This is a genomic window from Mycobacterium sp. 1081908.1 (assembly GCF_001673535.1).
Classification (GTDB): Bacteria; Actinomycetota; Actinomycetes; order Mycobacteriales; family Mycobacteriaceae; genus Mycobacterium.
This window is the reverse complement of sequence record NZ_LZLY01000089.1, coordinates 1-102,257: the sequence shown is the minus strand read 5'-3', so window position 1 is coordinate 102,257 and position 102,257 is coordinate 1. Positions and strand designations below refer to the sequence as shown.

Here is a 102,257-nt window from a genome sequence, read left to right as displayed (position 1 = left end):
GTGCTGCTGTGGATGGAGCGGTCGAAGGCCAAATAGGCCGCGGCAATTCGATGTCCCGGCCAGCGGTCCTCGGAAGGCATTCATGTGACCCACGTTGTTAATCTTGCGAAATGGACGATGGCGGCAAGCAGGTGAAGCCGGCACTGGCCGCCACCAGTTGGGCGCTGCTGGGCATGATGTCCTACGAAGAGGAAGTCTCCGGCTACGACCTCAAGAAATGGATCGACTGGAGCGTCGACCTGTACTACTGGAGCCCGTCGTACAGCCAGATCTACACCGAGCTGAAGAAGCTCGAGGGCCTGGGGCTGGTTACGTCGCGCGTCGAGCACGACGAGGGCACCCGTACCCGCCGGCTGTACAAAATCACCCTGGCGGGAATGAACGCCGTCACCGAGTGGACGAATCGCGCACCGGTGGATCCGCCGGTGCTCAAGCACAGCGTGCTGCTGCGAGTCACCTTCGGCCACCTCAGCAACCCGGCCCGACTCAAGGAACTGCTGCAGGAGCACATCGCGTACGCGGAAGCCCGGCACCAGAAAGCGGTCGAGGACGCCGAGGGCGCCGAGGCGGAACCGGCGTGGGCGTATTCGGTGATCGCGCTGCGCTGGGCGGCCAAGTACTACGCCGCGGAACGTGAGTTCGCGCTGGAACTCATGAAAGACATCGACGAGGCCGACACCATCATCCAAAAGGCGGCCAAGAGCGGTTTCGGTAAACCACGGCCCACGCCCGGCTACTGGCGTGAAATCGAGAAGCAGGTCGAGGCCAAGCGCGCAGCTGACTAGCCGGTGCCCGCCGCGTCGAGGGCCGCGATGTAGCCGTAGACGAGTCCCTGCGCGATTGTCGCGCCCGCCCCCGGGTACGTTGTGCCAAACGCGTTGGCGGCGGTATTGCCGATCGCGTACAACCCGGCGATTACGCTCCCGTCCTCGCGCAGCACCCGCGCCCGTTCGTCTGCCTTCAGGCCTCCGCAGGTGCCCAGATCGCTGAGTACCAGTTTCACGGCGTAGAACGGGCCCTTGACCAGCGGACGCAGGTTGGGGTTCGGGGTGATCGTGGGGTCGCCGTAGTAGCGGTCGTAGGCGCTGCGCCCCCGACCGAAATCGGGATCCTGTCCGGCGCAGGCGCTTTCGTTGAAGCGGGCCATCGTCTGGACGAACTCCGGCACGGGAACACCGATGCGTCCGGCCAGTCCGGCGAGGCTGTCGGCCCGAGCGGCGATGCCCGCGTCGTACCACGCCTGCGGAAGCGGCATCCGCGGAAACAGTTCCGCGCCAAACACATAACTGTTGCGGTACTGCTGATCGAAGATGATCCACATCGCTTCGATCGGGCTGCCCGACCGCTCCAGTTCGAGCAACTGCTGGCCGAACGACATGTAGTCGGTCGACTCGTTGCAGAACCGGTGGCCGTGTTGATCCACGATCAGGCAACCGGGAAGTGACCGCTCGGCGAGCATCACTACGGGCGCATGGCCTGGTAGCGGCGCGACGGCCGGGAACCACCACGCCTGATCCATCAAATCGATGTCCGCGCCGAGTTCTTGCGCCGCGCGGATGCCGTCACCGGTGTTGGATTCGGCGCCCAGACTAAAGTTGTCCCCCAGCGATTCCGATTGGAATTTCCACCGCATGTCCATGCTGTGGTCGAAACCCCCGGTGGCCAACACAACCCCGCGCCGCGCCGTGATTGTCACCTCGCGGCCGTGGTGGTTCACGACCGCGCCGCTCACGCGGCCACCGTCGCTATCAAGGCGCAGCAGAGTGGTGTCGGTCCACACCGGGATGCCGGCGCGCAGCACGCCTGCGAACAGCCCGGCCGTCAGGCCCTGCCCGCCCGCCGCATAGCGCCGGCCCAGCAGACGGCCGCCCACGCCCTGTGCCACCCGCTTGGCGAACGTGGGAATGCCCTTATGGGGCACCCGAACCACGAGGTTCATCCAGCGGTAGTCGGCACCGGTCGTCGGGATCGAGACGCCCGCCTCCAGCACGCCCGGCCTGAGTCGGGTGCGGTACTCACCGAGAATCGACGTGTCCAGTGGCCGGCACTCGCAGGTGCGTCCGGCCGCGCTGCCGCCGGGCTCCTCGGGGTGGTAGTCGGAATAGTCGCGGGCCCAGAACAGCCGCAGCGGCGTCGTGCGGCGCAACATTTCGACTGTCGCCGACAGATGCGTGACAAAGCCGACGGAACGCTGGTGGGGTGCCGAGCCGGCGACTACCGCCTCCAGGTAGGTCGTGGCGCGCTCGGCGGTGTCGTTGGCGCCTGCATCGGCCAGCACCGGTCCGGCCGGCAGCCACAAGGCGCCCCCGGACCGGGCGGTCGAGCCGCCCACGTAGGACGACTTCTCGACGATGAGCACGGACAATCCCAACTCATGCGCCGCCAGCGCAGCCGCCATGCCGGTGCCCGAGCCGACTACCAGCAGGTCCACCGTGGTATCGGCCACCGGAAGTCCGACGGGAATGGTCGTGCTGTGCTGAGTCACGCTGAGAACGGTATGCCGCGTCGACGCTGCGGCGGAAGAGCCCTCCTGATGAGTGGAACAAGCCGCCCCCGCGGCTCCGCTCGCGGGTTGAAATATCGCATATGACATCGCAGCGCGACGCCGGCCAAGTTCGGCTCATCGAAGCGCAGGCCACACCGACGCGGTTTGCCCGCGGCTGGCACTGCCTGGGCCTGTTACGTGAGTTCGGTGACGGCAAACCGCACGCGGTCAACGCCTTCGGCCAGAAACTTGTCGTGTTCCGCGGCGCGGACGGCAACATCAACGTCCTTGACGGCTACTGCCGGCACATGGGCGGTGACCTCTCCCAGGGCCAGGTCAAGGGCAGCGAGATCGCGTGTCCGTTCCATGACTGGCGCTGGGGCGGCGACGGGCGATGCAAGCAAGTCCCGTACAGCAGGCGCACCCCGCGGCTGGCCCGCACGCAGGCCTGGAACACGCTGGAGCAAGACGGCATGTTGTTCGTGTGGAACGACCCGGAAGACAACCCGCCCCCACCCGAGGTCAGCATCCCGCGTATCGACGGTGCCTCCAGCGACGATTGGACCGACTGGCACTGGTATACGACCGTCGTGAACACCAACTGCCGCGAAATCATCGACAACGTCGTGGATATGGCGCACTTCTTCTACATCCACGGGTCGTTGCCCACGCATTTCAAGAACATCTTCGAAGGACACGTGGCGACGCAGTACATGAACAGCGCGGGCCGTCCCGACCTCGGCGGCACCGAAGGTGCGCAGATGCTCGGCACTACCTCGGTGGCGTCCTACTGGGGCCCGTCCTTCATGGTCGACGACCTGACCTACCACTACCCGGACGCCGACCACCACACGGTGCTCATCAATTGCCACTACCCGATCGATGCGAATTCCTTTGTGCTGCAATACGGCATCATCGTCAAGAAATCCGAAGCGCTGCCCGACGATCTCGCGATGCAGACCGCGATCAGTCTCGGCGACTTCGTGAAGCTGGGCTTCGAGCAGGATGTGCAGATCTGGCGCCACAAGGCGCGTATCGATAACCCGCTCCTGGTCGAGGAGGACGGTCCGGTGTATCAGCTGCGTCGTTGGTACCAACAGTTTTATGTCGATGTCGCCGACGTGCAGCCAGACATGGTGGAACGCTTCGAGTTCGAGCTGGACACCACGCGGCCCTACGAGGCGTGGATGCAACAGGTCGAGGCGAACATGGCCGCCCAGCCATGATGGCGCGTGATTCACCGATCAGGGAAGACAACCGCCTGGACGATGTGCCGATGATTCCGGTGCCGTGCCGGACCTGCGGTGCGCAAGTGCTGGCGAGAAAGAGCAGCTGGAACCAGACCAGCGTGCAGTGGACCGCCGACGCGACCTCCCGGTGTGCCGAACGCCATGACGCGGAGCAGATCTCGGTACCGGGTAGCCGGGGGATCTTCCTCGCCTGCTCGGCGCTGAGCGAGTCGATAGCCGACGCGGTGCGGTGCGGGTCGTTGCCGATCGTCGACGAAACGGTGTGCGCCACGCCGTAATTGGGGGAACTATCCCTTTTCAAGCGTGAACTGGCACAGATCGGTATAGCAGTCGCGGAACAACTCGGCGCAGCCCGTCAGGTACCGCATGTACCGCTCGTAGACCTCCTCGGATTGGATCGCGATCGCCTCGCTCTTGTGCGCCTCCAGCGCCGCCGCCCACAGGTCGAGCGTCCGCTTGTAATGCGGCCGCAGCCGATGGATCCGGCTGACGCTGAACCCAACCGCCGTCGAATTCTCCTCGACCATTTCCACCGTCGGCAGCCGGCCGCCGGGGAAGATCTCTTCCAGAAGGAATTTCACGAAACGGATATGCCACATCGTCAACGGCAGGTTCCGCTCCCGGATCTGCTCGCGGCTTAATACCACGATCGTGTGGAGGAGCATCGTTCCGTCGGCCGGCAACAGGTTATGGGCCCACTTGAAGAAGGGGGCGTGGCGGTCGTAGCCGAAATGCTCGAGCGGGCCGATCGCGACGATCCGGTCCACCGGCTCGTGAAACTCCTCCCAGCCTTTGAGCAGCACCCGCTTGGAACGGGGGCTGTGCGACGCCGCAAACAGCTTTTCGACGTAGGCCACCTGGTTTCTGCTCAGCGTCAGGCCGACGACGTTGACGTCGTACTTCTCCAGCGCACGGACCATCGCCGAACCCCAACCGCAGCCCACATCGAGGAGCGTCATGCCCGGCTGCAGGCCGAGTTTGCCCAGCGCCAGGTCGATCTTGGCCATCTGGGCCTCTTCCAGCGTCATGTCGTCGCGCTCGAAGTAGGCGCAGGTGTACGTCCGTGTCGGGTCTAAGAACAGCGCGAAGAAGTCATCGGACAGGTCGTAATGGGCCTGCACGTCCTCGAAGTGGGGCCGCAGGCTCTGAGCGCTTTCTGGCATGCGTCCTCTCGCAACGGCTCGGGCAGGAACTCCCTGCAGGCTTCACGCCTGGCGCGGGTTCCCCCCGCGACTAATCCGCACCATCCGGTGGGGACGCTACACGCATTCGGCGCCGCAACGAGGTAGCGAAACTACGCGATTTGTCAGGCGTGTGCGCCGCCGTCGATCCGTATTTCGGTGCCGGTGATGAACGCGCCGTCGTCAGAGGCGACCATGGCGATCACCGAAGCCACGGCGCTCGGGTCACCCAGGACGGCATTGTCTTTCCCGTGCAGCAGCGGTGTCTGTTTGGCCCAGAGACCGAGGTCGTAGCCGTCGGGCATCTTGTCCAGGGTGCTGAGCGCGAGGGACGTGGAGACCCCGCCGGGCTGGATGTTGACCGCGCGCAGCCCCTGCTTGGAGTATTCGAGCGCCAGCGAGTGCGTAAACGACAACACTCCGCCCTTACTGGCGGCATACGCCGCCATGTAGGGATGCGCGAACGACGCTGCGGTGGAGGTGAAGTTGACCACCACGCCCCGCCCGGAGGACAGCAGCGCCGGAAGCGCCTGCCGGGTCATCAGGAAGGTGCCCGTCAGGTTGACCGCGAGGGTGGCGTTCCAGTCGGCCAGCGTGTGCTCGTGGGTGTTGGCGCAGCGCTGGATTGCCGCCGCATTCACCAGCACTTCCAGCCCGCCGAGCTCGGACAGCGCCGCATCCACGGCGGCCGTTACGGTGCCCTCGTCGGAAATGTCAAGGACGGCGGTGGTCAGTCGCTTACCGCTGCCGGCGTCGTCGGCGGCGGCCGCGGTGCGTGCCAGCCCGTCGGCCGAGACGTCGTAGGCCACGACCGTGGCGCCCTCATCGAGCAACCTCGCCACGGTGGCCTGGCCGATGCCGGATCCGGCACCGGTGACGATGACGCGTCGGTCCGCGAAACGCTCCATTACGCAAGCCCTTTCGGTTATGCCAGCTGGAACGCGCTGATCGGTGCTTCTTCGGGATATACGGATGGGCCGCCCAGATCGTAGGCGGCGTTGAGCGCGCTGATGAACGCCGGATCGTGCAGCGGTTCGCCGGGGACGTCGAGCTTGATGCCCTTGGTTTTGAGATCGTCGACCATCATGTCGATGGCCCGCTCGACCGAAAGATCGTCGGAGCCTTCCATATTCTTCTTCAGCTCGTCGTAATCGGCGAACACTTCGGCCGACCAGTGCACCAGGAAGCGCAGTTCGTCGGTGTGGTGGCGGGCGATCACATCGTCACCGTTCTTCAGCAACCAGTAGTCGCGGTGGCTCGGGTCGCCGGTGAACACGGTGTCGAAGGCCAGGCCGGGCGGAATCTGTTGATCCAGTCGCCCGTTCGCCTCGCCGCGGTGCACCATCATCTCGTTCTGCACCACGACGCCGCGGTTGTTGATTGGCGGCAGCACACGCTGGGGCAGCCGCAGCGGCCCGTCGGGCCAGTAGGTGAAGCCGCTGCCGGCATCCAGCGAGAACCAGGTGATGACTTGCGCCATCTTGATCAGGTAATCGCGGAACAGACCTGACTTGCCCATGACACTGCACAGCCACGTGGGTGCGTTCTCGTACCGCACACCGCGGAAGCTCGGTGAATCCAGGTGCCCCGGATCGCGATTGGCGCACGGCCCGTTGATGTTGAACAGCATCATCTGGGGTTTTGCGTACTCGGCACTCCAGTAGGACTTGGCCAACTCAAGGAACCGCGCGTTGTAGAAGCAGTCGTGCAGTTGCGGGTAGAGCACGGCGCCGTAGTTGGCCAGGTAACCGCGAAAGGTTGGCGTCAGGAACAAATCCAGCGACGGGGTGAATCCTTCCGGAAACATACCGCTCATCGTCGCCATCAGCTCGTCGGCCGACGCGAAGTGTTGGGCGATGATCAGCTTCCACGGACCCTCGGTGCGCACGACGTCAAGTAGGCGTTCGTGTTGGTCGTCCGTGTAGACGTTGTCGATCTCGCGGGGTGGTGCCGCGGGTCGCAGTACGTCGGAAAGCTCCATCCGCCGCTCATCGGTGAGCATGAGCCGCCTCCTTTGCAGTTCTGAATCGATCGATTGTGGGCAGCGCCGGCGCGATTCGGGCGATCACTGTCCGGTCATCGGGACGGCAAAAGGAACGGGATGGCTGAACTTGGCCCGCAGCAGCGCACCGATCTCGGCGATGGCCAGCCGGCCGCGCGCGGTCGCCTCGGAGCGCATCAAGAAGCCGTGGTACATCCCCGGATAGCGTGCGCTGACGATTTGCACGCCGGCATCCCGTAACCGGTCCGCGTACCGCTCACCCCAATCCCGGATGGGATCGCAGCCGCCGGTCACCACGATCGCCGGCGGAAGTCCGGACAGATCCGCGGCGTAGGCCGGCACCAGATAGCGGTCGGTGGGCGGACCCGCATCACCGTCGACGAGCGCGTGCATGTAGTCGATGTCGTCGCGAGTGAGCATCGGCGCATCCGCCTGCGCGGCAAGGGAAGGGACGGACATGTCGCGATCAAGCCCGGGATACAGCAGCACCTGTGCGTAGAGCGCGGGTCCGCCGCGGTCCCGGGCGGCCAGCGCGACCGCGGCCGCGAGCGAGCCGCCGGCGCTGTCGCCGACCACCGCAATCCGCTGGGCATCGACTCCCAGGTCCGCTGCCCTTCGCGAGACCCATTCGGTCGCGGCGTAGGCGTCGTCGAACTGGGCGGGCGGCGGTGATTCCGGTGCGAGCCGGTAATCCACCGAGACGACGGTGGCGGCCGCCGCCGATGCCAATTCACGTGCCAACGGCTCGAACGAGTGGTTGGAGCCCATCACCAACCCGCCGCCGTGGAAGTAGACGAGCGCCGGTTGCGCGGGATCATCGGTGGGCCGGTATATGCGTGCCGGGATCGCTCCGGCCGGTCCGGGGATGGAGGCCTCGGTGACGCGGGCCATTTCGGGCATCGCCTCGGGCGGGGGAGTGGATTCCAGCCCGGCGCGCACCGCCGCCAAGCCGCGTCGCCGCATGGGCGGGATCTCACCGAGGGATGCGACGCGCGCGGCAGCATCGGGATCCAGTGCGGGCGTCACCATCTCATCGCTTTGTCGTGTCGAAGCGGCTTTGGGTGCGCAGCGCCGGGGAGCGTTGTGAGGCAAGCACGTCGGCCCGCTCCGCCATCGCGGCGCCCACCGCGTCGGGGTGGGTGTGCAGGTAGAAGCGTCCGTCGATTGCCTGCTGGAACAACGCCCCGGCGGCGTCCGTGGGGTCCATGGCCGTGGCCTTGAGGTCCAGCATCGCGGAGCGTTGCGCCTCGGCGGCGACCACATCACCGTTGGCGTCGATGCCGCCGGCCGACTCGAAGATGCTGGACGACACCGGGCCGGGAAGAACAACTTGTACGTGAATGTGATTGGCGTGCCCGGTCGATTCGACCTCCAGGTACAGGCACTCGGTTAACGCCAGCACCGCATGCTTGCTGACGATGTAAGGGGCTTGCAGCGGAATCGCCACCACGGCACCGACCGACGCGACGTTCCACACCCACGCCCGCTCGTCGGTGGCCATCATCTTCGGCAGGAAGGCGCGCACGCCGTAAAAGACGCCGCTGACGTTGATGTCGATGGTCCGCTGCCAATTGGCCACCGGCGTGTCCCACAGATAGCCGAACTGTTCGACGCCGGCGTTGTTGACCAGCAAGCGCACCGCGCCGACGTCCCGGTACACCCGCTCGGCGAGGTCCTGCACGGCGTCGGGGTCGCGCACGTCGCAGACGACGTCGACCGCCGACCCACCCGCGGCACGCAGTTCCTCGGCGACCCGAGCGGCCGCCGCTCCGTCGATGTCCGCGAGCACCACGGTCATCCCCAACCCGCTGGCATGGCGCGCCAAGCCGGCGCCGAGCCCGGAGCCGGCTCCGGTGACGACGGCGACCCCGCCGGCAAATGCTTCCCCGGCGCTCACGAACCCGCGGTGCTATCCGCGGCCAACTCGGAGAGCAGCACCGAGTTGGTGGCGTCGAGGACGACGTCCATCTCGGTGAACTCAAGGCCGCTGGCCCCGCGCCGGACGCCGACGTTGACGACCCCGCTGGACACCGCGAACGGCACGAAGTTGGCGATCTGGTTGACGAAGATGTAGAACCGCGCCCGGGTGACGTCACCGTCGACGCCGGTGCGATGCACGTTGGTGGCGTGGTGGCGCAACGGGTACGGGCTCTGTTCGCGGTGCTCCGCCAGCCACTCCATCACCGCTTCACGGCCGCTGAGCTCCGGTGACATCAATTCCTCGAAAGGGCTTGCGCCGGAATCGCTTCGGGTCAGATAGTGCACATCCTCGGCATAACTGGCCGCCATCTCGTCGTAGTGGGCCTCGTCGTAGTGGTACCAGAAGCCGGCGATGAACTCCTGCAATTCGGGCAGCGTGATGTCATTGGCCATGGGGCTAGTCAACGCCGGGCGTGGCCCGGGCGACAGGCCCGATGCCCGGTCAGTGGAACGTGATGCGCCGTTATCGCGGACCGACTGGAAGCGGCGACAGGGATGCAAGTGCCATCTCGACGCCCATTCGCAACCCGGATTTCAAGCGGCGAAAGTTGCCATCCTCAACCCAGCGAACGTATGCGTGTCTGCAGCATTGGATCACGAGTTGCGCCGGCAGTTCGCGGTGAAAGGGATCCGCACCGAGATCGAACCGTGCGGCAAGAAAGTCCGAGATGGGCTCGGCCAGGTTTTGCCCCCAATCAAGCCAGCGCAGTCGGTATTGCGGATCGTTGATCATCAGCGCAAGGAACCGGCGGTCTGTCTCAACCTGCCCGCGTTTGGGGACTTCGGTGCTGAACGCCTCCACCAACGTGTCGACGGCGTTGCTCGTGGCTGGCGCGTCTCGGAGGACTTGAACGCTCAGCCTGCCGAACTCGCGAAACAACGGCATGACGACGTCTTCTTTGACCGGAAAGTGGCGGTGGAAGGTGCGAGGCGCGATGCCGGCCGCCTCGCAGATGCGCTCAACAGTCGCCGACGTCGACCCTTCGGTCAGGAAGATGTCGCGCGCAGCCATCGCGATATCCAAGCGGAGCTGATCCGCGCGCCGTTCGCTCAGAGTTGATCTGGCGGGCGCGCTCACCTCGGACTCCTTTTCCGCGCAGGGGCTGAATCGCGATCCAGACGGCATCCGGTGTCCCATTCAGTGGCCATCTTGAGTGATCCGGTGGCGTCGGGTGTGCCTAACATGCTGCTGTCAGATTCTGCCACACCAGACAGAATCTGACAGGCGCCCGACATCGTTACAGAGGAGGAAGTCCGGTGACCACGGCAGAACACGATTTGAACTATGACGACTACACGCATGACTTCATGGGCAAAGTCGGCAACATTCAGGATTTCTCGAGAGATTTCCTGGTGGGGCTGGCCCGTGTCTTCGAGGACACCCTGAACTTCGTTCCCTACGCTCACGTCACCATCTACGGCCCAAAGGTAGGCATCAACGCTGCCATGGATGTCGCCGCCGAGGTGTCCCGCGCCGGGATGCGACAGGTAATGCCCATGGGCCGGTTCATCGCACCCCCAGGCTGGGACTGGAAAAACGCCCAGTACCAAGCCATCCCATTCGATGTCCAGACCGAGGACCTCACCAAAGATGCTCTCATCCGGCTGATAAAGACGTACTGGGACCAGTATCTCAAGGGGCACAACTACTTCATCGATCAGTGGACGAAGATCATCCCGGAAGACGAAGTGTGGCTGGGCCTGCCAGACATGTATCAACTGATCATCGATTACGAATACCCCAAGCTGGCCAAGGTGCTCGGGATCGAGCCGGTGCACGTCGTCGACTTCCTCAAATTGGCCTGCCTCAGCATCGACGGGACGCTCGGCTACGGCGGTGAATACATCGTTCACAATCCCGACCACGTGGTCCTCAACATGCGTCGATGTGAAGTGCTGCAAAAATACACCGACGAAGGCCTCTACCCACCGGCACGTGCTTGGATGAACTGCACGTTCGAGCAGCGGATTTCCGCGCCGTTCTTTCCGGGATGCAAACTCGACATCAACTTGCCACCAAAGGATTTCAAGTTCGCCCAGGGCGAGCCGTTCTGCGTCTGGACCTACACCCGCGGCGAGGAAAACCACCGAGCCGCCGCGGCCGCGCCCGACCCCCGGGCCAGCGCGATGAAAAAGATCCCCATCATCGGAGTCTCCTGACCGATTCCACAGCCTCGGCCCGGTTAGCGGTCGCAGAACCGAAACGTTCTCGCAGTACGCGTTTCAGCAGCTTGCCGCTGGGATTTTTCGGCAGCGAATCTACGAAGAAGACACGCTTGGGCGTTTTGAATCCGGCCAGGTGCTCGCGACAGTGGCCGACGACGTCCTCCTCGGTCAGCGTGACACCGTCGCGGGGAACGATCGCGGCGACCACGGCCTCCACCCACACCGGGTGCGCGAGGCCGAAGACCGCGACCTCTTGAATTCCGTTGTGGCGGTATAGGACCTCCTCGACCTCGCGACTGGCGACGTTTTCACCGCCGGTCTTGATCATGTCTTTTTTGCGATCAACGACATGCAACAGCCCGTGCTCGTCGTAGAAACCCAGGTCGCCCGAGTGAAACCAGCCGCCCCTGAAGGCATCGGCGTTGCGTTCAGGGTCGTCCAGATAGCCGAGCATCAAATGCGGACTGCGGTGCGCGATTTCACCCACCACCCCGGTGGCGACCGGGATGTCGTCGGCGTCGAGGATCATCGTCTCAACGTTGGCGACGGGGCGCCCGGCCGAACCGGCGTGCGCGTCTTGTTCATCGGGGCCCAGTGCGGAGGCCAGCGGTGCCATTTCCGTCTGGCCGTAGAAATTCCACAGCCGCAAATTGGGCAACCGTTGCCGCATCTCGGCCAGGATCTCGACCGGCATCGCCGAGGCGCCGTAGTAGCCCTTGCGCAAGCTCGATAGGTCCACCTCGTCGAACACCGGCGATCGCAGCAGCGAGATCCACACCGTTGGGGGCGCGAAGTAGTTGGTGACCCGGTACCGCTCGATCGCGCGAAGCACCGTTTCGGGGTCGGGTCGCGGCAGGATGATGCTGGTGGCGCCGAGGTAGATGTCGGTCGCAAGGAAGTTGTCCAGCTGCGCGCAGTGATAGAGCGGCAACGAGTGGATCTCGACGTCGTCATGGGACATCTCGCCGGCCAGAATGGTGCTCACGTACTGCCACATCAGGCTGCGGCTGGTGTGCATGGCCGCCTTCGGATGGGATTCGGTGCCGCTCGTATACATCAACCGCACCAGCTGGTCGTCGTCGACGCGCGGGTCGGGCGCCACGGTGTCGGTGGTCAGCCACCGCGCGAAATCGTCCCAGCCGGAGGGGCTGTGCTGCCCGGCGGGCACCAGAGCGACGCGGGCTTTGACCACGCCACCGCGGCGCATCGCCTCTTCGGCCGTCGCCGACAGATCCGCTTCGACAATGAATCCGCCGGCCCGACTGTGGCCGAGGATGTAGGAGATCTCCTCGGCGGTCAGCATGAAGTTGACCGGGACCAGGACCACCCCGGCCCGGGCCGTCGCGAACGCCAGCACGGCATACTGCCAGCAGTTGCGCGACAGCAGAGCGACACGATCCCCGGGCCCAAAGCCGTTGTCGTGCAACGCCGCCGCCGCGCGGTCGACCAGCCTGTCGAACTCGGCGAAACTCAGCACGACGTCGCCGTCGATGACCGCCGTCTTGCCCGGGTGTCGGCGGGCCGACCGGCGGGGGATATCCCCGAGCCCGTGGCTGCGCGCCCGCGCGATGATCGCGTCCAGGTCGTCGGACTGCATGCCCGCCACGTTAGGCGCCGACGTCGAGTCGGGGGCCGTCAGCGTCCCGCTGAGTAGACAGGGACCCTCACATCCGTGCGGACGGCCTCGATACTCGTTGGCATGAGCGCTGGTGTCCCCGTCACGGCTGAAAGCACCGGACGGGTGGATTGGGATCCTGACGAGCTGCGGGCCAACCTGTGCCAGGCGGACCCTGGTGTGCTGGTCGCCGTGCTGGCGCAACTGACCGGTGACCCGGCGGTGGTTGACCGGTTCGCCGCGAAGATCTCTCACGTGCCCGACCCGCCGGAGCAGGCGGGTGTCACCGACCCCGAGACGGCCGCAGCGCTCGTCGATGCGGTGGTCGCGGCACTGCGTTCACCCCGCCCGGCCACCGCCGTGCCTGCCGATGACGCCGACCTGTTCGCGCGAATTGCGCCGGTGGCGCTCGGAGGCACGGTCGACTCCGATTACATCCCGCTGCTGTTGGAGCAGGGCGGGTTCCAGCCGTCACAGCCGGTGCTGCCGCGCACCGCCAAGCTCCCTGATGGCTTTCGGGTCGCGATCGTCGGCGCGGGTATCGCCGGGCTGACCGCCGCGCTGGAGTTGGCCGATGCCGGCATCGACTACCAGATCTTCGACCGAAACGACGAAGTCGGGGGCACCTGGTACACCACCACCTATCCGGGCATCGGCGTGGACACACCATCGGCGTTTTACTCGCTATCGCGGGATATCAAAGGGGATTGGTCCAGCTACTACCCCATGGGCGCGGAGTACCAGTCCTACCTGGTTTCGGTGGCCGACAAGAACGATCTGCGGAAGCGCACCCGGTTCGGTACCGAGGTCGAAGCACTCTGGTGGGACGAAACGCGCGGGCAATGGCAGATCCACTCGGTCGGCCCCGACGGCGCCCGGGATGTGAGTTATGCCAACGTGGTGATCCCGGCCGCCGGTTACCTCAACCGGCCCCGCTGGCCGAATTTGCCTGGCCGCGAGACGTTCTCGGGAGCTTCCATCCATTCCGCGCAGTGGGATCCCGATCTGGACCTGACGGGCAAGAGGGTTGCCGTCATCGGCGCCGGTTGCACCGCGGTGCAGATCGTCGACGCGTGCGTGGACCAAGTCGCGCACCTGACCGTGTTCCAGCGTCAGCCCCATTGGGTGGCGCCGCGAAGGCGGGCGACCGACGACGTTCCCGGCTACCAGCGCTGGTTGGGCACCCGGCTGCCGTACTACGCGAATTGGGTGCGGCTCAAATCCTATTGGGGCACATCGGACAACAACTACCCGGTGATCTTGCACGACCCGGAATGGGCGGCCGAGCACCTGTCGATCTCACCGGCCAACGACGCGCTGCTGAAGATGTGCCTGGCTTACATCGACCGGGTATTCGGCGCCGGCAGTGACCTGGCCCGCAAGGTGACACCGGACTTCGCTCCGTACGGTAAGCGGATCATCCGCGATCCGGGCGGGTATTACGCCGCGCTGGCACGCGAGCATGTGGACGTCGAGGCCGGCGAGCCGGCCCGGGTCAACGAGGCTGGGATCGTGACGGCCGACGGCAGGCAGATCGACCTCGACGTCATCGTCTACGCGACCGGCTACTACCTGGATTTCCTTTCCACCGTGGACATCCGGGGCCGCGGCGGCAGGACGCTGAACGAGGAATGGGGCGACATCCCGCGCGCCTACCGCGGCGGGATGGTGCCCGGCTTCCCGAACATGTTCATTTCCTCGGCGCCCAATTACAGCCCGGGACACGGGGCCGGCCATAACTTTGGCGTCGAGGTGATGGTGCACTACGTCATGGAGTGCCTGCAATTGATGGCGCTGCGCAAAGCAGCCACCATCGAAGTCACACAGAGCGCATACGAGCGGTATGTCGCCGATATCGATGCGACCATGGCCGGCACCGTCTGGTGCCATACCCCGTCCGCCCATACCTACTACCGCTCCGGAGGAGGGCGGATCGTGACCGCCTTCCCGTATCGCCTGATCGACTTCTGGCGCGACCATAGGGCTCCGCTCGAAGAGGATCTCACGCTGCGATGAGCCGGTTACTCTGCGGCAAAACGGCTTTGGTAACGGGCAGCAGCCGGGGAATCGGCCGCGCAATCGCCCAGCGGCTGGCCGCCGAAGGCGCCACCGTGGCGGTCACGGCCCGGTCGCACACGCCGTCCTTGTCGGTGCGCGCCGGAACGACTTCCGCCCTGCCCGGCACCATCGCCGAGACCATCGAGCTGATCGAGGCCGCCGGTGGCCAGGCGTTCGGCGTCGCGGCCGACCTGGAGGACGCCGAACAGCGCGACGGGTTGATCGACGCGGTGCTCGACCGCACCGGCCGGATCGACATCCTGGTCAACAACGCCGGTTTCGCCGACTACTCGCCAGTCGAGGACATGAGCCTGGAAACCTTCGACCGCACGGTGGAGCACTACCTGCGGGTGCCGTTCGTCCTGGCGAAATCCGCTGTGCCGCACATGCGCAAGCAGGGTGCGGGCTGGATCGTCAACATCGGCTCGGTGACCGGTGTGGCCCCGGTGCGGCCGTACCGGGACTACAACAGGACGGCCGGCGACGTCGTCTACGCGTCCATGAAGGCTGCGCTGCACCGTTTCACCCAGGGCGTGGCCGCCGAACTGCTCGACGCCAACATCGCGGTCAACTGCGTCGGACCGTCGACGGCCGTCCGTACCCCCGGCGCGGACGCGTTGATCCCGGAGTCTTTCCCGACCGAACCCGTGGAATACCTGGCCGAAACCGTATTGGCGATGTGTCACCTGCCCGCGGCCGAGCGCACCGGACTGGTCGCGTTCAGCCTGCACTATCCGTGGTCGCAACAGTTGCCGGTGCACAGCCTCGACGGCGACGAGTTGTTCCCACCCCTGCAACCTCCGCCGACGGCCAATCCGAATATTTTGCCCGCCGGTCTGTAGATCACCGCGCTTCCGCCGGCGACCCGATCGCCCGATCGCTTCGGCAAAAACTGTGGCAGACGCGATCACGCACGATGACGTCGGGACATTCGGGATCGAACCAACGATCCACGTGGGCCCAGTGAATCGGGTGCATCAGATACGGGCCCATCAGGCCCTCAACGTCTGTGAAGAGCTGTTCGAATACGTGGGTCCACGACGAGGCGCCGGACGCTTCAACCACACGGCTGAGCTGCCAATCGGTGATGGTCCGTACGTATTTCGGCATCAGCCGCAGATCGGCCTCAAAACGGGCGGTGGTCGCCGCACCGGTGCCGGGCACCACGCTCAGCAGCAAGGTGCGATAGACGGTTCCGGGTTCCGCCGACCAACCCGTGCTGGCGGGGCAACCGAAGTAGGTGGCCCCGTTGACGCGACGGACCGCGGGGTCGCCGAGAACATCGTCGAAACGCGCCGCAGCAGAGTCCCATTCGGCCGCATCGGTGAACCGTAGGTGCATCAGGATGTCACCGCCGTTTCGGGTACCGGGGAGCGTCGGCTCCACGAGACTGTGTTCGCTGCCTATCTGCGCGGCCGCGCCGCGAAGCGCCGCCAGCACGCGATCGCGGTCGCCCTGGGCCTCGTCGACCAGCCTGGTGACGTTAAACATCGCAGAGCCCGTCGACATCGTCCGCGGCCGCCGCGAACGATCGTGATCGATCCTGCACCAATTCGGCGATGCGCGACCACCATTCGCCCGGCGCCGGGTCCGGCCTGCCCCGCCAGGTCATCTCCCACCACGCCGGCACGCTCGGCAGCGTCCACGTGACGGTCACCGTGTTCACCTGATCGTCGAACCAAATGGGCGGGCTGACCAAGACGTCCCGCAGCGTCATGCCGCGATCGCGGGCACCGGGCGCGTACTCGGCGAGGTAGCGGTCCACGAACCGCCGTGCGCAGCCCGGCTTGGTGGTCACCCGGTCGATCACAAAGATTTGGCCGTCTGCCATGGCCTATCTCCGCAAGACGCCAGCGAGCGCGGCAGCGGCCTCCGCCCGGGCCCGATGTGCGAGATCGAGCATCGGCATCGTCATGAACCCGTGAATGCCGCCGTCATAACGCAATTGGACGGTCGGAACACCGGCATTCTGTAGGGCCGCGCCGAAGGCCAGTCCCTCGTCACGCAGCGGGTCGTGTCCGGCGATGACCATGACGGCGGGTGCCAGCCCCCGCAGGTCCGCGTTAATGGGTGTGGCATACGGGTGCGCGCGGTCGGCCACCGACGGCACGTACTGCTCCCAATACCACTGCAGAGCCGGCTTCGGGTTGTAGAAGCCGCGGCCGAACAACCGATAGGACTCGTTCTGGAAGTTCGCCGCCAGCACCGGGTAGATCAGGAACTGGGCGGCCAGCGGCGGGTCGCCTCGGTCGCGTGCCATCAGCGCGGTCACGGCGGCCAGGTTGCCGCCCGCGCTATCGCCGCCCACCGCCAGGCGGTTCGGGTCGCCGCCGAGGTCGGCCGCGTTGCGCGCCGCCCATCGGACGACCGCGTACACGTCGTCGGCCGCTGCTGGCCAGCGATGCTCCGGCGCCAGCCGGTAGTCCACCGAGACCACCACGGCGGGAATGCGATTCGTGATGTCGCGGCAAAGCGCGTCGTGGCTGTCCAAGTCGCAGAACACGAAACCGCCGCCGTGGGCGTATACCAGAATCGGCAGGCTCGTGTCCCGGCTGTCGGGCCGGTAGACCCGGACCGGAATGTCGGCGCCCGGTCCGTCGATCGTGTCGTCGCGGACCTCGGCGACCGGCTGCGGCTTGGGGGGTGGCACGAACCTGGAGCGGATCAGCGCGCGGGCCTCCGCGCCGTTCATGGTGTGCACCGGCGGGAAGCCGGCGTCGAGCATGTCGATCAGGGGCGCGAGCTGCGGATCGAGCGTCACGCGTACTGCAGTGCCGGACGGGCCGGGCGCAGCGGCCGCAGCGGCTGCAGGGTCGGCGCGACGCGCTGGGGGCCGTCCTCGACGTTCCGCCAGACGCCCATCGCGGTCATGCGCACGGGCGCGGCCAGTCGCTGGTCGAACATCATGCGGTTCATCGGACCGCAGACCGACAACGCGGCGACCGCCTCACCGGGTCCGCCGATCGGCGCTGCCACGCAACCGAATCCGAGCAGCGACTCCTCGCGTTCGAACGCGACTCCGTGGGCGCGCACCTTGGCCAGCTCGACGGCGAGCTGCGGGCCGTTGGAGATCGAGTATTTCGTCTTGCGAACCCGCAGATCGAGCTGGGCATCGTCGTTACGGTAGGCGAGGATCGCCTTCCCGACGGCGGTACAGTGCGCGGGCTGGCGACCGCCCACGCGAGTGGGTATCCGCTGGTCGCCGATCTTGTCCAGGTAGACGACGTCGGCGCCGTCCAAGACCGCCAGGTGTACGACAAGCCCTGTGGCGCGGTGCAACTCGCCGAGCAAGGGGCCGGCCGCGCGCACCAGGCGATCCTGGTGCACGGCCAGCGAGCCCAGCTCCACCAGGCGCATGCCCAGTTCGTAGTCGCGGCCGCTGCGGCGCAGCCACCGCAGCTGCACCAGGCGCTCGAGCATGCGGTGCGCCGACGACCGCGGCAGGCCGGTGCGGCGCACGATCTGCGCCAGCGTTAGCCGGCCCGGTCCGTCGAACGCGTCGAGGACCAGCGAGATGCGGTCGATGACGGCCGTCGGGGTCTCGACAGTCTTGACGGCTGATGTCATCGAACCTCCATGTATCTGGCTGGCATATTCCTATTAGGAAGATAGGTCTATCACACCGGTGTGGCCTCTGTCACGCACCGCGGCAAGGAGCCAGGCTTTCTGCGCGGTGCCGTCAGCCGCGAAAGACGTCGAGGGAGCCGACATGGGCTCGATTACTCTTGATCCGTTGCTTCAATTCCCACGATCCATCGGATCGCCGTTGCCACGTGTCCCTGTAGTCGCCGAGGGTGTAGAACCGCGTCGAGGGATCGGCGTCCGTGTTCAGATGGACGTCGTGGACGTAGGAGCGGCTGGTGGCGGCGTCCCCGTCGACATCGATGACGATGTTGGTCAGCAGGTGCTGGGTCGGGCCGCAATTGTCGAGGAACCCGCGGATCAGCTCAATGATCGCGGCGCTTCCGCGCAGCCGTCCAGTCCCGAGGTCGCCCTCCGCGTCGTCGGCCAGGATTTCGGCCATCGCCGTCCAATCGCGATCGTCCATCGCGCGGGCGAATCGCGTCAGCGTTCGTTCGATGTCACGCTCGTCGAACAGGATCTGAAGTCGCTGAGTGTTCACGGGCCGTTCCTTTCGCGGGACGCCGAAATCGACGCTAACGTGCGCCGCGCTCGCACTTGTTCGCGTTGGCGTAGATCTCGATGAAGTGTCGTCGCGGCAAACCGGCAGCACTCAGCCCTTGGCCGCGGACCGGCCCGCGCGGCGGCCGTAGAAGCTGCCGTCGCCGAGCGAGATGCCGCTGGCGTATCCCCACGCCGCCAGTCCCGCGGTCGAGCGGCCCGCGGCGAAGAGCCCCGGGATGGGTTCGCCGCTGACGTGCAGGACCTCAGCCTCCAAGGTGGTGGCCAGCCCGCCCAGAGTGAAGCCGCCGGTGTTCTCCCGCAGGTCGACGGCCCCGACCGGGGAACCGATCGGTTTCAGCCACTCGGGCTTCTTGTGCAGCAGCGGATCCTCGCCGCGCGCGGCGCCCTCGTTGTAGGCGGCCACCGTCGCCTGCAACGAACCGGGCGCCAGGCCCATGTCGCGTTCCAGGTCGGCGACCGTGTCGGCCACCCAGGTCGCCGGTCGCAGCATGAACTTGGGCGACCATGAGGCCATCGCCTCCTGCTGCGCGTCGTCGTCGATGATCAGGAACGCGGTGTTGTCCTGCTGATACAGCGTGAGCTGGCCGACCCTGCCGGGGTAGGTGTCCTCAGCGACGTAGCGCTGGCCGCGGCCGTTGACCAGGATGCCGCGCACCAGTTGCTGGGGATCGATGAAGATCGCGACCTCGGTGGCGTCCATGTGGGCAAGGTCGGCGCCCAGCGCCTGCGCCATCCGGATCGCCTGCCCGTCGTGCTGCTCGATCGAGGCGGCCGGGCGCCCGGCGATCCGCGGGGCGTACCGCGCCACCATCGCGTCGTTGTAGGCGAAGCTGCCCGTCGCGAGCACCACCCCGCGGCGGGCGCGGACCGTCATCTCCGCGCCGTACTGGCGGGCGCGGATGCCGACGACCCTGCCGTCGGATTCGACGATCAGGCTTTGCACACGGACGTCGTACAGCGCCCGCGCGCCGGCCGCCGTCGCCGTCTCGACGAGCGGCTTCATCAGCATGTAGCCGGCGCTCGCCTCGCCCTGCTTCTTGTTCTGCATCTGCGGGACGTGCCCGCGCGGGGCGGGGGAGGCGATGGTGTTGAACGGGTAGGCGTTTTCGCCGCCGCTGTACATCAGGCCCTGGTCGCCCATCGGCTCCCAGCCGGGCTCGGAGAAGAACTCCGCCTTGAACGGCACGCCACAGCCGACGAGCCAGTCGAAGTGCGCGACGCTGCCGGCGCAGTAATCGGCGATCCGGTTCTCGTCGGCGCCGGGGCCCATCGCCACGTTGAGGAAAGCCGCCATGTTGTCGACGGAATCGCTGAAGCCACAGGCGGTTTGCAGCGCGGTGCCGCCGCCGAGGTAGATGAATCCGCCTGCCATCGCCGCGGCACCGCCCCACGACCCGGTGCGCTCCAGGACGAGCACGTCGGCGCCGGAGCGGGTCGCTTCGACCGCCGCCGCGGCGCCGGCGACCCCGTAGCCGGCGATGACGACGTCGGCCTCCTGATCCCAGGACGCGATGGACGACGCCGGGACGGGCGTGACGTCCGTGTCGGGCGTCATAACCGCATCGCCGCGGGCATCTCGCCGACCCACTGGTGACCCCAGTAGCTGTCCGCGGTGATTTCCTCTGCGGTGTAATAAGTTTCGTCGACGCGCATGCCTTCGGTGCCGAACTCGATGTCCCAGTCGCCGGGCGCCCGGACGTAGAAGGAGATCATCTTGTCGTTGGTGTGGCGGCCGAGCGTGGAGGACAACTGGAAGCCCTCGGCGTTGACCCGGTCCAGCGCCTGGCCCACCGCGTCGAGGGTGTCGACCTCCACCATGATGTGGACCACGCGCGGGTCGCGCAGATGCGCGGCCGGCACGATCGCCAGGCTGTGGTGGCGCTCGTTGATCCCGAGGAAGCGAACCCGCACCGGGCCGAACTCCTTCGGCAACGGCACCCGGAACGCGCCGCGGGAACGGAAACCCAGTACCTCGGTGTAGAAGTCGAACAGCCCGTTGGGGTCCATCGCGGGCAGCACGACATGGCCGAGGCCCTGATCGCCGGTGACGAACTTCGCGCCGAACGGTGTGATCACCGGGCTGTGGTCGAGCACGGGGCCGTGAAACACCTCGAGCGCGTGGCCCGCCGGATCCTCGAACGCGATCACCTCTTCGACGCGGCGCTGCTCGGCCTCGTCGAGCGACAGCTGCTTGAACGCGACGCCGGCGCCGTCAAGACTGGCCTTGACCCGTTGCAGCGCCGCACGATCGCGCACCTCCCAACCGATGGTGAGCACCCGCTCCGTCTCGCCGGGAACGACGACGATCCGGGCCGCGCGCTCGTCCATGCGCAGGTACAGCGCCGACGGTTCGGATCCCTTGCCCTCCGCGAAACCCAGGACGTCGAAGGCGAAATGCCGCCACCGGTCGACGTCGTTGGTCGAAATGGTGATGTAGCCAAGGCTTTTCAGGTCGCTCACTGCCACTCCTAGATCAGGGCCCGCAGCGGGCCTTCCGGCGGGTCGATGCCCAGCGAACTCAGCGCCGACGCGTGATACGTGGTGCCGGGGACGTGGATGGCATGCAGGTGGCCCACGTGCACATCACGCCAATACCGTTGCAGCGGCTTGTCCATCCGAGCCGCGTTTCCGCCGGAGCGGGCGAAGATCTCGTCGACCGCCGCGACGGCGCGCCACACCGCGCGCACCTGGGTCCGGCGACCGGCCGCCCGGTCCGCGAACGACACCTCCTTGCCGGCGGCGACCATGTCGTAGATGCGCTCCGCGTTGGCCAACAGCTCCTGGCGGGCGGCGTTGATGTCGGCCGCCGCCTCGCCGATGGCGTGCATGACGTACGGGTCGTCCTTGATCGCGGTCCCGGTGGCGCCCACGCGCTCCCGCTGATAGTCCAGGTGCGCGGCCAGCGCGCCCTCGGCGATCCCGATGGTGGCCGCGGAAATTCCCAGCGGGAACATCGTCGACCACGGCATCAGGTACAGCGGCTCGGTCATGCCGGCCTCGCGCTGGGCGGTGCCGTCCATCACCTTGGTCGCGTCCATCGTCCGGTAGGCCGGGACGAACGCGTCCTTGACGATGACGTCCTTGGAGCCGGTTCCGCGTAGCCCCACCACGTTCCACGAATCCTCGACGATCTCGTAGTCCTTGCGGGGCAGGATCATGTGCAGCATCTGCGGCGGCATCAGCGGTATCCCCTGCTCGTTGCCGAGCATCGCGCCCAAGATGATCCAGTCGCAATGGTCGGTGCCCGAGCTGAACTGCCACCGGCCGTTGAAGATGTAGCCGCCGTCGACGGGCTTCGCCACGCCCTGCGGCGCGTAGGGGGAGGCCATCCAGGTGTCGACGTCGTCGGCCCACACCTCGGCGGCCACTTTCGGATCGGCGTAGGCGAGCTGGTAGGGATGCACGCCCACCACGCCGACGATCCAGCCGGCGGCCGGATCGAGTGCCGCGGTGGCCATGACCGTTTCGGCGAATTCGCGGGGATGGACCTCAAACCCCTGGTAGCTCTTGGGTTGCAGCAGCCGGATCAGCCCGGCCCCTTTCATGAGCTTGACGGTGTCGTCGGTGAGCCGGCCGATCCGCTCGGCTTCGGCGGCCTGGTCGCGCAACTGGTCGGCCATGGCCACAACCTGATCAAGTACCCGCTCGCTCATTTCTTCGTCCTTACGTGTGTGGGCATATTGAATGGTTTACCGCAGTCCAGGCGCCGACTCGCCGCTGATCCCGATCAGCGGACGAAATTGGGTCATAACTCGGCGCGGGGGGTGTTGTCAACGAAATCGCCACATGCGACCTTCGCGCCCAACCAGCGCTCCTACACTTTGGCCAGTAGTCCGGCGTCGATCACGATCTGGGTCCCGGTGATGTAGCGCGCTTCGTCGGAGGCCAGGAACGCGACGGCGTTGCTGACATCGACGGGCTCGATCCACGGCACCGGTAGCAAGTGGCGAGCTTTCAGCACCTCAGCGGCGTCCTCCGCCGACGGATTGTCCAAGTCGGGCCGCAGCCGCCGAAACGTCGCCTCGTTGAGCACCATCGCGGTCGCGACCGCACCGGGGTGGACGGTGTTGACGCGGATACGTCGGGGTCCCAGCTCGTTGGCGAGCGTGCGCGCCAGTCCCACCACGGCATGCTTACTGGCCGTGTAGGCGGCGGTGTCCGCGGTGCCCCGAATACCGTTGGTGGAACTGACAATTACGACGGAGCCGCCCTGCTCGCCGATGTGGGGCACACTGGCCTTGACGGTGTGCCAGACACCGGTGAGGTTGACGTCCAGCACCTGCTGCCAGGTTTCGGGGCTGATTTCCCAAGCCGGGGCGCCCGCCGGATGCATCCCCGCGTTGGCGACAACGACGTCGATGCGACCGAGTTCGGCGACGGCGGCATCCACCGCGGCCGCCATCGCGCCGAAGTCGCCGACGTCAGCCAGACCGGTCACGGCGCGCACCCCACGCGCGGCGACGGCGGCCGCGGCCTGTTCGAGATCGGCGGCCGCCTCGGGCACATCCAGCGCGATGATGTCGGCGCCCAAGTCGGCAAATCGCTCACAGTGGCAACGTCCGCTGCCGCGGGCGGCCCCGGTCACCAAGGCAACGCGACCGCGCAGGCCTGACATCAAGATTCCTTAACCAGCGAGAACCCCTTGTAGCCGGCTTCCGCGACCTCGGTGCAGATGTCGAGATAGACCCCGAACCCGCCAATGAAGAGCATGAACACGCGCGGCTTCCCAGGGACGTTGGCACCGAGATACCAGGAGTTGGCCTTGGTGAACAGGGTGGCCTCGGCCCGGCGGGCACACTCGGCGACCCAGTCATCGACCGCGTCCGGGGTCGCCTCGATCGCGGCGTAGCCGTGGGCGTCGAGGTAAGCGATGCAGTCGGCGATCCAGTTCACGTGCGCCTCGGCGTGCAGCACCATGTTGGCCAGCACCGCGGGAGCGCCCGGGCCACACACCACGAACAGGTTGGGGAACCCGTCGACGCCCAAGCCGAGGTAGGTGCGTGGTCCGTCGCGCCAGTGATCTCGGAGCCGCCGGCCGCCCCGGCCGACGATGTCGATCTTGGCCAGCGCACCGGTCATCGCGTCGAAGCCGGTCGCGAGCACGATCGTGTCGACGTTGTAGTGGGCATCAGTGGTGTTGATGCCCGTCGGGTCGATGGAATCGATCGGAGTGGTGCGGACGCTGACCAGCTTGACGTTGGGGCGGTTGAACGTCTGAAAGTAGTTGGTGTCGGTGCAGATTCGCTTGGTGCCGATCGGGTGATCGTTGGGGATCAGCAGTTCGGCCACGGACGGGTCGTCGATGACGGCACGGACCTTCTCCTCGTAGAACTTGCGTGCCTCGTCGTTGGCGGCCGGGTCGATCATCTGGTCCGTGAACGTCTTGGAGAACAGCACGCCGCCCAGATCCCAGCGCTTCTCGAATGCCGCGCGGCGTTCCTCTGGAGTGGCCTCCATCGTCAGCTTGGGATGCGCGACGTGGGGCGAACCGCCGGAACTGCGCCATGACGCCCGTCGCCGTTGTGCGTAATTGGCCTTGACCTCGGCGCGGTCAGCATCGGTGAGAGGCCGGTTGCCGGCCGGCACACTGTAATTCGGCGTGCGCTGGAAGACATACAGCTGGGACGCGGCCTCGGCGATGATCGGGATCGACTGGATGCCAGACGATCCGGTGCCGATAACCGCGACCCGCTTGCCGGTGAAGTCCACCGGCTCGTGTGGCCACGACGCGGTGTGGTAGACCTCTCCGGCGAAGCCTTCCAGTCCAGGGAACGAAGGGGTCATCGCGGCCGACAGGGGACCGGTCGCCATCAGGCAGAACCGTGCTTCGACCTGTTCGCCAGTGTCGGTGGTTGCCGTCCAGCGCACGCTCTGCTCGTCGAATACCGCCGACGTCACACGCGCGTTCAACGTTATGTGGCGGCGCAGGTCCAGTCGGTCGGCGACCCAGTTGATGTAGGCCAGGATTTCGGCCTGGGTGGCGTACTTCTCCGACCAGTCCCATTCCTGCTGCAGTTCGTCGGAAAACGAGTAGCAATAGTCCACGCTCTCAACGTCGCATCGGGCACCGGGATATCGGTTGAAGTACCAGGTGCCGCCGACGTCGGGTCCGCTCTCGAACACCCGGACGCTCAGCCCGTCCGACCGCAGCTTGTGCAGCGCGTAGAGGCCCGCGAAGCCCGCACCAACCACAACCGCATCTACTTCCGGGGCTACCCACCCACTGCTGCCAGTCCTCACGGGTGGCAACAGTAGGTCGCCGCGGGCGCAGACAGGGGCGGCGTCCCGGTGACCGGACGCCGGGATAACGGCCTCCCAGCCATCGGAATCAAGCCGCCGCCGCGGCCGGCCGCCTCGTAAGGATTGCGGCATGGCAGAAGTCGGAAGGCGTGACATTGTCGTGCACGCCGGCGCTCGGGCCGCCACCGTGGCGACGCTGGTGTCCGGGGAGGTGGAGATGGTCGGTGGCGACGTTCTCGGACCCCAAGACCGCGCCGAAGGCTTGATCCTCTGCTGCCAGGCGCGCCCGCTCGGTGACCATGTCCACGTCGGGTTCTAGCGCCGCATGAACAAGCGTCTGGCGGGCAAGGTCGCGCTGATCACCGGTGCGGCGCGGGGGATCGGCCGCGCCCAGGCGGTGCGGTTCGCGCAGGAGGGCGCCGACATCGTGGCCCTCGATGTGTGCGGGCCGATCGACACCGTGGTGGTCCGGCACAGCACGGTCGCCGACCTCGACGAGACGGCTGCGATGGTCTCGGAGATCGGTCAGCGGGTGCACACCGAGACGGTCGACGTGCGGGACCTCGCGGGTGTGCAGGCCGCCACCGACCGCGGCGTGCGGCGGTTCGGCGGATTGGATGTGGTGTGCGCGACCGCCGGAATCACGTCGCGCGGCATGGCGCTCGATTTGGACGAAAAAGCCTGGCGCACAATGCTGGACGTTAACCTCACCGGTGTGTGGCACACGTGCAGGGCCGGTGCGCCCTACCTGATTGCGCGCGGCGCCGGCGCGATGATCTTCACCAATTCCATTGCCGGGTTGCGCGGTCTCGTCGGGGTGGCGCACTACACGGCGGCCAAGCACGGCGTGGTCGGCCTGATGCAGAGTATGGCCAAAGAGCTTGCGCCGCATAATGTTCGGGTGAACTGCGTCCACCCCACCAACGTCGACACACCGCTGATCCAGAACGACGCGGTGCGCGGCGCCTTTCGCCCCGACTTGGACCGGCCGCCGACGCGCGCCGAGTTCGCCGAGGCGGCGCGGAACATGAACATGCTTCCGGTTCCGTGGATCGACGCGATCGACGTGGCGAACGCGGCGCTGTTCTTGGCATCCGACGAGGCGCGCTACATCACCTCGGTAACCTTGCCGGTAGACGCCGGCGCGACTCAACGATAGCGCTGCGTGACGTCGAATGCCCGGCGATGACATGCTCTGTCCGGTTATCAGCCCCCCTGGGCCAGGCGAAGGATAAGGGAAGGAAGCGGGTCATGACCGAGATCGACGATCTTGCGGCAAGGCTTCGCCAGCTCGAGGACGAACGCGACATCTCCAGGTTGATCGCGTCGTACGGGCCGGCCGTAGATGCCGGGGACGCCGACGCCGCCGCAGGACTCTGGGCGACCAACGGCACCTACGACGTCGAGGGCTGGCACATGGACAGCCAAAACGACGTTCATGCGATGGTGAGTTCTGCGTCCCATCAGAATCTCGTGACGAATGGCTGCTGTCACTTTATCGGGCCGAGCGTCGTGACGGTGACAAAGGATTCGGCGGTGGCGGTCGCCGAATCGCTGGTGCTGATCCGAGAAGGTGAAAGCTATCGCGTATGGCGCTCGACGGCAAACCATTTCGAACTGCAGCGCGTCGAGGGGCGCTGGCGGATCATCAAACGCACCAGTCGTGTCCTCGATGGCGACCCCGCAGCGCGCGCGTTGCTTACTGCTGGGCTGGCGGGTGCGGCGGCACCGGCACTGGGTGCGGGGCTGACGTGAGGGTCAGTGGGATCCGGCCAATTCGAGGGGTGGCCAGTGGTGGCCGATGACAACGACGCCGGTAGGCGAGCGGGGTATGAGTCGCTGGCCGGCTCCGTACGCCGGCTCATCGATGTCACCATCCGCACCGAGGTGGATGCTGCCGCCATAGCGGCGGCTAAAACCCAGATCGATTGCGCGGTAGGGCAGTTGAGCGCAGACCTGATGCCCGGTTCATTCGGGCTGCGCCGAGTCGCCGACGGGCAATCGATGGCATCAGGAAACGTGGCGATCGGGGTGCGCAATCCCGTCGCACCGCCCCTGGTGATACACCACGACGCCGAAGGCGTTGTGTGGACTGAGGTCACGCTCGGTGCCGCTTACGAGGGTCCGCCCGGTCATGTTCACGGCGGCGTGTGTGCGTTAATCCTGGACCACGTCCTCGGCGCAACCGCACACCGCCCGGGGCGCCCGGCCTACACGGGCACGCTCAGCCTGCGTTATGTGCGTGGAACGCCCCTGGGTCTCATACGCGCGAGCGCGCGCGTTGATCGGATCGATGGCGTGAAGACCTTCGCGGTGGGCCACATCGCCGACGGCGAGGGGCCGACCGTCACCGCCGAAGGCGTGTTCATCAACCCACGATGACAGCGCGGCGCCATTGTGGGACAAGGGATGGGAGCCATACCGCTTGGTGGAGGCCAAAGCCGGCTCCCACTGAACGAGACGTCCGCCGTTCGATAGCTATCGGCCGGGGGGACTATTACGATTAGTCACATTCCTGTCGAGGAGATGATTCATGGCCGCGCCTGAGACTCTTTCCCGCTACACCGTCATTTCCGCGGATACTCACGCCGGGGCTGACCTCTACGATTACAAGCCTTATCTACCCCAGGTGTTCTATGACGACTTCGATGCATGGGCCAAGACCTACGCGAGCCCTTTCGACGACCTGATCATCGCCACCGCGAAGCGCAATTGGGACAACGAGTTGCGCATTTCGGAGATGAATGACGACGGCGTGGCGGCGGAGCTGCTGCTTCCGAACACCGTCCCTCCCTTCTTCCCGACGTCTCCCAACATCACCATCTCGCTGCCACAAACTCGAGAAGACTTCGAACGTCGGTGGGCGGGTGTGCAGGCGCACAACCGTTGGCAAGTTGACTTTTGTTCTCTCGCGCCGGCGCGGCGGCGAGGGCTGATTCAGATCTTCCCCAACGACGTGGAAACCGCGTTGGACGAAATACGGTGGGGGCACCAGAAAGATTGCTTTGGTGGAGTGCTGTTGCCCGCGGTATCGCCCGGCGACCCCAACGTCGCTCCGCTGTTCCACACCCGCTACGAGCCCATCTGGGAATTGTGCAGCGAACTCGATCTGACGATCGTGCAGCACGGGGGCCCCGGAAGTCCCGCGATGCCGATGGATCAGCCGGCGTCGAATGCGGTGCTCATCACGGAGATGGCGCTGTGGGCCCAGCGCACCCTTGGGCACCTGATATTGGCCGGAGTATTCGAACGTCATCCCACGCTGCGGTTCGTGCCCACCGAGCAGGGGACCCTCTGGGTGCAACAGCAGCTGATGACCCTGGATGCGATGGTGCCGACGCTGAAGACGGAAGCCGGTAACCGCACCTACGGCATGTTCGGCGGGTCCTCGGTCGATCAGCTGACCCTCACACCAACTGAGTACGTTCAGCGGAACTGCTACCTCGCCAGCGAATTGACGCCCTTCGAATCAGGCATGATCGACTTCATGGGCGCTGACCACATCCTTTGGGGAAGCGACTATCCCCACGAGGAGGGCTTCGCCCCGCATTCGAAGCTGGCCATCCGGTGGGCCCTGCACGACAGGTCCGAGGACGAATGCCGAAAAATTCTCGCCGAGAATGCCGGTCGGCTGTACCGGTTCGACCTCGACGCGCTGGCACCGATCGCAGCCGAGATCGGCCCGGCGGTGGCGGAAGTGCACACGCCCCTTGAGAAGACCGGCTATCACGCGCCGGCCGCCTTCGGCTACCGGCCGTTTGAAGGCGGGCTCGCGTTGAAGCGGCTCGCCCCGCAACGCGGGTAGACGGTCGGCCCCGTCAGTTCGGCCCAACAGGTCGAACCATCTAGCGAGACAAAAACGCCAGCACAGTGCTTTCGAAGGCCTGCTTGGCCTCGATCATGGCCCAGTGCCCGGAGTTCGGGAAGATGTGCAGTTCGGCGTTCGGGATGGTGCGCATCGGGAGGAGCGCCATGTCGGGCGGGCTCACCCGGTCGTCGCGACCCCACGTCAGCAGCGTCGGCGCGGCCAGCTTGTGCATGACGGCCCACGGCATCGGCCGGTCGGAGGCGGCCATCCCCGCGTTCATCGCGGCGAACGCCGCCTTGCCGTACATCCGTCGGGCGGCGTCCAGGGCGACGGGGTCGGTCGCGAGCGCCCAGCGTTCCTCGATCAGTTCGTCGGTGACCAGCGACTGGTCGTACACCATCGACTTGAGCCAGTCGACCAGCCGCTGGCGCGTCGGGTCCTCGACGAACTCCTGCAACAGCCGAATGCCCTCACTGGGGCTGGGACTGAAGATGTTGGTGCCGATGCCGCCGATGGTCACCAGCCGGTCGACGCGGCCGGGGTTCTGGATGGCGAAATTGATGCCGACCCCGCCACCCATCGAGTTGCCGACGATGTGCGTCTTCTCGACACCGAGCGCGTCCAGAAACGGCGCGACGGTGCCGAACGCCATGACCATGGGGTGGCCGCCGAAGTCGTCGCTGACGCCGAAACCGGGGAATTCCAGGACCAGGCAGCGGTATTGCTCGGCGAACGTCGGCAATATCCCGCGAAAGTTACGCCAGCCGGTGACTCCGGGGCCCGAGCCGTGCAGGAACAGCAGCGCCGGCGCGGAATCGGTCCCGCAGTCGTAGTAGCGCAATGCGCCCTTCGGAGTGCCGATTTCGCGCAGGTCTTGTTCGACGAGTTGAGAAGTGTTGGCCACGGGTGTCACCCTGCCATGCCGCCGCGGCGAGCGGGAGCGATGTCCCGCGGATCGGTCATCTAGAGTCGGTGGCCATGTCGGGGCGCTTGCTGATCACCGGTGTCGACGCGTCCGGGCGGTCGTGCGCGGCGCGGGACGAGCCCATCACTTTGCAAGGGGCCGCCGGTCGCGGCGGCCTCGGCTATTCGGTGCTGTACGCGGCGCCGTCCCTGCCGTCCATCGCGGCGGGCGGGCGGGTCGCGGACCTACTGGACCTGGTCGTGCCGCCCGGCGCGCTGCGCTGGGCGATGATCGAGTACGCGCCGGGTGCCGAGTTCGCCATGCATCACACGGACACCGTCGATTTCGACGTCGTGCTCGCCGGCGCGGTGGACCTGATCCTGGACGACGGCGCGCACCCACTGGCCGTCGGTGACAGCGCGGTGGTCACCGGCGTCGACCACGCCTGGCGCGCGGGACCGGACGGGTGCCGGCTCGCCGTCATGACGATCGGCGCCGAGCCGCCGGCCTGAAGCTATCCGGGCGCGCCGCAATCCAGCAGTTCCTTGAGCGCCGCGGGAAACGCGTCGGCGAGCTCCCACAGGTCCGGCACGAGGTCGGGGCAGGAAATGATGCCGACACCCAGCCGGCCGTTGAGCGACATCACGGTCACATTGAGCCCGCCGCCCGCGATGATCGGACCCAGCGGATACATGGCGTCGACCCGGCAACCCAGAAAGTAGAGCTGCTCCTGCGGCCCGGCCACGTTGGACAGCACCAGGTTGTGCGGCGGCTTGTCGGGCAACGGTATTCGCGGCAGCACCTTCATCGCGGCGCCGAACATGGTCTGCCCGGCCACCTGCGTCCAGTCCTGCAGCAGGGTCGGGCCCATCGCAGCGGCGTGGTCCTTGGCGCAGGCGTTGCCTTCGGCGATGCGGACCAGTCGCTGTCCTGGGTCGTCGATGTGCGTTTCGAGCCGGCACAGCATCCAGGTTGTCTGGTTCCGGCCCGGTCGATCGGACCTGCCCCGCACCGATACCGGCACGCTGGCCACCATCGGACTGGCCGGCAGCTCGCCGCGATCCGACAAGAACTGCCGCAGCGCCCCCGCGCACAGCGCCGTCACCACGTCGTTGATCGTCACGCCGAACCGGTTCTTGACCGTCTTTACGTCGTCGAGGTCCACGGTGGTCAGGGCGACGTTGCGGCGCCGGCTGAACGGGCCGTTGAACGGCGTCGGCGGCGCGGCGAACGGGGCGGCCATGGTGGGCCCACCGCCGCGGGCGCGCAGGATGGTTTGGCCGAGCGTCAGCGCGGTTGCCGGCACCACCTTGGCCAGGCGCCACGGCCGCAACGCCGCCCCGATCAGCCCCGACGCGGCGATCTGCAGGGGGTTCGCACCGCCGGTGCGCTCCGCCGGTTGCGGCGGCGGCGCGTCGGCCTCGCTGCTGCACAGCTGGGCCAGCAGGTTCGCGCCGCCCACCCCGTCGACGACCGCGTGGTGGGCCTTGAGGACGACGGACAGCGCGCCGGTGCCGTGCAGGCCCTCGATGACCCACATTTCCCACAGCGGGCGATCGCGATCCAGCGAGAGGCCCGCGAGATGCCCGCAGATCTCCGCTAACTCCTTCGGTCCGCCGGGTGACGGCAGGGCCACGCGGTGCAGGTGACGAGAGAGGTCGAAGCGCTCGTCGTCGACCCAGACCGGGTGGTCGAAGTTCAGTTGGCTGTCGGCCAGCTTGAGGCGGAATTCGGGCACGGCGTCCACGCGCGCCGCCAGCGCCTCCCGGAACCCCTCGAACGCGTAGCCGCCCGGTTTCGTTTCCGGATCCAACTCCAGCACGCAGCAAACATTCAACGGCTGCGTCGATGACTCCAGGTACAAAAAGAACGCGTCCAGCCCACTGAGTCGCTGCATTCCCCGCCTATCTCGTTCGCGCGACCGTGACCCCTGGTCACATGACCGGCGGTCAACCCCGGGCCCCAAATGCGCACAGCATCAGAGCGGACCGCAATCGCTTGATGTGATCCCTAGTCTGTAGCCGTCAAGGGGGCGTTGGCAAACATCCCGACCGTACATTCAACGAACTCGCGAGCAATATTCACCTGACCGCTCGGATCAGCGGGCCATCGTCGAATCGGGGGCCGCCCAGTCGGTCGACACCTTGCGATGCTTGATCAGCCAGGTGCCACCGTCCGGCACCAGGATGTCGCGATAGCGGCCGAAATGGTCGAGCCCGATGTGGGTCACCACGGTGAAGTACGACGAGACCCGGGCCTGGTCGGGGGTGAGCCCGATGAAGAGCACGTTGGCCACGTTGTGCCGGACGACGGGCTTGACGCCGGCGTCGCGGGCGACGTTCCCCGCGACGCCGCCGAGGAACGACACGATCTCGGCTCGCCCGCGCAACGGCTGCAGGCCCCGAATCTCGAGGACGCCGTCGGTGCAGAACGTCTCGGCCAGGCCCTCGAGACGCCCGGCGTCGCCCGACCAGTTGTACCGGGCCAGCGTGTCCCGAATCTGCTCACGGGCGACCAATTCCCACATCTCCACCGCCGTGAGCCTAATGCGCGAAAACGCTTCTGTGAGGGCGCTACCTGACGAGATAGGGCCGGAAGCCACGCTGGGCCGCCGGAGTGACGCCGTTCAAATCGAAGACGGCGATGAGGGCGCGCAACAGCGCGGGGGACCAGTCGTCGAAATGCTGCGCGTCCATGCGATCGAGCAATTCGCAACGCAGGTGCTCGATTCCGGTGGGGTCCTGTTGATCGGTCATGTCGCAAACGACGCTACGAGCGACGTCCGCCGCCTGTACAGCCAACTGGTCGGATTCAAATCTCATTCTTGGGCGAATATGAGACGGGAATGAATCGCCGCGCGCGTCGGTATAAGCACGCATGAAACTCAACGACGCCGCGCGAGACCTCATCGGCCAGGGTGCCGACGCCACCCTGGTCACCCTCAATCGCGACGGCAGCCCCCAGGTGAGCGTGGTCTGGGTCGCGCTGCAGTCGACGCCCGGCGGTGACGAACTGGTCACCGCGCACCTCGCCGAGCACAAGAAGGTGCGCAACGTCCGCAACGACACCCGCGTCGCCGTCACGATCCTGGCGCTGGACAAGGCGGGGCAGGGGATGCGGCCCTACCTGTCGATCACCGGCACCGCACGCATCGTCGAGGGCGGCGCGCCCGAACTCCTGGCCGAACTCAACCCGGTCCTGGGCGACCCGAACATGAAGTTCCCACCGGACGGCGCGCCGCCGGGATTCCTCACCCGCATCCGCATCGACAAGGTGGGCGGCATCGGCCCCTGGGCCTCGTGACGGCCCGGCCCAAGACCTAGCTCGCGTACCGCCGCAGCAGGCTCCGCGTGCGGGCGCGGCCCTCGTCGGATGTGTCGAATGCGTAGGCGACGAATTCGTCGACGCCGGCCGCGCGGAGTTCGTCGAGACGTTCGGTGACGACTCTCTCGTCGCCGATGATGGCCGCGTCCTGCGGGTCGCGGTAGCCCTCGCGATCGAGCATCGCCCGGTACGACGGCAGCTGCCCGTACAGCGCGAACTGCTCGGCGGCTTGTGCGCGCAGCCCGTCGACGTCATCGGTGACCGCGATCGGAAGCGAGGCCGCCACTTTCACCGCGCCCTCCGGGCGACCGGCCTCGGCGGCTGCCCCGCGAAGCGTGGGCCCGACGTGTTCGGCGAGCGTCTTGGGCCCGGTCATCCAGGTCTCCGTCCCCGCACAGCGCCGGCCCGTCAGACGCAGCAGTTGCGGGCCGAGGGCCGCGATATACACCGGTGGTGGCGCCGGGGCACCGGGAACGCGCACCGCTCCGCGGGTGGTCACCGTCTCGCCCGTGGCGTTGGCGTCCTTTCCCTCCAGCAGGGGCAGCAGCCCGTCGAGGTATTCGCCGAGCCTGCGCACCGGCTTGTCCCATGGGATCCCCCACATGCCCTCGGTGACCATGCGATGGGTCATGCCCAGACCGAGGATGAATCGGCCACCGGAGATCAGGCTGAGGGTGACCGCGCGCTGCGCCATCAGCATCGGCTGCTGGTTCTGGATCGGCAGCACACCCGTCGCGACCTCGATCGTGTCGACCTCGCGGAACGCGACCGCAAGCACCGTCAAAACGTCGGCTTGCCAGGGCATTTGAGCCACCCAGGCCCGGCGGAATCCCTCGTCGCGCAGCTTCGCGAGTTCCGATACGTAGTCGTCGACCAGCGACCGCGAGGGGTCGTCACTGAGGAAGCAATTCACGCTGATTTGCACCGGTATTCCTCTCTTTCGCCTTCTGCAAGATGCTACTTCCGCTACGGCCAGTAGCGGAATACAGTGGGTGGGTGACGACCGGCGATGACGGCAGGCACCTGCGCACCTGCCCACTGTGTGAAGCCATGTGCGGCTTGGAAATTCAGGTCGAGGGCGGCAAAGTCACCAGCATCCGCGGCAACCGCGACGACGTCTGGAGCCGGGGCCACCTGTGCCCGAAGGGCGTATCGCTGGCCGCGGTGCACGACGACCCGGACCGCATCCGCCGCCCGATGATCAAGGTCGACGGGCAGTGGCACGAGGTCAGCTGGGACGCGGCGTTTCGTCGCTGCACCGAACTGCTGACGCCGGTGATCGAAAATTACGGCATCGGCGCGGTCACCGCCTATACCGGTAACCCGCTGGCGCACTCGTTTTCGCTCGCCCGCTACGCGGGAGTGCTGATGGGCATGTCCGGCATGCCGGTCACGTATTCGCCCGGCACGGTCGACCAGTGGCCGAAGAACCTGTCGTCGCATTTGATGTACGGCCTCTGGTGGAACTTCCCCGTGCCCGACATCGAGCGCACCGACCTGATGGTGATCATGGGCGCCAACCCCGCCGCGTCGCAGGGTTCGCTGCTGGCCGCGCCCGACGTGATGGGCCTGATCAACGGAATTCGCAAGCGCGGCAAGGTGATCGTCATCGACCCGGTGCGCACCCAGACCGCGGCCCAGGCCGACGAGTGGCTTCCGATCGTTCCGGGCACCGACGCGGCGCTGTTGCTGGCCGTCGCGCACACCCTCTTCGACGAAGGCCTGGTCGATGCCGGCCCGCACGTCGACGGCCTCGACACGATGCGCCGGGTCGCCGCGGAGTGGCCGCCGGAGCGGGTGAGTGGCGTCACCGGGATCGACGAAGACCGCATTCGGCGGCTGGCCCGCGAACTCGCCGGCACGGAGAGAGCGGTCGTCTATGGGCGAATCGGCCTGTGCAATCAGGAATTTGGCAGCCTGGCCAGCTGGCTGGTCGACGTGGTAAACATTCTGACCGGCCATTTCGACACCCCGGGCGGAGCGATGTTCCCCAAGCCGGCGGCCTGGTCGATCACCACGCAGCCGCTGCCGGGTCTGGAGGGCGGCCTGGCGGAGTTCGGCCGCTGGCGCACCCGGGTGCGCGGCGCGAAGGAGGTGCTCGGGCAGGCCCCGGTGTCGTGCATGGCCGAAGAAATCGCCACACCCGGCGACGGCCAGCTCAAGGCGCTGATCACGGTTGCCGGCAACCCGGTGTTATCTACACCCGGCGGCGACAAGCTCGTCGAGGTGCTGCCGATGCTGGAAGCGATGATCTCCGTTGACCTTTGGCTCAACGAGACGACGCGGCACGCGGACGTGATCCTGCCCGGGCTGTCCCCGCTCGAGCAGCCGCATCACGACGACCTGATCCTGCTCTTCGCGATCCACAGCATCGCCAATTACTCGGCGCCGGTGTTCGATCCCGGCGATCGCCCGCACGAATGGGAGATCCTGATCCGGCTGACCGGCCTGTGCACCGGGACACCCGCCGAGGACGTCGACGTCGCCGCGATCGACGACGGGTTCTTCGATTACCTCGCCTTCACCCAGGGAGTCGACGGTGCGGAGATCCGCAAGCTCTACGATCACGGCGGCCCGGAACGGATGCTCGACCTCACGCTGCGCACCGGGCCCTTCGGGGACCAGTACGGCAAGAACCCGGGCGGCCTGACGCTGGACATGCTCAAGGCGAACCCGAACGGAATCGACTTCGGGCCGATGGTGCCGCAGCTGCCCGACATCCTGGGCACCCTCGACAAGAAGATCCACCTCGCCCCGCAATACCTGCTCGACGACCTGCCGCGGCTCGCGGCGCGCATGGAGCGGCCGCCCGAGCCGCTGGTCCTGGTCAGCCGCCGCCACCTGCGATCGAACAACACCTGGATGCACAACGTGCCCGCGCTGATGAAGGGCAGGGACCGGTGCACCCTGCTGATCCACCCCGACGACGCGGCCCGCTGCGGAGTCGACGACGGCGACGTCGTCACCGTGAAGTCCGACACCGGCGAGATCAAAGTGCCCGTCGAGGTCACCGATGCGATCAAGCCCGGCGTCGTGTCGATGCCGCACGGCTGGGGGCATGGCAAGCCGGGCACCCGCATGTCGGTGGCCAACGGTTCACCCGGCGCCAACACGAACGTGCTGTCCCCGCCGACGTTCCTCGACGAACCCTCGGGCAACGGCGCCCTCAACGGCATACCGGTGACGATCATCGACGATCAAGCCCGGTTTCGGCCCGCGCAAACGGTTTGAGTATCGCGCGATCTCACAGCTGATCGATAACAGCGATCCAGCGCGCTGCGAACACCATCCCGCAGCATGGCGGGATGGCAAGCAGGCAGATGGTGCTGGCTCAAACGTTTTTCACCGGGGCCGCGACGTTCGCGACGCTGGCGTTGTTCCACACGGCGCAAGCTGAAGTCACGAAAACAGTTGGCGTGCCGATGCATTTGGCGGACCGAACCTTCGCCACGGATAGCGACGACGACGAAGCCCAACTGCAGCAGCAGCTGCAAATCCAGCAGGAGATTCAACAGTCGGAGCAACAGGCCGAAGAGCAAGAGCAATCCGACCTCCAGGAAGCCCAGCAAGCCGAGCAGCAGGGGCAACAGGTTGAGCAGCAGGCCGCCCTGTCGGTCCCCGGAAACTGAACATTTCCGCAGCGGTTCGAATTGTGTTTCGGCTCACCTCAGCCCGCATCGGGTGAACCGTTGACGTACCGGCCGTCGTCGGGTGGGTATGACTGCAACAACGTATTCCACATCGGCGAACCTTGCCGCCGCTCACGGGCGAGGGGCCCCGCGCATCGCGGGAACCGCGGTGGCCTTCACGCCGAACCGCTACGACCAAGAAGAGGTGGCGCGCGAGCTCACCGAGTTCTCGGAGCCGGGTTTCATGCGTTTCGCGCAGACCACGGGGGTCGACCAGCGCAGCCTCGCGCTGCCGCTGTCGCGTTACCCGAAGCTGAGCGGATTCACCGAGGCGAACGACGCCTACCTCGAGGTCGCCGTCGACCTGGGGGAGCGGGCAATACGGAAGGCGCTGGCCGCGGCGGAGATTCAGCCCCACGAGGTGGACGCCATCGTGATGGTCTCCAGCACGGGGATAGCGGTGCCGACCATCGACGCGCGGTTGATGTCTCGAATCGGGTTGCGGCCCAGCATCAAACGCATGCCCCTGTTCGGGCTGGGCTGCGTGGCGGGCGCGGCCGGCATGGCTCGCATGCACGACTACCTGCGCGGCTACCCGGGGGATGTGGCCGTGCTGCTGTCGGTGGAGCTGTGCTCGCTCACGCTGCAACGGGACGACACCTCGATCCCGGCCCTGATCGGCGTGTCGCTGTTCGGCGACGGGGCGGCCGCGGTGGTAGCCGTCGGTGCCGACCGAATCAGGCCGGTTCGCAACGAAAATCGGGGTCCGCGTGTCCTGGCGACGCGCAGCCGCGTCATTCCCGAGACCGTCGACGTCATGGGCTGGAATGTCAGCTCCAGCGGCTTCCAGCTGGTGATGTCCCGCGACGTCCCGAAGATGGCCGACGACTATCTGCGCGCGGAGGTCGACGGCTTCCTGAGCGAGCACGATTTGTCCATCGCAGACGTTTCGACGTGGGTGTGCCATCCCGGTGGTCCGAAGGTGCTCGATTCGATCGAAAACGCGTTGGGTCTCGCGCCGGAATCGCTGGCCCACAGCCGCGATTCCATGCGGGAGAACGGAAACATCTCGTCGGCGTCGGTGCTTGACGTCCTGCGCCGGACGGTGGCCGAGCCGCCGGCGGCGGGATCCCTCGGGGTGATGCTCGCGATGGGGCCCGGCTTCAGCTTCGAGTTGCTGCTCCTGCAGTGGTGAGGGGCTAAACCATGTACTACTACCTGTTCATCCTTGCGATCGGAGCCGAGCGGTTCGTCGAGCTCGCGGTCGCCCGGCGAAACGCCGAGTGGTCATTCGCGCACGGAGGCAAGGAGTTCGGACGCGACCACTATCCCGCGATGGTCAGCATGCATGCGCTGCTTCTGGTTTCGTGCGTCGTGGAGGTGTGGGCCATGGGCCGCCCGTTCGTCCCGTGGCTGGGATGGCCGATGCTCGGCGTCGTGGTGCTGAGCACCGTGATCCGCTGGCGGTGTGTCGCGGTGCTCGGCAAGCGCTGGAATCCGCGGCTCATCGTGCTCCCGGGTGCGCCGCTGGTCTCCGACGGGCTGTACCGATTGGTCCGTCACCCCAACTACACCGCCGTCGCGGCGGAGGTCGCCGCGCTGCCGCTGGTTCATTCGGCGTGGCTGACCGCGATCGTGTTCAGCGCGGCGAATGCCCTGGTGCTCACGGTGCGGATCCGCGCCGAGAACGCCGCGTTGGGTTACGCCTAGCAATCAGGGCGCGACGGGACGATTCGTCCACTCCCGGCCGGCCCGGCGCGACGACCGGTACCAGCCGCCCGCCGCGCCGGTGCCGCCGTCGGTCGGGATGGTGTGGCCGGTGACGAACGCCGACAGCTCCGAGGCGAGGAAAAGGATCACCCGTGCCTGGTCCTCGGCCAGCCCCATCCGTCCGACCGGCACCCATTGCGGCCACTGCGTCTGCTCGTCCGCCGAGAGCCACTGCGAGTAGGGCACCTGCAGCGATTCGGTGACATCGGGGCCGATCGCGTTGACCCGCACCCCGTCGCGGCCCACCTGCACCGCCAGGCTGCGAGTGAAGTGGATGACCGCGGCCTTGAAGGCGGCATAGACCGGATCCTCCGGGTAGCCGCGCAACCCCTCGACCGAGGACACGTTGACGACGGCGCCCGCCCGCTGCTCGATCATCGCGGGCAGGAAGGCATGCGTGACGAGGAAGACGTGGTGCAGGTTGATGCGGTACAGGTCGTCCCACAGCTGCGGGTCGGTGTCGACGAAATTGCCCGGGTGCCGCAACCAGTGGCCGACGTTGTTCACCAGGACATCCACCCGGCCGTACCGATCGAGCACCGTCCGCGCCAAGGCGCCGACCTGGCCCGCGTCCCGGACATCGGTCACGGCCGCCAGCCCCGAGCCACCCGACGCCGTGATCTCGTCGACGACGCGCTCGGCGAGGCCGGCGTCGATGTCGGCGATGACCACCCGGGCGCCGTGCTGGGCGAACAGTCGCGCGGTCGCCGCGCCGATGCCACCGCCGCCGCCGGTCACCACCGCGACCCGGTTGGCCAGCAGCGCGGCGGGCTGCAATGCCTCTCCCATGCCCATATCTTGCGGCACTCGGGGGCGGGCCGGCGGTATTACCCACCACGCCCACGCACCAAACAGTGAGGAAGCCAACATTTGCCGGGATTCGCCGGGCGTTTTTCCCGATTTGCGGCGGGTATCCGGTTTACCTCTACGGAGGTTGAATACAAATGCTGACGAAGCCAGAGCGACGCCGCATCTTGCCAAGCCATGCAATGAGTCGACGGGTGCACCATCGGCACAGTCCGCAGTCATTTGCGGTGTCATTGGCGAGTCGGCTTATCGTCAAGAACGTCGTGCGCGCGTGGGCCATTCAGCCGAATTTGCATTGGCCCCTGGGATACGTCGACGAGTTGGCGGGTTTGCTGCAGCATGTCCCTCCCTCGGCGAGCATCGAACCGGTACGGCTTGACGGCTGTGCCGCCGAATGGGTTCGCGCGCCGGGCGTCTCGTCCGAGCGCGCGATTCTTTACCTGCACGGCGGCGCGTTCCTGACCTGTGGCCTCAACACGCACCGATCCCTGGTGACCCGTCTGTCGAAAGCGGCGGACGCCGCGGTGCTGGCCGTCGGATACCGGAAGCTGCCATCGCACCAGATCGCCGACGCGATCGAAGACGGAATGTGCGGGCTCCGCTGGCTTCAGGACCACGGCTACGACGGGGACCGGGTGGTGGTGGCCGGCGACTCGGCCGGGGGATACCTCGCGTTCATGACCACCCTCGCCGCCATCCGGGCCGGCCTGCCCAGGCCCGCCGGCATCGCGGCGATCTCGCCGTTCACCGACGCGGATCCGACCCGAAAGCTGCGGCACCGCAACGCCCGCCGGTGCTCGATGTTCACCCGCGGGGCGTTGTCGATGTTCGCCCGGTACCTCGGCGAGGTGCGCGTTCCGCGGGGTGACGGGACGTCCGCGCGTCGCGTCGAGTCGCCGGTTGACGCTGACCTTTCCTCGTTGCCGCCCGTCGCCATCCACGTCAGCTCCGACGAATTGTTGCTTCCCGACGCCGAACTCATGGCGGAACGATTGCAATTCAGCGGGGTTCGCTGCGACCTTCACTTGTGGGACGGCCAAATCCACGACTTCCCGCTGGCGGCCGACGTATTGCCGGAAGGCAGGCGGGCCATTCGATATCTCGGGGATTTCATCAAAGAAGTCACCGGGGGAGCCGGCCGGGTGCCTTACGTCGCGGCGGCGGCGGGATAGCCGGCATTCAGGAATGGAAATCATTTGGCGGCCCGTATCGGGCCGTCATTCGCGTTGCTCGGGTCCCAACGCAGGGTCCTCCCGCGAATTCCGCCAACCGGGCGTGGTCGTGTCCAGCCCCACGCCGATGTCTCTCGGCCGGCACATCGTCGTCGTGAAAGCCGTCGACTTCTTGGCCTGCAATCGGGCCCGCTGCCGATACAGTTGGTCATCGTGAGCCCACCAGCCCCGCCAGTGCTGACCGTGCGGTACGAGGGATCGGAGCGCACCTTCGCAGCAGGCACCGACGTCGTGATCGGGCGTGATCTTCGCGCGGACGTCCGCGTCGCACACCCGCTGATCTCCCGGACGCACCTCATCGTGCGTTTCGACCAGGGGCGATGGATCGCCGTCGACAACGGCAGCCTCAACGGGCTCTACGTCCACAACCGTCGCGTCCCCGTCGTCGACATCCAGGACGGCCTGCGGGTCAACATCGGCAACCCGGACGGCCCGGCGCTGACCTTCGAAGTCGGCCGCCACCAGGGTTCGGCCGGGCGCCCGCCCCTGACCACGTCGATCCCGATTTACACCGCGAGCGCCCCGAGCGCCCCGGCGTCCCAGAGCCAGCCGCAGCAGGTCGGCACGCCCTGGCCGGGCCAGCCGCAGCAGCCGCCGTCGGCCCCGCTCCGCACGCCGACGCATCCGCCGAGCGCGCCCAGGCCGATCCATCCACCCAGCGGGCCGCAGCCGCTTCACCCGCCCAGCGGCCCGCAGCCGATCCATCCGGCCACCGGCCCGCAGCCGTGGCAGCCGACCGGCGGTCATCCGACGGGACCGCCCAGCGAACCGCAGCAGGCGCCGAAGATCTACCGGGCGCAGCCCATGCAAGTGCCGCCGGCGGAGTCCGAGACCGGCCGCGTCGCGGAGCCCGCCGGCCTGGAGACGGGCCGCGTCCCCGATGCCGCGAACATCGCGACGTCGATGATGAAGATCCTGCGGCCCGGCCGAACCGGGTTGGTGTCGGCGCCCGGCGCGGTCAAGATCGGCCGGGCCAACGACAACGACATCGTCATTCCCGAGGTGCTGGCATCACGCCACCACGCGACCCTGATCCCGACGCCGCAGGGCACCGAGATCCACGACAACCGCAGCATCAACGGCACTTTCGTCAACGGCGCCCGCGTCGAGTCGGCCGTGCTGCACGAGGGCGACGTCGTCACGATCGGCAACATCGACCTGGTTTTCGCCGGCGGCACGCTGGCCCGCCGCGACGAAACCGCGACCGCGACGCGCACCGGCGGCCTCGACGTGCGCGGGGTGACGTGGACGATTGAGAACAACAAGGTCCTGCTCGACGACATCTCGCTGGGCGCACAGCCCGGAACCCTGACCGCCGTCATCGGCCCGTCGGGAGCGGGGAAGTCCACCTTCGCCCGGTTGGTGGCCGGCTACACCCACCCGACCAAGGGCACGGTGGCCTTCGAGGGCCACAACGTGCACGCCGAATACGCCTCGCTGCGCAGCAGGATCGGAATGGTCCCGCAGGACGACGTGGTGCACGGGCAGCTGACGGTGCAGCAGGCGTTGATGTATGCGGCCGAGCTGCGGCTGCCACCGGACACCACCAAGGACGACCGCGCCCAGGTGGTGGCCCGGGTCCTCGAGGAGCTCGAGATGACCCAGCACCTGCACACCCGGGTCGACAAGCTGTCGGGCGGTCAGCGCAAGCGCGCGTCGGTGGCGCTGGAGCTGCTGACCGGGCCGTCGCTGCTGATCCTGGACGAGCCGACGTCCGGCCTGGACCCGGCCCTGGATCGCCAGGTGATGACCATGCTGCGGCAGTTGGCCGACGCCGGTCGCGTGGTGCTCGTGGTCACCCACTCGCTGACCTACCTGGACGTCTGCGATCAGGTGCTGCTGCTGGCGCCCGGCGGCAAGACCGCGTTCTGCGGGCCACCGAGCCAGATCGGTCCGGCGATGGGCACCACGAACTGGGCCGACATCTTCAGCACGGTCGCCAACGATCCCGACGGCGCCAAGGCACGCTACCTGGCGCGGACGGGCCCGCCCCCGCCGCCACCGCCGGCGGAGAAACCGGCCGAAATCGGCGACCCGTCGCACACCAGCCTGTTCCGGCAGTTCTCCACGATCGCGCGGCGGCAGGTGCGGTTGATCGTGTCCGACCGCGGCTATTTCGTCTTCCTGGCGCTGCTGCCGTTCATCATGGGCTCGCTGTCGATGTCGGTGCCCGGCGATGTGGGCTTCGGCAGACCCGACCCGATGGGCGCCGCGCCCACCGAGCCCGGGCAGATCCTGGTGCTGCTGAACGTCGGCGCGGTCTTCATGGGAACGGCGCTGACGATCCGCGATCTGATCGGCGAGCGCGCTATCTTCCTGCGCGAGCAGGCGGTCGGCCTGTCCACCACCGCGTACCTGCTGGCGAAGGTGTTCGTCTACACGGTGTTCGCCGTCATGCAGTCCGCGATCGTCACCGTCATCGCGATCGTCGGGAAGGGCGGCCCGACGCAGGGCGCCGTGGCGTTGGGCATTCCCAACCTGGAGCTGTTCGTCGACGTCGCCATGACGACCGTCGCCTCGGCGATGCTCGGGCTGGTGCTGTCGTCCATCGCCAAGTCCAACGAACAGATCATGCCCCTACTCGTCGTGGCGGTCATGTCGCAGCTGGTGTTCTCCGGCGGCATGATTCCCGTCACCGATCGCATCGGCCTGGACCAAATGGCTTGGGCCACACCGGCGAGATGGGGCTTCGCCTCGTCGGCGTCCACCGTTGACCTGCTCAGCCTGCAGGACAAAGTCCCGTCGGTGCCGCACGACTCGCACTGGCGTCACACGGCCGGCGCGTGGTGGTTCGACATGGGCATGTTGGTATTGCTCAGCGGCTTGTACCTGGGCTTCGTGCGCTGGAAGATTCGTCTGAAGAGCGGCTGATCGTCCGCTTTCGGTGTGTGCTGGCGGCTTTCAGTGTGTCGCCAGGGCGGTGAAATCGCGATATTCCCGCCCCGGGTTCACACGCGAAACCCTGGGCTCACACCGAAAGCCGTGGGGTAACGCCCTAGGCCCCCTTGCGGACCACCTGTTCGGCGGCGGCACGCATCCGGTCCGACAGCTGAAGCAGGGCATGCTCGCCGACCCCGTGCGGCACCGTGTAGGCGAGTTGCCGTAACTCAAGGGCGCAGTCGCGCAACTCCTGGCGGAGGCGTGTCTCAAGGGTGGGCATGGCGTCTTCCTCTACGCGTGGCGGCTGAGAAAGATTTTCGCAGCCCGGCCACGGATCCGCGATTGCGGCGAAGCGTTTTTACGGGAGATTGACAGCGTTTTTACATCTGGTGAAGGTAATTCAACTCGACGCGCAGCAGCGCGGCCGGGCGCGTGACGCCCTGCGGGGGAGCAGTGGTGCCGCCGTCGGTCGTGACGTAGGCGACGCGGCCGTGGTCTTGCGGGCCGCGCCCCCACGCGGCGCTGGACGGCCCCACGAGCGTTTCGTCGAACGGGTCGCCGGCGATGTGGCGGACCTCGCTGCCGTGCCGGGGCGCCAGCGGCACCCGGTCGATGGTGTTCGCGCGATGCCGTGTGACGTAAGCGAATCCGGCGTCCTCGTCGAGGCAGAAGTCGTCGGCGTTGTCGATCGCGGCGACGAACTGCGCTGGCCCGGCAGCATCAAGGGTAGAGGAGTCGACGGGGACTCGCATGAAGACCTTCTGCGCGGTAGACGTGTAGTACAGGTAACCGGTCTGTGCCCCGTATCGCACGCCGTTCACGCCGGGCTGCGGCGGTGGAGGCACGCCGCTGTCGGGATCGTCGGCCATGGTGTCGTCGGCGAGCCATATGCAGGCCGTCGCGCCGGCGAGGTCCACGCGCCAGATGAGTCCGGCGAAACAATCCGCGATCGCCAGCACGTTCGGGCCGAGTACGCAACTTCCGTTGAGCGCGCGAACGCGGGCATCGAACGTGAAGACGAGTTCGGGCGATACCGGCGCACCGGGCGTCCATCCGTTGAAATCGATTCGAGCCAAATGCGATTCATGAGTCGTGTAGCCCTCGGTAAGGCAGACGACGAACACGTCGGGCGCCACCTCCGCGATGCCGGTGACCGGGTGATCAAAGGTGTGCACCAGCACCGGTTCGGCGACCGATCCGGACTCCGTTGCCGGAATCCACCAGAGTTCTTTGTGCACGACATCGGTGACGAGAATCGACCCGTCGGCGCGCACGGCGAGGTTTTCCGGGAAGTGCCGCTGCGGGAAGAGTGCCACGGGCTTCATCGTGACGGTGGGCAGCGGGGGCAGGGCCATGCTTATTGCTCCAATCCCCGGGCGTTTGCCGGAACGTCGAAGGCGCCCAGCGTCATACACACCATGGTGAACCAACCGAGCAGTACCGCGACATCCACGATGCCCGCATCACCGAGCAACTCCCTGGCGCGCCGGTACAGGCCGAGCGGAACGACGCGCGCGGCGACCAACGCCGATGCCAGCTCGTAGACCACCTGCTGGCGCGTGTCATCGAAGGATGTCGGCAGGCCGGCGATGATCGCTTCAACCCGCCGTGGGTCCAGGCGACCGTCGCGCCCGGCGATGATTTCGTGCTCGTAATTGGCGTATGCGCTGCGCCACCGGGCGGTGGCGATGGTGGTCGCGATCTCGATCTCGGCCTTAGTCAACGTCGAATCGCGCTGGAAGTAGGCACCGGTCGGCACTATCGTCTTCGACAGAGCGGGGTTGGCGAGCCAAATCTTGTGCGGACCGGGGACCAGCCCGCGCAGTTCGCGGGTGAAGTCATAGGCCTGTTTCATCTGCGGCGGCATCTCGTCGACCGGCGTCTCAACGAACCGACCAAACGTGCCGAAATCTGATCCGTCATTCATCCCGTCAGGATTGCCGCGGCGCCGAGCGCGAAACAGGATGGTCGGCGAAACGGCTCAGGGGCGCACGGCGACGAAGGTCTCGTTGGGCACGCCGGCGGCCAGTCCGTCGACGTCGAAGGGTTCACGCAACCGGGCGTTCAGCTTCGCGGGATCGGTGAGCAGGCTGATCTCAGCGGTCTGCCGGGCGAACAGCCGCCCGAAAAGCGGGTAGAGCCAACGCATTAACGCCCGTTCGGGGCGGGTGCAGCGCGCGGCGCAGTAGCCGACGTGGCCAAGCTCGTCGGTGAGGATCTCGGTGTAAAGCCGGTCGATCCTTGCGGCAACCTCCGGCTCGTCGGAGAACAACTCGACGCCGACCCGGCGCAACTCGTCAAACATGATGCAGCCCGCCATTTCCCCGGCGCCCACGAATGGGAATCCGATTCGCTCGGGCAGAAAGACTTCCATCTTGACGAATTGCCGCATGACGAACGGCGGCACCACGACCTGGAACGGCAGACCGAACATGTCCAGCACGTAGCTCAGCAGCCGGGTGTGGTAGTGCTCCTCGAGCGCCAGATACACCCGCTCGGGGGGCTGGTCGGCGCCGCCGATCCGTCCGTAGGTATCGCCGAGGTCCACGCCGAATCGCTCCGCCTGGTTGAGTTTCGCGGTGGCCAACAGGAACAGCATCTCGGGAGCGAGCCCGGCCTCGGGTCGGCGTCGGCGCAGATTTCGCAGGAACACGCGCTGATCGATGGGCCGGCTGGAGCGAACCGGATTGGCCTCCAGCGACCCAAAGAATTCCTCGCGGCTGGAAAGCCGGCGATGCAGCAGGTCGGCGTCGCCGTCCCGGCGCGTGAGAAATTCCCGATAGCCCTCGATGGCCGTGCTGGTCGTCATGACGCCTCCATTCCGTTGACGATGGTCTTGACGTATCGGTCCAGGAGCGCCGCACGTGACCGGGGCTCCGTTGCTGCGGTGACGAGCAATGCGAACAGCCCGGTCAGGAAGATGACGCCGAGTTCGCCCGCGTCCGCGTCCGGCGACACCCGCTGCGCGGCCTGCGCTTCGGCGATCGCGGCGATGACGAACTCGGCCAGCGGGTGCCCGCCCAGCTCGTCCTCGATGGGGCGCGTCGCCGAGAAGTGCAGCCCGAGCATGTCCCTGAAGACCACCGGCCCCAGCCGCTCCTCGGCCGCAAGCACCTGGCGCACCAGCGAAGTCAGCATCGATCTCAGGTCGCCGGGCGGGCTGGCCTCGGTGGCCAGCATCGCCACGATCTTGGACTCTTCGTCGCGTTCCAGCTCGGCCAGGACGTGTTCCTTGGTCGGGAAATGGAAGTAGAACGTGCCCCGCGCCACCCCGACCGCCGAAGCGATGGCGGCGACGTCGGTGCCCGCCAACCCCGACCGCTCGATCTCGGCCACCGCGGCGTCGAACAGGCGGGCCCGCGTCTGCAGCCGCTGGGCCTCCCGCGCGCTCGTGACCGGCGTCGGCGAAGGCATGCCCGCGAAACTACCCCTCCCGCTGACGCCCGTCAATGACGCCCGTCAGCGAGCATTCCGGGAACGGCGGACCGGTCAATGGAACGGGCATCTGGCGGTGACGACGGCGGCTGAGCACACTGAGGGGGCAGATGACCTCATCTGGGGCAAAGGGGCCGGGATGGATTTCGAACTCGACGCCGGGCAACGCGCCTGGCTGGCCGAGGTTCGTGAATTCCTCCAGGAGCACGTCACCGCGGAACTGCGGGCCGAACTGGCGAAGCACGACCTGGAATTCCCCGGCGGCGAGGTGGCCCGGTTTCGTCGCAAGATCGGCGAGAAGGGCTGGTTCGGGCTGAACTGGCCGCGGGAGTACGGCGGGCTGGGCCTCGGCGCCGTGCATCAGCACCTGCTGATGAGCGAGTTCGAATATTGGGGAGTGCCCGGGCCCGACCTGACGGTCACCTCGGTGGCGCCGATGATCATGCGGCACGGCACCGAGCAGAACAAGGCCGAATGGCTGCCGCTGATCGCCAAGGGCGAAATGAGCTGCGCCGTGGGCTATTCCGAGCCCGATGCGGGAACCGACCTGGCCAACCTGCGCACGCGCGCGACCCTCGAGGCCCAGGAATGGGTGATCAACGGCACCAAGATCTGGAACAGCGGCGCCCAGCGCGCCACCCACGAGTGGCTGTGCGTGCGCACCGACCCGAATGCCGGGCGCCATCGCGGGATTTCGGTCATCATCGTGCCGATCGACAGCCCGGGCGTCGAGATCCGCCCGCTCTACGCGTGGTCGGGCTATCGCACCAACGAGGTGCACTTCCGCGACGTGCGCGTCCCGGTCACCAACCTGATCGGCGAAGTCAACCGGGGCTGGACCTACATCACCGGCGCCCTCGACCTGGAACGCGGCGCGCTGACCAACGCCGGCGATCTGCGCCGCGCCGTGGACGACCTGCGCGAACTGGCGCGACGGCCGCGGCGCGACGGGACGGTGCCCGCGCACGATCCGGCGCTGCGCCGCCGCCTGGCCCGGGCGGAGGCCGACGTGGAGGCGGCCACGCTGATGGGCTACGAGGCCGCCTCGATCCTGGACGGCGGCGTCATCCCGACCGTCGAGGTAAGCGTGGAGAAGGTTTTCACCAGCGAATTGCGCCAGCGCATCGCCGAATTGGCGCTCGATCTGCTGGGGCCGGACGGCCTGCTGGCGCATCGCGGCCCCGACGCGCCGCTGGGCGGCAAGTTCGAACGGCTCTACCGGGCCGCCCCGTTGATGCGTTTCGGTGGGGGCACCAACGAAGTGCTGCGCGACATCATCGCCCAGCGCGGGCACGGGATGCCGTCGTATGGACGTTAGGCCGACCGCCGAGCGGCGTGAGTTCGCCGCGACGTTGCGCGCGCTGCTGTCGGCGGAGAGCCCGATCGGCCTGGTGCGCGGCCTGAACGAACCCGGCGCGGACCGGAGCACCCCCGCGCTGTGGAAGGCGTTGGCCGACGCCGGCGTCTTCGGGCTGGCCGTCGCCCAGGAGCACGGCGGCTCCGGGGGCTCCGTCGAAGATCTCGCCGTCTTCTACACCGAGGCCGGACGCGCTCTGTGCCCGACGACGGCGCACAGCACGATCGGGGCCGTGGTGGCGATCGATCAGCTTGGGCCGCAACGCGCCAAGGCCGAGTGGCTGCCGCGGCTGACGAACGGCAGCCTTCGCGGCACCACCGCGTTGTGGAATGCGCGCGACGCCGCCGCCACCGCGCCGGTGCTCGGCGCCGAACCCGACTCGAGCGGCGGCTGGCGGCTCACCGGCACGGTGGACTACGTCCCCGACGCCGACCTCGCCGACGTCGTCGTGGTGTCGGCCGCGGCCGGCGGGCGCATGCTGGCCTTCGTCGCCGACGCGCACGCGAGCGGCCTGACCGTCGGCCCGCTCGCCATGGCCGGCGGGCACCGGGCGTGCACGGTGCGCTTCGACGGCGTGGCCGTCGATGCCGGCGCGCTGCTCGGCGACGTCGACCGGCGGGGTCTGCGGCGCGTCGCCAACACCGCGGTGGCGCTGGGATCCCTCGACCTGGTCGGGGTCGGGCAGGCCGTGCTGGATCGCACGGTCGAATACACCAAGCTGCGTCACCAGTTCGGCCGCCCGATCGCGTCGTTCCAGGCGGCCCAGCACCTGATCGCCAACATGCACATCGCCCTTGCCGCGGCGCGCCTGGCCGCGCACGCCGCGGTCTTCTGGCTGGCGCGCGGTCACGTGGCCACCCGGCAAACCGCGATCGCACGCATGCACGCCGCCACCGCGGCCCGGCTGATCACCCTGGACGCCCACCAATTGCACGGCGGCATGGGCTATGTCACCGAAACCGACCTGCACCTGTGGAGCGAACGGGCGCGGCTGGGCTCCACGCTCGGCGGCGGGGCCGACGTCGCCGCGGCCTGGCTGGAAGCGACCCTGGAGGCGGACGCCGATGACTGAGGACACCTTGATCGACGCCGAGTCGGCGTCGCGCGTGGGGACCGTCGCCGCGTCCGCCACCGGCGAGGTGAACCGGCGCGACTGGCAGCGCTGGGCGGCCGCGATCGGCGACCACAACCCGTTGTGGTTCGATCCGGAGTACGCCCGGGCCAACGGTTTTCGCGACATCGTCTGCCCCCCGCTGTTCCTTCAATACGCGGTCCTCGGTGTCACCAGGTTGGACGGGCTGCGCCCCGACGGATCCTCCGGCGCGGCCTCGGGCAGCCTCGCGTTTCCGCGGGCCCCCAAACGGATGGCCGGCGGCGAGAGCTTCACCTTCCACCTGCCCGCCTACCACCGCGACGAGATCGAGATGACGCGAACGATCGAGTCCATCGTCGAAAAGCAGGGCCGCTCGGGAAGATTCGTGCTGGTCACCTGGCACACCGTGTACCGCAACCAGCACGGCGACCTCGTCGCCGAAGCGTCGACGTCGATGATCGCGCGACCCTAGGAGCGCCATGGAAGGCCGGCAGGTGTTCTACGAGGACGTCGCGGTGGGCGACCGGATGCCCACCCTGACCGTCACCGTCGACGAGACGCAGCTCTTCTTCTTCAGCGCGTCCACGTACAACGGCCACCGCATCCACTACGACAAGGAGTGGGCCCGCACGGTCGAGGGCTACGACGACGTGCTCGTCCACGGCCCGTTGCAGGCCGCGCTGCTGGCCCGCGCGATCGGCGACTGGATCGGCGGACGCGGCCGGCTGGTGTCCTTCTCGGTGCAGAACCGGGCCGTCGCATACCCCGGCCAACCGCTCAGCTTCGGCGGGGAGGTCACGGGCAAGCGGCTCACCGAGAACGGCGCGGGGCTCCTGGATCTCGAGATCGCCGGGCGCCGCGACGACACCGTGCTGATGCCAGGCACGGCGACCGTCGAGCTGCCCCGACGCGGAACGCGGCCGTGACGGGCCTGCGCGGCGAGGCGGCGATCATCGGGATCGCCGAGCTGCCCGCCGAAAAGCGTCCGAGCGGGCCGCCACAGTTCACCCTCGACCAGTACGCGTTGTTGGCGAAGCTGGTCATCGAGGACGCCGGCGTCGACCCGGCATGCGTCAACGGCCTGCTCACCCACGGTGTGGCCGAATCGGCCATGTTCGCGCCGGCCACGCTGTGCGAATACCTCGGCATGCCGTTGGATTTCGGGGAGCGAGTGGATCTGGGCGGTGCCACATCGGCGGGGATGGTGTGGCGCGCGGCGGCCGCCGTCGAGCTCGGCATCTGCGACGCGGCGCTGGCGGTCGTCCCGGGATCGGCCTCCGTGCCGCAATCCGAACGGCGCCCGCCGCCCGCGCCGAATTGGTATGGGGCGTCGTCGAACTCCTACGGATCGCCACAAGCCGAGTTCGAGATTCCCTACGGCAACGTCGGCCAGAACGCCCCCTACGCGCAGATCGCCCAGCGCTACGCGGCCGAATTCGGCTATGACGCCGCCGCCGTCGCGAAGATCGCGGTCGACCAGCGCGCCAACGCGTGCGCGCATCCGGGCGCGGTGTTCCACGGGACCCCGATCACGGTGGACGACGTTCTCTCCAGCCCGATGATCGCCGATCCCATCCACATGCTCGAGACCGTGATGCGGGTGCACGGGGGAGCGGGCGTCCTCGTCGCCAACGCCGACCTCGCGCGGCGAAGCCGACACCGCCCGGTGTGGATCACGGGATTCGGCGAGCACATCGCATTCAAGACCCCGACCTACGCCGATGACCTGCTGCGCACGCCCATCGCGCGCGCCGCCGACACGGCGTTCGCGATGGCGGGGCTGAGCCGATCCGATGTGGACGTTGCGTCGATCTACGACTGCTACACCATCACCGTGCTGATGAGCCTGGAGGACGCGGGGTTCTGCGCCAAAGGCCAAGGCATGTCCTGGATTACCGACCGCGATCTGACCTACCGCGGCGACTTTCCGCTCAACACCGCGGGCGGTCAACTGTCCTTCGGCCAGGCCGGGATGGCCGGCGGCATGCACCACGTCGTCGACGGCGCGCGCCAGGTGATGGGCCGGGCCGGCGACGCGCAGGTGCCCGACTGCGACGTCGGGTTCATCACCGGCAACGGCGGGATCATGAGCGAGCAGGTCGCGCTGCTGATCCGGGGGGACTAGCGTGACCGCCGAATACCCCGTGCCCGAGCCCACGCCGGTCTCCCGCCCCTTCTGGGACGCCCTGGCGCAGCACCGGATCCTGGTGCAGTACTCGCCCTCGCTGCGACGCCACGTCTTCTACCCGCGCACCCTGGCTCCCGGGTCGCTCGCCGACGACCTGGAGTGGCGCGAAATCGACGGCGCGGGAACGCTGTACACGTTCACCGTGGCGCGCCGGCCCACCGGCCCGCCCTGGGCGGACGCGGTGCCGCAGCTGCCCGCGGTGGTCCAGTGGGACGCCGGGCCGAGGATCAGCACCGAGCTGGTGGACGTCGACCCGGGCGACATTCGGATCGGGATGCGGGTCACGCCCGTGTTCTACGATCTTGACAGCGGAATGACCCTGCTGAAATACCGGCCGGCATGACCGGCGCGCCGGTGCGGGCGGAGGCCCACATGGACGACCCCATCGACGGTGTCGTGCGGGCGATGTTGGGCGAACTGAACGCCGGATTCCCCCGCGTCGAGACGATGACCGGAGCGCAGGCGCGCGCCGCCGTGGCCGAACGACGGGTGCCGGTCGACAACGTCGGGGACGTCCGCGACACCATCGACCACGCGATCCCGGGCCCCGCGGGCGCCATCCCGGCGCGGATCTACCACCCGCACGGTGAGCCGTCGGCCCGGCGCCCGGGGATCGTCTTCTACCACGGCGGCGGATTCGTGTTCTGCGACATCGAATCTCACGACGGCTTCTGTCGCGCCCTCGCCCGCGGCAGCCAGGCCGTCGTCGTGTCGGTCGGCTACCGCCTGGCCCCCGAGCACCCCGCGCCCGCCGCGGCGCTCGACGCTTTCGCGGCGTTCTGCTGGGTGATCGAACACGCGGCCGGGCTTGGCATCGACCCGGCGCGAACGGCCGTCGCCGGCGACAGCGCCGGCGGGAATCTCGCGGCCGTCACCGCGATCCTGTGCCGCGAACGGGGGGTCGCCCGCCCGGCCGCCCAGGTGTTGCTCTACCCGGCCATCGACCCGTCGTTCGAAACGGACAGCTATCACCGCTACGGCACCGGATACTTCAACACCCGGGCCGCGATGCAGTGGTATTGGCGGCAATACCTCGGCGCCGACAGGCTCGTCGACCCGCCCTACCTGGTGGCGCCGGCACGGGCGGATTCTCACAAGGACCTGCCGCCCGCGGTGATCGCGACCGCGGGGCTGGACCCGCTGCACAGCGAGGGATGCGACTACGCGCACCGCCTGCGCGGCGCCGGGGTACCGGTCGTGCATCGCGATTTCCCCGGATTGTTCCACGGGTTCATGTCGATTCAGTCCTTTCCGCCGGCGGCCTCGGCGCGCGAAATGATATGCGCCGACCTGCGCGGGCTGCTGCTGTCGAGCCTTTGCGAGTCGACATGACCGATTCCGACGTCATCGTCATCGGCGCGGGGTTCGCCGGCCTGTATGCCGTGCACCGGGCGGCCTTAGCGGGCCTGTCGGTGCTCGGCATCGAGGCGGCTGCCGACGTGGGCGGCACCTGGTACTGGAACCGCTACCCGGGCGCGCGGTGCGACGTCGAAAGCGTCGACTACTCATACTCATTCGACGAGGAGCTGCAGCAGAGCTGGACCTGGACCGAACGCTTCGCCGCGCAGCCAGAGATCCTGGCGTACCTACGCCACGTGGCGGACCGGTTCGACCTGCGCCGCCATTACCGGTTCGGCGTCGACGTGGTTGGCGCCGACTTCGACGAGGAGGACGGCCGCTGGCACGTGAGCACCGCCGATGGTCAGGCGCACGCGGCGCGGTTTCTGCTCTGCGCGACCGGCTGCCTGTCCGCGGTGAACCGCCCCGACATCCCCGGCGTCGACGACTTCGCCGGCGACGTCTACTTCACCGCCGAGTGGCCGAGCGAGGATCCAGACCTGCGCGGCAAATGGGTGGGGCTGATCGGCACGGGTTCGTCCGGCATTCAAGCGGTTCCGCTCATCGCGGCCGAGGCCGAGCGGCTGGTGGTGTTCCAGCGCTCGGCCAACTACAGCATCCCAATGCCCAACCGCCCGTGGTCTCCCGAGGAACAGCAGCGGATCCGGGAGGACTACCCGGAGCGCCGCCGGCTCTCGGCCTACGCGTCGGCGGGTACGCCGCACGGCACCTACCACAAGAAGGCGGTCGACACCGAACCGCACGAGCGCGTCGACGCCCTGTGGCGGCGCTGGCGCGAGGGCGGCGTGCTGTTCGCCAAGACCTTCCCCGACCAGAACAGCGACCCGGCGGCCAACGACATCGCGAGGGAATTCGCCGAGGAACGCATCCGGGAAATCGTGCACGATCCCGTCGTCGCCGCCGATCTCATCCCGGTCGACCATCCCATCGGGACCAAGCGGATCTGCACCGACGCAGGCTATTACGCGACGTTCAACCGTGACAACGTCCGGCTGGTGAACCTGCGCCGCGAGCCCATCGACTCCATCACCCCCGAGGGCGTGCGAACCAGCGAAGCGACCTACCCGTGTGACGTGCTGGTCTTTGCGACCGGCTTCGACGCGCTGACCGGAGCGCTGACCCGGATAGACCCCCGCGGTCCCCGGGGCGTGCGGTTGCGCGACGTCTGGGCCGACGGACCGCTGACGTTTCTCGGCCTGATGGTGCCGGGCCTGCCCAACCTGTTCACCATCAGCGGGCCGGGCAGCCCGTCGGTGCTGGCCAACATGGTGCTGCACGCCGAGGTGCAGATCGACTGGGTGATCGAGCTGGTGCTGACGGCCCGCCGCCTCGGCCTGAGCGAGGTGGAGCCGCGCCGCGACGCCGCCGAGGCATGGACCCACCACGTCGCGCGGGCCGCCGACCAAACCCTGTTCCCCCGGGCCGCGTCGTCGTGGTACCTGGGCGCCAACATCGAGGGCAAGAAACGCGTATTCATGCCCTACGCCGGGGGATTCGGCAACTACCGGCGCCATTGCGACGCAGTGGCGGCCAAGAACTACGCCGGGCTGGTGCTGACCACGCGATGACCGAGACAGTGCAGCAGCTGCTGCGGCAGCGCCGCAACGACGACACTCCCGCGGTTGCCCACGGCGAGCAGACATGGACCTGGCGCCAACACCTGGCCGAGGCCGAGGCGGAGGCGGCCGCGCTGATCGGCCTCGCCGACCCGGCGCGTCCGCTGCACGTCGGTGCGCTGCTCACCAACTCGCCGGCGATGCTTCGCGCCATGGCGGCCGCCGCGCTGGGCGGCTACGTGTTGTGCGGGATCAACACCACCCGGCGCGGCGCCGGGCTGCTCGCCGATGTCCGGCGCTCGGATTGCCAGATCCTGCTCGTCGACGACGAACACCAGCGCCTGCTGGACGGGTTGGCGCTCAACGGGATTCAAGTCATCGACGTGGGCTCGACGCGGTACGCCGACGCGGTGGCCGCGGCCCCGGCCCTCGTTGCCCACCGCGAGGTCACCGCCGCGGACACCCTGATGATGATCTTCACCTCCGGCACCAGCGGCGACCCCAAGGCCGTGCGATTCGCGCACGGCATGGCGATCATGTGCGGGACCAGCCTGATCTGGCAGTACGACGTCACGGCCGACGACGTCTGCTACCTGTCCATGCCGCTGTTTCACTCCAACGGCATCGCCGCCGGGTGGGCGGTCGCCGTCGGAAGCGGCGCCACGATGGTGCCGGCCAAGTTCTCGCCGTCGCGCTTCGTCGACGACGTGCGCCGCTACGGGGTGACCTACGTGAACTACGTCGGCAAGCCGCTCGCGCTGATCCTGGCCACCCCCGAACGCCCCGACGACGCCGACACCTCCCTGCGCGTCGCGTTCGGCAACGAGGCGACCGACCGCGACATCGACGAATTCGCACGGCGTTTCGGATGCCGGGTCATCGACAGCTTCGGCTCCAGCGAGTTCGCGGTGATCGTCGTGCGCGAGGACGGCGCCCCGCCCGGTTCGATCGGCAAGCCCTACCCGGGGGTCAGCATCTACAACCCGAAGACGTTGCAGGAGTGCGCGGTCGCGCGGTTCGACGAGCACGGCGCGCTGACCAACTTCGACGAAGCGGTCGGCGAGCTCGTCAACACCCAGGGCGCGGGGCCGTTCACCGGCTACTACAACGACCCGTCCGCGACGGCCGAGCGCATGCGGCACGGCATGTACTGGTCGGGCGACCTGGCCTACCGCGACTGCGACGGCTGGATCTATTTGGCCGGGCGCACCGCGGATTGGATGCGCGTGGACGGCGAGAACTTGGCCGCGGCGCCGATCGAGCGGATCCTGGAACGGCTGCCGCAGGTCGGTCAGGTCGCGGTTTATGCCGTGCCCGACGAGCGGGTCGGCGACCAGGTGATGGCGGCCCTGGTCCTCCGTGACGAAACCCCATTAGACCCAGCCGATTTCGAGAAGTTCCTCGCCTCGCAGCCCGACCTGTCGCCCAAGGCGTGGCCCCGATACGTGCGCATCAACGACGACCTGCCCGCGACGGCCACCAACAAGATCCTCAAACGGGAACTGATCGCAGCCGGCGTCACCGCGCAGGGCGGGGTGCTATGGACACGCGACGCGCGCGGCACCACGTACCGCGTGGCGCCCTGACTCAGCCGGCCTCGGCGGGCGTGGGCGCCTCGCCGAACCGCGCCAACACCAGCGTTCCGCACACCGCCACAACGAATCCCGCGATCACCAGCCAGCCGAGGCCGTCGCGGGCGGAGTCGCCCAGCCAGACGACACCCACGATCGCGGGGGCGATCGTTTCACCGACGACCATGGCCGCCACCGTCGTCGTCACCGAACCGCGATGCAGGGCGGAGGTCAGCAGCAGGAATCCCGCGACCCCGCCGCCCGCGCCCGCGTAGAGGGCCGGCTGCGTGTAGAAGGCGGTTTTGGTCGGGTCCACGACATCCATCAGCCGCACGGCGATCTCGACGACACCGAATCCGCTTCCGGCGCAAAGTCCGAGCGCAAGCCCCCGCGCCCGATCGTGTAGTCGGCCCGCCGCCGCGCCTATGAGAAAAATCGCGGCCACCACACCGATCAGCGCCCAACCCAGTCCGGCCGGTGCGCGACGAAAGTGTCCCGGGCCGGCCGCGCATGCGAGCACGACGAGGCTCACGCACACCACCGCGACCGCCGTCCACTCCGTCCGCGACAGCCGCGCCGAAAGCACCCACGCGGACACGAGCCCGGTGACCGCGATGGACGCGGCCAGCGCCGCCGCGACGACGTAGATCGGCACCAACCGCAGCGCCACCACCTGAAGCAGAAAACCGAGCACGTCAAGGCCGATACCGGCGAGATAGCGCCACTGCCGGACGGCCCGGATCAGCAGGACCGCGTCGACGCCCGACTTGCTGGCGGGTTCCACCGACCGCGTTGCCACCGCCTGCAATACCGTGGCGGTGCCGTAGCACACCGAGCAACCCAGCGCGAGCAGGAACCCGATGAGCACGGACTAGACAATACGAGACGAAGGGATTCTTCGATGATTGGCGTCGAGGGCAAAGTTGTCGCTATCGCAGGCGCAAGCAGCGGGATAGGGGAGGCAACCGCGCGTCTGCTCGCCGAGCGCGGCGCCAGCGTTGTCCTCGGTGCGCGTCGCGTCGAGCGCCTCGAGGAGATCGCGCGCGAGATTCGCGATGCCGGGGGAGCCGTCGTCATTCGCTCGACGTCGACGGGTGGTCGGCGATGATCGACGTCAATCTGCGCGGGGTGCTGCACGGCATCGCCGCGGCGCTACCGGTTTTCCGCCGACAGGGCCGCGGCCACTGACTTCTACGTCGGTTAGCGGCGACTTAGCGGTTGGCGGCCTGCTAAGAACCGAAACCGACTGAAGTTCAGGAAATCGGAAACGTTGCCACCAAGTTGGGAGTCCCAGAGCCGCACTAGACGGCTGCAGGTTGAACTGCTTGACTATATCTAAAACTTGGATTGATTTATCTGCTCCTGTGAAATGAAGGCGTTTTCAAAAGGGTTCGGTCCGGGCGTAAATGAAAATGAGGGTGGACTCCCCGGTGCAGCGCTCCCGGTAAACGTTGAGGTGATACCGAAGAAGTCCATAAATACTTTTCCAAAGCTTCCGGAAGCACTCACGGTCCCGGTGGCCTGAACCGAAGCCACCGTCACGGTCGGTCCGTCGCCGAAGAGTGTGTGAGGGTTTAGTGTCACGGTTCTACCCCCGGTCAGTGTCCCACTGTCAGCAGTTCTCGAAGCGGTGACTTGCCAGCCCGTGTCTTCGAAGCCAAAGGCGCCTTCGACGTTCTCTACCGCCGCATCTATCCCTAAACTCTTCGCCTCTGCTTTCACCCCATCTTCAAAAGTATTCCAAGCGACATTAGCGGCGTTCACAATGGGAGTCAGGTCGAAGGTGGCCGCGGCGTTGGCCGCGGCCACCTGACCAGTACCGACCGCGTTCACCAACGTCTGTTGAGCGTTTACGGCCTCGGCGCTCGCATACTGCGCAGCTCCGCCGCTCAACAGATTCACAAATGCATCGTGAAAGGCCGCCACCTGCGTGCTGAGGCTCTGAAATTCCTGGGCGCTTGTATTAAAAAGTGTCGTGATTGCCGCCGACACTTCATCAGCGGCCGGGGCTGTGATCGAGGTTGTTTGGCCGGCCGCCGCCGCGTAGGAGCTACGGAGCGCCGAGCGTAAGGTCTCCAAGTTCCCGCTCGCTGCGGTCACGAGGTCCGGCGTGATGGTCAGGGACGACATAGTCGACTCCTCTGTCGAACAGTCCGCGGCGCCTTCGCCCTTACCCCCGGGTGAGTCAATTTACTATGCGAATTGTATGAGTTGCAATTATTTCTTGACTTATTGTCTGTGATCCGACTAGGGAACTTAGCCGGGGCCGCCTGTGGTGGAGAGTAGGGGCGGCCCGATTCAACCTGTCGCCGGATAGTCATCCCGTTGCACTTCAATCATGCCTTGTTGCATCAATCCGACTAGCTTGAAGAATGCCGTACGTACCGTCATGGAAGGCCTGCACCAAGAGTCGACCGATGGCGTCATCCGAACCACTTCGATATCACCGGGATTCGTCGACACCGAGCTCGACGGTTCCATCGACGATGCCGCGCAGCGTGAGCAGATCCGAACCACCATGAACGACTTCGGCCTCCCACCTGCGGCGGTGGCGCGCGCCGTTGCATTCGCGATCGAACAGCCCCACGACGTCGGGATTGGTGAGATCGCTATCCGCCCAACCGTCCAGGGTTAGCGACCCAAAGGCCCCTCACAACTCCGAGATGATGTGGGCGCGCTTCGCGCTGTACTCGGCGTCGGAGATCGCGCCGTCCTCGCGCAGCGCCTCGAGTTCCCTGAAGCGCTCGGAAACCGGCACCGGCGGTTGCGGATACGAATGCGCTATCGGATGCGCGGGCGGCCTGGTGTCCCGGGCGCCCCATCCGGATCCGAGGTTGATCAGTCGCAGCGCGAAGAGCACACCGCCCGCGGTGATCGGCAGGCCGAGGTAGAGCATCCACCCCAGCGGCAGGCCCGCCCGGCTCAGCGCGAAGTAGCGCGCGAGCAACAGCAGGGCGATGAGCGCGCCGGACAACAGGACTGCGGTCTTCGTCTTCATGGCGCAAGTGGAAACCGGGCAGGTGGCTACCGATCCCAACTGCGGCACAGATAATGCAACACCAGGGCGGTGACGACCCCGTATCCGAAGTGCGGAATCAAATCGCTGATCCACCCGACGACGCCCCAGGTTCGGGGGTCCGTCACGCCGAGCACGGTCATGGGCCCGTTGGTGCCGATGAGGGCGATCGCCGTCGCGACCAGCGTGGCGACCAAGAGGCCCGGGCGCCAGCCCAGCGCGTAGGCCAGCCCGAGGAGCACGCCCATCCCGATGCCCGCGGCGTAGCCGGTCAGCGCGCCGAGGCCGAGCAGCCGGTTGGCCAAGACGTCACCGCTTCCCGGCACCGTCACGCCGAACAATCGCGCCATCGCTTCGACGGTCCGTTCGGGCGTCGAGCTCGTCGGGCGTCCCCGCACCGCGATGTCCAGATAGGTGATCACGTTGAGCGCGGTGGTACCGGCGGCCCCCGCGGCGGCGCCGCACAGCAGCCCCGGCCAAAGCCCCGAGATTCGCGTGGTTTTCATCGGCCACCGCCTGTCCGTGTCGCTGTGCGCGCCCCGCGACAAGAAACTACAGTCGATTCCGTGACGATTCGCGTGGGCAGGGCGGCGGCCGCGGTCTGCGGTGGCGCCGCGCTTGTGCTTGCGGCCGGTTTGGGTGTTACCGGTGCCGACGAGTCGAGGGGCGGCGCGACGGCCCCGCCGTCGAGTGTCGCGCCCACGGGCGGCGGCGCGATTTCGGTGCGGCCCGCTGGCGGCGGCGCCTGCATCGTCGGCCTCAACTGTGGCTGCATCCCGCACCGCACCTGCCCCACGCCGCACCCGCGTCCGGGGACCGCGGGCGCAAATCAACACAACGCGCCGGCTCCGCAGAATCCGTAGTGTCCGGGCTTCCTGACCCAACGACGAGCGGCTTTCCTATCATTTGCCAATGAGCGCCGGTGGGCTGGATACCGTGGGCTCGCCGGCATTCACCGACGAGGACTCGGCCCTGTTCCGCGCCGCCGGTTGGTGGTCGGATTCGACGCTGTCGGACGCGGTACGCCATAACGCGCGGTCGTCACTTCGCCGCCCCGCCTACGTTGACCATCCCGGGACGGCGCTGAATTGGCGCGAATTCGACAATGCGGCAACGGAATTGGCCGAGCGGCTGGCCGGTGTCGGTGTGGTGCGCGGTGATCGAGTCGCGGTGTGGCACGGCGATTCCGCCGCCATCCACGTGCTGTTCGTCGCGATCGAACGGTGCGGCGCCGTCGTCGTCGGCATCGGCGCGCGGGCCGGGACCCGCGAGGTCGGCGCGATACTGCGCAACTCGCGGCCAAAGCTACTGGTCAGCGACCCACAGCGCAGCGCGGCCGCGGCCGGAGTGGCCGACGAATCCGCGGTCTCCGCGCTGGTCCTGGACGGTGAACCCGGTGCGCTGCGGCTGAACGTTGACGCGGAGCCCGCAAAGGTGCCGGCGGGATCGCAACTGGGTGCCGACGACGTCTTCCTGATCAACTCCACCTCCGGGACCACCGGCCTGCCCAAATGCGTGGTGCACACGCAAAACCGTTGGCACTACTTTCACCAGAAGGCCGTGGCCAACGGTCTGCTGACGCCCGACGACATCTTCTTGCCGGTCATCCCGACGCCCTTCGGGTTCGGCCTATGGACCAGCCACACAACCCCGATCTATCTCGGCGCCACCGCGGTGATCCTGCCGCGGTTCACCGCGTCGGCGGCGTGTGAGACGATCGCCCGCCACCGGGTCACCGTGCTGTGTTGTGTCAGCACGCAACTGACGATGCTGATGGCGGACCCGGCCAGTCGCGAACACGACCTGAGTTCGCTGCGCGTCGTTTTCGCGGGCGGCGAGGCGCTCCCGTACCGGCCCGCCGCGGAGTTCGAGGAGCTGACCGGCGCGAAGATCCTGCAGTTTTACGGCTCGAACGAAACCGGGTTGCTGAGCGCGACCACGGTCGACGACCCCCGCGACCGCCGGCTGCGCACGGGCGGCCGGATCGTCCCGGAGATGTCGGTTCGACTCTTCGACGGCGACCGCGACGTCACCGCGACCGGCCGCGGGCAGCCCGCGTGCCGCGGCCCGGCGACCAGCCTCGGGTACCTGGGCGGGACCGACCACGACAAGCTCTTCACCCCCGATGGCTGGATGCGCATGGGCGACATCTGCGAGATCGACGCGGATGGCTATCTGACCGTCACCGGCCGAACCTCGGATTTCATTGTGCGCGGCGGGAAGAACATCAGCGCGAGCCAGGTCGAGGACGCCGCCACCACCCACCCCGCGATCGCGGTCGCGGCAGCCGTCGCGATGCCCGATCCGGTGTTCGGTGAAAAGGTTTGCCTTTACGCCGAACTCGTCGACTCCCGGGCCCTCGACCTGCCGGGGCTCGTCGAGCACCTGTTGGCGCAGGGCGTCTCCAAGGAGCTGCTGCCCGAAAGGCTCATCGTGCTCGACGAGCTTCCCCGATCCTCCGGCGGCAAGATTGCCAAAGGCCAGCTCCGCGAGGATATTCGAATCAGGACGGAGGCGAATCATGAACGCTCCTAACGCACGTCGAGGCGGCGTCGAGGTGTGGGCGCCATCGGTGGTGCCGCCGATCGGCGTCGACCTGTCGAACGAACAGGCGCTCGCGGTGGCCTTCCGCCACCTCGCCGGCATCGGATTCGCGGAAAACATGGCCGGACACATCACCTGGCAGCTCGACGGCCAGACGGACATGTTCGTCAATCCGTGGGGGCTGTGGTGGCAGGAGCTCACCGCCTCGGACATCTGCGTGGTGGACAGCGAGGCGCGGGTGGTCCGCGGTCGGTGGGATGTCACCCCGGCCATCCACATCCACACCGAACTGCACCGCGTGCGCGATGACGCCCGAGTCGTCATTCACAACCACCCGTATTACGTCTGCGTGCTGGCCGCGCTGGGCAGGCTTCCCGAGCTGGTCCACCAAACCGGTTCGCTCTACCTCGACGACCTGTGCCTGGTCGACACCTACGACGGGGAGATCGACAGCCCGGCCCGCGCCGCGGATCTCGCCGCGCGCATCGGGGGCGCCAACCTCACGATCCTGGCCAACCACGGCGTCATCGCAACGGGTCGCAACCTGCCGCACGCCGTCTACCGCGCGGCATCAATCGAACGGGTCTGCAAGCTGGCCTATGACGTCATGCTCACCGGCCGGGACCCGGTGCAGATGAACTGGTCGGACATGGCCGGCATGCAACGGTCGCTGATCGAACGCGCCGCCGACGTGTACTGGGCGGGGGCCGCGCGGATGACCATCAAGGCCGATCCGGACGTCCTCAAATGATCGGCACCGGCTGTGCATCCCTGGACTCACACCGAAAGCCGTCACCGCACAGCCAATCGTCGACGCAGTCGCAAGGAGGCTGACGAGTGAAATCGATCGACGAGCTGGCCGGCGACCTGCGATTCACCACCGCGAAGACCGGCGACGATCGCTCGGTCACCTTCCTGCCCGACCCGCCCCGCGCCCCGCGCCGCTACACGGTGATCTCCGTGGACGACCACATCGTCGAACCGCCGGACACCTTCGCCGGCCGCCTGCCCCGGAAGTTCGCCGACCGCGCCCCGAAGGTCGTGGAGACCGACAGCGGGGGACAGACCTGGGTCTACGACGGCCGGGAACTGCCCAACGTGGGATTCAACGCCGTCGTCGGGCGGCCGGTGGCGGAATACGGATTCGAGCCGGTCCGGTTCGACGAGATGCGCAGGGGCGCATGGGATATCCACGCGCGGGTCAAGGACATGGACCTGAACGGGATATACGCCTCGCTCAATTTTCCCTCCTTCCTGCCGGGGTTCGCCGGCCAGCGGCTGCAGCAGGTCACCACGGATCGCGACCTGGCGCTGGCCTCGGTGCGCGCCTGGAACGACTGGCACCTGGAGGTATGGGCGGGCTCCTATCCCGAACGCATCATCCCCTGCCAGCTGCCGTGGCTGCTGGACCCCGAGCTGGGCGCGAAGATGATCTACGAGAACGCCGAACGCGGGTTTCACGCCGTCACCTTCAGCGAGAACCCTGCGATGCTCGGGTTGCCGAGCATCCACTCCGGCCACTGGGACCCGATGATGGCGGCCTGCGCCGAGACGGACACCGTCGTGAACCTCCACATCGGGTCCTCCGGTTCGTCCCCGTCCACCACCGACGACGCGCCGCCCGACGTGCAGGGCGTGCTGTTCTTCGCCTACGCCATTTCCGCGGCGGTCGACTGGTTGTACTCCGGGCTGCCCAGCAGGTTCCCCGACCTGAAGATCTGCCTGTCCGAGGGCGGAATCGGCTGGGTCGCGGGCCTGCTGGATCGCCTCGATCACATGCTCAGCTATCACGCCATGTATGGCACCTGGCAGGCCCTTGGCGAAAGATTGACCCCCGCGGAGGTTTTCACCCGAAACTTCTGGTTCTGCGCCGTGGAGGACAAGTCGTCGTTCGTGCAGCGCGATCGGATCGGCGTGGACAACATCATGTTGGAAGCCGACTATCCGCACTGCGATTCCACCTGGCCGCACACCCAAGAGACGGTCCACGAGCAGATCGGCGACTTGCCGCCGGACGTGATCCGAAAGTTCACCTGGGAGAACGCGTCTCGGCTGTACCGCCACCCGGTGCCGGCGGAGGTGCAGCGCGATCCCGAGGCGTTCTAGACGTTCTCGCGCTGCCGCTCGTGCGGGCACGGGCAGTCGGCGTCGCCGGGCGCCGCGGCGCGGTGTGACGCGGCCACCGGTGACGACACCGACGCAAGGGCGGCGTTTCTCGGGCACGACGGCGCCGCGACCCAGTCCATGAACTGCCATATCGCGGTCACCAAAGCGATGAGCAGCAACGCCGTCGCGATCGCGTGGAGCAGCAGGTAGTAGGCGTATGCGGAGGGGGATTGCGGTGAACCATCCCCAGCGGCAACCGTTTTGAACGTCGTTATTCCCACCAAGACGAGCCCCCTTTTCGAACCAACCGCGTCGATCGCCACAACAACTGCTCGATAGTCCTTCGGAGCCACGTCCGGTTCGGACGGCGACGACGTGAACACAATGCGCAAAAGCTCAAGATCGCTCGTTGCGTGGCTATCGCGCACAAGCGCGTCAGCGCCGTCATCGCTGCGTAGCTTCGAGTGAGCAAGGCGTCGAGAACCCCTCGACATCGACACCGACCAGGAGCGCGCCGTGTTCACTCAGCCGGAAATCACTACGGGATCAAACGCATACGGCGCGACGACCGCCGCGCTTCCGCAGCGACTGCCGGCGCCGCGCGACGGGTATGTCGAGCGCACGGTGATCGCCAGCGACGGCGTGCGACTCGCGGTCCGTGACTACGGCGCCGCCGGCGCCCGCAACCACACCGTCGTCCTGCTGCACGGTCTGTGCCTGACGCAGTCGAGCTGGGCCCTGCAGGTCCGCCACCTGGTGCGCCGGTGGGGCGACAGCGTGCGAATCATCACCTATGACCACCGCGGCCACGGCCGTTCCACGGGCGCCGACATGCACACCTACCGGATCGACCGGCTCGCCGCCGACCTGGCCGACGTCCTGAGGGTGCTGCGCGTGAGCGGGCCGTTGACGCTGGCGGGCCACTCGATGGGCGGGATGACGGCGCTGGCCTATCTGGGCGGTCCGGCCGCCGATCGCCCCGTGGAACCGCAGGGCCTCGTCCTGGTCGCCACGGCGGCGGGCCGGCTCGCCGAACGGGGCCTGGGCCGCTTGCTGGCCACCCGCGCCACGGGAGCGCTGTTCGATCTCGTGCACCACATGCCCCGACGGGCGACGGATCAGGCCATCAATGGGCTGGTGCGGCCCGTCTGCGAAGGCCTCATCAGGTATTCCGGCGTCGAGCGCAACGGCGCCGCGGCCGTCACGCAATCCGCGATCCGCACGATCTCATTGACGACCGCGGCCGGTTTCCTGCCCAGCCTGAAGCGGTACGACCAGTACGACGCGCTCTCCGCGATCGCCGCCAACACCGTCGTGATCAGCGGCGGGGCGGACCGGACCACGCCGGCCGACCACGCACGCGACCTGGCGGCGGCCATCCCGGGCGCCACGCACCTGCACCGGCCCACCGCCGGGCACATGCTCCTCGAAGAGGACGCGGAGTGCGTCAGCGAGGCGATCGAAGGCGTGATGTCCGCGCGGCGTCGCCCCGCCCGTGGTGCGGCCAGTTGAGTGCCCGGCAGGAGCCCGAATGTTATGCGCGTGCAAATTCTTTTGATTTGCTGTGCGCGAGCGGGCGCGGCTCGCTAGCGTCGGGCCATCAGCGATTGGCTGAATCTCCGCCGCACGGGCGGAAGGGAACGGGAGGTGCCTGATGAGGAAGACCGTTGCCGCGGGCGTTCTGGCGTTCTGCGGGCTGATGACCACCGGCGTAGGCATCAGCAACGCCGATGAAATCCAGGTCGAAGGGAACTACGCGACCCAGGCCGCGTGCGAGGTGGACGGCCCCCACGTCGAGGTGAACCATCCCGGCACCTTCACCCATTTCCAGTGCGTTCAGCACCCCGACGGCCTGTGGTACTTGTATCTGAGCAACTGATTCCCCGGGCCGGACGGTAATCAGAGCTCGGAGGCCAAACGCCGCAGGATGTCGGCCGCGGGCTCGGCGGTGGCGTGCCGATACCCGGTGCCCGCCCACAGGTGGACGTAGTCGGGCTTGCCCGCCGCGGCCGCGGCTTTTCGCATCGGGCTGGTCAGGTAGTGAATGGCGGGGTAGCCCAGCGGCGCCTGCGCCTCGTGGGCGTCGATGAACGCGTTGCGCAGGCCGCGGGCCGGGCGGCCGGTAAACGCCCGGGTGATCACGGTTTCGGTGAAGGCGGGATCGGTGAGGGCCGCCTGGTGGGTGGCCGAGGCGCCGCTTTCGGTGGCGCGTAGCAGCACCGTTCCGACCGCGGCCGCCGCGGCCCCGGCGCGGATCACGTCGGCCACCGCGGCGGGAGTGGCGAGCCCGCCGGCGGCCATCACCGGCAGCGGCACCGTCGCGACGATCCGTGCGACGAGGTCGACGATCGGGACCGGCGTCAACGGCTTGCGCGGCGAGAGCGTGCCCGAATGCCCGCCGGCCGTCGCCGCCTGCACCGCGAGCATGTCCACCCCGGCGTCGCGCGCTTGCGCCGCCTCCTCGGGCGTCGTCACCGTCTGCACCACAACGGTATTGGCCTTTTGCAGGGCGGTGATCACGTCGCGCGGCGGGATCCCGAAGGTGAACGACACCATCGGCACCGGGTCGTCGAGCAACAGCGCGATCTTCTCGTCGAACCGGTCGGTGTCGTCGATCGGCTCGGTGGGAAGCGTCAGACCGAACTGGTCGGCCTCCTTTTGGACGATCGCGGCGTAGGCGCGGTAACTGTCGGGGTCGACGGGCAGGGGATTGGGCGCAAAGAGGTTGATCCCGAAGGGAATTCCCTCCGCCCGGATCTTCTTGATCTCGGCCTCGACCGCGTCGACGGTCTTGTACCCGGCCGCCAGCATGCCCAGGGCGCCGGCCTCGGTCGCGGCCGACACCATCGCCGGCGTCGTGGGCCCGCCGGCCATCGGGGCGGCGACCAGCGGTATCGACATCCCAAACTGTTCCAGCATCCCAGTCCCCCTTCCGAGTCCGGATCACGCGCTGCCTTGAGAATATCGGCGACGCATTGCCATTCCATCCCGGCGCCGGACCTGACAGGATGCTTCACCGTGAAGGGGCCCAACTTTCTCGTCATCGTGGCGGACGACCTCGGATATTCCGACATCGGTGCGTTCGGCGGCGAGATCAACACGCCGAACCTGGACCGGCTGGCCTACGCCGGCGTCCGGTTCACCGATTTCCATTCCGCCCCGGCCTGCTCGCCCACCCGGGCGATGCTGTTGACCGGCACCGACCACCACATCGCCGGCATCGGCACGATGCTGGAGGTCGCGGCCCCGGAGTTCCGCGGCGCCCCGGGCTACGAAGGCCATCTGAACGACCGCGTCGTGGCCCTGCCCGAGCTGCTGCGCGACGCCGGATATCTGACGCTGATGTCGGGCAAGTGGCACCTGGGCGACACCATCGAAACGTCGCCGTGGGCCCGCGGATTCGAGCGCTCGTTCGCCTTGCTGCCGGCCGGCGCCAGCCACTACGGCCCCGCCACCGGCGGCGGGTTCTCACCGGTGGCAACCCTTTACACCGAGGACGACCGGTTCGTCACCGTCGGCGACGACTTCTACTCCTCCGACTTCTACGCCGACACGCTGTTGCGCTACCTCCGCGAGCGCCCCGAGGACGACGACCGCCCGTTCTTCGCCTACCTGCCTTTCCAGGCGCCGCACTGGCCGCTGCAGGCCCCGGGCGAGTCCATCGCGGCCTACCACGGCCGCTACGACGCCGGGCCCGACGAGTTGCGCGAGGCGCGCCTGGCGGCGCTGAAGAAGCTCGGCCTGTGCCCGCCCGACGTCGCGGCGCACCCGGTCGTGGCCGACGGCGCCCCCGAATGGGCCGACATGACAGACGACGAGCGCGCACGCTCGGCCCGCAGCATGGAGGTCTACGCCGCGATGGTGGACCGGATGGATCAGAACATCGGCCGGGTCGTCGACTACCTGGCCGACACCGGCGAACTGGACAACACCGTCGTGATCTTCCTGTCCGACAACGGCGCGGAGGGCGCGATGGTCGAGGCGATGCCGTTGCGTGGCGCTCAAATCGTCGCGCAGATCGAAAAGTACTGCGACAACAGCCTCGACAACCTGGGTGGCCCCACCTCGTTCATCTGGTACGGCCCGCGCTGGGCGCAGGCGGCCACGGCGCCGTCGCGCCTGCACAAGGCGTTCACCACCGAAGGCGGGATCCGGGTGGTGGGGTTCGTCGCCTGGCCCGGCTTCGCGCGGCAGGCCGAAATCGGCACGGCCTTCACGACGGTCATGGACATCGCCCCGACGGTGCTCGAGCTCGCCGGCGTCGCGCATCCGGGCACCTCCTACCGCGGCCGCGAGGTCGCACCCATGCGGGGCCGCTCGCTGGTGGCCTACCTGTCGGGCGACGCCGAGGAGGTGCACGGCGCGGACACCGGTACGGGCTGGGAGTTGTTCGGGCGCAGGGCGATTCGGCAGGGCGATTGGAAGGCCGTCTATCTGCCCGCGCCGTACGGGCCCGGCGCCTGGCAGCTCTACGACCTCGCCGACGACCCGGGCGAGATCGAGGACCTGGCCGCGTCGCGGCCCGACAAGCTGGCCGAGCTGCTGGCGCTCTGGGACCGCTACGTCGAGGAGACCGGCGTGATCCTCGACCCCGTCTCGGTGTTCGACGCCGACCTCTAGGCGCCCGATTTCGGCGATAGCCGTGGCGGGCGGCGGCCGGGTGCTAGCGTCGGCTCCGTGTCAGCAGACGGCAATCCCATCCGAATCGGCATCCTGGGTGCGGCCCGGATCGCGCCTTTGGCCGTCGTCAACCCCGCGAAGCAACACAGCCAGGTCGAGGTGGCAGCCGTGGCGGCCCGCGATTCGGAGCGTGCGCGGGCCTTCGCCGCCAAGCACGGCATCCCGCGGGTGCACGACAGCTACGACGCGCTGATCGCCGACCCGGCGATCGACGCGGTGTACAACCCGCTGCCGAACGGCCTGCACGGGAAATGGACGCGGGCCGCGGTGGCCGCCGGCAAGCACGTCCTGTGCGAAAAGCCCTTCACCGCCAACGCCGCCGAGGCACGCGAGATCGCCGAGATCGCCGAGAATTCGGACCGGGTGGTGATGGAGGCGTTCCACTATCGCTACCACCCGCTGACCCGGCGCGTCGAGGAAATCATCGCCTCAGGCGAGCTGGGCAAGCTGATAAGGGTGGAGGCCGCCATGTGCTTCCCCCTGCCGAGGTTCGCCGATATCCGCTACAACTATTCACTTGCCGGCGGGGCGCTGATGGACGCCGGGTGCTACTCGGTGCACATGGTCCGCACCTTCGGTGGTTCGACGCCGGAAGTCGTTTCCGCGCGGGCGAAATTGCGCGATCCTCGGGTGGACCGGGCCATGACGGCCGAGGTCAAGTTCGCCGGCGGGCACACCGGCCGGATCCGCTGCTCGATGTGGTCGTCGCAGCTGCTGCAGATCAGCGCGCGCGTGGTCGGCGAGCACGGCGAGGTTCGAGTGCTGAACCCGGTGTTGCCCAGCCTTTTTCACCGGCTCACGATCCGCTCGGCCGACGGTCGGCGCGTCGAGCGTTTTTCGCGCCGCCCGTCCTACGCCTATCAGCTCGACGCCTTCGCGGCGTCGGTCCTGCGCGGCGAACCGGTCAGGACAACCCCGGAAGACGCGATCGAGAACATGACCGTCATCGACGCGATCTACCGAGCCGCGGGCCTTCCGCTACGCGAGCCGAGCTGAGCGCTAACCCGTTGACCGGGCGGCCACGTCGCACAACAAGCGGCGCGCCGCCTCGACGCACGGGCGGAGGCGATCGATCGGGCCGACGCCGGCCAGCGCCAACGACCTTCTGGGGACTTCGATTTCGATCACGATGTCGGCGGGAAGCGCGGAAAGGATGTCGTGTAGCGGCAATTCGCCCTCGCCGGGAACCATGCGCTCGTAGACGGCTTCCTCCATGTAGTTGTCGCCGCGCGGTTGCATCGTGGTGTCGTTGACTTGGGCGTAGCCGATGTGTTCGGGGTCGATGGCCGCGACATCGGCGGCGGTCGAACCGGATCGCACCAGGTGCATCGTGTCGATCAACAACCGAAAGTCGGGCCGCGCGACGTGTTCCCGGGCGGCCAGCGCGGTGGGCAGGTCGCCCACCGTCAGGCCCGGTACCGGTTCGACCACCGTCTGTATTCCTCGCTGGGCGGCCAGTTCCGCCAGGACCGCGAACTGGTCGAACGTGCGGCCGAGGTCGGGGTCGAGGCTCACCACGTTGATCCGGGGAACGGCGAGCTCGGCCAGCGCGTCGAGATCGCTTGTGAATTAGCTCATCTCGGCTCCAGGCAGGATCAGGAACCCGTCGCCCAGCGAGATCGCGACGCCACGGTGATTCATCGCGGCCCGCACGTCTCGCCGCAGCGCCGCGTCCTTCAGCGAGAACGGCGGATAGCCGAGCGACACCAGCGGCAGCCCCCGCACCACGGCCGACATGTACCTGCAGCCGAGGTCCGCGGTCAGGTCGACGAATTCCACTGGCGGAAGGCCGAAGCCGCCGAGGAAACCGATGCCGAGGCGGTCCATGCTAGGCGGGGCGGCCGGCCAATTGGGCCAGCTGGTCGGCGGCCTGGGCCGTCTGGGTGGTCAACGCGATCTTGCCGGAGGTCACCTGCTCTACGATGATCGGCGCCTCAAGAACCAGATCGTCGCGGATGAAGGCAACGTGGTCCTGCAGGTGGGTGGCGGTGAATGTCGCCCAGGCCGCCGCGGACTGCGGGTCCATTGTCAGGCTCACCTCGTAGAAACCGGACGTCAGTGACGCCGGTGGATCCACGTGAATCAGCGCCAGTCGCATCGTCTCGGGACCCAACGTATACAGCGTGGTCCGGGCGAGGTCACAGGTAACCAGCGAGGCGGTCGGCGCGACCGGGCCGCTCGGATTCGTGGCGGGGCACTTGCTGGGCGCCGCAGGCTGCGACTTTTGCACCGGCCGCACCGGCAGCGGCTGGATGACGACCGCGGGCGCCGCAGGCTGAGTGGTCGTCGGTGCCGCGGTGGTGGTCGTACGGGTGGGGGCGTTGTGGTGTGGCGTCGACTGGCAGCCGCAGGCCACCGCAGCGAGCAGCAGGGCACTCGTGAGGCCGCGGGAGCCCCGGGATCCGCGGTGAATCATTGCACCAGACTTTCATCCGCCAACCCGTTGTCTCGGCGCGACACGCTCTTTACGGACACTACGAATATAGAGTAGTCTCTCGCTCCGGATACCTTGCGATGGACAAACGACGAAAGCCCAACCCCACCGAACGCCGCCGCGACCTTTGCGACGCGGCGATCCATCTCTTGGCGCACGACGGGGCCAAGGGGCTGAGCCATCTCAAGGTCGACCGCCAGGCCGGGGTCCCGGACGGCACCACCTCGTTCTATTTCCGGACCCGCTCGGCGCTGCTTCGCGCCGTGGCCGAGCGGGTGGCGGAGCTGGATTTGGCGACCTTGCAGTCCGTGGCGGACGAGGCCGACGGCGCCGACGGTCCGCCAAACAGTGCGTCGCCGTCGCGGTTGTCCCAGGTCGTGATTCAGGCGGGCAACGAGCCGCAGTTGTCGCGGACCAGGGCCCGCTACGAGCTGACCATGCAGGCCAGTCGCGACCCGGCGGTGGCGGCGATTCTGCAGCAGGCCACGGACGCATTCACCAAGCTGCACCGCGAAATTCTGGTGCAACTCATGCCGCGCGGCGCCGAGCTGGAGTCGGCCGTGGTCGAGGACCTGAGCAACATCACGCTCACCTTCATCAACGGCCTGCTGCTGCGCTTCGCCCATGGCGACCGAGTCGTCGACAGTCCCGAACAGCTCGACGGGATCCTGACGGCGATGGCAACCGGCATCCTGAAGAACCCGAACAAGGGCCGGCTCACCGAAACCGCTCCACCCCGATGAGTCCGGTGTCAGGGTCTTGCCAGAGCACCCGCCATATGGTTCTCTACGAGAATAGAGTGAACGCGGCCGTATTTAAGCGGCGTGTATAAATTCCGCCGCGGCGGATATCCGGATGGTCAGGCGAAAATGCAGGCGCTAGGAGGGATTTCGTGACGGCGAGCACGGATAGCGATGTTCATTTCGACCCATACGACGTCGACCTGATCGCCGACCCGTATCCGATGTTCGCCCGCCTGCGAGACGAGGCGCCGCTCTACTACAACACCGAATACGACTTCTACGCGCTGAGCCGGTTCGCCGATGTCAACAAGGCCCTGGTCGACCACGGCACCTACAGCTCGGCCCGCGGCGTCATCCTCGAGTTGATCAAGGCCAACCTCGAAATCCCCTCGGGCATGCTGATCTTCGAGGACCCGCCCATCCACGACGTGCACCGCAAACTGTTGTCGCGAATGTTCACCCCCCGCAAGATCAACGCGCTCGAGCCGATGATCCGGGAGTTCTGCGCTCAATCGCTGGATCCGCTGGTGGGGTCGGGGCGATTCGACTTCGTCACGGATCTCGGCGCGATCATGCCGATGAAGGTCATCAGCACGCTGCTCGGCATTCCCGAAGACGACCAGGAGTACATCCGCGATCGTGGGAATGCCCAACTGCGCACCGAGCCCGGCAAGCCGATGAGTGCCGCCGAGCATGGCCTCTCGGTCGGCGAGCAGTTCGAGGCCTACATCGACTGGCGCGCCGAGCATCCGTCGGACGACATCATGACCGAGCTGCTCAACGTCGAGTTCGTCGACGAAAAGGGCGTGAACCGGCGCCTCACTCGCGAGGAGATCCTCGTGTACCTCAACGTCGTCGCCGGCGCGGGGAACGAAACCACGACACGGCTGATCGGTTGGGCGGGCAAGGTTTTGGCCGAGCACCCCGATCAGCGCCGCGAGCTCGTGGACAACCCCGGGCTCATCCCGCAGGCGATCGAGGAGCTGCTGCGCTATGAACCGCCGGCCCCGCACATGGCGCGCTACGTGACCCGTGACGTCAGCCTGTACGACCAGACCGTGCCCGAAGGCAGCGTGATGATGATGCTCCTCGGGTCGGCGTGCCGCGACGAGCGCCAGTTCGGGCCCGACGCAGGCCGATTCGACATCCATCGCGAACCGCGGCCGCACCTCACGTTCAGCGTGGGCACCCACTTCTGCCTGGGTTCGGCGCTGGCGCGGCTGGAAGGCCGGGTCGCCCTGGAGGAAATCCTGAAGCGCTTCCCCGTGTGGGAGCCCGATCTGGCCAACGCCACGCTCAGCCCGACGTCGTCGGTGCGGGGCTGGGAAACCCTGCCGACCGTGGTGCCCTGATGGCGGGCCGGGTCGAGGGCAAGGTCGCCTTTATCAGCGGCGCGGCCCGGGGGCAGGGCCGCAGTCACGCGGTGCGCCTGGCGCAGGAGGGCGCCGACATCATCGCGGTCGACGTCTGCGGACCGATCGAGAACCTGGCCTACCCGCATTCGACTCCCGAGGACCTCGCCGAAACCGCCGACCTGGTGAAGGGGCACAACCGTCGCATCGTGACCGCGCAGGTCGACGTGCGTGACTACGACGCGCTCAAGGCGGCGGTGGACGGCGGCGTCGAACAACTCGGCCGTCTCGACATAATCGTCGCGAACGCGGGCATCGGCACGTTCGGCAACAAGCTGCACAAGATTCGCGAGAACGTCTGGCAGGACATGATCGACGTGAACCTTTCCGGTGTCTGGCACACCGTGAAAGCCGGTGTACCGCATATCATCGCCGGCGCACGCGGTGGCTCGATCGTGCTGACCGGCTCGGTCGGATCGCACAAGGCGATGGCCTACACCGGCCACTACATCGCCGCGAAGCACGGCGTGATCGGCCTGATGCGCGCGTTCGCGGTCGAGCTGGGCCAGCACATGATCCGGGTGAATTCGGTGCACCCCAGCCAGGTGAACACGCCGATGACCATGAACGAGGTGACGTTTCGGCTGTTTCGGCCGGACCTGGAGAATCCCGGACCCGACGACTTCGCGCCGTTCTCGCAGATGACCCACACGCTGCCGGTGCCGTGGGTGGAAGCCGCCGACATCAGCAACGCCGTGCTGTTCCTCGCCTCTGACGAATCCCGCTATGTCACCGGCGTTTCGCTGCCCGTCGACGCGGGAGCCTTGCTCAAGTAGAGAAGTGGAGAAGAAACGCATGCCCGAGTACGACTACGAGAAGTTGAAGAAGGAAGCCGAGCAGTACATCAGGTTCGAGAAGGACAAGACGAACCGGATCGCCTACATCACCTTCGACCGTCCCGACGCGCAGAACGCCACCACGTTGGGCATGCGGCAGAATTACGCCGACCTGATCCACAAGTGCAACGTCGACGACGACGTCAAGGTCGTGGTGATCCGCGGCGAGGGCGAGGATTTCGGCAGCGGCGGGGACCTGCCCGAGCAACGCCCGATGCTGGAGAACCCCGGCCTGCCGCTGCTGCATGAGCTCGCGATCAACGACGAGGACGTCAAGTACCCGCCGGGTGGGTCGTACCGTTACCTGTCCACGGTCACGGACTTCTACGCCAAGGCCCGCGCAGGAAACCGCCCGTTGCAGGAGCTTCGGAAGATCAGCATCATCGAGGCCAAGGGCTACTGCTACGGGTGGCACTTCTATCAGGCCGGCGACGCCGATCTGGTGGTGTCGTCGGACGACGCCCTGTTCGGGCACCCCGCGTTCCGCTACGTGGGCTGGGGCCCGCGCCTCTGGTGGTGGGCGGAGACGATGGGCCTGCGGAAGTTCTCCGAAATGCTGTTCACCGGGCGGCCGTTCAGCGCGAAGGAGATGTACGAGTGCGGCTTTGTCAACAGCGTGGTGCCGCGGGAGAAGCTGGAGGAAGAGACGCTGAAATACGCGATGGCGTGCTCGCGCTCGCGCCCCACTGACACCGTCGCGGTGCAGAAGACCTTCCTGGAGCTGTACAAGCAGCACAAGGGCGAATACTTCGGCAGCCTCCTCACCGGCATGGTCGAGGGGATGTTGCCGCTGATCCAAAACGACGCGCAAGAGGTCGACCTCACCGAGGGCACATTCGAAAAGGGCCTCAACAACGTGGTTAAGGACAACGACCTGAACTTCCCGCCGGAATGGCGCCTGAGCCGCTCGGGGCGGAAGAAGCCCTGACCGCTTCGAGGGGGCGCCCATGTCCGCCTTGACGGGCTTCCGGATCGTCGAGTTGGCCGAGACGGTCGCGGGGGAGTACTGCGGAAAGCTGCTGACCGACTTCGGCGCCGAGGTGATCAAGGTCGAGGCGCCCGAACGCGGCAGCCGCACTCGCGCGATGGCGCCCGTCCTCGCCGACGGGCCCGAGGGCAGCGCGCTGTTCGCCTACCTCAATACCAACAAGCGTTCCGTCGTCGTGGACGCCGAGCGCCTGCAGGCGCTGATCGCCTCGGCGGACGCGGTCATCGAGGATCGGGACTCGGGCCGGTCCGAACAGCATCCCTCGGTGGTGTTCTGTTCGATAACGCCTTTCGGCGGCGGCGCGCCCGCCGAGTTCGGGAACGCCAAGAGCCTCAACGTGTTCCACGCCAGCGGCTGGGGGTATCACACACCGAGCCACGCCGATCCGGGCGGGCCGCCGCTGCAGGGACCGGGCCGTTTCCTGGCGGACTACGAGGCGGGTCTGGACGCCGCGCTGTGTGTCGCGTCGGCGCTGTTCGGGCGGCTGCACACCGGCCGGGGCGAGTCCATCGACGTTTCGGGGCACGCGGTGCTGGTATCCCGCGCCGACTGCATCCTGGGCCGCTTCCTCGCCGGGGAGATTCCGTCAGAAGGCCGCCGTGACGATTACGACCAGGCGGGCCCGGCGTCGTTCTTCGCTTGCGCCGACGGCTTCGTCTACCTGTACATGACCAGCCGCGCCCATTGGAGCGGCCTAAAGGAACTGATGGGCCATCCCGCCTGGCTCGACGCCTTCGAGGACGACTGGCTGGAGTTCTCCGTCACGGCGGAAAAGGTCGACGCGTTTCGGCGGGGTTTCGCCGCCTGGGTCCGGGACATGGCCAAAGAGTCGGCGGCCGAGCGGGCGCAACGCTTGGGGGTGCCGTTGGTCCCGGTCAACGAGGCCGGGGACCTGCACCGGTCGGCGCAATACCGTCACCGCGGGTTCTTCCAGGAGGTAAGCCACCCGGTGTTGGGCGATGCGGCGTATCCCACCGTCCCGTACGCACTCCGCACGTCGCCGGCCCGAATCACCTCCGCCGCACCGACGCTCGGCCAGCACACCGATTCGATCATGGGCGGCCTCGACGCGCCGCGCACACCGCCGGCGGTCAGTGCGCCGCAACTCAAGGCGCCCAAGCATCCGCGCGGCGGGCCGCTGCAGGGCGTCCGCGTCGTCGAGCTGGCCAAGGTGTGGGCCGGTCCGTACGCCGGCAAGCTCCTGGCGCAGTTGGGCGCCGAAGTGATCAAGGTCGAAACCGCCGGCGCCCCCGAGGAGATGCGGGCCTACGGCGGCACGGACATCAACCACGCCCCGTACTTTCTCAGCATCAACCACGAGATCCTCAGCGTGGAACTCGATATCAAGTCGGACGAGGGCATGGCGCGGCTGCGCGAGTTGATCGCGCGCAGCGACATCGTCGTCAACAACCTGCGGCCGGGCGCGATGGAGCGGCAGGGCCTGGGCTACGAGCAGCTCGCGGCGATCAAGTCCGACATCATCTCGGTGTCGATCAAGATGTGGGGCAACGAAGGGCCGCTGGGGCATCAAACCGGTTATGCCCCATGCTTCGCCGCGCTGGCCGGGCTGGCGTCGCTGGTCGGCTACCCGGGCGGACCGCCCCTCGGGACGAGCATGCGCTACGGGGATTCCACCGTCGGGGCCGCCGCCGCCTACGCCGCCGTGGTGGCGTTGCTGCATCGGGATCTCACCGGCGAGGGCCAGTTCGTCGACCTGTCGGCGGTGGAGACGCTGTCCTCGATGGTCGGCGACTGCCTGGTCGAACAGAGCTTCACCGGAAAGCGCCTGGGCCCCAACGGCAACCGGCATCCCGACCTGTGCCCACACGGCTGCTACCCGTGCCGGGACGATTCGTGGATCGCCGTGGCCGTGGCCGACGACGGTGAATGGCGCCGGCTGTGTGGGGTGTTGGGCGCCGAGGCACTGGCCGGCGATGCGCGCTACGCCACGGCGGGGGCCCGGCGCCGCCATACCGACGCGCTGGACGACGAGCTCGCGGCGCTCACCCTTGACCACGACGCCGAGGATTTGGCGCAGCGCCTGCGTGCCGTGGGGGTGCCGGCGTGCAAGAGCGCCACCGTGATCGACACGATCGGCGACCAACGTTTGTGGGACCGCGAGCTGTTTCGCTTCGTCACGGATCACCGCGAAGGCCAGCGCCCGATCGTGGGGCCGTCGTGGCGGCTGGCGCGTTCCCCGGCGCGAATCGAACGCGGCGCACCGGACTTGGGCGAGGACACCGACTACGTCCTGCGCGAGATCCTGGGTGCGGGATCACCGGCGGGAGGGGCACGGTGACGGCCATCCTGGCGGAGACGGCGGCCCTGGTGACGGGAGCCAGCAGCGGTATCGGGGCCGCAACGGCGAAAGCGCTTGCGGCAGAAGGCGCCGCGGTGGCCGTCCTCGCACGTCGCGCGGACCGGCTCGCCGAGCTGAAGGCTGAGATCGAATCCGCGGGCGGCACAGCGCTGGTCGTCACCGCCGATGTGACCGACGCCGACGAGGTGTCCGCGGCCGTGCAGCGCACAACCGCCGAGCTGGGACGGCTCGACACCGTGGTGAACAACGCCGGACTGATGCGTTCCGGGCCCGCCGCCGAGGCCCGCCTGCAGGATTGGGACGACATGGTCTCGGTCAACGTGCGGGGCGTCCTTTACGTCACCCGCGCCGCGCTCCCGCACCTGATCGAGGCGGCCGGCAGCTCACCGCGCGGTGTCGCCGATCTGGTCACCATCAGTTCGACCGGCGGCTGGGTGGCCCGGCCCAACACCGCGGTGTACTCGCTGACCAAATTCGGGGTCAACGCGTTCAGCGAGGGGATCCGCCAAGAGGTGCTCGGGCACCGGGTGCGAGTCGGTGTGGTGGCTCCCGGGACCGTCGATACCGAGATCTTCAGCCACCTTCCCGGCCCCTCGCGGGAGGCGGTCGCGCGCCAGACGGCGGGCATGGTCAAGTTGCGGCCCGAAGACATCGCCGACGCGGTGCTCTACATGGTGACGCGCGATCGCCGGGTCGCCGTCAACCACATGTTGGTGCGCGCGGCGGATCAGACTTGGTGATCTATGGCGAGCGGTTCGGCCTCGCGATCCCGGCCGGCCCCAACGCTTTACGCAGCAGCGCGGCGGGGTTTCTGACTGACGCGTTTCGGGCCTTTGGTGCGCTCGCCGCCGGTAATGCGGTCACGGGGGTAACCGAGTTTCGTGAGGTGGCCGGGGGCAGCACCGGACGCAAAGTCGTGCTGTCGGTCGAATACGCCAGGGCGCAGCCGGGTCTGCACACCGAATTGTTCGTCAAGTTCTCCCGCGATCTCGACAACCCCGGACGCGATCTCGGCAAGACTCAAATGGAGCCAGAGGTCCGGTTCGCGTCGCTGTCCAGGGATCCCGGATTTCCCATCGCCGTGCCCGCGGTGCAGTTCGCCGACTACGACCGCGAGACCGGGACGGGCATCCTGATCACCGAACGAATCCCCTTCGGCCGCGATGGAATCGAACGCCAATACCACAAATGCCTGGACTACGACATGCCCGACGCGGTCGGGCACTACCGCGCGCTGCTGACCGCGCTGGCGCGCCTCGCCGGCGCCTACGGGTCCGGTCGCCTGCCGGAGCGGCTGGCCGCGCGGTTTCCGCTCGATGTGCGGGCCGCAACCGTGGGGGACCGTGCCGCGATGGGCGCCGACAAGTTGGACCGGCACGTGACCCGGCTGGCTGAATTTGTGGAATCTGACCCTGGGTTGTTGCCCGACAACCTCGGCTCGCCGGAGTTCTTGGCGCGCCTGCGCGAAGAGGTGCCGCGGGTCGCGCGTCACGAGCGCACGATCACGAGCCAGCTGGCCGGCGACTCCGACTACGTCGCGCTGTGCCACTGGAACGCCAACATCGACAATGCCTGGTTTTGGCGCGATGGCGACGACGTCCTGCGCTGCGGTCTGCTGGACTGGGGATGCGTCGGCCAGATGAACATGGGCATGGCCATCTGGGGTGCCATGTCGGGCGCCGAAACCGACATGTGGAACGAGCATTTCGACGAGTTGCTGGAGTTGTTCGTCTCGGAGGTTGAGCGCTTTGGCGGGCCGCGGCTCGACCCGGACCGACTGCGCCGGCACACGCTGCTGTACGCGGCGGCGATGGGGGTCGCGTGGCTGCTCGACGTCCCGGCGTTGATACGCGCGCGGTTTGGTGCCGATCCGCCGCGGAGCCGCATGGATCCGCGGATTGCGGATGACGAGAGCGTGCGTGCGCCGCTGCAGATGCTGGCGAACCTGCTCAACCTGTGGGAACGGCATTGCGTGGGCGACCTGCTCGACGAAGCGCTCGCCGAAAGGGAGATCGTCTCTGGAACGTGTCCAGCGGGACCGACCATGGGCGAGTTGGGATTGTGATAGCGCCGGCGATATCACGTCGGTAGGGGTTGGCCGGATTCTGTAATCTCTTGTGTCACTTTGGCTTCAGCTGTCACAAATCGCGGATTCTTGTCGGTGGGTGTTCCTACGCTTTGGGGTATGGGTGCGAGCAGTCGTGAGGAGATCGTCGAGGTTTTCGACGCGCTCCGCGCGAACCTGAAACTCTTGCGCGATGTGTCTTTTGACGTGTTGACCACCCCGGAGCGATTGGCCGCCTTGGAGGATTTGGAATGCGCGGCGCGCCAGCTGCGCGCCCCCCAGCACACGCTGATCAATCAGGTCGGCGCCCAGGCCAGCGCCGAAGAACTGGGCGGCACCCTGCGCAGCGCGCTGGCCGACCGGCTGCGCATCACCAAAGCCGAAGCCGGCCGGCGCATCGACGACGCCGAGGACCTCGGCGAGCGCCGCGCGCTCACCGGGGAGGCATTGGCGCCGCAATTGGCCGCAACCGCACTGGCGCAACGGGAGGGGGTAGTCGGCGATGGGCACGTGCGGGTGATCCGCAGCTTTTTCACCCACCTGCCCACCGACATCGACCTTGCCACCCGGGAGGCCGCCGAGGCCGACCTGGCCGACAAGGCCCGCCACTACCGCCCCGACGAGGTGGCCAAATACGCCCAGCGGATCATGGACTGGCTGCACCCCGACGGCCAGTTCAGCGACCAACAACGCGCCCGCCGGCGCGGGATCACCCTCGGCACCCAGGAATTCGACGGCATGTCGCGCATCACCGGGCTGCTCACCCCGGAATTGCGGGCCGCCGTCGAGGCCATGCTGGCCAAGCTGGCCGCCCCGGGTGCGTGCAACCCCGAGGACGAGACCCCCGCGGTCGATACGGCACCCGATGAGGACGCGGTGCGCCGCGACACCCGATCCGCCGCCCAGCGCAACCACGACGCACTCCTGGCCGGGCTGCGCGCCCTGTTCGCCTCCGGAAACCTGGGCACCCACAACGGACTACCGGTATCGATCGTGGTCACCACGACCCTGCAGGACCTCGAGGCGGCCACCGGCAAGGCACTGACCGGCGGCGGCACCTTGGTGCCGATGTCGGATGTCATCCGCTGGGCCGGCCACGCCCATCACTACCTCGCGATCTTCGACCACGCCAAGCCGCTGGCGCTGTATCACACCAAGCGGCTGGCCTCACCCGCCCAACGAATCGTGCTCTACGCCAGGGATCGCGGCTGCACCAAACCCGGCTGCGACGCCCCGGCCTACCACAGCCAGGTCCACCACGTCACCGGCTGGAAAGCCACCCGGCGCACCGACATCGACGACCTCACCCTGGCCTGCGGCCCCGACAACCGGCTGGCCGAAAAGGGCTGGACCACCCGCACCAACACCCGAGGCGAAACCGAATGGATCCCGCCACCCCACCTCGACCGGGGCCAGCCCCGCACCAACAGCTTCCACCACCCCGAACGATTCCTCCGAGATACCGACGACGACAAACCCATTTGACGTCAGGGCGCGGTCAGCACCTCGGCGCCGTCGTCGGTGATATGGACGGTGTCGCGGCGAAGAACCGCTCCGACGCCCTCCTGCCAGACGTAGCCGGTGATCGCCAGCACCATCCCGGCCTCGAGGCGGTCGTCTTCTCCTGCGGCCAAAAGTGTTTCGGAGACGACGGGCGGATCGAAACCCAATCCCAGGCCGTGCGCGACGGGCATCGGCGGTATCGGCTCGCCGACCGTCTCGTAGGCGGCAAGCAGCCCGGCGGCGGGCGCGCCGGGGCGACAGGCCGCGATCATGCTGTCGAACAACGCATCCGAGCGTCCGAACAGCTCCCGCGTCGAGCCGTCGGCCGCGTCGCCCGCCGGCCGAGTCCGGCCGATCTCGCCGACGTAGCCGTCCGCGAGGGCGCCGGCGGCGAACGCTACGAGGTCACCCGATCGAACCTCGCTGTGGCCGCGTTGCCACGGGTGTTCCCGCGACGTCACCCATGCGACATCCTGAGTGGCCGGCGTGCTCACCCCACCGGCGGCCATGGCCTCCAGCGCGGCGCCGGCCAGCGCCCGTTCGGACACGCCCGGCCGCAATTCGGCGACGGCGGCCGCGATTCCGCGCTCGGCCACCCGAAGCGCCGGGCCCATCGCCGCGATCTCGTCGGGCGTCTTGATGCGGCGCGCCGTCCGCATGGCCGGCTCGGCGTCGACGAGCTCGGCGTTGGGGAACGCCTCGGGCAGCAACGCAGCGAAAGTCGGTGTGATGGCGTCGGTTCCGACCCGGCGCGCCGTCTCGGCACCGTCAATTTTTTTCAGCACGTCGATCAGGGTCATCGGGTTCCAGGCCAGCCCGTACAGGTGATCGTGACCGATCTCGTCCGGGACCCCCTCGTCGTCGGTGCTGTTGAGGTAGATGTCGCCGCTGGCGCGGACCACGACGCACATCGGGCCGAACGGACGCGTCCCGGCGATCCACAGCTGGGGGGCGCCGGTCACGTAACGAATGTTGGATTGCCGCCCCAGCACCAGAATGTCGAGGTCGTGCGCGGCCATCTGGGCCAGCGCCCGTTCCCGACGCCCCGTCCGCAGCCGCAGGGGATCGGGCGAAATCTCAGTGGCCATAAGGGGAGCCATAAGGGGAGTAGGGGTAGTCGGTGATCGGCGTGTAGCCGTCTTCGGTGATCACCACGATCTCCTCACTGCGATAGCCGCCGGTGCCGTCCTCCCACACCACCGGCTCGAGAACCAGCACCATGCCGGGCGGAAAGACGAAGTTGTCGTCGAACTCCTCCCCGAGATCCGTGCCGATCATGGGTGCCTCGGCGGGATAGGTGCCGATGCCGTGGCCCAGATAGAAGTGCGGCAGCCACGGCTTGCGACCACCATTGGCGGCGATCGCCGCGCGCGCGAGATCGCCCGACGTGACACCGGCCTTGGTCACCTGGAGCACCGCGTCCAGGATGGCTCGCCACTGCCGGAATTGATCCTGCTGCCTAGGCGACGGGAGCTCGCCGACCACCCACGTCCGCCCGAAGTCCGAGCAGTATCCGGCGTAGCTGATGCTGATGTCGGTCCACAGCACGTCACCCGCGGCCAGCTCGCGAGCCGAGGGGAGCAGCGGCAACGCGAGGTCGCCGTGGGTCGTCCAGACGCCGGCTTCCCGCGAGGCGGGCATCACCTGCCAGATGGCCTCGAGCATGTTGGTGGTGGCGCCCAGCTCGAACGCGCGCCGGACCAGCCTGGCCGAGAGATCGATCTGCCGCACGCCCGGCGCCAACGCGGCCTGCACGTCGACGACCGCTTCCTCAGTGATGCGGCAGGCCCGCCGCAGGCAGGAAAGCTCGTCCCGCGTCTTGACCAATTGCGCGGCGCCGAGCACGATCGCCGCGTCCGACGGCGGCCCGGCGGGGAACAGCGCGGCCTCCGCCCGCCGCATCGCGCCGGTGAGCTCGTCGACGGCGACGGTCGCCCCCCGCGGGATCAGGCCCGCCAACGTCCGGGCGAAATCCTCGACGCCCCGGTCGAATTCCAGATACACGGGACCATGCAGATGGTCGTCGGGCACCGGCGGCTCCCGTGGTTCCAGGGAGGCCCCGGCGCGAAACGGCATGAACAGGTGCGGATGTTCGTCGTCGGCCAGCACGACGGCCACCGGACGCTCGACGTGCGAGAGGCCCGCGTCGATCAGGGGCCAGCTGGCGCCCGTCGCGTATCCGACGTAACCGTTCATCAGCAGGATGAGCGCGTCGACGCCGCGGTCGGCCATGGCGGCGCGAAGCCGCGCGCCGGTTTCGGCGCGCATCCGTGCGAAGTCCGGCTGGTCGGGAATGTCGATGACCGAGCCGCGGGCGGTGAGTGAGTTCGTCATCCTAAACACCCAGAAACCGCTTGATGTTGCCGCCGACGACCCGCACGGCGTCTTCGGGGCCGACCGCGTCGACGACCGCGGCCAGCGACCGCTCCGAGTAGCCGAAAGTGCTTTCGTTGTGCGGATAGTCGGATGACCACATCACCTTGTCGATACCGATCTCCCCGATCTGGTCGAGTCCCAGGCCGTCGACCATGAAGGAGGCGCACATGTGGTTGTCCCAGTAGTACCGGATGTCGCGCCGCGGGTGGTCCTCGAGCATGTGCCGATACGAGGCCAGCACATGCTCGGCGTCCTGCAGAGCCGGCGGTACCCAGGAGATTCCTCCCTCGAACCAGCCGACGCGCAACCGGGGATGGCGGTCGAGGATGCCGCCGAAGATGTACTTGGAGAACATCTCCCGGAATGAGTCGATGTTGACCATCATCGCGACCGCGACACTGTTGACCTCGCTCGGCACCTTCGGTTGGCTCTCGCCGATGTGGTGGGTGACCGGCAGCCCGGCGTCCTCGATCTCCTCCCAGACGCCGCGCATCGCGGTGCTGGAGAAGTCGATGGCGCGGCCGTTGTCGTCGTTGCCCGGACTGATCGGCATCAGGAACGTCTTCAGCCCCAATGACTTGAGCTCCGCCAGGGTGCGCCGGGTGCCGCGTGGATCCCACCAGTTGATCAGGCCGACGCCGTAGCAGCGGCCGCCGGAGCGCTCCTGCACGGCGGCGATGTGTTCGTTGTAGATGCGAAAGATGCGCTCCCGCAGGTCCTTGTCGGGATAGTGGAACAACGCCAGCACCGCGTTGGGGAACACCAGTTCCTTGTCCACCCCGTCCTCGGCGAGTTCGCGCACGCGGGCGTCGATGTTGTTGCTCACCGCGCCGGCCAGGTCGTCGTACTGCATGAGCACCGCGCTGAAGTCGCCGACCACCATCGATTGTCCCGGGCGCCCGAGCAGGTAAGCCCCGTCCTCGTACCAGATCCGGGGCGCGTGATCCTTCAGGTCGTCCGGGAAATGCTCGTAGAAGATGTCGTCGGCCACCGAGATGTGGTTGTCGGCCGAGAACACTTCCGTGCCGGCGGGCAGGCCGGTGGGACAGCCCGCCGCGTGACCGCGGCGGTGTTTGGGTGCGCCGATCACGCCCTCCGGGTACAGGGTGCGGGATTGACTCGACACGGCCCTCCCTTCATGGTTGCGGGTACGTGACGCAGGTGAGTCGTTCGGACAACTCCCACAGCCGCCCCATGTCGGCCTCGCTGCGCGCGGAACCGGGGACGCCGGCCAGGGTGACTCCGCCCCCGGCGGTTTCGTAGAGGCCGCGCGGCCCGTAATAGGTGCCGCCGCGGGCCTCCGGTGACACCGCCGCGTACAGGGTGGGCTTGATGCCCTCGTCGACGTCGAGCCACATGAACGGCAATAGCCGCCACGTCAGCCGGGTCAGCCGGGTTTGCAGCGTCGGCCTGGCGCGGCCGTAGGACGCGCCGCTGAGCAGGTTGGTCTTGCTCAGCCCGGGATGCGCCGCGTTGGACATCAAGCGCCAACCGCCGAGGCGGCTGCGCCGATCCAATTCCATCGCGAACATCAGTTGCGCCAGCTTGGCCATCCCGTAGGAGCGCATGGGTCGGTAACCATGTTGGGCGTTGGGATCGCCGAAGTCGAGGTTTCGCTGGGTTGCGGCGATGCTGCTAACAGTGACCACCCGCGCGGATTGCGCCGCGCGCAGCGATGGCAGCAGGTGTCCGGTCAGCGCGAAATGGCCCAGATGATTTGTGCCGAACTGCAATTCGAAACCATCGCGCGTCTCCTGACGCTGCGGCGGCGTCATCACGCCGGCGTTGTTGATCAGGATGTCGATCGGCCGGCCCTCCGCGACCAGCTCCTCACCCAGCGCCGCCACGCTGCGCAGCGACGACAGGTCCAGATGCCTGATGGTCAGCTTGGCCCTTGGCGCCTCCCGGCGGATCTCGGCGATCGCGGCTTCGCCCTTGGTCCGGCAGCGAACCGCCATGACCACGTCGGCTCCCGCGGCCGCCAGCCTCGTCGACAGGCCGAGCCCGAGACCGCTATTGGCGCCGGTGACCACCGCGAATTTGCCGGACAGGTCGGGCAGTTCGAGGCGCAGCTCGGGCTTCACCATGTCACGGGAAGCTCGTACACGCCGTAGGCCAATGTGTCGTGTTTGAAGGGAAGCTCCTCGAGGGGCACGGCCAACCGCAGCGTCGGCACCCGGCGCAGCAGGGTGGGCAACACGATCTGCAATTCCATCCGGGCCAGTTGCTGGCCCACGCATTGGTGGCGGCCGTAGCCGAAGCCGACGTGCGCGCCGTCCTCCCGCAGCAGGTCCAGCCGGTCCGGGTCGGGGAATTGGCGCGGGTCCCAATTGGCCGGCGCGACATCGAGGATGATGCCCTCGCCGGCCCGGATGATCTCGCCGCCGACCTCGATGTCTTCCACGGCGATGCGGCGCTGACCCGTCTGGATGATGCTCAGGTACCGCATCAGTTCCTCCACCGCGACGGCCACGGCCTTCGGGTCGTCGGCATCGCGCAGCAGTGCCCGCTGATCCGGATGCTCCAGCAGCGCCGCGACGCTCAGGCTGATCATGTTCGCGGTGGTCTCGTGACCGGCGATCAGCACGCCGAGCGCCAATTGCGTCGCCTCGCGCACGCTGAGCTCCTCGGCGTTGACCCGTTCGGCCAGATCGGACACCAAATCCTCTGAGGGGCTTTGCATCTTGGCCCGGATCAGGTTGGCCAGATATTTCGCCAACGAGGCTGCGCCTTGGGCCGTGTCCTCTTCGGTCGCGTAGCGCCCGGTGCCCCGCTGAGCTTGCTCCTGAAAGAAATCCGCGTCCTCGTAGGGCACGCCGAGCATCTCACTGATGACGAGCGACGGCACGGGCAGCGCAATGGTGCTGACGATGTCACCCGGATTGGGGCCGGCCAGCAGCGCGTCGATGCGTTCGTCGGCGATCTTCTGCACCGCCGGGCGCAGCGCTTCGACCCGCTTGAAGGTGAAGGGTTTTGACAGCATCCGGCGAAACCGGGTGTGTTCCTCGGCGTCGGAGGTAAACACCGAACGCGGCCTCTTGTGCACCGTCGCCAGCATGCCCGCGTTCCAGTGCGGGTAGCCAGGCAGCCGGTCGTCGACGCTGGTGCGGGAGTCGGTGAACAACGCGCGGATCGCGTCGTAGCCGTGGATCAGCCAGGGGGTGCTGCCGTCCCAGATCCGCACCCGGCTCAGCTGCCTGGTGTCGTTGAGCGCCAAGGCCTCCGGCGGCGGGACGAAGGGACAACCCGGCGCCCGCGTCATCGGAAACTCGGGGACGTCGGTGGCGGTGGTGATGTCGGTCATCGTGCTCCTGGTTTCTCGTCCGCCGCGTTCACGTGAACCGGCGCGCGCCACAGGCCGACGATCGCGTCGATGAGGCCCTCGCCGGCGACCGGCCAGCTCGACCGCGACCGCGGGCCGTGCTCGGCCAGCGCGCCCTCGTGCTCGGCGCAGGTGTGCATCAGCAGGTTGCGGACCATCGCGATCCGCTCCAAGCGCACCCGCTTGGGCAGGTCGGGCAGGCAGCGGTTGATGCCGTCGATCGTCCGCACCAGCAACGGCGACGTCAGCGCATCCTTGGTGACGACATGGCGATAGGTGGGATCGGCCATCGCCTGCGCGGCAAACCGCGCATACCAGCTGGGGGTGCCCAGCGCCGCCAGGTGATCGGTCAGCGGGCGCACCAGCGCGCCCACCCAGTCGCGCAGTTCGGCCGAATCGCCGACGTCGGCCAGCATCTGCGCGCGCAGCTCCTCGATCGGCTCCCGGTGCTTGCTTTCGATCGCCCGAAGCAAATCGGTCCTGGTCCCGAAGTGGTAGCACGCCGCGGCGTTGTTGCCCTGCCCGGCCGCCTCGCTGATCTGCCGGTTGGACACGGCATACATGCCACGCTCGGCGAACAACACCTCCGCGGCCGACAGGATGGCCTCGCGGGTGCCCGTCGACCTCTCGGAGCGGGCCATCCTCTCGGCGGTCATCGCCCCAGTGAACACCGCGCGCAACGTTAAATCAAGCCATTTATTTAACGTCGGCGCGCCGAGATCCAGCGATTCGCCGAGCCTGTAGATCCGCAGCAGAAGTACGAGTGAAGGCCTGCAGAATTACAGGCTCGGCGAATCGTCGGCCGCGGCGGGCGTACCCGGGCGGGCCGGACTACAGTACGCGTGTGAATCCGCTGCAGCGGGTGGCACGGAACCCCACCACCTACAGGTGGCTGATCCTGCGGGGGCGACCGGTCGCCGAAGCGATCGAAGCCCTGCTCCGGTTCGCGACCAACGGGCGCCTCGGTGTCCTGGACCTGACCGGCGTGCCCAACGTCCAGGTGACCACCTCGGGGCGCAAGACGGGCCTCGCCCGGACGGCCACCGTGCAGTGCGTTCCCGACGGGGATTCGCTGATAGTGGTCGGGTCCAACTGGGGTCTCGCCCGGCACCCGTCGTGGTCGGCGAATCTCAAAGCGACGCAACGGGTCACCGTTCGCAGGCGTGGGCACCGCTTCGTCGCGAAGGTGCGGTTGCTCAGCGGCGAGGAGCGCGACGCGGCATGGGCCCGGGTGGTCGCGCACTGGCCGAATTATCAGATCGCCCAGGACCGCGCCGGTGGGCGACAATTCCGGCTCTTTCTTCTCACGCCGGCCGGCTGACGGCGCTCAGCCCGACAGGCCGTTCCTGATCGCCGCGTCCTGCTTCCGGCCGACGTCGGTCACGAGGTCCGGGGAAACGGGCGCGTCGGGCGGGCCGTCGAATTCGAGCTCGGCGAACGCCTTTCCCTCGGCGAACATCAGCACGGTCACGCTCTTGGACCCGTCGGGCGACGGCCCCGAGATCGTCGTCCCACCAGTGCCGATCGGGATCGGATCGGGCACGCCGTGGACATAGCCGTCCGTCGTCGCCGTCGCCGATTCCAGGGCGCGGACCGCGGCGCCGGGATCCGGCAGGACCTGAATGCTGTCGTAGATCACCTGGGCGCGGCCTGGGTTGCGGAACGCGGTGGTGGCCCCCGGCCGACCGTCCGCGTTGTTGACGGGGGCCGAGGCCGTGAAGCCCTCGGGCGCGCCGATGTCGCCGGCCCGGATCAACAACCCGGTGTAGTCGGGCGGTTCGGCGAGCGCGACCGCCGGGGTGCCGATCAGCGTCGCGGCGGCGAGCAGCGCCGCCGCACCCCAGCGTGCCGACATCAGGCCGCCCCGAGGGCGTCGAAGACTAGCTTCCCGTACATCGCCATGCGGTCCGAACCGAGAATCCCCGGCCCCATCTTGTTCATCACGTAGGAGACGGTGGCCTTCCGGTCGGGCCACATCAACACCATCGAGCCGCCCCACCCGCCCCAGAAGCAGATCTTCTCGTCGGGAACGTAGGGAAGCGAGTCCTTTTGGGGAAGCCCGTACCCGAGGCCCCACCGCAGCGGCGCCGGCAGCACGAGGTCGACGCCGCTGGCCTGTTCTTCGAAGATCATCTCGACGGTCTCGGGTTTCAGCAGCCGAACCCCACGAGCCTTGCCGCCCAACGAGATCACCGACAGGATCGCGGCCAGCGAGCGCGCGTTCCCGTGTCCGTTCAGTGCGCCCATGTCGGCGTCGCGCCAGGCCGGCGTGTTGGCGGCATCGGCGTTGGGCGGCGGGCCGCTGAAGGTTTTGCGCATCGGGCTGTCCTCGGGGAGCGCATCCAGTGGCAGCTCGAGCGGAGGCGGCGGGACGATCTCGGCGATGCGGTCGTAATCGGCACGCACCGCTCCGATTTGGAAGTCGGCGCCCAGCGGGCCGGCGATCTCGTCGCGGACGAACTCCTTCAGTGACTGGCCCGTGACGCGGCGTATCAGCTCACCGATGAGATGGCCCTGATTGTGGGCGTGATAGCCCGACGCGGTTCCGGGCTCCCACCACGGCGCCTGCGCCGCCAGGGCCGCCGTGGCCTTCTCCCAGTCGTACATGTCCTCGGTGGCGAAGGGTAGGTCCCAGCCGGACACGCCGGAGGTGTGCGACAGGATGTGGCGAATCTCGATGTCCTGCTTGCCGTTTGCCGCGAATTCCGGCCAGTAGGCGGCCACCGGCGCGGTGGGTTCGATCAGGCCGCGGTCGATGAGCATCAGGGCGGCCAGGCTGGTCACCGTCTTCGTGGAGCTCCACACGTTGACGATGGTGTCCTCGGCCCAGGCGGTGGTGCGTGCCGCGTCGGTGAAGCCGCCCCAGATATCGACGACGGGTTCGCCGTCGATGTCGATGGCGATGCACGCGCCGACCTCTTCGCCGGAGGAGATGTTGTCGGCCAGCGCGGCCCGGACCTCGGCGAAGACGTCATCGCAGTGCCCGTGAATCACGCTCGTCACCACGAACGGAACATATGCGACGGTGCTGCCGCGGGCAAGGGTGCTAACCCCCGGCCTGGCTGGTGATGTGCGAGAGCAGGTCCCGCGCGACCCCGGCGGGCGGTGTCCGGCCGCCCACCCAGATGGCGCGCAGCTGGCGTCTGAGGTTCAACTCAGGGACCTCCACCGTGCGCAGCCGTCCGATCGCCAGGTCGTCGGCGACGGCCAGCCGGCTCATCACGGCGGGCCCGGCGCCCGCCGCGACGGCGGCGCGCACCGCGGCGGCGGAGGACAGCTCCAGAACCGGATCCGCCTGTCGTGTCGCGTCGCCCAGAGCGGCGCGCAGCGCGGCGGTCAGCGAATCGCGCGTCCCCGACCCGGGTTCGCGCGTCACGAGCGGCGTCCGACTCAGTTCCGCCGCGGTTATCGGTCGCTGTCGCTGCGCCCATTTGTGATCGGCGGGCACGATCAGCACGAGGTCGTCATGCCCGACCACCCGGCTGCGCAATCCCTTTGGCGCGTAAGGGGTCTCTATGAATCCGAGATCGGCTTTCCCGTCGCTGACCGCGGAGATCGCCTGGTCGCTGTTGGTGGCGGTCATGATGACTTCCGGCGTGGCGGCGCCCAGTTGGCTCGCCGCAACGTGTAGCGATACCAGCCAGCGCGGCATGAGCTGTTCGGCGATCGTCAGGCTGGCCGCCACTTTGGCGCGCTTGCGCCTTTCTGATCGCAGTGATGCCAACCCCGCGTCGACGTATTGGGCGACGTCGAGCAGCCGATCCGCCCACTCGGCGACGACGACTCCGGCCGGCGTCAGGCGCGAGCCACGCGGGGTCCGCACGACGAGCGCGATGCCGGTCTGCGCCTCGATCGACGCCAGCCGCGCCGAAATGGCCTGCTGCGTCAGCCCGAATTCCCTACCCGCGCCGGCCAGGCTGCCGGTCCGGGCGATCGCCGTGAAGATCTCGAACGCGGACAGGTCGGGCATGTGAGCGCTGAGCGGCATGGCGATCCTCCGGCTGACACAAGGCGGATTTGTGAGGTGTGGGGCTGCCACAAGTAAAGCTTGTGACCCCACAAAATTCACCCCCCTGGCCGAGGCCGCTCGACTGGGGAACGATTGCTACATGACAATGAGCGCCATGGCCCCGGCCGCAGCATCGTGGGGCAAGCGCGACGACATGATCGTGCGCGGCGACCTGCCCTACAACGCCGAACCGCCGCCGGCGGTTCTGGCCGGCAGCGACATCACCCCGATCGACGCGTTCTATGCCCGCAATCACGGCCCGTTCCCCGATATCGCGCCGCAGCAATGGCAGCTGGCGGTCAACGGGCTGGTGGACCGGCCGCTCGAGTTGACCTACGAGCAGCTCACCAACGAGTTCGACCAACACGATGTGGTGGCCACCCTGGCGTGCGCCGGCAATCGGCGCGCCGAGATGCTGCGGGTGCGGCCGATACCGGGCAAGGATCCTTGGGCGCACGGGGCGATCTCGACGGCGGAATGGCGCGGTGTCCGGCTTGCGGATGTGCTGGCGGCCGCCGGGGCGCGCTGCGACGATGGGCTGCACGTCGCCGTCCAGGCCCCGGACGTCGCCCGCGAGGCTCGGCCCGTCCAGGCCTACGGCGGCTCGATCCCCCTCGGCAAGGCCCTGTCACCGGAGGTTCTGCTGGCCTGGCAGATGAATTCCGAACCGCTGCCCCGCGCCCATGGCGGGCCGGTCCGGCTGGTGGTGCCCGGCTACATCGGGGCGCGCAGCGTCAAATGGGTCACGGCCGTCACCGTGCAGCACCGCCCGTCGGACAACTACTTCCAAGCGCATGACTACCGCATCCTGCCCCCGGACGCCGACGCCGACGCGGCCGCCGGGGGCGAGGGCATCGCGCTGTCGTCTTTGGCGCTGAACTGCGACGTTCTCGATCCCACCGACGGCGACCGGGTGGCCCGCGGCCCGTTGACCATCCGCGGCTACGGAATCGCCGGCGACGGCCGCAGCGTCGAACGCGTCGACGTGTCCCTCGACGACGGGCTCACCTGGCGGCAAGCCGAGCTGCGCCCCGCACCCAGCAAGTGGGCGTGGCGGCCGTGGTCGCTGGCCGTCGACGTCGCGCCCGGCCCGTTGCGCATCACCGCCCGCGCCTGGGACGACACCGGCACCGTGCAGCCCGAGTCGGCGGCGTCCCTGTGGAACCCCCGCGGATACGCCAACAACGCGTGGGCGCGGGTGGCCCTGAGCGTGTTGTGAGCGGCTAGCGGCGATCGCGAAGGCGGCGGAGCCGGGCGAAGCGGGTCGCCGCCATGATGCTAGGTCCCGGATGCTAGGTCCCGTTGGATTTCTTCAGCCGCGCGATCTCGCCGCCCCACACCGATTGCGCACCCGCATCACCGGTGCGATAGACCTGAACCGTGGACGAGATGCCCACGGCGAGAACGATTATCGCGGCGATGACGTGGGCGAGCACCCGTCGTTTGCCGGATCGGCGGTCGACCACGCGCAGCGCGACGAGCCCGATCGCGACCACCAGCATGGCGGCGGCGAAATAGACCATGGTGCTGCCCCGCTCGGCATGTTCCTGCAGGATCGGGCTGGGGTTTTTCCTCAGGCCGTAGAGCCAACCGCCGGCATTGACGGTGATCGGCGTGATCACCATCGTCGCGACGGCCAGCGCCAGCGTGAGCCACATCAGCTGGCCCCGCCGGGCCGCCGGCCACAGGCCGCACACGATTTCCAGCAGGGCGGTCAGCGGCACCAGCACCACCACCAAATGCAGCCAAAGGGCATGCGCCGGCAGGCCGTTGACGACATCCATCCGTCAGCCGCCAAGCCCCTTCTTCACGGCGTCGTCTTGCTTCTGGGCCACGTCGGTGACGAAGTCCTGCGGCGGGAGCGAGTCCACCGGGCCGTCGAATTCGAGCGTGACGAACGCTTTGCCCTCGGTGAACAGCACGACCATGATGCCCTTGGAGTTGTCCGGTGCGTTGCCGGACACGGTCGTTCCGCCGGTTCCGACGTTGAACGGTTGCGTGATCGGATTCTTGATGTTGTTGCCCTGCGCGCCCTTGGCCGCGTTCAGCGCGTTGGTGGCGGCGCCGGGATCCGCGAGCACCTGGATGGTGTCTTTGATTACGTGGCTGTTGTCGTCGGTGCTGAAGGTTATGGCGGCGCCCGGCTGGCCGTTCGGGTTGCTCGTCGGCGGGCCGGCGGTGAACTGTATCGGCGCGTTGATATCCGTCGCCTTGATCAACAGCCCCGTGTAGTCGGTCTGTGCCGCGGCCGAGGAAGTGGGCGCCGGACCGCCGGTACTCGACGCCGGGCTCGATGAGCCCGACTTCGACGTCGATGACGTCGAGGACGCCGGCTTACCGCCGCAGCCGGCCACCGACACCGTCAGCGCCGTGGCTGCCGCAACACCGGCGACTATGGTCCGAGACGTCCGAGAAACCCTCATCGCATCGCGCCCCTTCCAGGCTGATTCTGGCGACACAGTCGACCCGTGCCCGAATCGCACAGTACATCGCCGGGTGCCACGGAAGGTCCTGACGGGCCGCGCCGGTGGGGAAGGGCCTACTCCAGCTGGTCGCGCAGGCAGCGCAGGGTGTGGGCCAGGATGCGGGAAACTTGCATCTGCGATACGCCGATCCGCTCGGCGATCTGGCTCTGGGTCATCGACTCGAAGAACCGCATGTGCAGCACCTGACGTTCCCGCTCGGGGAGCGCGCCCACGATGGCACGCACGGCTTCGCGGTTGGTGATGTGCTCGATTTGCGGATCGACGCCGCCGACCGCGTCGGCCACCAGGCGGGGCTTGCCCGACCCGTCGGCGCCAAGCGGTGCGTCCAGGGAGTCGAGCCGATAGGCGTCGCCCGCGACCAGGCATTCGATGATTTCCTCGCGCGGCACCTCCAGCACCTGGGACAGCTCACCGGCGGTGGGTGCCCGCCCCAGCCGCTGCGCCAAATCGCTGGTGGTGCGGCTGATTTGGACATGCAGTTCGCGCAGGCGGCGCGGCACCCGCATGCCCCAGCTGTAGTCACGGAAGTACCGCCGAACCTCGCCCATCATGGTGGGGACCGCGAAGCCGATGAAGCTGGGTCCCTTGTCCGGGTCGAAGCGGTTGATGGCGTTCATCAGCCCCAGACGGGCGACCTGGACCAGGTCGTCGAGACCTTCGCCACGCCGGGCGAAGTGGCTGGCCACGTGGTCCGCCAGCGGCAGGCATCGGGCGACGATGCGTTCCCGCTGCCGGCCGTACTCGTGGGATTCGGCCGGCAACCGGCGCAGCACCGCGAACATCTCGACAACGTCGTCGTAGGAATCGTCCGTTTGTGTTTTGGCTGCTCGAGGCGGGCGGGTGGTGGTCGCGACGCCGGTCATCGGCTAGAACGCGTTGCGAAAAGACTTGCGGGGGAAGGGGTTTGCATTGTTGGCCCACTTTCTGGGTCGTGCGCAGGGGGGCATCGCAGGTATGCGCACAATCGCCTCCGCTACACCTGTATCCGCTGGTACGGGTCGGTCATCGGCGCACCAGCAACAACGCGGGGGTAACCGGAGTGTTTTCGCCGGGGCCACGCCATACTCAGCAGCAGTGCAACTGACTGACCGCTTTTAGCTAAACGGCGACCTGTCCAGAACGGACTTCACTGGCGACTATACCCCTCATCGGGTCCACCCGCGATCGCTCAGCTCAGCGGGGTCGAGAGCGAATGATTGTTCAATTTTTGAAGTTCGCTGGCCGGCGCGGTGACCACGCCTTATCGCTGGATGGTCGGGTGCTGCGCTCCCGCCGCGGATAGCCGGGACCCACCTCAGTTACGGACTTCTCATTCTCGGACAGCGTGGGTACTGTTCGGCGCATGTATCCGACCCCCGCGCGCAAGCTCTTGATCGCCGCCGAGAAGCCCGCGCGCACAGCGCATTCGGAGGATTCCGAAACGCGCGCCGATGGCTGATCCGCTGCTTGCCGGGCAAGGCGTGGTGGTATCGGGCGGCAGCCGCGGTATCGGGCGCGCGGTCGCCGAACTGCTGTGCGACCTCGGCGCCGCCGTGGTGGTCAACGGGCGCGACGCCGGCGCCGTGGCGGACACCGTCGCGGCGATATCGGGGACCGGCGGGCGCGTCACCGCGGTGGCCGGGGCCGCGGACGACGAGCGCACCGCGAGCGCGCTCGTCGACGCGTGCGTGAGCACGTACGGGCGGTTGGACGCCCTGATCAACTGCGCCGGGATCGCCGAGCCCCCCGGTTCGTCCATCCTGACCATCTCGCCGGCGGAATTCGACCGCCTGATCAGCGGGCACCTGGGTACGGCGTTTCACACCTGCCGGGTCGCCGCCCGCGTCATGGCGGCGCAGGGCCACGGATCGATCGTCAACACCAGCTCGGTGGCGTTCCTCGGCGACTACGGGGGCACCGGTTACCCGGCCGGCAAGGGCGCCGTCAACGCGCTGACGATGGCCATCGCGGCGGAACTCAAACCCCACGGCGTGCGGGCGAACGTGGTATGCCCCGGCGCGCGGACGCGGCTGTCCACCGGTGCGCAGTACGAGGAGCACATCGCCGATCTGCACCGCCGCGGGCTGCTCGACGAGATCACGATGCGGGCGTCGCTCGACAGCGCACCGGCCGCGTTTGTCGCTCCGCTCTATGCGTATCTCGCAAGTGACATGTCGCGCGGTGTGACGGGTCGGATCTTCGTAGCCGCGGGCGGATTCGTCGGCAGCTTCGCCCGGCCGACGCCGCGCGTGCTCGGGTACCGCGATCATCACGACGCCGAACCGTGGTCGGTCGAGGAGCTGCACAACATCGTCGGCGCGCCGGAAGGGAAGTGACCGGCCTCGTTGAACCGATCGGCGCGCGGGCACGTATCCAATGGAGTGACGAGCCGTAGCGACGGTCCGGCCTCGGTCGCGGGGACGCCGCCGACACGCGCGCTTCGGATACTTGTCATCGGCGCCGGCGTGAGCGGGATTTCCGTCGCGCGCGGCCTGCTGCGAGACGGCCACGACGTCACGGTTTTCGATCAGCGCAAAGACACGCGCGCCGGCGGCGGCGCGGTGACGATCTGGTCCAACGGCGAGACGGTGCTGCGGCAGCTGGGCGTCAACATGGCCGGGGCCGGCCAACTGCTTTCGCGGGTGCGGGTGCTGACGTCTGGGGGACACCAGCTGGCGAGCCTGGACGTGAACGCGATGGTGGACCGGCTGGGCGCACCCGTTCGGATGGTCCCGCGTCGCGTCCTGCTGGAACGGCTGTTGGACGGCTTCCCGAGGGATCGCATCCGCTGCAACGCCCGCGCGGCGCGGGTCGTGACGAACGCCGATGGCGCCCAGGTCGAGTTCGACGACGGCAGCGTGGCCCGGGGCGACCTGGTCATCGGCGCCGACGGCCTGCACTCCGTCGTTCGCGATGTCGTCGGCGCCCCCGCCGCGGAACCGACGGGCTGGTGCAGCTGGCAGGGACTGATCACCCTTCCCGGGCTCGCCGACAAGCGCGTGGCGATGATCGTCATCGGCGCGCGCGGCAACACCGGGGTGTGGCCGGCCGGAGGCTGCGACGTGCAGTGGTGGTTCGACCTGCCCTGGTCCCGGGACTTCGTCCGGCCGCGGCGCCCGATCGACGTGATCCGGTCGAACTTCTCCGGGTGGTCTGACACCGTCGACCTCGTCCTGCGCAGGCTGACCGACGAGGACCTGGCGGGTTCGCCCTACCCGCATTTCCGGCACCCGAGGCTTCGCCCGTTGGTCCCGGGGCCGGTGACCTTGCTGGGCGACGCCGCCCACACCATGCCGCCCACGCTCGCGCAGGGAACCAATCAGGCGCTGCTCGACACCATGGTGCTGTGCAAGGAGCTTTCCGCTCTCCGCGCCTGGGTCAACGCCGGCGCCGCCGACCTTTCCAAGGAGACTTGCGCGGCACTGCGCAGGTACGAGAAGGCCCGGCGTCGCCGGGTCGGCGCCGTGTCCCGGGTCGCGTCGCTCCAGGTGGCCCACGGCGAGTCGGTGTTGTGGCCGGCGACGATGATCCCCGACCGGCTGCACACCTGGATGCTGACGACTTTTCTGCGATGGACGAGTCACCGCCGGCTGTCGGCGGCGATCGACCGCGGCCTCGGGGCGGAAATCCCGATCGCGTCGGGCAGCCGGTGAACGGGCCGGCGACGGCGCGCGACGCCGACAGTCCCGTGCGGGTGCGCGGCGATCTCGAGGCGCCGTCACGCTGGCTCTGGCTCGTCAAGTGGTGCGTGCTGGCCGTCCCGCATTACCCGATATTGATCCTTCTCTACCTGGTGTATCCGCTGCTGACGGTCGTCGCCGGCGTCGCGATCCTGTTGACCGGTCGCTACCCGCGGCCCATCTTCGACTTCAACGTCGGCGTGCTGCGCTGGTCGTGGCGGGTGATGAACTACCGCTTCCCGATGAATAGCACCGACAAGTACCCGCCGTTCGCGTTGGCGTCGCGGCCCGACTATCCCGGCGACCTGGTGGTCGACTACCCGGACCACCTGACCAGGTGGGCCGTGTTGGTGAAGTGGTGGCTGCTGGGGCTCCCGCAGATACTGCTGTGCTGGGCAATGGAGCCGCTGCTGCAGGCGCTTTGCGTCATCAACGCGGCGTGGCTGCTGTGGAAGGGGTCCATTCATCCCGGCATGTTCGACCTCCTGATGGGGATCGTTCGGTGGCGCTACCGGGTGGCGGTTTATGTATCGTTGATGAGTGACGAATATCCGCCGTTCCGGCTAGATCTAGGTGGCAGATAACGCGCGAAAATCCTTTATTCCCATACATATATCGGTTGGGTCAGCCGATCTTCGACCGGCTCTTCTACAACCGGTATCGCCGAGCGGCGATCGCGCACGCGACGGGCCGGCTGCTGATGGTCGGGTTGGGTCCGGGGGCCGATCTGAAGTTCGTGCCGCCCACGGTGACGTCGGTGGCCGCCGTCGAGCCGGTGGCCGTATTCCGGCGGACGGCGTCGCGCATCGCGGACCGGCACGGCCTTGCCGTCGACATCGTGGATGGCACCGGCGAGTCGATTCCCTTCCCGGACAACAGCTTTGATTCGGTCCACATCGGGCTGGTGCTGTGTTCGGTCGACGACGTGGCGGCGACGCTGGGGGAGATCCGGCGGGTGCTGGTTCCGCGGGGCAGGTTGGTGGTGCTCGAGCATGTCCGCGGCGAGGGGGCGACGGGCCGGTTCCAGGACCTGGTCGCGGGGCCCTGGTCGTGGTTTGCCGCCGGCTGCCATCCGAACCGCCGAACCGTCGACGCCATCGCCGCGGCCGGCTTCGACACCTCCGGGCTGCGCCGCATCCGAACTCCGGTGCCGTTCCCGTGCAAGCCGCACCTGCAGGGATTCGCGACCGCGATTGACAGCAATGGCTGAGGTTCGCGGGAATGCTTCGCCGGGCTTTTTCGTCCGATAGTTCCGGGCGCGGGCAATTGGGTTACCGCCGGTCTGCAGAAGCCCCTTTATCGCTAACTTCCTGGTTTGCCCGGACATTTCAGTTCGCATTTTGGCCACGCCGTCCCTTTGCGGAGTTGTACGATCGCTTGGTCAAGCCCGGTGAGCCATGCGGCGTCCGGGACTTCGCCCCTAACGGTGGTGGCCCATCGAGCCGCTCACCTGACTCGGTCAGGTGATTAGTTTGCAGACGGGCGATGGGGCAAGAAATGTCATTTCTAATCGTGGCGCCGGATTTGGTGTCGGCGGCGGCTACGGATCTGGAGCACATCGGGTCGACTATCAGTGCGGCCAACTCGGCGGCGGCGGGCTCGACGACGGCGTTGCTGCCCGCCGCCCAGGACGAGGTCTCGTCGGCGATCGCGGCGCTTTTTGGCCTGCACGGCAAGACATTCCAGGCGCTGAGCGCGCAGGCGGCGTCGTTTCATCAGGAGTTCGTCAATCTGTTGAACTCTGGCGCGGGTGCCTATCTCAGCACCGAATTGGCCAACGCCGAGCGGAACCTGCACAGCGCCGTGAACGGGCCCGTGCCGGGCGCCGCCGCAGCGCTGCTGTCGGGCCGGATCGGCGTTGTCTCGCAATCCCTTTCCGGCGGCATCGCCGGTCTGCCCACGGGGCTGACGGGACTCGGGCATGCGCCGGCGCCGAGCCTATTGGCGCCGGCCGCGGCCACCGGGCTGGCCTCGGTCGCCGGCCCGTACCAAACGCTGCTCGCCAACACCGCCGCCAACCTGCAAATACTCGAGAAGGCGATCGTCGCCAATCCGGCGCCGTTCTTGCAGCAGTTCCTGGCCAACCAAGTCCGCTACGCGCAGGAGATCGCCGCGGGCGTCGAATACGTACTCCAGAATCTCCCTGTCCTGTTGGCCAATGTGCCGGCGAACATCCAGTTGGCCATTCAGGCGCTGCTGGCGTTCGATCCGGTGCCGGTGATACAGCAGTTCATCGCCCAACAAATGGTCTATGCCCAGATCATCGCGACGTCCCTGCAGAACGCGGCCCACGACTTTGCCGTTGGCCTGGAGGCGTTGCCGGCCGCCTTCCAATCTGCGGTGCAGGCCATTATGGCGGGAGACATCGGCGGCGCGGTGGGTGACATCGCGCAGGGCTTCCTGGGTTTGTTCTTCACCGGTGTGGATGTCACTACCACCGGCGATCCGCTTGTCGCCCCTGGGCTTGCCATCAGCGCTACCCCTGCGGGCAGTTTCGGAGACCTGTTACCCATCCTCACCATTCCCGGGACGATGGCGCAGAACTTCACCAACCTGCTGCCGCCCGGCTCCATCCCGGCACAGATCTCGCAGAACTTCACCAACGTGATCGAAACGCTCACGGACACGTCTATCAACGCAAACGCGCTACTTGGGCTCGGCACGTCCGGTCTCAGTGCCACCCTTACGACCGACATCGGGTTGCCGGCGGCACTTCTCATTGACGCGGTGGGCGCACCCGTCAACGCGCTCGACGCAGTATCGGCAACCGCGTCGCAATTCGCCGGTGAGTTGCAAACCGGCAACCTGACCGGTGCGATCGGCACACTCGTCGACGCTCCGGCGGTCGTCACCGATGCCTTCCTCAACGGCGAAACGACCCTGGCGCTGTCACTTCCCCTGCCGAACTTCAGCACAAACCTCGGCAATAGCATTCTTTTGGGCACCCTCTCGTTCACGAACGGCAACGCTGACATCAACATTCCGCTGGATGGCCTTCTCGTACCGCAAACCCCGATAACCGGGACGATCACCGGAACCGCGTCAGGTACCGGCGTCGCGAGTATTGCTGCCGCGACTCTCGTCAACAGCCAACTCCCTCTGCCCGTTGACGTCCTGGGCACGCCAACCAGCGGGCTCCTCACCGCACTGCTGGTCTTCGCGCCCGAGCAACTCGCGCTGGCGATCACACCCGGTGGCTGATCAAAATTCGCGTTGAACTATCGGGGCCCCTATTTCGTGTAGTCCTTGACGCTGCGTGTTGTCGGTGATCACCGCGCCGGCACGATCGTCGCGGCCCTCACGGAAGGGACTGTGGTCATGAATTTCTCGGTATTGCCACCGGAGATCAACTCGGCGCGAATCTTCTCGGGCGCGGGTTCCGCTCCGATGTTGGAGGCGGCCGCGGCGTGGGACGCGTTGGCCTCCGAATTGGGGTCGGCGGCGTCGTCGTTTTCGTCGGTCACGTCCGGCCTGACCGAGCAGGCGTGGCGGGGGCCCGCGGCGGCGGCGATGACGGCCGCGGCGGCCCCGTATGCGGGGTGGCTGAGCGCGGCGGCGAGTCAGGCGACGGGCGCGGCCGGGCAGGCCCGGACGGTGGCCGGCGCGTTCGAGGCAGCCCTGGCGGCCACCGTGCACCCGTTGCAGGTGTCGGCCAACCGGAACGGTTTCGTGCAGCTGGTGATGTCGAATCTCTTCGGGCAGAACGCGCCGGCGATTGCGGCCGCCGAGGCCGAGTACGAGCAGATGTGGGCGCAGGATGTGGCCGCGATGGTCGGTTATCACGCCGGCGCCTCGGCCGCGGGAGGGGCGCTGGGGCCGTTGCATAACCTGGCCACCCAGCTCGCCTCGGCGCTGGGCCTCAGCCCGGTCACCAACCCCGTGGCCGGCGACCCGGATTTCATGAGTCAGACCACCAACTTCGGCGGCCTGTTCTCAACAACGTCCCTCGCGGACCCCGACGACAATCACTTTGTCGCGACCAACATCTCGAGCCCGCTCTTCACGGCGGCGGTGACCTCCGGGAGGGAAACCACCTTGGGCTTGGGAGCGCCCGGGCAGACGATCCTCACCTTCCAGAGTCCGGTCGCCCCGTTCCTGAACAGTTCGATCGCGCTTCCGGTCACGGATCCGCTGGCGCCGCTGTTCACCGCGCTTCTTCCGCTCGGCTTCTGATCGTCCGCGGGTACCGGAGGGGAGTACCCGCGAGCGCGTGGCCGCCTAGTCGACGCTAACGGCCTCGATGATGTTGAGCCGGGCCGCGCGCCGCGCGGGCGGCACCGAGCCGAGCAGGCTGATCGCCAGCGCGCCCAGCGTGAACGCGCACGCCATCCAGCTGGGCCGGAAGGTGACCTGGAAGTTCATCATGTCGCCGCTGACCAGGCTGAACAGCCATTGGTCCGTCATCCCGAAAACCAGGCCCAGCGCGCCGCCGACGACGCCGATGCCGGTCGCCTCGGCGAGGACCATCCGCAGGATGGACCGTCGGCTGGATCCCATCGCCCGCAGCACGCCGAGCTCGCGGCGCCGTTCCAGCACCGACAGCGTCAGCGTATTGAGCAGGGCGACCGCGGCCACCAGCACGACGATGATCCACACGGCGTTCGCGATGAACATGCTCTGGTGCATCGGTGCCTCCAGCCCCGCCAGCTTGGCGCGCCCGTCGTACACGTAGTTGGGCGCGGGCACCGCGCGGCGCACGTCGGCCAGGAGGCGACCCGCGTCGGCGCCCGGAGCCGCGGCGATCTCCAGCGTGGTCGTCACCGGGCGGTCGAACCACGCGCGCAGTTGATCGAGGCCCATCCCGACCGTGCCGATCACCGTCGAGAAGTACGGCACCAACGCCAGCACCGTTGTCGGCTGCGCGCCGTGCGGCGTTTGCATCCGCAATTGCCCGCCGACCCGGACGTGCAGCGTCCTGCCCAGGTTCTGCGAGAGCACCACGCCCCGGCCGGCGAGCACCTGGTCGCGGATCCGCGGGTCCAGCGCGCGGTAGAGCGGATCGGCCGTGCCGGCGGAGAATCCGTCCAGCATCACGCGGGTGCCGCCCACTTCGGCGAACCCGAGCGCGCCCTCGGTGACGTGCCGGACGCCCGGCAACGCGGCCACCTTCTCCGAAAGGCCTTGCGGCAGAGCGTCTGTAGGGTAGCTGTCGGGGGTGTTCGCGCTCACCCACACCGGGACGTCGGCGACCGGTGCGAAGATGCCCCGCGCCGAGCGGATCATGTCGGCGTTGGTCCCGGTGATGGTGACGGTGGTGACCACCGCGATGAGCACCGTCATCACCGTCGCCCACACCCGTCGCGGCGCGCGCTCGATGGTCGCCGCGGCGAGGGCGCCGACGGAACCGAACACCCGTGCCGCCGCGGCGGTGGCGTTGACGATGGGCGCGGTGAGCGCGAATCCGAGCGCGATCTCGGCGGAGAACACGGCCGCCATCGCGGCGAACGCCACGACCCCACGCTGGTTGACGACGACCGCGATGGATGCGGCGAAGACCGCGAGCGCGCCGACCCCGCTCGCGACCCGCAGCCACCGTGGCACGCGGTCCGCGGCCGAAACCCCGACGGGCGCGAGCGCCTCGATCGGTGCGACCTTGTACACCTGCCGCGCGGCCATCGCCGATGCCACGACGCTGGTGAGGGCGGTCGCCGCGACGGCGGCCGGTATCGCGTAGCCGGGCAGCCAGTACTCGATGCGCGCCTCCAGCCCCTGGGTCATGGCC

General features: G+C 67.7%; 101 protein-coding genes and 4 pseudogenes. 54 read left to right on the top strand and 51 right to left on the bottom strand.

Going from position 1 to position 102,257, the window contains the following annotated elements; all coding sequences use genetic code 11:
* The first annotated feature begins 110 nt into the window (after positions 1-110).
* A complete protein-coding gene (locus A5655_RS13160; RefSeq protein ID WP_067010662.1) occupies positions 111-785 on the top strand; it encodes a PadR family transcriptional regulator in 675 nt (224 codons plus the stop codon).
* Here the strand turns inward: A5655_RS13160 and A5655_RS13155 are convergent.
* Complete coding sequence (locus A5655_RS13155) at positions 782-2,485, bottom strand: 3-ketosteroid-delta-1-dehydrogenase (RefSeq protein ID WP_197508683.1); 1,704 nt, start codon at positions 2,483-2,485, stop codon at positions 782-784. The genes A5655_RS13160 and A5655_RS13155 overlap by 4 nt on opposite strands.
* A 101-nt stretch (positions 2,486-2,586) precedes the next feature.
* On the opposite strand from A5655_RS13155, the gene A5655_RS13150 reads away from it, so the two are divergent.
* Together A5655_RS13150 and A5655_RS13145 are read left to right on the top strand one after the other, a co-directional pair.
* Positions 2,587-3,711 carry a Rieske 2Fe-2S domain-containing protein gene (locus A5655_RS13150; RefSeq protein WP_067010660.1) on the top strand — a complete coding sequence of 375 codons (1,125 nt, stop codon included), beginning with the start codon at positions 2,587-2,589 and terminating at the stop codon, positions 3,709-3,711.
* Between the two features lie 50 nt (positions 3,712-3,761).
* On the top strand, positions 3,762-4,013 hold the full coding sequence (locus A5655_RS13145) for a ferredoxin (protein WP_231999153.1): 252 nt from the start codon (positions 3,762-3,764) through the stop codon (positions 4,011-4,013).
* Positions 4,014-4,022: 9 nt separating this feature from the next.
* Here the strand turns inward: A5655_RS13145 and A5655_RS13140 are convergent, their stop codons facing one another.
* From A5655_RS13140 to A5655_RS13110, 7 genes are all read right to left on the bottom strand, one after another.
* Complete coding sequence (locus A5655_RS13140) at positions 4,023-4,898, bottom strand: cyclopropane mycolic acid synthase family methyltransferase (protein WP_067010655.1); 876 nt, start codon at positions 4,896-4,898, stop codon at positions 4,023-4,025.
* Positions 4,899-5,041: 143 nt separating this feature from the next.
* The gene (locus tag A5655_RS13135) at positions 5,042-5,824 is read right to left on the bottom strand and encodes an SDR family NAD(P)-dependent oxidoreductase (RefSeq protein ID WP_067010653.1); all 783 of its coding nucleotides are present in this window, start codon (positions 5,822-5,824) and stop codon (positions 5,042-5,044) included.
* A 17-nt stretch (positions 5,825-5,841) separates the two neighbouring features.
* Complete coding sequence (locus A5655_RS13130) at positions 5,842-6,918, bottom strand: hypothetical protein (protein WP_067010651.1); 1,077 nt, start codon at positions 6,916-6,918, stop codon at positions 5,842-5,844.
* Between the two features lie 63 nt (positions 6,919-6,981).
* The gene (locus A5655_RS13125) at positions 6,982-7,947 is read right to left on the bottom strand and encodes an alpha/beta hydrolase (protein WP_067010649.1); all 966 of its coding nucleotides are present in this window, start codon (positions 7,945-7,947) and stop codon (positions 6,982-6,984) included.
* A 1-nt stretch (position 7,948) separates the two neighbouring features.
* Positions 7,949-8,815 (bottom strand): SDR family NAD(P)-dependent oxidoreductase, encoded by an 867-nt coding sequence (locus tag A5655_RS13120; protein ID WP_067010647.1) that lies wholly within the window; start codon positions 8,813-8,815, stop codon positions 7,949-7,951.
* Entirely contained in the window at positions 8,812-9,291 is a 480-nt protein-coding gene (locus A5655_RS13115) for a nuclear transport factor 2 family protein (RefSeq protein WP_067010645.1), read from the bottom strand. Before A5655_RS13115 ends, A5655_RS13120 begins: the two co-directional genes overlap by 4 nt.
* A gap of 70 nt (positions 9,292-9,361) precedes the next feature.
* Complete coding sequence (locus A5655_RS13110; protein WP_231999152.1) at positions 9,362-9,976, bottom strand: TetR/AcrR family transcriptional regulator; 615 nt, start codon at positions 9,974-9,976, stop codon at positions 9,362-9,364.
* Positions 9,977-10,155: 179 nt separating this feature from the next.
* On the opposite strand from A5655_RS13110, the gene A5655_RS13105 reads away from it, so the two are divergent.
* Positions 10,156-11,058 carry a hypothetical protein gene (locus A5655_RS13105; protein WP_067010643.1) on the top strand — a complete coding sequence of 301 codons (903 nt, stop codon included), beginning with the start codon at positions 10,156-10,158 and terminating at the stop codon, positions 11,056-11,058.
* Here A5655_RS13105 and A5655_RS13100 read toward each other — a convergent pair.
* On the bottom strand, positions 11,042-12,661 hold the full coding sequence (locus tag A5655_RS13100; protein ID WP_067010640.1) for an acyl-CoA synthetase: 1,620 nt from the start codon (positions 12,659-12,661) through the stop codon (positions 11,042-11,044). The genes A5655_RS13105 and A5655_RS13100 overlap by 17 nt on opposite strands.
* Before the next feature lie 102 nt (positions 12,662-12,763).
* Between A5655_RS13100 and A5655_RS13095 the strand changes: the two genes are divergently transcribed.
* Together A5655_RS13095 and A5655_RS13090 are read left to right on the top strand one after the other, a co-directional pair.
* Complete coding sequence (locus tag A5655_RS13095; protein ID WP_067010638.1) at positions 12,764-14,695, top strand: NAD(P)/FAD-dependent oxidoreductase; 1,932 nt, start codon at positions 12,764-12,766, stop codon at positions 14,693-14,695.
* Entirely contained in the window at positions 14,692-15,579 is an 888-nt protein-coding gene (locus tag A5655_RS13090; RefSeq protein WP_067010636.1) for an SDR family oxidoreductase, read from the top strand. Before A5655_RS13095 ends, A5655_RS13090 begins: the two co-directional genes overlap by 4 nt.
* Position 15,580: 1 nt before the next feature.
* On the opposite strand, the gene A5655_RS13085 is transcribed toward A5655_RS13090, so the two are convergent.
* The 10 genes from A5655_RS13085 to A5655_RS13040 form a co-directional block, all read right to left on the bottom strand.
* A complete protein-coding gene (locus A5655_RS13085; protein WP_067010634.1) occupies positions 15,581-16,228 on the bottom strand; it encodes a Dabb family protein in 648 nt (215 codons plus the stop codon).
* Complete coding sequence (locus A5655_RS13080) at positions 16,221-16,568, bottom strand: hypothetical protein (protein WP_067010632.1); 348 nt, start codon at positions 16,566-16,568, stop codon at positions 16,221-16,223. The genes A5655_RS13085 and A5655_RS13080 overlap by 8 nt, the downstream gene beginning before the upstream one ends.
* Before the next feature lie 3 nt (positions 16,569-16,571).
* Positions 16,572-17,498, bottom strand: coding sequence for an alpha/beta hydrolase (locus A5655_RS13075; RefSeq protein WP_067010630.1), 927 nt, complete (start codon positions 17,496-17,498; stop codon positions 16,572-16,574).
* Positions 17,495-18,304: an IclR family transcriptional regulator gene (locus A5655_RS13070; RefSeq protein ID WP_067010628.1), complete on the bottom strand. Its 810-nt coding sequence runs from the start codon at positions 18,302-18,304 to the stop codon at positions 17,495-17,497. Before A5655_RS13070 ends, A5655_RS13075 begins: the two co-directional genes overlap by 4 nt.
* Positions 18,305-18,416: 112 nt before the next feature.
* Positions 18,417-18,860: a nuclear transport factor 2 family protein gene (locus A5655_RS13065; protein ID WP_067010626.1), complete on the bottom strand. Its 444-nt coding sequence runs from the start codon at positions 18,858-18,860 to the stop codon at positions 18,417-18,419.
* 111 nt (positions 18,861-18,971) lie between these two features.
* Complete coding sequence (locus A5655_RS13060) at positions 18,972-20,438, bottom strand: FAD-dependent oxidoreductase (protein WP_067010624.1); 1,467 nt, start codon at positions 20,436-20,438, stop codon at positions 18,972-18,974.
* Positions 20,435-21,343 carry a biphenyl-2,3-diol 1,2-dioxygenase gene (bphC, locus tag A5655_RS13055; protein WP_067010623.1) on the bottom strand — a complete coding sequence of 303 codons (909 nt, stop codon included), beginning with the start codon at positions 21,341-21,343 and terminating at the stop codon, positions 20,435-20,437. Before bphC ends, A5655_RS13060 begins: the two co-directional genes overlap by 4 nt.
* 8 nt (positions 21,344-21,351) lie before the next feature.
* Positions 21,352-22,536 (bottom strand): acyl-CoA dehydrogenase family protein, encoded by a 1,185-nt coding sequence (locus A5655_RS13050; protein ID WP_067010621.1) that lies wholly within the window; start codon positions 22,534-22,536, stop codon positions 21,352-21,354.
* Positions 22,537-22,697: 161 nt separating this feature from the next.
* A complete protein-coding gene (locus tag A5655_RS13045; RefSeq protein WP_067010619.1) occupies positions 22,698-23,498 on the bottom strand; it encodes a mycofactocin-coupled SDR family oxidoreductase in 801 nt (266 codons plus the stop codon).
* Positions 23,498-25,123, bottom strand: coding sequence for an NAD(P)/FAD-dependent oxidoreductase (locus A5655_RS13040; protein WP_067010617.1), 1,626 nt, complete (start codon positions 25,121-25,123; stop codon positions 23,498-23,500). The genes A5655_RS13045 and A5655_RS13040 overlap by 1 nt, the downstream gene beginning before the upstream one ends.
* Positions 25,124-25,253: 130 nt before the next feature.
* Between A5655_RS13040 and A5655_RS13035 the strand changes: the two genes are divergently transcribed.
* The 5 genes from A5655_RS13035 to A5655_RS13015 all read left to right on the top strand — a co-directional run bounded on the left by A5655_RS13035 (position 25,254) and on the right by A5655_RS13015 (position 28,928).
* Complete coding sequence (locus A5655_RS13035; protein WP_197508682.1) at positions 25,254-25,442, top strand: hypothetical protein; 189 nt, start codon at positions 25,254-25,256, stop codon at positions 25,440-25,442.
* A 6-nt stretch (positions 25,443-25,448) separates the two neighbouring features.
* Entirely contained in the window at positions 25,449-26,282 is an 834-nt protein-coding gene (locus tag A5655_RS13030; protein ID WP_067010616.1) for a mycofactocin-coupled SDR family oxidoreductase, read from the top strand.
* A gap of 92 nt (positions 26,283-26,374) precedes the next feature.
* Entirely contained in the window at positions 26,375-26,878 is a 504-nt protein-coding gene (locus tag A5655_RS13025; protein WP_067010614.1) for a nuclear transport factor 2 family protein, read from the top strand.
* A gap of 36 nt (positions 26,879-26,914) precedes the next feature.
* The gene (locus A5655_RS13020; protein WP_082978629.1) at positions 26,915-27,505 is read left to right on the top strand and encodes a PaaI family thioesterase; all 591 of its coding nucleotides are present in this window, start codon (positions 26,915-26,917) and stop codon (positions 27,503-27,505) included.
* Between the two features lie 151 nt (positions 27,506-27,656).
* Positions 27,657-28,928 (top strand): amidohydrolase family protein, encoded by a 1,272-nt coding sequence (locus tag A5655_RS13015; RefSeq protein WP_067010612.1) that lies wholly within the window; start codon positions 27,657-27,659, stop codon positions 28,926-28,928.
* A 40-nt stretch (positions 28,929-28,968) separates the two neighbouring features.
* Here A5655_RS13015 and A5655_RS13010 read toward each other — a convergent pair whose 3' ends face one another.
* The gene (locus A5655_RS13010; RefSeq protein WP_369807211.1) at positions 28,969-29,844 is read right to left on the bottom strand and encodes an alpha/beta fold hydrolase; all 876 of its coding nucleotides are present in this window, start codon (positions 29,842-29,844) and stop codon (positions 28,969-28,971) included.
* 65 nt (positions 29,845-29,909) lie between these two features.
* On the opposite strand from A5655_RS13010, the gene A5655_RS13005 reads away from it, so the two are divergent.
* Positions 29,910-30,347, top strand: coding sequence for a cupin domain-containing protein (locus A5655_RS13005; protein WP_067010611.1), 438 nt, complete (start codon positions 29,910-29,912; stop codon positions 30,345-30,347).
* 2 nt (positions 30,348-30,349) lie between these two features.
* Here A5655_RS13005 and A5655_RS13000 read toward each other — a convergent pair whose 3' ends face one another.
* The 3 genes from A5655_RS13000 to A5655_RS12990 all read right to left on the bottom strand — a co-directional run bounded on the left by A5655_RS13000 (position 30,350) and on the right by A5655_RS12990 (position 32,591).
* Positions 30,350-31,732 (bottom strand): wax ester/triacylglycerol synthase family O-acyltransferase, encoded by a 1,383-nt coding sequence (locus A5655_RS13000; protein WP_067010609.1) that lies wholly within the window; start codon positions 31,730-31,732, stop codon positions 30,350-30,352.
* A 201-nt stretch (positions 31,733-31,933) separates the two neighbouring features.
* Positions 31,934-32,368, bottom strand: a complete 435-nt coding sequence (locus A5655_RS12995; RefSeq protein WP_067010607.1) for a nuclear transport factor 2 family protein — start codon at positions 32,366-32,368, stop codon at positions 31,934-31,936.
* A gap of 40 nt (positions 32,369-32,408) precedes the next feature.
* The gene (locus A5655_RS12990) at positions 32,409-32,591 is read right to left on the bottom strand and encodes a hypothetical protein (protein ID WP_067010606.1); all 183 of its coding nucleotides are present in this window, start codon (positions 32,589-32,591) and stop codon (positions 32,409-32,411) included.
* Positions 32,592-32,712: 121 nt separating this feature from the next.
* Here A5655_RS12990 and A5655_RS12985 point away from each other — a divergent pair, with 121 nt between their 5' ends.
* Positions 32,713-33,138 carry a PPOX class F420-dependent oxidoreductase gene (locus A5655_RS12985; protein WP_067010604.1) on the top strand — a complete coding sequence of 142 codons (426 nt, stop codon included), beginning with the start codon at positions 32,713-32,715 and terminating at the stop codon, positions 33,136-33,138.
* 16 nt (positions 33,139-33,154) lie between these two features.
* Here the strand turns inward: A5655_RS12985 and A5655_RS12980 are convergent, their stop codons facing one another.
* Positions 33,155-34,090, bottom strand: coding sequence for a TIGR03564 family F420-dependent LLM class oxidoreductase (locus tag A5655_RS12980; protein WP_156764845.1), 936 nt, complete (start codon positions 34,088-34,090; stop codon positions 33,155-33,157).
* A 65-nt stretch (positions 34,091-34,155) separates the two neighbouring features.
* On the opposite strand from A5655_RS12980, the gene A5655_RS12975 reads away from it, so the two are divergent.
* The 4 genes from A5655_RS12975 to A5655_RS12960 all read left to right on the top strand — a co-directional run bounded on the left by A5655_RS12975 (position 34,156) and on the right by A5655_RS12960 (position 38,498).
* Positions 34,156-36,390: a molybdopterin-dependent oxidoreductase gene (locus A5655_RS12975; RefSeq protein WP_156764843.1), complete on the top strand. Its 2,235-nt coding sequence runs from the start codon at positions 34,156-34,158 to the stop codon at positions 36,388-36,390.
* 74 nt (positions 36,391-36,464) lie between these two features.
* A complete protein-coding gene (locus A5655_RS12970; protein ID WP_067010600.1) occupies positions 36,465-36,788 on the top strand; it encodes a hypothetical protein in 324 nt (107 codons plus the stop codon).
* A gap of 169 nt (positions 36,789-36,957) precedes the next feature.
* Complete coding sequence (locus A5655_RS12965) at positions 36,958-37,983, top strand: type III polyketide synthase (RefSeq protein ID WP_231999151.1); 1,026 nt, start codon at positions 36,958-36,960, stop codon at positions 37,981-37,983.
* 11 nt (positions 37,984-37,994) lie between these two features.
* A complete protein-coding gene (locus tag A5655_RS12960; RefSeq protein WP_067010598.1) occupies positions 37,995-38,498 on the top strand; it encodes an isoprenylcysteine carboxyl methyltransferase family protein in 504 nt (167 codons plus the stop codon).
* A gap of 3 nt (positions 38,499-38,501) precedes the next feature.
* Here the strand turns inward: A5655_RS12960 and A5655_RS12955 are convergent, their stop codons facing one another.
* Entirely contained in the window at positions 38,502-39,347 is an 846-nt protein-coding gene (locus A5655_RS12955) for an SDR family NAD(P)-dependent oxidoreductase (RefSeq protein WP_067010683.1), read from the bottom strand.
* A gap of 155 nt (positions 39,348-39,502) precedes the next feature.
* On the opposite strand from A5655_RS12955, the gene A5655_RS12950 reads away from it, so the two are divergent.
* Positions 39,503-40,537: an alpha/beta hydrolase gene (locus tag A5655_RS12950; protein ID WP_156764842.1), complete on the top strand. Its 1,035-nt coding sequence runs from the start codon at positions 39,503-39,505 to the stop codon at positions 40,535-40,537.
* Between the two features lie 204 nt (positions 40,538-40,741).
* Positions 40,742-43,468, top strand: coding sequence for an FHA domain-containing protein (locus A5655_RS12945; protein ID WP_231999150.1), 2,727 nt, complete (start codon positions 40,742-40,744; stop codon positions 43,466-43,468).
* Positions 43,469-43,592: 124 nt separating this feature from the next.
* Here A5655_RS12945 and A5655_RS28280 read toward each other — a convergent pair whose 3' ends face one another.
* The 5 genes from A5655_RS28280 to A5655_RS12925 all read right to left on the bottom strand — a co-directional run bounded on the left by A5655_RS28280 (position 43,593) and on the right by A5655_RS12925 (position 46,891).
* Positions 43,593-43,757 carry a hypothetical protein gene (locus A5655_RS28280; protein WP_197508680.1) on the bottom strand — a complete coding sequence of 55 codons (165 nt, stop codon included), beginning with the start codon at positions 43,755-43,757 and terminating at the stop codon, positions 43,593-43,595.
* A 100-nt stretch (positions 43,758-43,857) separates the two neighbouring features.
* A complete protein-coding gene (locus A5655_RS12940; RefSeq protein WP_067010596.1) occupies positions 43,858-44,832 on the bottom strand; it encodes a hypothetical protein in 975 nt (324 codons plus the stop codon).
* A 2-nt stretch (positions 44,833-44,834) separates the two neighbouring features.
* A complete protein-coding gene (locus A5655_RS12935; RefSeq protein ID WP_231999149.1) occupies positions 44,835-45,344 on the bottom strand; it encodes a carboxymuconolactone decarboxylase family protein in 510 nt (169 codons plus the stop codon).
* A gap of 114 nt (positions 45,345-45,458) precedes the next feature.
* Positions 45,459-46,286 carry a hypothetical protein gene (locus A5655_RS12930; RefSeq protein WP_067010592.1) on the bottom strand — a complete coding sequence of 276 codons (828 nt, stop codon included), beginning with the start codon at positions 46,284-46,286 and terminating at the stop codon, positions 45,459-45,461.
* Positions 46,283-46,891, bottom strand: coding sequence for a TetR/AcrR family transcriptional regulator (locus A5655_RS12925; RefSeq protein WP_067010590.1), 609 nt, complete (start codon positions 46,889-46,891; stop codon positions 46,283-46,285). The genes A5655_RS12930 and A5655_RS12925 overlap by 4 nt, the downstream gene beginning before the upstream one ends.
* A 160-nt stretch (positions 46,892-47,051) precedes the next feature.
* Between A5655_RS12925 and A5655_RS12920 the strand changes: the two genes are divergently transcribed.
* The 9 genes from A5655_RS12920 to fadD1 are packed head-to-tail and all read left to right on the top strand — an operon-like array spanning position 47,052 to position 56,051.
* On the top strand, positions 47,052-48,230 hold the full coding sequence (locus A5655_RS12920) for an acyl-CoA dehydrogenase family protein (RefSeq protein ID WP_067010588.1): 1,179 nt from the start codon (positions 47,052-47,054) through the stop codon (positions 48,228-48,230).
* Complete coding sequence (locus A5655_RS12915; protein WP_067010587.1) at positions 48,220-49,341, top strand: acyl-CoA dehydrogenase family protein; 1,122 nt, start codon at positions 48,220-48,222, stop codon at positions 49,339-49,341. The genes A5655_RS12920 and A5655_RS12915 overlap by 11 nt, the downstream gene beginning before the upstream one ends.
* Positions 49,334-49,834, top strand: coding sequence for a MaoC family dehydratase N-terminal domain-containing protein (locus A5655_RS12910; protein WP_067010585.1), 501 nt, complete (start codon positions 49,334-49,336; stop codon positions 49,832-49,834). Before A5655_RS12915 ends, A5655_RS12910 begins: the two co-directional genes overlap by 8 nt.
* 7 nt (positions 49,835-49,841) lie before the next feature.
* Positions 49,842-50,288 carry a MaoC family dehydratase gene (locus tag A5655_RS12905; protein ID WP_067010583.1) on the top strand — a complete coding sequence of 149 codons (447 nt, stop codon included), beginning with the start codon at positions 49,842-49,844 and terminating at the stop codon, positions 50,286-50,288.
* Complete coding sequence (locus A5655_RS12900; protein WP_067010581.1) at positions 50,285-51,487, top strand: thiolase family protein; 1,203 nt, start codon at positions 50,285-50,287, stop codon at positions 51,485-51,487. The genes A5655_RS12905 and A5655_RS12900 overlap by 4 nt, the downstream gene beginning before the upstream one ends.
* Before the next feature lies 1 nt (position 51,488).
* Positions 51,489-51,893: a Zn-ribbon domain-containing OB-fold protein gene (locus A5655_RS12895; RefSeq protein WP_067010577.1), complete on the top strand. Its 405-nt coding sequence runs from the start codon at positions 51,489-51,491 to the stop codon at positions 51,891-51,893.
* Complete coding sequence (locus A5655_RS12890; protein ID WP_231999148.1) at positions 51,890-52,882, top strand: alpha/beta hydrolase; 993 nt, start codon at positions 51,890-51,892, stop codon at positions 52,880-52,882. The genes A5655_RS12895 and A5655_RS12890 overlap by 4 nt, the downstream gene beginning before the upstream one ends.
* The gene (locus A5655_RS12885) at positions 52,879-54,477 is read left to right on the top strand and encodes an NAD(P)/FAD-dependent oxidoreductase (protein ID WP_067010574.1); all 1,599 of its coding nucleotides are present in this window, start codon (positions 52,879-52,881) and stop codon (positions 54,475-54,477) included. Before A5655_RS12890 ends, A5655_RS12885 begins: the two co-directional genes overlap by 4 nt.
* Positions 54,474-56,051: a fatty-acid--CoA ligase FadD1 gene (gene fadD1 / locus A5655_RS12880; protein WP_067010571.1), complete on the top strand. Its 1,578-nt coding sequence runs from the start codon at positions 54,474-54,476 to the stop codon at positions 56,049-56,051. Before A5655_RS12885 ends, fadD1 begins: the two co-directional genes overlap by 4 nt.
* A 1-nt stretch (position 56,052) precedes the next feature.
* Here fadD1 and A5655_RS12875 read toward each other — a convergent pair whose 3' ends face one another.
* Positions 56,053-56,904, bottom strand: coding sequence for a DMT family transporter (locus tag A5655_RS12875; protein WP_067010568.1), 852 nt, complete (start codon positions 56,902-56,904; stop codon positions 56,053-56,055).
* Positions 56,905-56,937: 33 nt separating this feature from the next.
* On the opposite strand from A5655_RS12875, the pseudogene A5655_RS27140 reads away from it, so the two are divergent.
* A pseudogene (locus A5655_RS27140) lies at positions 56,938-57,221 on the top strand (SDR family oxidoreductase); the annotation flags it as partial.
* A 150-nt stretch (positions 57,222-57,371) separates the two neighbouring features.
* Here the strand turns inward: A5655_RS27140 and A5655_RS27135 are convergent.
* Positions 57,372-58,166, bottom strand: coding sequence for a PE family protein (locus A5655_RS27135; RefSeq protein WP_082978626.1), 795 nt, complete (start codon positions 58,164-58,166; stop codon positions 57,372-57,374).
* Positions 58,167-58,404: 238 nt separating this feature from the next.
* Between A5655_RS27135 and A5655_RS12870 the strand changes: the two are divergent.
* Positions 58,405-58,671: pseudogene (locus A5655_RS12870) on the top strand (oxidoreductase); the annotation flags it as partial.
* A 15-nt stretch (positions 58,672-58,686) separates the two neighbouring features.
* Here the strand turns inward: A5655_RS12870 and A5655_RS12865 are convergent.
* Positions 58,687-59,034: an SHOCT domain-containing protein gene (locus tag A5655_RS12865; RefSeq protein ID WP_067010565.1), complete on the bottom strand. Its 348-nt coding sequence runs from the start codon at positions 59,032-59,034 to the stop codon at positions 58,687-58,689.
* Positions 59,035-59,060: 26 nt separating this feature from the next.
* The gene (locus A5655_RS12860; RefSeq protein ID WP_067010674.1) at positions 59,061-59,558 is read right to left on the bottom strand and encodes a hypothetical protein; all 498 of its coding nucleotides are present in this window, start codon (positions 59,556-59,558) and stop codon (positions 59,061-59,063) included.
* Between the two features lie 60 nt (positions 59,559-59,618).
* Between A5655_RS12860 and A5655_RS27865 the strand changes: the two genes are divergently transcribed.
* The 4 genes from A5655_RS27865 to A5655_RS12845 all read left to right on the top strand — a co-directional run bounded on the left by A5655_RS27865 (position 59,619) and on the right by A5655_RS12845 (position 63,702).
* Positions 59,619-59,915, top strand: coding sequence for a hypothetical protein (locus A5655_RS27865; protein ID WP_156764841.1), 297 nt, complete (start codon positions 59,619-59,621; stop codon positions 59,913-59,915).
* Positions 59,916-59,964: 49 nt separating this feature from the next.
* Positions 59,965-61,587 (top strand): class I adenylate-forming enzyme family protein, encoded by a 1,623-nt coding sequence (locus A5655_RS12855; protein WP_067010562.1) that lies wholly within the window; start codon positions 59,965-59,967, stop codon positions 61,585-61,587.
* Positions 61,574-62,347, top strand: coding sequence for a class II aldolase/adducin family protein (locus tag A5655_RS12850; protein WP_067010559.1), 774 nt, complete (start codon positions 61,574-61,576; stop codon positions 62,345-62,347). Before A5655_RS12855 ends, A5655_RS12850 begins: the two co-directional genes overlap by 14 nt.
* 86 nt (positions 62,348-62,433) lie before the next feature.
* The gene (locus tag A5655_RS12845) at positions 62,434-63,702 is read left to right on the top strand and encodes an amidohydrolase family protein (protein ID WP_067010557.1); all 1,269 of its coding nucleotides are present in this window, start codon (positions 62,434-62,436) and stop codon (positions 63,700-63,702) included.
* Here A5655_RS12845 and A5655_RS28695 read toward each other — a convergent pair.
* Complete coding sequence (locus A5655_RS28695) at positions 63,699-64,226, bottom strand: hypothetical protein (RefSeq protein ID WP_231999147.1); 528 nt, start codon at positions 64,224-64,226, stop codon at positions 63,699-63,701. The genes A5655_RS12845 and A5655_RS28695 overlap by 4 nt on opposite strands.
* Between A5655_RS28695 and A5655_RS12835 the strand changes: the two genes are divergently transcribed.
* Positions 64,219-65,214 (top strand): alpha/beta fold hydrolase, encoded by a 996-nt coding sequence (locus A5655_RS12835; RefSeq protein WP_067010551.1) that lies wholly within the window; start codon positions 64,219-64,221, stop codon positions 65,212-65,214. The genes A5655_RS28695 and A5655_RS12835 overlap by 8 nt on opposite strands.
* Positions 65,215-65,356: 142 nt before the next feature.
* Positions 65,357-65,581, top strand: a complete 225-nt coding sequence (locus A5655_RS12830; protein WP_067010548.1) for a hypothetical protein — start codon at positions 65,357-65,359, stop codon at positions 65,579-65,581.
* Positions 65,582-65,601: 20 nt separating this feature from the next.
* Here the strand turns inward: A5655_RS12830 and A5655_RS12825 are convergent, their stop codons facing one another.
* Complete coding sequence (locus tag A5655_RS12825) at positions 65,602-66,621, bottom strand: nitronate monooxygenase family protein (protein ID WP_067010546.1); 1,020 nt, start codon at positions 66,619-66,621, stop codon at positions 65,602-65,604.
* A gap of 99 nt (positions 66,622-66,720) precedes the next feature.
* Here A5655_RS12825 and A5655_RS12820 point away from each other — a divergent pair, with 99 nt between their 5' ends.
* Both A5655_RS12820 and A5655_RS12815 read left to right on the top strand, forming a co-directional pair.
* Positions 66,721-68,322, top strand: coding sequence for an arylsulfatase (locus A5655_RS12820; RefSeq protein WP_067010543.1), 1,602 nt, complete (start codon positions 66,721-66,723; stop codon positions 68,320-68,322).
* 57 nt (positions 68,323-68,379) lie between these two features.
* Positions 68,380-69,378, top strand: a complete 999-nt coding sequence (locus tag A5655_RS12815; RefSeq protein ID WP_067010540.1) for a Gfo/Idh/MocA family protein — start codon at positions 68,380-68,382, stop codon at positions 69,376-69,378.
* Between the two features lie 3 nt (positions 69,379-69,381).
* Here A5655_RS12815 and A5655_RS12810 read toward each other — a convergent pair.
* Positions 69,382-70,209: pseudogene (locus tag A5655_RS12810) on the bottom strand (sugar phosphate isomerase/epimerase family protein).
* 1 nt (position 70,210) lies between these two features.
* Positions 70,211-70,798: a preprotein translocase subunit SecD gene (locus A5655_RS12805; RefSeq protein WP_067010537.1), complete on the bottom strand. Its 588-nt coding sequence runs from the start codon at positions 70,796-70,798 to the stop codon at positions 70,211-70,213.
* 98 nt (positions 70,799-70,896) lie between these two features.
* Between A5655_RS12805 and A5655_RS12800 the strand changes: the two genes are divergently transcribed.
* The 8 genes from A5655_RS12800 to A5655_RS12765 all read left to right on the top strand — a co-directional run bounded on the left by A5655_RS12800 (position 70,897) and on the right by A5655_RS12765 (position 80,665).
* Positions 70,897-71,559, top strand: coding sequence for a TetR/AcrR family transcriptional regulator (locus A5655_RS12800; RefSeq protein ID WP_067010534.1), 663 nt, complete (start codon positions 70,897-70,899; stop codon positions 71,557-71,559).
* Between the two features lie 149 nt (positions 71,560-71,708).
* Positions 71,709-72,911, top strand: a complete 1,203-nt coding sequence (locus A5655_RS12795; protein WP_067010532.1) for a cytochrome P450 — start codon at positions 71,709-71,711, stop codon at positions 72,909-72,911.
* On the top strand, positions 72,911-73,747 hold the full coding sequence (locus A5655_RS12790) for a mycofactocin-coupled SDR family oxidoreductase (RefSeq protein ID WP_067010529.1): 837 nt from the start codon (positions 72,911-72,913) through the stop codon (positions 73,745-73,747). The genes A5655_RS12795 and A5655_RS12790 overlap by 1 nt, the downstream gene beginning before the upstream one ends.
* Before the next feature lie 19 nt (positions 73,748-73,766).
* A complete protein-coding gene (locus A5655_RS12785; RefSeq protein ID WP_067010670.1) occupies positions 73,767-74,735 on the top strand; it encodes an enoyl-CoA hydratase/isomerase family protein in 969 nt (322 codons plus the stop codon).
* 19 nt (positions 74,736-74,754) lie between these two features.
* Positions 74,755-77,094 (top strand): CoA transferase, encoded by a 2,340-nt coding sequence (locus A5655_RS12780; protein ID WP_067010526.1) that lies wholly within the window; start codon positions 74,755-74,757, stop codon positions 77,092-77,094.
* Positions 77,091-77,855 (top strand): SDR family NAD(P)-dependent oxidoreductase, encoded by a 765-nt coding sequence (locus tag A5655_RS12775; protein WP_067010523.1) that lies wholly within the window; start codon positions 77,091-77,093, stop codon positions 77,853-77,855. Before A5655_RS12780 ends, A5655_RS12775 begins: the two co-directional genes overlap by 4 nt.
* Positions 77,855-79,180, top strand: coding sequence for a hypothetical protein (locus tag A5655_RS12770; protein ID WP_067010672.1), 1,326 nt, complete (start codon positions 77,855-77,857; stop codon positions 79,178-79,180). Before A5655_RS12775 ends, A5655_RS12770 begins: the two co-directional genes overlap by 1 nt.
* Positions 79,181-79,300: 120 nt before the next feature.
* Complete coding sequence (locus A5655_RS12765; RefSeq protein ID WP_067010521.1) at positions 79,301-80,665, top strand: HNH endonuclease signature motif containing protein; 1,365 nt, start codon at positions 79,301-79,303, stop codon at positions 80,663-80,665.
* A 2-nt stretch (positions 80,666-80,667) separates the two neighbouring features.
* Here A5655_RS12765 and A5655_RS12760 read toward each other — a convergent pair whose 3' ends face one another.
* From A5655_RS12760 to A5655_RS12735, 6 genes are read right to left on the bottom strand one after another with little or no spacing between them, the layout of a single operon-like run.
* A complete protein-coding gene (locus A5655_RS12760; RefSeq protein ID WP_067010518.1) occupies positions 80,668-81,771 on the bottom strand; it encodes a Xaa-Pro peptidase family protein in 1,104 nt (367 codons plus the stop codon).
* Complete coding sequence (locus tag A5655_RS12755; RefSeq protein ID WP_067010514.1) at positions 81,761-83,017, bottom strand: Xaa-Pro peptidase family protein; 1,257 nt, start codon at positions 83,015-83,017, stop codon at positions 81,761-81,763. Before A5655_RS12755 ends, A5655_RS12760 begins: the two co-directional genes overlap by 11 nt.
* 1 nt (position 83,018) lies before the next feature.
* Positions 83,019-84,185 (bottom strand): amidohydrolase family protein, encoded by a 1,167-nt coding sequence (locus tag A5655_RS12750; RefSeq protein ID WP_067010510.1) that lies wholly within the window; start codon positions 84,183-84,185, stop codon positions 83,019-83,021.
* A 10-nt stretch (positions 84,186-84,195) separates the two neighbouring features.
* The gene (locus tag A5655_RS12745; RefSeq protein WP_067010507.1) at positions 84,196-85,146 is read right to left on the bottom strand and encodes an SDR family oxidoreductase; all 951 of its coding nucleotides are present in this window, start codon (positions 85,144-85,146) and stop codon (positions 84,196-84,198) included.
* The gene (locus tag A5655_RS12740) at positions 85,140-86,363 is read right to left on the bottom strand and encodes a cytochrome P450 (RefSeq protein ID WP_067010505.1); all 1,224 of its coding nucleotides are present in this window, start codon (positions 86,361-86,363) and stop codon (positions 85,140-85,142) included. The genes A5655_RS12745 and A5655_RS12740 overlap by 7 nt, the downstream gene beginning before the upstream one ends.
* Positions 86,360-87,052, bottom strand: coding sequence for a TetR family transcriptional regulator (locus tag A5655_RS12735; protein ID WP_067010502.1), 693 nt, complete (start codon positions 87,050-87,052; stop codon positions 86,360-86,362). The genes A5655_RS12740 and A5655_RS12735 overlap by 4 nt, the downstream gene beginning before the upstream one ends.
* A gap of 173 nt (positions 87,053-87,225) precedes the next feature.
* Between A5655_RS12735 and A5655_RS12730 the strand changes: the two genes are divergently transcribed.
* On the top strand, positions 87,226-87,702 hold the full coding sequence (locus A5655_RS12730; RefSeq protein ID WP_067010500.1) for a nitroreductase family deazaflavin-dependent oxidoreductase: 477 nt from the start codon (positions 87,226-87,228) through the stop codon (positions 87,700-87,702).
* Between the two features lie 6 nt (positions 87,703-87,708).
* Here the strand turns inward: A5655_RS12730 and A5655_RS12725 are convergent, their stop codons facing one another.
* Genes A5655_RS12725 through A5655_RS12715 form a run of 3 tightly spaced genes read right to left on the bottom strand, consistent with a single transcriptional unit; the run spans position 87,709 to position 90,369 of the window.
* Entirely contained in the window at positions 87,709-88,236 is a 528-nt protein-coding gene (locus A5655_RS12725) for a hypothetical protein (RefSeq protein WP_197508679.1), read from the bottom strand.
* Positions 88,236-89,384 (bottom strand): serine hydrolase, encoded by a 1,149-nt coding sequence (locus A5655_RS12720; protein ID WP_067010497.1) that lies wholly within the window; start codon positions 89,382-89,384, stop codon positions 88,236-88,238. Before A5655_RS12720 ends, A5655_RS12725 begins: the two co-directional genes overlap by 1 nt.
* A 43-nt stretch (positions 89,385-89,427) precedes the next feature.
* Complete coding sequence (locus tag A5655_RS12715; RefSeq protein WP_067010494.1) at positions 89,428-90,369, bottom strand: LysR family transcriptional regulator; 942 nt, start codon at positions 90,367-90,369, stop codon at positions 89,428-89,430.
* Between the two features lie 136 nt (positions 90,370-90,505).
* On the opposite strand from A5655_RS12715, the gene A5655_RS12710 reads away from it, so the two are divergent.
* Positions 90,506-91,609: a sulfite oxidase gene (locus A5655_RS12710; protein ID WP_067010668.1), complete on the top strand. Its 1,104-nt coding sequence runs from the start codon at positions 90,506-90,508 to the stop codon at positions 91,607-91,609.
* Between the two features lie 73 nt (positions 91,610-91,682).
* Here the strand turns inward: A5655_RS12710 and A5655_RS12705 are convergent, their stop codons facing one another.
* The 3 genes from A5655_RS12705 to A5655_RS12695 form a co-directional block, all read right to left on the bottom strand.
* Positions 91,683-92,174, bottom strand: coding sequence for a DUF2231 domain-containing protein (locus A5655_RS12705; protein ID WP_067010491.1), 492 nt, complete (start codon positions 92,172-92,174; stop codon positions 91,683-91,685).
* Positions 92,175-92,177: 3 nt separating this feature from the next.
* A complete protein-coding gene (locus tag A5655_RS12700) occupies positions 92,178-92,786 on the bottom strand; it encodes a hypothetical protein (protein WP_082978633.1) in 609 nt (202 codons plus the stop codon).
* 143 nt (positions 92,787-92,929) lie between these two features.
* Positions 92,930-93,739, bottom strand: coding sequence for a SigB/SigF/SigG family RNA polymerase sigma factor (locus A5655_RS12695; RefSeq protein ID WP_067010486.1), 810 nt, complete (start codon positions 93,737-93,739; stop codon positions 92,930-92,932).
* A gap of 567 nt (positions 93,740-94,306) precedes the next feature.
* Here A5655_RS12695 and A5655_RS12690 point away from each other — a divergent pair.
* From A5655_RS12690 to A5655_RS28690, 6 genes and pseudogenes are all read left to right on the top strand, one after another.
* A complete protein-coding gene (locus tag A5655_RS12690; protein WP_067010483.1) occupies positions 94,307-95,191 on the top strand; it encodes an SDR family NAD(P)-dependent oxidoreductase in 885 nt (294 codons plus the stop codon).
* A gap of 108 nt (positions 95,192-95,299) precedes the next feature.
* The gene (locus A5655_RS12685) at positions 95,300-96,508 is read left to right on the top strand and encodes an NAD(P)/FAD-dependent oxidoreductase (RefSeq protein ID WP_067010666.1); all 1,209 of its coding nucleotides are present in this window, start codon (positions 95,300-95,302) and stop codon (positions 96,506-96,508) included.
* A 41-nt stretch (positions 96,509-96,549) separates the two neighbouring features.
* On the top strand, positions 96,550-97,119 hold the full coding sequence (locus A5655_RS12680) for a DUF4389 domain-containing protein (protein WP_067010664.1): 570 nt from the start codon (positions 96,550-96,552) through the stop codon (positions 97,117-97,119).
* Complete coding sequence (locus tag A5655_RS12675) at positions 97,116-97,745, top strand: class I SAM-dependent methyltransferase (protein WP_067010479.1); 630 nt, start codon at positions 97,116-97,118, stop codon at positions 97,743-97,745. Before A5655_RS12680 ends, A5655_RS12675 begins: the two co-directional genes overlap by 4 nt.
* A gap of 287 nt (positions 97,746-98,032) precedes the next feature.
* The gene (locus tag A5655_RS12670) at positions 98,033-99,736 is read left to right on the top strand and encodes a PE family protein (protein WP_067010476.1); all 1,704 of its coding nucleotides are present in this window, start codon (positions 98,033-98,035) and stop codon (positions 99,734-99,736) included.
* A 117-nt stretch (positions 99,737-99,853) separates the two neighbouring features.
* Positions 99,854-100,354, top strand: a pseudogene (locus A5655_RS28690) (PPE family protein); the annotation flags it as partial.
* Positions 100,355-100,753: 399 nt separating this feature from the next.
* On the opposite strand, the gene A5655_RS12660 reads toward A5655_RS28690, so the two are convergent.
* Positions 100,754-102,257: FtsX-like permease family protein (locus A5655_RS12660; protein WP_156764838.1), on the bottom strand; the 1,504-nt coding region annotated here is incomplete at its 5' end.

Coding starts and splice junctions, on each gene's coding strand:
- A5655_RS13100 (WP_067010640.1), bottom strand. CDS start 12,661: ATGCAGTCCGACGACCTGGACGCGATCATCGCGCGGGCGCGCAGCCAC.
- A5655_RS13145 (WP_231999153.1), top strand. CDS start 3,762: ATGATTCCGGTGCCGTGCCGGACCTGCGGTGCGCAAGTGCTGGCGAGA.
- A5655_RS12715 (WP_067010494.1), bottom strand. CDS start 90,369: ATGCCGCTCAGCGCTCACATGCCCGACCTGTCCGCGTTCGAGATCTTC.
- A5655_RS12985 (WP_067010604.1), top strand. CDS start 32,713: ATGAAACTCAACGACGCCGCGCGAGACCTCATCGGCCAGGGTGCCGAC.
- A5655_RS12855 (WP_067010562.1), top strand. CDS start 59,965: ATGAGCGCCGGTGGGCTGGATACCGTGGGCTCGCCGGCATTCACCGAC.
- A5655_RS13015 (WP_067010612.1), top strand. CDS start 27,657: ATGGCCGCGCCTGAGACTCTTTCCCGCTACACCGTCATTTCCGCGGAT.
- A5655_RS12790 (WP_067010529.1), top strand. CDS start 72,911: ATGGCGGGCCGGGTCGAGGGCAAGGTCGCCTTTATCAGCGGCGCGGCC.
- A5655_RS13050 (WP_067010621.1), bottom strand. CDS start 22,536: ATGAGCGAGCGGGTACTTGATCAGGTTGTGGCCATGGCCGACCAGTTG.
- A5655_RS12940 (WP_067010596.1), bottom strand. CDS start 44,832: ATGGCCCTGCCCCCGCTGCCCACCGTCACGATGAAGCCCGTGGCACTC.
- A5655_RS12910 (WP_067010585.1), top strand. CDS start 49,334: ATGACTGAGGACACCTTGATCGACGCCGAGTCGGCGTCGCGCGTGGGG.
- A5655_RS12805 (WP_067010537.1), bottom strand. CDS start 70,798: ATGATTCACCGCGGATCCCGGGGCTCCCGCGGCCTCACGAGTGCCCTG.
- A5655_RS12705 (WP_067010491.1), bottom strand. CDS start 92,174: ATGGATGTCGTCAACGGCCTGCCGGCGCATGCCCTTTGGCTGCATTTG.
- A5655_RS12670 (WP_067010476.1), top strand. CDS start 98,033: ATGTCATTTCTAATCGTGGCGCCGGATTTGGTGTCGGCGGCGGCTACG.
- A5655_RS13060 (WP_067010624.1), bottom strand. CDS start 20,438: ATGACGCCCGACACGGACGTCACGCCCGTCCCGGCGTCGTCCATCGCG.
- A5655_RS13135 (WP_067010653.1), bottom strand. CDS start 5,824: ATGGAGCGTTTCGCGGACCGACGCGTCATCGTCACCGGTGCCGGATCC.
- A5655_RS13005 (WP_067010611.1), top strand. CDS start 29,910: ATGTCGGGGCGCTTGCTGATCACCGGTGTCGACGCGTCCGGGCGGTCG.
- A5655_RS13130 (WP_067010651.1), bottom strand. CDS start 6,918: ATGCTCACCGATGAGCGGCGGATGGAGCTTTCCGACGTACTGCGACCC.
- A5655_RS27135 (WP_082978626.1), bottom strand. CDS start 58,166: ATGTCGTCCCTGACCATCACGCCGGACCTCGTGACCGCAGCGAGCGGG.
- A5655_RS12905 (WP_067010583.1), top strand. CDS start 49,842: ATGGAAGGCCGGCAGGTGTTCTACGAGGACGTCGCGGTGGGCGACCGG.
- A5655_RS12960 (WP_067010598.1), top strand. CDS start 37,995: ATGTACTACTACCTGTTCATCCTTGCGATCGGAGCCGAGCGGTTCGTC.
- A5655_RS13030 (WP_067010616.1), top strand. CDS start 25,449: ATGAACAAGCGTCTGGCGGGCAAGGTCGCGCTGATCACCGGTGCGGCG.
- A5655_RS12860 (WP_067010674.1), bottom strand. CDS start 59,558: ATGAAAACCACGCGAATCTCGGGGCTTTGGCCGGGGCTGCTGTGCGGC.
- A5655_RS12725 (WP_197508679.1), bottom strand. CDS start 88,236: ATGTCGGCACGCTGGGGTGCGGCGGCGCTGCTCGCCGCCGCGACGCTG.
- A5655_RS12950 (WP_156764842.1), top strand. CDS start 39,503: ATGCTGACGAAGCCAGAGCGACGCCGCATCTTGCCAAGCCATGCAATG.
- A5655_RS13115 (WP_067010645.1), bottom strand. CDS start 9,291: ATGGCCAATGACATCACGCTGCCCGAATTGCAGGAGTTCATCGCCGGC.
- A5655_RS12850 (WP_067010559.1), top strand. CDS start 61,574: ATGAACGCTCCTAACGCACGTCGAGGCGGCGTCGAGGTGTGGGCGCCA.
- A5655_RS28280 (WP_197508680.1), bottom strand. CDS start 43,757: ATGCCCACCCTTGAGACACGCCTCCGCCAGGAGTTGCGCGACTGCGCC.
- A5655_RS12785 (WP_067010670.1), top strand. CDS start 73,767: ATGCCCGAGTACGACTACGAGAAGTTGAAGAAGGAAGCCGAGCAGTAC.
- A5655_RS12930 (WP_067010592.1), bottom strand. CDS start 46,286: ATGACGACCAGCACGGCCATCGAGGGCTATCGGGAATTTCTCACGCGC.
- A5655_RS12885 (WP_067010574.1), top strand. CDS start 52,879: ATGACCGATTCCGACGTCATCGTCATCGGCGCGGGGTTCGCCGGCCTG.
- A5655_RS13070 (WP_067010628.1), bottom strand. CDS start 18,304: ATGACATCAGCCGTCAAGACTGTCGAGACCCCGACGGCCGTCATCGAC.
- A5655_RS12695 (WP_067010486.1), bottom strand. CDS start 93,739: ATGACCGGCGTCGCGACCACCACCCGCCCGCCTCGAGCAGCCAAAACA.
- A5655_RS13045 (WP_067010619.1), bottom strand. CDS start 23,498: ATGTCAGGCCTGCGCGGTCGCGTTGCCTTGGTGACCGGGGCCGCCCGC.
- A5655_RS13025 (WP_067010614.1), top strand. CDS start 26,375: ATGACCGAGATCGACGATCTTGCGGCAAGGCTTCGCCAGCTCGAGGAC.
- A5655_RS12830 (WP_067010548.1), top strand. CDS start 65,357: ATGAGGAAGACCGTTGCCGCGGGCGTTCTGGCGTTCTGCGGGCTGATG.
- A5655_RS12925 (WP_067010590.1), bottom strand. CDS start 46,891: ATGCCTTCGCCGACGCCGGTCACGAGCGCGCGGGAGGCCCAGCGGCTG.
- A5655_RS13035 (WP_197508682.1), top strand. CDS start 25,254: ATGGCAGAAGTCGGAAGGCGTGACATTGTCGTGCACGCCGGCGCTCGG.
- A5655_RS12990 (WP_067010606.1), bottom strand. CDS start 32,591: ATGACCGATCAACAGGACCCCACCGGAATCGAGCACCTGCGTTGCGAA.
- A5655_RS12865 (WP_067010565.1), bottom strand. CDS start 59,034: ATGAAGACGAAGACCGCAGTCCTGTTGTCCGGCGCGCTCATCGCCCTG.
- A5655_RS12710 (WP_067010668.1), top strand. CDS start 90,506: ATGGCCCCGGCCGCAGCATCGTGGGGCAAGCGCGACGACATGATCGTG.
- A5655_RS13095 (WP_067010638.1), top strand. CDS start 12,764: ATGAGCGCTGGTGTCCCCGTCACGGCTGAAAGCACCGGACGGGTGGAT.
- A5655_RS12800 (WP_067010534.1), top strand. CDS start 70,897: ATGGACAAACGACGAAAGCCCAACCCCACCGAACGCCGCCGCGACCTT.
- A5655_RS13000 (WP_067010609.1), bottom strand. CDS start 31,732: ATGCAGCGACTCAGTGGGCTGGACGCGTTCTTTTTGTACCTGGAGTCA.
- A5655_RS13125 (WP_067010649.1), bottom strand. CDS start 7,947: ATGGTGACGCCCGCACTGGATCCCGATGCTGCCGCGCGCGTCGCATCC.
- A5655_RS12740 (WP_067010505.1), bottom strand. CDS start 86,363: ATGACCGACATCACCACCGCCACCGACGTCCCCGAGTTTCCGATGACG.
- A5655_RS12915 (WP_067010587.1), top strand. CDS start 48,220: ATGGACGTTAGGCCGACCGCCGAGCGGCGTGAGTTCGCCGCGACGTTG.
- A5655_RS12890 (WP_231999148.1), top strand. CDS start 51,890: ATGACCGGCGCGCCGGTGCGGGCGGAGGCCCACATGGACGACCCCATC.
- A5655_RS13140 (WP_067010655.1), bottom strand. CDS start 4,898: ATGCCAGAAAGCGCTCAGAGCCTGCGGCCCCACTTCGAGGACGTGCAG.
- A5655_RS12690 (WP_067010483.1), top strand. CDS start 94,307: ATGGCTGATCCGCTGCTTGCCGGGCAAGGCGTGGTGGTATCGGGCGGC.
- A5655_RS12935 (WP_231999149.1), bottom strand. CDS start 45,344: ATGCCGCCGCAGATGAAACAGGCCTATGACTTCACCCGCGAACTGCGC.
- A5655_RS13150 (WP_067010660.1), top strand. CDS start 2,587: ATGACATCGCAGCGCGACGCCGGCCAAGTTCGGCTCATCGAAGCGCAG.
- A5655_RS12755 (WP_067010514.1), bottom strand. CDS start 83,017: ATGACGAACTCACTCACCGCCCGCGGCTCGGTCATCGACATTCCCGAC.
- A5655_RS12745 (WP_067010507.1), bottom strand. CDS start 85,146: ATGGTGAAGCCCGAGCTGCGCCTCGAACTGCCCGACCTGTCCGGCAAA.
- A5655_RS12780 (WP_067010526.1), top strand. CDS start 74,755: ATGTCCGCCTTGACGGGCTTCCGGATCGTCGAGTTGGCCGAGACGGTC.
- A5655_RS13090 (WP_067010636.1), top strand. CDS start 14,692: ATGAGCCGGTTACTCTGCGGCAAAACGGCTTTGGTAACGGGCAGCAGC.
- fadD1 (WP_067010571.1), top strand. CDS start 54,474: ATGACCGAGACAGTGCAGCAGCTGCTGCGGCAGCGCCGCAACGACGAC.
- A5655_RS12765 (WP_067010521.1), top strand. CDS start 79,301: ATGGGTGCGAGCAGTCGTGAGGAGATCGTCGAGGTTTTCGACGCGCTC.
- A5655_RS12955 (WP_067010683.1), bottom strand. CDS start 39,347: ATGGGAGAGGCATTGCAGCCCGCCGCGCTGCTGGCCAACCGGGTCGCG.
- A5655_RS12920 (WP_067010588.1), top strand. CDS start 47,052: ATGGATTTCGAACTCGACGCCGGGCAACGCGCCTGGCTGGCCGAGGTT.
- A5655_RS13085 (WP_067010634.1), bottom strand. CDS start 16,228: ATGTTTAACGTCACCAGGCTGGTCGACGAGGCCCAGGGCGACCGCGAT.
- A5655_RS12970 (WP_067010600.1), top strand. CDS start 36,465: ATGGCAAGCAGGCAGATGGTGCTGGCTCAAACGTTTTTCACCGGGGCC.
- A5655_RS12760 (WP_067010518.1), bottom strand. CDS start 81,771: ATGGCCACTGAGATTTCGCCCGATCCCCTGCGGCTGCGGACGGGGCGT.
- A5655_RS13160 (WP_067010662.1), top strand. CDS start 111: ATGGACGATGGCGGCAAGCAGGTGAAGCCGGCACTGGCCGCCACCAGT.
- A5655_RS13080 (WP_067010632.1), bottom strand. CDS start 16,568: ATGGCAGACGGCCAAATCTTTGTGATCGACCGGGTGACCACCAAGCCG.
- A5655_RS12825 (WP_067010546.1), bottom strand. CDS start 66,621: ATGCTGGAACAGTTTGGGATGTCGATACCGCTGGTCGCCGCCCCGATG.